Below are 109,691 nucleotides of genomic sequence, written 5' to 3' on the forward strand. Positions count from 1 at the left end.
AGACTTCGATCACGGCGGTATCGATCTCGCCGTAGAAGCCGAACCACACGTGCTGGGCAACGTGGCTGAGGTGGATGTCGATGTAGTCCAGCTTGCCCTCGTTGATGCGGTTGCGCGCATCCGGGTCGCTCTGGAACGGCATGCGCATGGCGATGCCATCGGCCTTGGCCAGCGCGCCATCGAGTTCCGGCGCGGTGGAGGCGCCGGTCATCAGCTTGATCTGGAAAGGGTTGCCCTGGGCATGCACCGCTTCGATGCGGCGGGCCAGTTCGACGGGAACGGCCTTGGGATACCCGGAGCCGGTAAAGCCGCTCATGGCCACGGTTTCACCGGGCTGGATCAGCGCGGCTGCGGCCTCTGCGGAGACCACGCGGTCACGGAGACGCGCGTTGGCGATGCGATCAACAGACATGACGACACGTGTTGCTGGGGGGAATTCCGATTATCGGCCATCCTCATCCGTACGGGGGGTTCTACCTTCGTGGAATGGCTTTTCCCCGGGGGCTCACCCAAACCCGTCGGTTTTGTTTTGCAGTGCAGCGTGCAAAGTGCTTTCGCAGCCCGCACGATGGCCCTGCATCCCGACGTGGGGGAGGGAGCAGAGCCCGCTGGCAGTTCGCTGCAAGCGGGCTTTTTTATTGCCTGTCGCCCAGTATGAATACGCGGCCTGCATTGTTGGTAATGCCGGCCGCTGGCCGGCAGATCCGTTGACTTGGTAGTGCCGGCCGCTGGCCGGCAGATCCGATGATGCTGCCGAAGGTTACCGGGGTTGCCGGCCAGCGGCCGGCACTACCGGGTCCGTTGCGCCCCGACCGGGTCGATACAATCAGCCCATGACCCTCGCCCCCGCTGATCTGCCCGTCTCCCTGCAGCCTCTTGTCGACCGCGCCCTGGCGCGCCTGGCCCAGGTCCTGCCCGAGCCCGTGCCTGCCGAGCTGCTGCCGCTGCTGACCCGGCTGGCGGTGGCCAGCGACTTCGCGCTGGACACCCTGGTGCGGCAACCGGCGCTGCTGGCGCAGCTGGCCGCGCCCGGCTGCCCGCCGATCCCGGCCCCGGTGCTCGATCCGCTGCAGCCCAGCGACTGGCCGGCGCAGATCCGGCGCTGGCGTGCGGCGATGTCCACACGGCTGATCTGGCGCGACCTTGCCGGGCTGGACGACGTGGCGCAGACCCTGGCCGGTGCCACCACCCTGGCCGAAGACTGCCTGAGGCTGGCACTGGAGGCCCTGCAGCAGGAATTCGCCCAGCGCCATGGCGTCATCGCCGATGACCAAGGCACGCCGCAGCAGCTGGTCGTGTTCGGCCTCGGCAAGCTGGGCGGCGGCGAGCTCAACTTCAGTTCCGATATCGATCTGGTCTACGCCTATCCGCACGGCGGCGAATCCGATGGCCCGCGCGCGCTGGCCGCCGAAGAGTATTTCGCCCGCCTCGGCCAGCGCCTGGCCAAGCTGCTGGACGAAACCACGGTCGATGGCTTCAGCCACCGCGTCGACCTGCGCCTGCGCCCGTTCGGCAGCGCCGGCCGCGTCGCGCTGTCGTTCGCAGCGATGGACCAGTATTTCCAGCGCGAAGGCCGCGACTGGGAACGCTACGCGTGGCTGAAGGCGCGCGCGGTGGCCGGCGACATCGCCGCCGGTGAAGCGTGGCTGCAGACCCTGCGCCCGTTCGTGTACCGCCGCTACCTCGATTTCACCGCGCTCGATGGCCTGCGCGAAATGAAGGCGGCGATCACCGCCGAGGTCGCGCGCCGCGAGTTGCACGAGGACATCAAGCGTGGCGCCGGCGGCATCCGCGAAATCGAATTCCTGTGCCAGGCGTTGCAGCTGATCCGCGGTGGCCGTGAACCGGCACTGCGCGAGCGCCGCCTGCTGGTGGCGCTGGATGCACTGGTCGCCGCCGGACAGATCGCGGCCGAGGATGGCGCCGCGCTGCGCGAGGCTTACCTGTTCCTGCGCCGGCTGGAGAACCGACTGCAGATGCTGCGCGACGCGCAGACCCACGTACTGCCCAGCGACGCGCTGGACCGCGAACGCATCGCCGTCGGCCTCGGCTATGCGGACTGGAACGTGCTGCGCGCGGCGTTGGCCGAACAGCAGCAGCGGGTCAGTACTGAATTCGCCGCGCTGCTGGCGCCGCGCAAGGGCCAGGCCGCGCCCGACGCGCTGGCCAACTACTGGCGCAGCCTGCCCGAAGGCAGCAACGCACCACTGCTGGCCGAAGCCGGTTTCCTCGATGCCAACGGCGCCGACCAGTCGCTGCGCGATTTCGCCCAGGGCACCGGCGTGAAGTCCTTGTCCGATGCGGCGCGTGCGCGGCTGGATCGCGTGCTGCCGGCACTGCTGCATGCGGCCACGCGCTCGCCACAACCCGACGCCGCGCTCAAGCGTGTGCTTGGCCTGCTGCAGGCGGTGCTGCGCCGGACCAGCTATCTCGCGCTGCTGGACGAGCAGCCCAGTGCGCTGGCGCGGCTGGTGGATGTGCTGGCGCGCAGCGCGCTGCTGGCCGAGCGCCTGGCGGCGTATCCGCTGCTGTTGGACGAACTGCTGGACGTACGCGTGTCCGGTCCGATGCCGGATGCCGCCGGCATGCTGGCCGAGTGCCAGCAGGTGCTGGCGGTGGAGGATCCCGAATCCGCGCTGCGCTGGCTCAACGAGACGCGGCTGGCGCTCAGCTTCCGCATGGCGATGGCCACGCTGGATGGCCGCCAGGGCGCGGTGGACAGCACCCGGCAACTGGCTGAACTGGCGCAGGCGGTGGTGGTCACCGTGCTGGCGATGGCCGAAGCGGACATGCACGCCGCACACGGCGGAATTCCCGGCGGACGTTTCGCGATCATCGGCTACGGCAGCCTGGGTGGGCTTGAACTGGGCTTCGGTTCCGATCTGGACCTGGTATTCCTGCATGACAACCCGGCCGGCGTGGATGCCAGTGATGGCGCCCGCCCGCTGGAGCCGGGCCGCTGGTATGCACGCCTGGCGCAGAAGGTGATGGCGTTGCTTGGCGCAGTCACGGCTGCCGGGCGCCTGTACGACATCGACGTGCGCCTGCGCCCGGATGGTGGCAAGGGTTCGCTGGTGTCTTCGCTGGCCAGTTACACCGAATACCAGCGCGAACGCGCATGGACTTGGGAACACCAGGCGCTGGTGCGCGCACGCGGCGTGGCCGGCGATGCCAGCCTGCTGGCCGACTTTGAGCAGGTGCGTGCACAGACGCTTGGGCGTGAGCGCGACATGGGTGTGCTGTATGCCGACGTGCTGAAGATGCGCGGCCGCATGCGCACCGAGCTGGACCGCAGCGATGCCGCACGGCTGGACCTGAAGCAGGGTGCTGGCGGCGTGGTGGACCTGGAGTTCCTGCTGCAGACCGGCGTGCTGGCACGCAGTGCGCAGCATGCGGCGCTGCTGCAGCCTCGCGATACGCCGTCGTTGATCGATGCGCTGGCGGTTGTCGGTTTCCTGCCGGATGCCACCGCGCAGGCACTGCACGGGGCACATGCCACGCTGCTGGACGTGGGCCTGGCCTGCACGCTGGATCGGCGCCCGCGGTTGGCGCCGACCACGCCTGCGATTGAAGAGGCGTGTGCCGCGATTACGGCAGCGTGCAGAGCCGCGGAGTTGCCGTTCGCCTGAGCGGCAGCGATGGTTGGGCAATGGCCTGCTTCTGGTGGGTGCCAACCTTGGTTGGCACAACCCATCAGCGTTCATGACCCCGGCAACAGCGTGCCAACCAAGGTTGGCGCCTACCAGAGCTATGGCCTAGCGATGACCTGCTGTTGGTGGGTGCCAACCTTGGTTGGCACAACCCATCAGCGTTCATGACCCCGGCAACAGCGTGCCAACCAAGGTTGGCACCTACCAGAGCTATGGCCTGGCTATGACCTGCTGTTGGTGGGTGCCAACCTTGGTTGGCACAACCCGTCAGCGTTCATGCCCCCCCGGCAACAGCGTGCCAACCAAGGTCGGCAACTACCAGAGCATGTGCGGTCAGCTGGTGGCCCGCAGCGGCGCCATCTTCCACAACAACGCGCGGAACGGGGCCAGCAGGCAGACGCCGATCGCCAGCTTCACCGCCAGGTCGCCCGCTGCCCAGCTCACCCACGGCAGGGCGGAACCGGCAAACGCGATCGACCAGAAAATGGTGGTATCCACCGTCGCGCTGCAGGTGGTGGCCACCATCGGTGCGCGCCACCAGCTGCCACGACGCAGGCGGTCGAACACGGTGATGTCCAGCAGCTGCGCCACGATGAAGGCCGAGCACGAGGCAATGGCGATGCGCGGCGTGGCCACCCACACCGACAACACCACCGCCACCAGGAAGCCGATCCATGCCACGCGGCGCGCCGGGCCCGGGCCGAAGCGGCGGTTGATCAGGTTGCTGACCAGGAACGCGACCGGATAGCTGAAGGCACCCCAGGTCAGCCAATCGTTGATCGGGTACTGCACCAGTACGTTGGACAGCAGCACCACTGCGCCCATCGCCAGTACCGCCAGCACCAGGGCGCGGGCGGTCAGCGGGGCAAACACAGGGGCAGGACGCACGGACATGGCGAGCCAGGGGGACAAAGGGGATCGCCCATTATCCGCCCGGCCCGCGGCAAAGCCAAAACCGGTCGTTCAGCTTTACAGCGCTTCGCTCATCACGTCGCCAGCGGCGTAGGCGGTGGGCACGTAAGCCAGTGCCTGGCCCTGCGCGCTTTTCACGGTCCAGCCGGCACCGGCTTCGGTGGGGTCGAAGTGCACCTGCTGGCCGACCACGAAGCCTGCCGCCTGGTCTTCGTGCACGTGCGCCGGCCAGCGCAGGGTGGCGGTCTGGTCGGCCTTGTCCGGCACCTGCAGCTGTACCTGGCGCTCGCCCTCCGGCGTGGTCTCCACCTTCTTCACCTCCATCGGTGGCAGCGGCACTGCCTTGGTGCGCGTGGCCCGGCCGTTGCGTTCGCTGGCCTTGAACGGCGCCTTGGACAGTTCTGACAAGCCCATCGAGGCCGCCAGTGGCAACGACAGCACCACGAACGACATCACGATCACGCTGGCCTCGCTGCTGTTCAACTGCGGCGCGGCGCCAGCATGGACAGTGGGCGCCAGCAGCGCCGAGAGCAGCAGGGCGGACGCGGGAATGCGCAGGCAACGGAACATGGAGACCTCCTGGTCAACGTGGGGGCGGCGGCTCAGCGCCGGGTATCGAAAATGTCGCGCGGGCCGGTGGCCTCGGGCAGGTATTCCAGCGGGCGGCCCTGGTTGTCCTTCACCTGCCAGCCCTGGTCGGTGCCGGTCGGCTCGAAGTTCACGGTCTGCCCCACGGTGAACTGCACGGCGGGATCGCCGGGGCGCTTCGGCCACTGCATCGACGCGGTGTTCTGCGGGTTGTTGGCATCGCGCAGCAGCACTTCGCGGCGGCCGTCGACGGTGGTGGCGATGGCGCTCACCTGCATCTGCGGCAGCTTCACCGATGCGCCGTGGCCGGGCGGCAGCCCGGCATCCCGGGCTTCCTTGGCAGCGGCGGCGCGCGCGGAAGCCACCAGGGGCGCGGACATTTCCAGGCTCGGCCCCTGCGGGCCCGGGTCCTGCAGGATGATGATGCGGCGTTCGGCATGGGCGGTGTTCGCGCCGAGCAGGCCGGCAATGATCACCATCGACATCAGGGAAACAGGCAGCGGACGCATGTCGTTCTCCTCGCGGGATTCAGGGCGTGGCGGCAGCAGCACCGGCCACCGGCACATGGGGGATCACCAGTTCCTGCTGCAGCTGGCTGCGCTGGTGCAGGAAGTCGAATACCGATTCCACTGTCACCACCGAATAGTTGCCGGAAATGCGTTCGCCGGCGGGGTGGTCGGTGGTGGTGGCGTTTGCAATGAACAGGCGTGCACCCACGCGCTTGCCCAGGCCGATATGCAGCACGCTGGGCTGGTACTTCTGCTGGCGCAGCCACTGCTGTGCCTGTTCGCGCTTGACGATGGCCGGTGCACCGTCGGCCTGTGCCATCGCTGCCGCCAGCACCTCCAGTACCCACTGGTTGGAGTTCTGGTAGTCGGTGGCGAACGGGTAGGCGACCACGTTGTACCTGGTCTCGTGCAGCGCCTTGGGCTGGATCGACGGCGACACCAGCATCGCCTTCAATGCAGCACGCAGCGGCGCCGACGGCACGCCGATGCGCAGGTCGGTATGGCCTCCGCTCTCGCCGACGAAGTTGCCCAGGCCCTCGTGGTACAGCTGCGAGCTGTCGGTCTTGCAGCGGTTGAGCAGGTGCATCGCGCGCCAGCGGCCATCGTCCTCGCGCAGCAGGAAGGCCAGGTGGCTGTGTCGCAGGCCATAGCGGCTCAGATCCTGGCCACCGCGTGCGGCGACCACCACGTCCACATCGGGCAGCGCATCCAGGCGCTCGGCGGTGGTCCAGGCCACGTCCAGCATCGCCGCCTGCGACGCCACGCTCGGGTAGCGCTCGCGGCACTCGGTGCTGTTGGCCCAGGCCGGTGCAGTCGCCAACAGGCTGGCGATCAGCAGCGCGGCGCGGGGCAGGCGGGAGAAACGATCCATGTCGATACCTTCAACGGCGGGCAGGCCCGCGCGCCGATCATACGCCGCTCAGCGCAGCGGGCGGTCCACGCCCTTGCGCTTGAGTTCCCTGTCGCAGGCATCGCTGATCGGCGCGATCGGCAGCGGCGGGCGCTCGCCAGTCTTCGGATCGCGCAAGGCCGGTTGTTCGCGATACGCGTCCAGCTGCTGCTGGCACTGGTAGGAAATCGGGTCCAGTTCGGTGGGCGCGGTGGAGCAGGCAGCGAGCAGGGTCAGGGGCAGCAGGAGCAGGGTGCGCATGAAGACGTTCAGCGTGATGGGGGACGCTGGACTCTAACCGCACAGTCGGATCGAAATGTTCAGAAAACGCTGCGCACCCGGTAGTGCCGGCCGCTGGCCGGCAACGTCAGGATCTTCGGTAGCGCGTAGAGCATTGCCGGCCAGCGGCCGGCACTACCCCAATGCCAAACGCTGTTTCACTTCCGCCGCCACCCGCGCGGTCTCGCGCAGTGGTTCGATGCGGTCGTAGTGCCAGTCCAGCCAATGCGCCTGCAGCCGCCCGCGCTCGCGCAGCTGCTGCTGGAAGCGTGCCAGCCGGCCCTGCGCGGTCTCGGCCAGCGCCACCATCACCGGCATGCGCGTGGCGCAGGCTTCAGACAGCAGGTTCACCGAATCGGGCGAGACCACCACGCGGTTGGCCCAGCCGAGCAGGCCGCCATAAGGATTCGTACCATCGCCGCCGTCGCCCCAGATCACATGCGGCAGGTCGGCGAACGTCGCGCGCAGGATCTCGGCCAGGGCGGGCGGAGTGCGTCGCGAGGTGGTCGCCAGCAGGCTGCCGCCTTCGCTGCGGATCTGCCTGGCCAGCGCCTGGAACACGCCCACCATCGCCGTTTCATCCCACGGCGCCAGCGGCGTCGGTCCACCGACAAGCAACGCGGTGCGCGGGCCGGGCAAGGTACTGAAGCCGGCGAACGCGGCGCGGCCCCAGGCCAGCCAGTCGTCGTCCACCGGGTTGAGGCTGCCGAGCAGGGTCAGCACGTTGCTGCCACGCAGGGCATCGTGTTCGGGCACCACCACCACATCCCAGTGGCGTGCGCCGATGCGCGGGTCGAGGATCTGCACCACCTGGCTGCCACGTGCGCGCAGCACGCGCAGTGCGCCGGCGGCCTGGCGGCCACAGCCGATCGCCAGCGCCGGGGCCTCGGCGGCCAGTGTCGCGAAGGCCTCGCCGTAGCCATTCACATCACCCGGCAGCCGCCGCGGCGACAGCCAGCGCCAGGGTGCGCGGGGCTGCAGGACCAGCGGTCGGTGGGTGCCCTGGCGCAGCGCCGAGGCCAGCGCGACCGCCTGGCGGACATTGCCCGCACGGCCGTCAGTGACCGTCCATGGCGCGCTCGATCGTTTCACCATTGGCATTAATTCGTTTCAGCCCTGCTGGGTGTTGCAACAGTCGCGACACTCTACACTGCGGCTCGTCGTTTCGCCCCGCGCCGCCCGCGGGCACTGACTTCCCTTAGCCGCCCTGGAGATCCACCGATGTCCCACGCGCTCGACGCTGCTGCCCTCGACCAGCTGTTCCGTACTGCCCGCACCCAGAACGCCTTCCTCGACAAGCCGGTCCCGGCCAGCCTGCTGCAGGAACTGTACGACCTGGTGAAGTGGGGCCCGACCGCCGCCAACACCACGCCGGCCCGCTTCGTCTTCGTCACCTCGAAGGAAGCCAAGGCCAAGCTGGCCCCGGCCCTGTCCGAAGGCAACCACGACAAGACCATGGCCGCTCCGGTCACCGCCATCATCGGCTTCGACCTGGACTTCCACGAGAAGCTGCCGTACCTGTTCCCGCACACCGATGCCAAGGCCTGGTTCGACGGCCCGCAGGAAGGCCGCCACGAAGCCGCCCTCCGCAACGGCAGCCTGCAGGGCGCCTACCTGATCCTGGCCGCGCGCGCGCTGGGCCTGGATGCCGGCCCGATGTCCGGCTTCGACCCGGCCAAGGTCGACGAAGCCTTCTTCGCCGGCACTTCGATCAAGTCGAATTTCCTGGTCAACCTGGGTTACGGTGACCCGGCGGGCCTGTTCCCGCGTCTGCCGCGCCTGTCGTTCGACGAAGCGGCGCGCATCGCGTAAGTCGTTGTATCGGTTTCGGGCCTGCTGTCCCGTGGCAGGCTCTTGCTGCACCGTGTACCCACCCTACGATCCGGAGAGTTCCTCAGATGAGCGCCACCCGTAAACTGCTGCTGCCGCTGGCCCTGACCCTGGCCATCGCCGCCTGCTCCAAGCCGGCCGACACCGCTGCCCCGGCCGCCGATGCCGCCGCCCCGGCCACCACCGAGCAGGCCGCCACCCCGGCCGCCGATGCCGCCGCTGCAGCGCCGGCCGCCGAAGCGATCAAGATCGCCTCGGGCACCTACAAGCTGGACCCGACCCACACCGACGTGCTGGCCCAGTGGAGCCACTTCGGCTTCTCCAACCCGAGCGCGCACTTCGGCAACGTCGAAGGCACCCTGGTGTACAACGCCGAAGACGTGACCAAGTCCACCGTGGAAGTGAAGCTGCCGCTGAGCGGCCTGAACAGCTTCACCGCCAAGTTCGACGAGCACCTGAAGAGCGCCGACTTCTTCGACGCCGCCAAGTTCGCCGATGCCACCTTCAAGAGCACCAAGGTGGAAGCCGCTGGCACCAACAAGCTGACCGTCACCGGTGACCTGACCATCAAGGGCATCACCAAGCCGGTCACCCTGGACGTCACCGTCAACGGCGGCGGCGAGCACCCGATGGCCAAGGTTCCGGCCGCCGGCTTCGATGCCACCACCACCCTGAAGCGCAGCGATTTCGGCGTCGGCGCGTATGCCCCGAACGTCAGCGATGAAGTGAAGATCCGCATCACCACCGAAGCCACCGGCGAAAAGCCGGCGGCTTGATGCACCCCGCTCACTCGTCGTGAGAAGGCAGAAGGCCCGCTGAAAAGCGGGCCTTCTTTCTGGGTGCCGGTAGAGCCGGCCGCTGGCCGGCTGCATGCGGGGTGCCCGATGCTGATGGGGTTGCCGGCCAGCGGCCGGCACTACCCGGTAGACGCCAACCTGCATCTGGTGGGTGCGGACCGTTGGTCCGCACGATCCCTCAGCGCAATGCGCCCAACCATGCCACGCACGCTTCGCTCGGGCTCTGCTTGGCCTTCACTGCCAGCCCGCTCACGCGCACGAAGGTCTGTGCGGCCTGCGCCACCACCTGGCGTGCGATCAGCGCCGCCTGCTTGGTCGCGGCCTGCTGCTTGCGCAGCTGCACGATGTGCACCGACGGCCGGCCCACCGGCGCGTACTTCTGGTCGCGGCGCAGTACATCGGCCACCTGCGCCACTTCGAATTCGGCCTGCAGGTAGCGGTGCTGTGCCTCCACCAGCTCACGCAGCGGCGTGCGCAGTGCGGCGGTGTCGGCGAAGGCGGCCAGTGCCGCATCGCAGGCGGCGTCATCGGCAAAGCGGGTACGCAGCGCATCCACGCTGGCCAGGGTCGGTTTGGCCATGTGGGCCTCGTTGCTGCAGGAAAGGAGCGCGATTGTCGCATTGCCAGCTCGGTAGTGCCGGCCGCTGGCCGGCAATTGCATGGGAGTGTGCGGACCAACGGTCCGCACCCACCAGTCGATGGCGGTCCGCACCCACCGACGGCGGCGCAGCCGAGCGTGGGCTCGGTTCTACAATGGCTGCGGTATCACCCACGGAAGGAAGACCCATGCAGGACGCGCAGTACTGGTTGAACGAATTCTGGTCGGGCCTGAGCGTGCTCGATCTGGTGGGCGGCAGCGTGCTCGGTACGCTGCTCGGCCTGGTGCTGGGCATCGCCGGCTGGCGCTGGCTGCATCACCGTGGTTGGTTGCAGCGGCGCAAGCGCTGGCATCACTGGCTGCTGGCCAGCTACGTGGTGCTGCTGCCGCTGGCCACTGCCTTCTTCGGCCTGCAGCTGGGTTTCACTGCCGGTGCGCACCGCGCGCTGTTCAAGCAGCTCGATCATTTCCAGCCGCACCTGCAGACCCTGGTGGAAGGCTGGAGCGAAGGTTTTACCGATTCGCTGGACGACCCGCGCATGCGCGAGGCACTGCGCAGCCAGGGCACGGTGGGCGACGTCGCCGACACCATCGCCTCGGCCTACCTCAGCGAGCATCCGCTGCCCGGCCTGGACCGTCTTGGCAACGGCCCGTTGGCACGTGGTACCGGCTGGGTGATCGGCAGGGTGCGCGAGGGCCTGCTGCGCAGCATGGTGGAAGACACGCTGGTGGACAGGGCCGGTACCCTCGGCCTGGAACCCAAGGTGGTGCGTGAAGCGCTGACCATGCACGTCGATGAGCTGCTGCACACCCGTGGTGTGCTGCGGCTGGTGAAGGCGCAGATCAACGGCATGATGCCCGGCGTGTACTTCGGGCTGCTGTTGCCGTTGTTGATCATCGCGCTGCTGGTGGCGCTGGAGATCTGGGCCGCGCAGCGGTTCGGGTGGGCGCAGCAGGTGGTGCCCCGCGTGGTAGTGCCGGCCGCTGGCCGGCAGTTGCAGGTTCCTGCCGGGGGTTCATGAGGTTGCCGGCCAGCGGCCGGCACTACCTGTCGGAGGGCGTGCGGATGCTGGCGCTGGAGATCTAGGCCGCGCAGCTGTTTGGGTGGATGCGGCAGGCGGTACCCCGCGTGGTAGTGCCGGCCGCTGGCCGGCAATTGCGGGTTCCTGCCGAAGGTTCATGAGGTTGCCGGCCAGCGGCCGGCACTACCTGTTGCAGGGCGTGCGGACCAACGGGCCGCACCTACCAGGCAGGGGCCGCACCCACCGTCTTTGGATCAACCGCCGTCGGTTTCGTCCGGGTGCGCCTTCCAGTAGCCGGTCGAGCGGATCCAGTCGCGCGGTACGCCCAGGTGGCCTTCGATGAATTTGCGCATCATCCGTGCGCGGCGCGATTCGGTGGCGATCCAGTAGAAGACATCGCCGTCCGGGGCCTCGAAGTCGGTCAGCATGTCTTCCAGCAGCGTGCTGCTGGCCGCCGGGAAGCCATTGCGCTCCAGCCAGTGGATGCGCACGTTCTCGTACTGCGGCAGGTCCTGGCGTTCGGCCTCATCGCTCACTTCAATGAAGGCCTGCACCTCGGCAGCGTCCGGCAGCACGTCCAGCCAGCGGGCGATGGCCGGCAGCGCGGTTTCATCGCCAATCAGCACATAGGCATCAAAGCTGTCGGCCACCACGAACGAACCGCGCGGGCCACCGATTACCAGCACGTCGCCCGGCTGCGCGCGCTCGGCCCACGGCCCGGCAATACCCTGGTCGTGCAGCACGAAGTCGATGGCCAGCTCGCCGGTTTCGTGGTCCCACCAGCGCGGGGTGTAGTCGCGGGCGGGCGAGGGCTCCTTGCCATCCGGGTAGCTGCGGCCTTCGGCGGTCAGCACCGGCAGCACCATCTCGCCCGCAGCGTTGGGGAAGAACAGCTTGATGTGGTCGTCGGCGCCGGGCGAATCGAAGCCGGCCAGGTCCTCGCCACCCAGCACGATGCGGCGCATGTGCGGGGTGACCTCTTCAGTGCGCAGCACGGTCAGTTCACGGAAGCGCACATCCAGGCGCAGGCGCGTGTTGTTGTGTTCGGTCATGGGGGTTACCTGTAAAGGTGTCGCGCGGGGCGCGCGGCGTAGGGGAGACCTGGCTGGCGTCAGTCTGGCTGGGTCGTTGAAATCGGTGGTTGCTCGCTACCGACCGTACCGTTGAGCAGGGCCGAGGCCCGCGTCAGCAGCGCCGCCACTTCGTCCGCCTCGCCCTCGGCCCAGCGGCCGTGGTGATGCACCAGCGCCCGCTTGAACTCGCGCAGGGCAGTGGCCAGCGGCGGCGGCAGCGAGGCCTTGGTGATCTCGCGGGCACGGTCGAAGGCACGCCGCTGCGCCAGGCGTACCTGGGTGCGCTGCACCTTCAGCTCGAACTCGCCGGCGGCGGTGATGCGGAAGATCCGCTTGCCATCCACTTCCTCGGCCTCGATCCAGCCGGCCTGCTCGAAGCTGGCCAGCAGCGGGTACATGGTGCCGGCGCTGGGCGTGTAGGCCTGCATGAACTGGTTGCTGATCAGCTGCATCAGCTCGTAACCATGGCGCGGCTGCTCGCCGATCAGGGCCAGCACCAGCAGGCGCAGGTCGCCGCGGCTGAGCACCCGCGGCTGGCCGTTGCGGCGCGGCACTTCCGGATTGGTGGAACGGGCTCTGGGAGAAGCGGTGCGGCTCATTTCGATATATCGGTAAACGAGTGTGCAAACGATATATCGATATATCGAAGACGACAATCACCGATCCGGCCACAAGCGGATCAGTTTTGGGCCACGGCCAGCCCCGCGCACGGCAAAAGGGGCGCCCCTTGCGAGGCGCCCCGGGCAACACTGTGGAAGGGAGCGAGGCAGGGCCAGACGGCGGACCGAAGCGGGCGAGGCCAACACTCGAGGCCTACCCTGAGGGCAGGGTGGGGGCCAATCCAGAGGCAGGTGCGACACGTTGTCGCCGGTTCAGCGCCAGCACGCGCAGCCGATACAGGTGGGCATGGCGCTGCCCTACAACCGTCATCGGCAGCGGTAACACTGCGTCCTGCACATGGGCGCAGCGGCCCGCAAGCGACAGCCCGCGCAGCCACCAAGGCCCGCCGCAGGGCCTTCAGCGGGCCCGGCAAGCCCCTTGCGGACACTGGCCGGTTGCATCCATACGCCTGCGTAGCCAAGTGACGAAAGCCCTTGGTGCGCTACACTTTGCGGTCTAGAAATCTATACAACAGTCGCGCGCGTGCGTGCGGTTATGGGAGCGCTAATGAACTGGTTGAACGAGGTGCTGAACAACGACCCGAATCCTGTGGAAACCCAGGAGTGGATCGAGTCGTTGAAGGCCGTTATTGATGTCGAGGGCTCCGAGCGCGCGCATCAGCTGCTGGAAGGCATGGTGGAACTGACCCGTCGTTCGGGCGCCTACCTGCCGTTCTCTCCCACCACCGAATACGTCAATACCATCGAACCGCAGTTCGAGGCCAAGAGCCCGGGCAACGCCGAGCTGGAATGGCGCATCCGTTCGATCATCCGCTGGAACGCGATGGCCACCGTGGTGCGCGCAAACCGCAAGCCGGGTGACCTGGGCGGCCACATCGCCTCGTTCGCCTCCGGCGCCACCCTGTACGACGTGGGCTTCAACCACTTCTGGCGCGCCCCGAGCGAAAACCACCCGGGCGACCTGCTGTTCATCCAGGGCCACAGCGCCCCGGGCATCTACGCGCGTTCCTTCCTGGAAGGCCGCATCAGCGAAGAGCAGCTGGACAAGTTCCGCATGGAAGTGGACGGCGGTGGCCTGTCCTCGTACCCGCACCCGTGGCTGATGCCGGACTACTGGCAGACCCCGACCGTGTCGATGGGCCTGGGCCCGCTGGCCGCCATCTACCAGGCGCAGTTCATGCGCTACCTGGAAAACCGTGGCCTGATCGAGAAGTCCGACCGCAAGGTGTGGTGCTTCATCGGCGACGGCGAGAGCGACGAGCCGGAAACCCTGGGTGCCATCGCCCTGGCCGGCCGTGAAGGCCTGGACAACCTGATCTTCGTGGTGAACTGCAACCTGCAGCGCCTGGATGGCCCGGTGCGCGGCAACGGCAAGATCATCCAGGAACTGGAAGGCGTGTTCCGTGGCGGCGGCTGGAACGTGATCAAGCTGCTGTGGGGCGGTTACTGGGATGCCCTGCTGGCCAAGGACACCAATGGCGTCCTGAAGAAGCTGATGATGGAAACCGTCGACGGCGAATACCAGAACTGCAAGGCCTTCGGCGGCGCGTATACCCGCGAGCATTTCTTCGGCAAGTACCCGGAAACCGCTGCGATGGTCGCCGGCCTGAGCGACGACGACATCTGGCGCCTGAACCGTGGTGGCCACGACCCGCACAAGGTGTACGCCGCCTACCACCAGGCCGTGAACACCAAGGGCATGCCGACCGTCATCCTGGCCAAGACCGTGAAGGGTTACGGCATGGGCAGCGCCGGTGAGGCACTGAACCCGACCCACCAGACCAAGAAGCTGGACGACGAAGCGGTGCGCCACTTCCGCGACCGCTTCAACATTCCGGTGACCGACGCGCAGCTGGCCGACGGCCAGGTGCCGTTCTACCACCCGGGCCCGGATTCGCCGGAAGTGCAGTACCTGCAGGAACGCCGTGCCGCGCTGGGCGGTTACCTGCCGCAGCGCCGCCGCAAGGCCGACAAGACCTTCGTGGCGCCGAAGCTGGAGGCCTACGAGCGCCTGCTGAAGAGCAGCGGCGAGCGCAGCTACTCCACCACCATGGCCTTCGTGCAGAGCCTGAACATCACCCTGCGTGACAAGGAACTGGGCCCGCACATCGTGCCGATCGTGGCCGACGAAGCCCGTACCTTCGGTATGGAAGGCCTGTTCCGCCAGATCGGCATCTACGCGCCGTTCGGCCAGAAGTACAAGCCGGTCGATGCCGACCAGCTGATGTTCTACCGCGAAGACCAGAGCGGCCAGGTGCTGCAGCAGGGCATCAGCGAGCCGGGTGCGATCAGCTCGTGGATGGCCGCTGGTACCAGCTACTCGGTCAGCAACGTGCCGATGCTGCCGTTCTACATCTACTACTCGATGTTCGGCTTCCAGCGCGTGGGCGACATCGCCTGGCAGGCCGCCGACATGCGTACCCGCGGCTTCCTGCTGGGTGGCACCGCCGGCCGCACCACGCTGAACGGTGAAGGCCTGCAGCATGAAGATGGCTTCAGCCATCTGGTGGCCGGTGGCATCCCGAACGTGCGCAGCTACGACCCGACCTTCGGCTTCGAAGTGACCGTGGTGCTGCAGCACGGCACCAAGCGCATGATGGAAGACCAGGTGGACGAGTACTACTACGTCACCCTGATGAACGAGAACTACACCCACCCGGAAATGCCGGAAGGCGCGGCCGAAGGCATCGTCAAGGGCATGTACCTGCTGACCGATGCCGGCAAGCCGAAGAAGGGCGAGCTGCGCGTGCAGCTGCTGGGTTCGGGCACCATCCTGCGCGAAGCCATTGCCGCGGCCGAGCTGCTGGACAAGGACTTCGGCGTGACCGCCGACATCTGGAGCTGCCCGAGCTTCAACGAACTGCGTCGCGATGGTTTCGACGTGGAACGTGCCAACCGCCTGCATCCGGAAGGTGAGCAGCGCAAGGCCTACGTGACCGAGCTGCTGGAAGGCCGCCAGGGCCCGGCGATTGCCGCCACCGACTACGTGCGTGCGTATGCGGATCAGATCCGCGCATTCGTGCCGATGTCTTATACGGTGCTGGGTACCGATGGTTTCGGCCGTTCGGATACGCGTGCGAACCTGCGTCGGTTCTTTGAGGTGGATCGCTACTACATCGCGCATGCCGCGATTGCGGCGCTGGCAAAGGAAGGGAAGATGACCGCGAAGGATGTGGCCCGGGCGATCAAGCAGTACAAGATTGACCCGGAGAAGGCTAATCCTGTTGGGGTTTGATTTTTTAATTAGATGAAATATAAAAGGGCGACCAGAGATGGTCGCCCTTTTTCTATACGCCGGACTGCCTGAGGTTGCTGCATGGATGATCGAACATATGCGTGGAATTATTTCTCAATACATGCAGCACAGCGAATGGCGGTTTTTCAGTTCTATATCACACTCGTTACCGCCATTTTTGGCGGGGGGGTTCTTATTGCCGGGAGTGCTGAAAATAGAAAGTGGTCTGTATTTCTATTTATTCTAGTCCCGTTACTCTCTTTTGTATTTGAACGGCTGGACAGGCGGACTTCCCAGATGATTAAGAAGGCCGAGGCCGCGCTGATGGAGCTGGAAGGTAATGGTGGGGGCTCGGCATGTGCAATATTCACGAAAGATCATGCATTTCAAAGTTCCGAGAAGGGTGGGATTTCGTATAGTCAGAGCTTCAGAATTGTATTCTATGCAGCCGCTATTCTCGGTCTGGCCGCTGCTCTGGTTGCGGTCTTGCACGGTGGAACTTCGAAAGAGAAGGAGCTGTCGAAAGTCTCGCCGCACCTGAATTCGATAAGCGCGTGTGAGTATACGCCGACTCCCGCTTTGCCCCGATGTACGAGCGGTGTTTCTGAGTATGGGCTGTGCCTATACTACTATTCTGACCTTCCAATCATCCAGAGGGACATGAGGTGATGTGTGGATAAGACGGAGTTGCAAGAAACCTACGCGGTTTTTAATGCTAGTGGGGATGGTATTGAATCTTTGCTGTGGGGGAATGAGCACGAATTCGTTTGTGAGAGAGTGCTTAATATTCCGAGTGATCCGCTATCCAAGGTGCAGCTGAACCAGTTGCTTGGATACAAACGAGAGATGGCGGTCTCAGATGAGTTCTTCAAGTTCTACTGGTGCAATGGGGGGCGTTCTCCATACGTAGTATCTAACGTTCCCAATTATAGCGAGTCGTATGCCGCTCATGATGATATTAGGAGCGTGGAGCAGCTTTTTCATGGGCTATATAGAATATTCATGGATGGCCTGCTTCTTTGCGGTAACGTGCGGGCGTACTTTCGAAGCAGCTGTTCACTTGGATTGGAGGCGATTGAGGCGAGATTGAAGCCTTTGTTCTTCGATACGAATGCCATTAAAGCGCGCGGGCCCGCGCTCGAAATGCGCGGAATCTCCAAGGACGATAGATACTTGATATCGGAGATGGCATGTAAATCATATGGTGACATGCCGGAGAATGGGGAGCTTCTGAATTACATGCGTGAGGCGTGGGGAGCCCATGCGAAACGGAGCGGTGGTTCGATTTCCATCACCCAACTTCTTGGTGACGAGAAGGAGCCAAGGCAGCAGATGTTTATTTTTTCGGCTGACGATATATTAAGTCATGACGTCAGCTCGGAAGACGAGCTTGTTGAGAACTATAATAAAGTTGCCGCGAAATTCAAGAAAGCTAGAGAGGCGGCTCTTCAGAATACAAAGCACTATCTTTCGCTTGTTAATGATCTGGATGTCTATGTTGCCACGAGTATGCGGACTAGGCAGGACTTTAGGCAGATGGCGGAAAAGTGTGAATCGATATTCGGTGATCAAGCAGTCGCGGATCTGCATCTTCGATATTTCGATCCCACCATGAGTGCGGCTGAGGGCCATCAAGACAAGGGCTTGATTGAATGTCTTATGGTTAGATGTTCTAAGGTGTTAATATACTGTGCGGGTGAAAAGGAAAGTTACGGTAAGGATGCTGAGGCTGCAATGGCCCTTAGTCTTGGAAAGAATGTTATCTTTCTCTGTGATAACGAGACGAGGAATAACTTTTACAAGGAGGTTCATCCTCTTTCAAGGCTAATAAATTTCTCAACCGGTGTTGCAGTTGGTGCGATCGTTACTACATCAGTTACTGACGTTGCTTTGCTTTTGGATAGAATATTCGAGAATGAGATGAAATACGAGCTGCGCCAGCACGAGTCCCGTAAGGGATATCTCCAGCTCGTAGAGTCTCAAACTGAGTCTATTATAAGAATTCAGACGGACGATAAAATGCTGTCGGAAGCATTTTGGAATCACTATAAGAGGCTTTAGTCTAAATATTTACCCCAGGAGAGCTCTATTTCCTAACAGGAGCTCTTCTTGCTTTGGCATGGATGCTCCTGCCGATCACTGTATAGTTGGTTTTTTCCCTGGCTATGGGCGTACGCAAGTAGCAATGAAGCGTACGCCAGGCTGGTGGCCCCTTGGATTGCTACCCGACCATCTTGAGACTTATATAGGTAAGGACGGCGAACGAGCGACCTTGCTCTGTAATAGCTGCGTTAGATCGAGCTTAGTGGTCCACCTGGGTGATTAAATCTTCGCCGCAGGCCCTGAAAAGCCCGGGGATCGATAATATGTAGATAGTAATAGCGGAACAGCAGAGCTCCGCCCCCCCCCAAAGTGACACTAAGCGAGCGCGCAACGAGATCGCCGATGCGCAGTCGATGAGAATCGCGCTGGTACCTCGCCAGCAAGTATATGAGAGTGACTCGCCAGTGCTCGGAACTCCTGCGCCACTGTCAGATCAGCCGGTGCTCGGCTAGCGAGCATACGGGTCGACACGTGCATATGCTGGGCTGCCTTGAGAGTGTGCTGATTACGACATCGAAAGGTACTATCCCGTCTCGGAGGCCAATAGGCCGCATCAATTAGATGAGACAGGGGAAGCGAGGATGGCGTACTGGTGGGTGAACCAGAAGCAGACGTTTGATCGGGCTGTTAAGGCAGGCTACTTGTGGTCGCCGAAGACCAATGTAGAAGGGAAGACGAATCCCTTCTATGAGCACATGACTCAGGTGCGTCCGGGTGATGTGGTCTTTGCATTTGCCAACACTCGAATCAAGGCTGTCGCAATCGTCAATGGCGCGCACTATGCGAAAGATCGCCCTGATGACTTCAAGAAGACGGACAACGAGTGGCGCAGGGACGGCTGGGCCGTTCCGGTTGACTATCACCTGGTGGAATCGCCGCTAAAGGTGAGCGAGCATATGGCGAAGATTCGGCCGCGTCTTCCGATGAAGTACTCGCCGCTGAAGCCGGATGGCAAGGCTAACCAGGCCTACCTGTTCCCAGTGCCGCCGGAAATGGCTACTGAGCTTTTGTCGCTGCTCAACGTTGACGTTGATGACCTGAGCGCTTGGCAAGACGAGGTGCGAGTCAAGGAGATCAAGGAAGACAAAAATATTGGCGAGACAGTGAAGGCCCAGCTGATCAATGCCAGAGTGGGACAGGGAATCTACCGTAAGAACGTGAGCGACATCGAAAAGGTCTGCCGCGTTACCGGCACGAGTGAGCCCAAGTTTCTCGTCGCTAGCCACATTAAGCCCTGGGCGAAGAGCACCAACTCTGAGCGCCTTGATGGAAGCAATGGGCTGATGTTGGCGCCCCATATCGATCGGCTATTCGACCGTGGATACATCTCTTTTGAAGATGACGGCCGGCTAATTCTGAGCAAGCAGTTGCCGGAGGCAGTGCGCTTGAGGTGGGATGTGGTGCAGAAGATTCCGAGCGTTCCGTTCTCGGCGGCGCAGGTCTCGTACCTGAATTACCATCGGGCCGTACTGCTGCGTAAGTAGGAAATAATCACCGGAGGTAGGCATCTCCGAATCGGGGATGCCTTGTGGAATCCGCAAGGGCGCTTCCAACCGACGTCAGCCGATAGCACGTGGACGACCAGCAGCTACGTGACACACGGCCAGATCCAACTGGGCTATTCCCGCACGTGCAACCGCTCAGCCACCTGCGCAGTCAACGCCACACACGCCATCTTCAACCCTTCCATCACCCGATCCCCCAGGTACTCCTCGGGCGCGCCGTTCTGCCGAGTCCGCTCAGCAGCGAGCATCAACTCCGCCACCACGCGCAAGCCGGCCAACGCGCAATCCGCATCCGCCAGTTGAAGGCAACGCCCAGGCAGTTGATGCCGCTCCGGCCAAGGCTGGCCGTCCGCAGCCGCACCAGTGCCGATGCGATGCAACGTGGCGACGAAGGCGTTGGGATCGATGGACCGTTCGCGGTCGGGTTCGGCGTTGTCCGGATCGTACTGCGCGTGCAGGGAACGGAAGTCCGATGTGTTCATGGCAATGCTCCGTACAGGACAGACAGCAGCGCCACCGATAAAAGTGGCGGACGATGCGAGGCTCGAAAACCGGTCAACAACCAATCCGGCGGGTCCGAAGACCCCCACGCACCGCCCGCCATGGACCGCGAACGGATTGCCAGCCGGCGTCACACGAACGTGACGCCGGCTGACAAGCGCAAACACATGGTTGTTGACCGGGTTTTCGACGCCCGTGCCACCCTGTGTGAGGTGGCATGCCAAGGTGTACTCGCATGGCTGCGAGATGCCAAGAAACCGTAGGCCGCAGAGGCCGCAAATGCTGACGCTTACGGCATTGTTGCATGGCGCACGCGCGACATAACCCTTGCGGTGCAGTGGTTTCGGCCGTTGTTAAGCTACCGCCCGAATGCGCTTCAAAAAGTACGGTTTGCAGCCGTGTAGGATCCCAAAAGCGACACCTAGCCCGCCGAGCTGACACGCGCGGCGTGCCGATTGCGACACAGCTTAACTTTGCACCCCTAAGCCCGACCGAGGCCACAGCGCATCGTCGCGCTCCAGGTCGTAGTCGCTTCCGAACGCCAGCGCCGCCTCGCGTGGCGGCAGGTCTGCGTAGCAGCCCAGCAGGTACTCATCCATGCCGGCATCGCTATGGTCGATGGCGAACAGGTGTAGGAGCTCCTTGTCGAAGGTTTCCAGCCATGTAGGTTCGATCCTGGTCACAGTCGTCCTCCAGAGGGGGAGCTGAGTTTGGCCGCGGTAGATCTCACAGGATGGGAGAGGAGCTCGGCAATCATTTGATTTCGTTCTGGTCCGATTGCCGGCCCGTGCAAGTCAGGGTAGAAATGGGCTGCGGCTTGTTCGGGTGAACATTCACCGATCGCCTTCACATGATCGGGAATGGATGGAGACCTTCGCTCCGCCGTCGGAGCGACAATGACATGGAGGCAACGCATGGATTCGGTTTCAACCCGCCATCCTCGAAAAGGGGAGTTCTTTCTCCTTGAGCCAGGGGCGATAAGCGGCCCTGCCTGCGGGGTCGTCTTCGAGAATCTGGATCGCCTGCTGTCTCTCCCTCGCATGATCTTGCTGCCGGAGGATGGCGGCGTCCCCTCGCTTCGCGAGGCGCCGCGCCTGGTACTTAAACTGAGCGAAGGACCGCCGCCTCGGGGTCTGGAGTCGGGGTTCAGCGGCTACTGGCTGGTCTCTGAGCGGCTGCATGACGTGATGATCTCCGTGGATCCTCACGCCTTCACCTTTGCGGAAGCCGACTATCGCCTGGAAGACGGTAGCCGGGGTGATCGCCACTTCCTGTGCACCGTGGTTCAGGTCGTTGACGCGTTGGACGAAGGTGCGTCCAAGCTCTTCATCGACACCACCGAGGAATTCATCAACGGGAAGTTCTACGACTTGGGCGGCGGTGCGAGTGTGACGTTCGACCGGGAGAGGCTGGGGCAGGCTCACGTCTTCAGGACTCCATTCTCCGGCTCTGTGTTCTGTGACCGCGTGTTTAGGGACGCAGTGGCTGCAGCCGGTATAGAGACTGACAGCGATGCCGACGGCGTGTGGTTGACGGATGCCGCGGATATATAGGGTGTAGCCCATGCCGGCAGAGAATTCATGAGTGGCTGGCCTTCACATAACTGACAGTCGATGCCTTCCCGAAACCCGGCTATGTCTCTACGTTGGAGTGCAAACATCTGGAAGATAGGAAAAAGCATGGAACCGTCGAAGCCACCCCATGCTGTTCCTGGCGAGTACTTCCTCCTGGTGCCTGATACCACGCGTCGGAGAAAAGCAGCAGTGCGCTATGCCGGCCCAGTGCGCGGTTGGCTTTCCGGAGGGGGCTTCGGGCTGTGAGCGCGCGGGCATGACTCGAAGAGGGCATGGAAGGTTGGCGCCCTCTGATAAGCTCTTGGCACGCTTATTTAGATTGATTCTGAGGTGAGACAAGCAATGACTTCGAATCTCCCAAAGAAGGGCGAGTTCTTCGAGTTGCGCCCAGATGCCCGACGGCGCGGCAAAGGGCATGGCGTCGTTTTTGAGAACGAGTCTTCCTTGAAGACCCCTCCAAATTTCCTCTTGCGTCCCGATCAGGGGGGCTTCCCGCCTCTGCGCGAGACCCCGCGCCTGGTGTATTACCCAAGCGAAGGGTGGCCACCGGAGGATCTTGAAGCTGGGATGAGCGGCTATTGGCTCGTTTCCGGGCGTCTCCGGGAGGTGATGGCGGCCGTGGACCCAGGAGCTTTTGCGTTCAGGGAGACTGACTATCGACTCGCTGATGGAGCAATGGGTGGCCCTTATTTCCTTTGCGATGTCATCAGAACCATTGATGCCTTGGATGAGGCAGCATCCCAGCTGAAGATCATCGTGAGTGACGACTATGAAGAGGGGAAATACTACGATCTGACTGGCGACGTCCGCTTGGCGTTCAAGCGGGAGGTCATCGGCGATGCTCACGTATTCCGGCTCCCTTACTACGAAGGTGTCTTCTGCGACCGCACTTTCAAGGAGGCGGTCGAAGCCGCGGGACTGATCGCCAGCGGTACGTCCAACGGTCTGTGGTTCTATGACGCGGTGAACTGCTGAGACCAGGCGATGCTTGAGTCAAGGAGGATTTGTGGCTGGACATTCCACTCATTTGCAGGACCATCACGCGATTGAGCAGCAGACGCTGAGGCACAGCCCATTGCTCGCAAAGCTGCAGGAGGCCGGGCGATTCAATATTCACGCCCAAGAGAACCGGCTATTCCTCCCCGCAAACCCTGCCTATGCAGATGCGATGGGCATTACGCCTCACAGTGGCGGACCGTTGGGTGAATACCAGAACGGAATGATTCGGCGCTTGAACGAGATTCAGAGAACGCGAGACGGTAAGGCCGCGCTGCTGAATGACTCTGACGCCCTCGATAGAGTCATGGCACGTGTAGAAGCATTGCGAGACACCGTCAAGGTCGGGTTGATCAACGGCGATCTCAACACGAATACTCCGCTGGGAAGCACGCCTGCGATCACGAACAAACGAATCCGGGATTTTTTTGACGGAGTTCCTGAGTACCACCAAAGGCATATCGCTCAGATCCAAGCCTTGAAAGGTTTCACCGGGGTCGACCTTGGCTGGGTGGCTGTCACTCATTCCGAAAGTGGTATTGTGACTACGCTCAATAGAATCGAGTATGACGCCAAGCCACTGACTCGCGGTGGAAACATTGAGTTGCAGCGAAGCGGCCTGTCGCTTGCCATTTCCAATGCCCACCACGGTGGCCGAGTTGTTCTGACAGAGCCGGGTATCCAGACGGTCGAGCGCGTGCTCGGCGAGGAGGCCGGGCATCGCATTCGCAGCCCGCGCTCGCAGCAAGGCGGTGCGACATTGGACCTCCTCCTCGGCGAAGCCTCCACCAGCCAACTGATCCGCTCCGGTGGCCTGCTTGCCTCCGGCGCCGATGCCGTCATCACCGCCCGCCGCACCTCACAGCTGCTGGAAGAAGGCAACGGCACCGCCGCCCAGTCCGAGCTCACCCACGCTCTGGCGCGCAACGGCGGTGGCTGGGTCGGTGGTATGGCTACCGCGTCGGTGATCGGCACGTCCAGCTTCGTCCCTGCGGCTATCGTCGCGGGCGATGCGCTGCTGATGAGCAAGGCATTCGACAAGGGCGCCGATCTGCTCGACAACCGCGCCGTCTACCGGCAGACCGACAAGGCCGATGTCACATGGCAGTTCGATGGCCGCAACTGGCAGCGCCAAGCGGTCATGGACAGCGCGGGCGACGGCCTGGGCAATCCGGCTGAGCGCAGTGTGGGCGCCAGTTACGAGAAGGCCCGCGAGCTGGGCGCATACGCCCACGTAAAGGCGGTAGAGCTGGCGCTGGGCAAGGCAATGCCGCCGCAGGATCCTTTCAGCATCCCGGCGAAGGACGGCGAGGGCCGTCTGGACAATCCCAACTGGTACCGCGATGCACAGACTGAACAGTGGACGCGGCAGGTCAAGATTGGCGTGTCCGGTGCCAACGACCGGGGTGTGTATGAGACGCAGACCGCCAGCCCTGAGCGCGCCAACGAGTTGAATCGCGAGGCGGTGCAACGCATCGAGAACAACATCGCCAACGGCAAGGCCGCCATTGCCGCCAGCTATCTGGAGACCCGAGCTGCTACACGGGCAAGTGACTTCGTGCCGCTGGTGCCGGAAGCGGTAGAGCAGGCCCGTGCCAAGCCCGACGCCATCCAGGGCTCCGACAGCCATCTTTATCAGCGCGATGAAGCAGGACAATGGAGCCATGCTGGCCAGAACGCACAGGGGAACATGGCGCTGGAGCTGGAGCTGACCCGCACCATCCAGCAGCCGTCGCTCGATCAGTTCAACCAGACCATTGCCGCATTGGAATCGCGGCCGCTGCCGTCGGCGGCGGAAGTGAACCAGAACGAGCTGCGCCACAGCTACTACGCTGCGGGTGTTGCGCTGACCCCGGCGTGGGAGCAGGCCATTGCCTTGGCCACGGCGCGCACGCGCGAGCAGCACGGCATTACGGGTCCCACGCTGCAGGAACTGGGGCCTGTAGCCGAGGGCAACGCGGGCGCGTCCCGGCCCATCACCCATTACCAAGTGGGTCAGGATGGCGTGGCGCGTGCCGTCGCGACCACCAGCACGCAGGAGTTGCAGGCCGCATGGAATGAGGTGCGCGCGCGTGCCAATGAGCAGGCGCCGTTGCCGGACTCGCCCGAGCTGCGCATTGCTGCACTGTCGGCGGGTGAGCAGGAGGCGTACCGGCAGGCACTGCAGGAAGCCAATCGGCTGGGTGCTGCGCAGGTAGATGCAGGACAGGCTGCACGAGCAGCCGCGCAGGTGGCACATGGCGACAAGCCATCTGAGCAGGATGGAAACGTGGAAGCGCGGGCTGAAGAGCCGGCGACTGCGCAGCCCGTCGCGCCTGTAACGGTTGCGGCAGCGCCGCCCGCGGTAGCGGTCACGCCACCGCCTACGCCCGCCCCCCAGGACAAGCCCGCGCCTCAGCGACACGCCGAGCAGCGCGATCCGCCGGGACGCGAGGCGGAGCCTCAACCTCAGCCCCATCCAAACAACGAGGCGCCTACCGAAAACCGTACCGCCTCACAGACGCCGGAGCCCGCTGGGCCGATGCAGGCGCACCCGGCCGCACCTGAGCGCGCGACGCCACACGCTGACACGCCTCTGGCAGCGGCAACGCAGACCATGCCCACGCAGCGCACAGAGCAGGCATCGGAGCCGGAGAAGATGGCCCCGGTGCCTGCGGTTGCTCCCACTCCAAAGCAGGACATGGCAGTTCAGGAGGTGGAACCGGTGCCCTTCAAGGAGCCGCTGCCTGCTGAGCCTGCGCGCGATCCATGGCCTTTGGAGCAGGAAGCGGCACATCACGTGCCAGAGCCCAAACCGGCTCCGTTGGATGACCTCCAGCCCGTCACTGCGGCTTTCACTGTTCCTACCGAGCCCACGACAGCGCCAGGCCCTGAACCGGCCGCGCCCGCACCGGATGAGCCATCGGGCCCGCACCGGGCGCTGCAGGACCCCACGCAGCCCGGCCACCCCGATCACGCGCTGTATCAGCAGATCCGCGAGGGTGTGGAAGCGCTGGACGCCAAGCACGGTCGCAGCTTCGATGAAGTCAGCGAGCGGATGACGGCCAGCCTTCTGGTACTGGCCAAGGACAACGACCTGGAACGGGTGGACCATGTGCTGGTGAGCAACGCTACGCGCGAACACCCGGCCGGGCACACGCTGTTCGTGGTGCAGGGTGAGCCCAGCAATCCGGCCCATCAGCGCGCTGCGATGCCGACCGAGCTGGCGGCGCAGACATCGGTGGAGGAATCACTGCAGCAGTTCGACTCCGTCAGCCGCGAAGCGCATCAGCGTGCGCTTGCCAATCAGATGGACCAGCAGCTGGAAGACCAGCGGGTGCAGCACGAGATACAGATTCGTGCGGCGAACATGTGAGGAGCTCCCAAACCAGGATACTTCAGTCGTGGGCACGAAGCTCACACGCACCCCTGGCCTGGGAAGGTCTCAGGGACTGCAATCTCTGGCCCGGAGGGAGGAGGCCGCCTCCCTCCGGGCGATCAGCCCATGCGCATGGCGTGGCTCTGCTGTTCCTGCGTACGTGCATCCAGCGCCTGCTGCGCATTCTGGCGGGCGAGCTCGCGCTGATCGCCCACCACGGCCAGTTGCTGCAGCGACTCAGACACCGGCGTTTGTGCCGCCACGGCAGTGGGCATGCCTGCACGCAGGTGGGCAGGGTCGGATAGGTCGCCTTGTACAACAAAGATGGTGTGACCCGCCGGCTGATTGGCCGTGGCGTTGCTCAGCACCACATGGTCCACCTGTTCCAGACCCTGCTCGCGTGCCTTCACTGTCAGGCTGGCGGCGAGGTTCTCACTGGTCGCGTCGAAGGGGCGGCCGTGCATCTCGTCCAGTGCAGCGACGCCCTGGCGAATCTGCTGGTGAAGCGCGTGGTCCGGGCTGCCTGGTTCCATCGCCGCGACGCGGCGTCCTTCCGTAAAGAGAGGCTCGGGCTCCTGCGTCGACACCACGCGCGGGCTCTTGGCGATCTCTCTGTAGGGATCTTCAGGATGAAACTGCTTCGCCTTGGCCTCGCGTTCCAAGCGAACCTCGCGGGTCTCATTCAACGCGGAAATCTCGGCGGGATCGGTCTCTTTGGTTGTTCTATCGAGTGGGGGAACGCCCACTGTGCGGTTCCAGCTGCCGTCTTTGGGGTCGTAGCTGTGATAGTCGAACTTGGTGCCAATCACGTTCGGATCTACGGCGTCGCGCTGCAGGAGTGCTGCGCCCTCGAACTTGCTCAGCTCAACGAAGTAGAAATGCCCAGCGGGCTGCGGCATATCCAGGTGCACGCTGACGGCCGTCTTGCCGGCACGGAATGCGCCGGCAGCGCTGTTGTCCAGCATGTTCTGCCAGACCTTTTCGGCTGCCTGCTCACCGCGTTTGTGCTCCGTGGACACCAGCAGCAAGCGCGGCGTCCAGCAGTTCACATTGAGGTCGTTCTTTTCGAACGAAACATCGTGGGATTTGAGCGTGCTCGTATAGGGCAGGTTGAGTGCCAGATCAGGCCTGCCGGCCTCCATCCAACTTTTGCGCTCCGCCAGGTCGTTCCTGATCAGATCCTGGCCGAAGGTTTCTTGCCTGCGTTCGGTGAACGCTACGTTCTTCTCGTTGCCGAACAGTGTGGCCTGTTGCTCGGCAACGGCGCTTGCAAAGCTGTTGGCCACCCGGCCGGGGAGGCTGTCGTTGCGCACAACACCCAACGCAAGCAGGCCGTAGCCATCATTGTCGGGAAGCTGCGCGAGATAGTTCCAGTACAGCTCGCGATTTCCCTCCTTCGCGTAGGAGGACAGGACACGAATGTCCTTATCGGTAAGTCCGCTCATGATTCATCCTTGAGATGCGGTTTACGGCTGAACGCGATATCGTTCCAGAAGATCATGAACGCTGGTTTCCAGGCGCTGCCAGTCGCTCAGCATGACGCGTGCATAGTTCATCTCGATGGCGATGCTGTCGCCCACGTCCACGATGGAATGGCGGCACATTGCGATCTGGCCTTCGCCAGCGCGTTCAAGTGTCTTTCCCTGAACTACAAGTCCGTCAGGAATGCGGTCTGCCGGGTCGCAGCTGATGAACGTTGTCAGTTGGCCCTCCGCCGAGCGGGCCACATACCAGTCTGGTTCCATTCCTGGGTTGTGCACGTAAGGCCTGCCCAGAGCAGCCTCCGAGTCCTTTGCATAGGCTGCCATCAACGATGGGTCGATCGCATACGGCGTCAGACCCCAGCGTTCGGGTTGTGCAACGCGCAGCGCGAGGTTCTCTACCGGGTCCCTTCGCTCCAGTGATCCCGGCGCGCTGCTGGCTTCACTGCTGGACCGACGTGCCAGATAGTTCTGGATGGGAACGCGATCGATGTACCTAAGCTCGACCAGCACCTGCCGCCGGCTGTCCTGCGAGCTGCGAACCGGGCGATCACCGGGAGGCGCTGCATCGAAATCCGGCCAGAACACCGTGAGCATGACGCCCCCATCGGCCAGGGGGCCCGTCTGGTTGTAGTAGAGGTTGGCCGGGAACATGAAGCGGCGCGGGCCCACTCGTGCCTCTACGGGCTCCGTTGTATAGGTATGTCCACCCACCGTACGGGGGCTGGTTGCGGCTTCGGACATGGGGGGGTCGTTCGGGCCCGTTTCCGTAGATGGGGCTTTCGCGCAGGCGGTGGTGCTCAGCACCGCCACCAGGGCGAAGGAGGCAAGCCGGCAAGCCGGCGCTCTGCTCATGGGCGATTCCCTTGCATGACCGGAACGACTATAGAACGGTGGAATGGCAAGCTCCAGTCGTTGCCGGGACCTTGCTCACGCCCGGGTCCAGTACTGCACGCTGGCTCACATATTCAGCAAGTCGCGATCGGCGTCCTCTCTTCTTGCACCTGCCCCCCATCCCACCTATGCCATCATCCGCCCAGGACCGCAGTACCCATCAAGGCTGAACAGGCATGGAGCAGGCAACACGCTACACCGCAACCCTTTATCTGGCCGCGCCCGGCACCCCGCTGAAAAGTGGGGGCATCTCGCCGCGCGGCCACATGTACCTGCAGGTCGCTGCGGGCGACGAGGCCCACAGCTACGGCTTCGCGCCACCGCGCCACGCGCCGGGTGAAACCCGCACCGGCGTGCAGTACGCACAGGTGCGCCACGACGATGCTGACGAGCATCTGGACCCTTACTACAGCCGCACCCTGGAAATCACCGAGGAGCACTACGGCTGCCTGCGTGATTTCGCCGAGGAACCGGCCGAGTTCGAATTCGATGTGGACCGCCCGGCCACCATCAACCGCTGCAGCGATTTCGTCTGGGCGGCGCTGCACTACGCTGGCCTGCATCCACTGCCGGCGACGCTGGATGGCGGCAGCAACCTGGGCGAGTTCGCGGTGCTGTTCAACCTGCCGGAAATCCAGTGCATTGCCGCGCCGTTCCCGGGCAGCGATCTGAATGCCGAAACCCACCACGCGATGCCCGAGCGCGAGGCCGAACATCATCGCCAGGGCGACCGCGCGATCGATGAACCGCCACCGACGCCGATCGAAGTGGCCGGCACGCTGCTGGACCCTTCGCATCCGGACCATCGCCTGTTCTCGCAGCTGATCCAGAAAGTGGCCGAACTGGATGCCGCGCACGGGCGCCCCTTCGATGCCGCCAGCCAGCGCATCAGCGCCAGCCTGCTGGTGCTGGCCAAGCAGAACAATCTCTCGCGCGTGGACCACGTGCTGCTCAGCCAGCCGACCAAGAGCAGCCATGCGGCGGAGAGCATCTTCATCGTGCAGGGCGACCGCAACGACCCGGGGCACCGCCGCGCCAGCATCGCCACTGAAGTGGCGGCCAAGACCGATGTGGCCGATTCGCTGCGGTTGAAGGAGCAGTAACCCGCGCGTCTGCCATACGCGCGCCGGCGCACGCCACGCCCCCCACCTGCTACCATTCCCCCGCAACCCCAGCCAGCCCACCCCGCGCAGACAGATGCGGGGCGGGCCGTCGCAGTACGGCCCAGCGAGCCAGGACACCTTCCCGTGCCCATTCAAGGACGCTCGCATGTTCCGTAATCCTCTCTTCCGCTCGGCCGCGCTGGCCGTTGCCGTTTCGCTCAGCCTCGGCGCGCCCTCCGCGTTTGCCGACAACGCACCCGCCGCCAGTGTCACCGCCGCCGTACAGCGCCAGGCCGTGGCCAAGGGCCTGTACGAGCTGGCCTACAGCCCGAAGCAGAACGCCGTGTTCGTGGCCTCGTCCGGTGGCTTCGGCGATGACGCCGGCCCGGCCCAGGTGCTGCGTTTGAACCCGGCCACGCTGGCCGTGGAAACCCGCATTCCGCTGGAGCGCAAAGCCTTCGGTGTGGTCCTCGATGACGCCCACAACCGCCTGTACGTGGGCAACACCGTGGACCTGTCGGTGACCGTGGTCGACACCGCGCAGAACAAGGCGGTCGGCACCATCCAGCTGATGGAAAAGAAGACCGGCAAGGACGGCAAGGCCGCCTACACCCACGACCTGCGCGAGCTGGTGGTCGACAGTGCCGCCAACCGCCTGTACGTGACCGGCCACAGCAGCCAGCCGGACGTGAGCAGCGTGCTGTTCGTGATCGATACCACCACGCTGAAGGTGATCAACACCATCGACGGCCTGGGCAATGCGAAGGCACCGGGCCTCGCACTGGATGCGGCCAACAAGCGCGTCTACACCAGCAACCTGCTGGCCGATCTGGTGGTGGTGGGCACCGATTCGAACAAGGTGGTGGCGCAGCACAAGATCGCCGCCGAGCAGCCGATGAACATCGCGCTGGACCCGGCCGGCAAGCGCCTGTTCGTGACCGACCAGGGCTCGGAATTCCTGCGTGGCTACCAGGCCAAGAGCAGCGGCCTGGTCAGCAAGCATCCGGGCCAGCGCGTGCTGGTGCTCGACCGCAGCACCGGCAAGGAACTGGCCAGCATCCCGACCGACGCCGGCCCGCTGGGCATCCTGCTGGACGCACCGCGCAAGCGCCTGTACGTGACCAACCGCGAAGCCGGTACGGTGACCGCCTACAACAGTGACAGCTACCAGAAGGTGGCCACCTACACGGTGCCGACCCACCCGAACAGCCTGGCGCTGGATGCTAAGAACAACGTGTTGTTCGTCAGCATCAAGAACGGCGAGAAGGACGACAAGGGCGCTGACGAGAGTGTGGCGCGGATTCAGCTGTAACAGCGGTGCACAGGCTGTAAACGCAGGGGCAGGGCGCAACGCGCTGCCCCTTTTTCATGTCGCAGCGTTTACCCCAGCCGCGGCGCGGGATTCTGCATTTCCTGCGCTTGGGTTTCGACCTGCTGCTGCACACCCAGCCCCAGCTTCTGCATCGATTGCTCCACCGGCGTCTGTGCCGCCACAGCCGTCGGCATCATCGCGCGCAGGTGCGCCGGATTGGCCGGGTCGCCCTGCACGACGAAGACGTTGTGCCCGGCAGGGTGCTGGGCCGTGGCGTTGCTGACCAGCACGTGGTCGACCTGCTGCAGGCCCTGCTCGCGGGCCAGCACGGTCAGGCTGGCGGTCAGGCGTTCGCTGGTCTGGTCGAACGCACGGCCGTGCTGGGCATCCAGTGCGGCCACGCCCTGGCGGATCTGCTGGTTGAGGCCGTAGTCAGGGTGGTTAGGGGTGATCTCTGCCATGGCGATCGAACGGTAGCGGTGGGTCGGGGGTGACCCACCAAGTATAGATCCGACCCGTGAAGTGCGCCCGAGGGGTCAGTCTGCCGGCCGATGGTCGTAGCTGATCACCCGCTCGGCCAACCAGCGCCCGTCCACGCGGCGCCAGACCTGGATGAAGCGGGCCTGGCCCACCCAGCGCTCCACGCCGTCCTTGCCGCGTTCATGGAAACGGTGGTCGCCGATTTCCAGCGCCCGCTCGTCGTGTAGCGGGAACACCTGCAACGAAGGCTCCACCCGCTCGCGGCGCAGGCTCCAGCCGCCCTTGCGCCCATTGCTGCACATGTTGGCCACGCTGCGACGGAAGTCCTCGCGATTGCTGGCCGACTTGCCATCCTTGTCATGGAAGAACTCCATGTCCTGGGTGGTCATCGCGGCGGCCTTGTCAGCATCGCAGGCCTCGAAGGCGGCGGCGAACAGCTGGGTGTCGGCCTGGCGGATCTGCTCGCGCAGGTCATCGGAGGGCGCGGGTGCGGCGGCGAGGCCGGCGGCCAGCAGGGGCAGGGTGAGCAGCAGCATGGCGAAGCTCCAAGGAGGGTTCACGCAGGCTCGCATGGCGTTCGGGGCGCTGCAGCCGGCGTCCGACGAAACGGCCGTTCCATGGAGTGAATGCCCGCATTGGCGGCTCGGCTCCAGCGTCGGGGCCGTGGTCTGTGCAGGGGATGTCATGGCGACCGGCGATTCCATCACGGCCGCGATAGGGGCCGGCCCATAGGCTGAAATCCTCCCCTTCCACAGGAGGTTCCATGCCTGCTTCCCGCGTCCGCCTGCACGTTGAAGACACCGGTGGCGACGGCCGCCCGGTCATTCTGATTCACGGTTGGCCGCTGTCCGCCGACGCATGGAAGACGCAGGTGTCGATCCTGCGCGACGCGCAGCACCGGGTGATCAGCTACGACCGGCGTGGCTTCGGCCGTTCTGACAAGCCGGCAGAAGGCTACGACTACGACACGCTGGCGGCGGATCTGGCCGGGGTGATCGAGGAACGTGACCTGCGCGACGTCACCCTGGTCGGCTTCTCGATGGGCGGCGGTGAGGTGGCGCGGTATGTGGCCAATCACGGGCAGGAGCGCCTGCACAGCGTGGTGTTTGCAGCAGCGGTGCCGCCGTATCTGCTGCGCGGTGAGGACAATCCGGAAGGTCCGCTCACGCAGGACAAGGCCGACGAAATGCGTAGCGGCCTGGAGAAGGATCGCGAGGCGTTCTTCGATGGCTTCACCCGCGATTTCTTCAGTGCCAATGGCAAGCTGATGGTGACCGAGGATGAGCGCCAGGCCGCAATCGCGCTTTGCCATCAATCCGACCAGACGGCGGCGCTGGGTTGCATGAAGGCGTTCGCCAACACCGACTTCCGCGAAGACCTGAAGAAGATCACGGTGCCAACCTTGATCCTGCACGGTGACAGCGATGCCATCGTGCCGTTTGAAGGCTCGGGCCAGCGCACGCACCGGGCCATTCCGGGCAGCGAAGTGGTGATCCTGGAAGGCGCACCACATGGGTGCAATACCAGCCATGCGGACCGCTTCAATCTGGCGCTGCTGAACTTCCTGAAGCGGTAAGCTGCGGCCATGCGCCAGACCAAGACACCCCCGTGGAAGAAGCCCAATCCCAAGGGCCAGACCTCGCAGCCGCTGTCGCCTGCACAGAAAGAGGCGGCGCGGCAGCGGGCGGAAGAGAATGGCCGGCGTTATCCGAATCTGGTGGACAACATGTGGGCCGCGAAGCTGCCGCGCGGGTCCTGATCTGTAGAGTCGAGCCGTGCTCGACCCCGCACGGTGCCCATCCACGCATGGCGTGGATCTACTGCAACAGCGGCCTGGCCTGGCCCGGCATCTACATGCCGTCCAGCGGCGTCCAGCCGGGTTCCAGCCATGGTGAGATCTCGCTCTGGCGGACGGTGATTGCCTCCGTCGGCAGCCCCGCCAAGCGCGCAAGCTCTGCACGCAGCAGCTCGGAATCCACCGGCGCGGCCGTAGCCACCTGCAGCCGATCACTCTGATGCCTCACTTGTACCGGTAGCGTGGCGCGCGCGTCATGCTGGCCGCCGGTGCGCCCGATCGGGTAGCGCATTGTTACCGGCCGTGACAGCTGCGCCAGTGCGGGCTGCCACGCCTGCAGCACGAGAGGCTGCCCGGCAGCGGGAACATGTACTTCTGCAATCGTGGCCGGGTAGCCAGTGAGGCTCTCGACCATCACCTGGAAGCGCGCGCCATCCGGCATGACCAGCACGGTGGCGATCAATGCGGAGAACGAGACGAACACCGCCGCGAGGTTCCAGCTGCGCGGCGCGGTGGCCGGGCGCGTTGCGGTGCGCAGGCCCGGTCTGCGCCGCAGCTTGCGCGCATGGATGCGCCGGTCCTTCCTGCGCGGGCTGCTGCTGTGCTCGGGCAGGTTCAAGGGCACCCGTGGAAGGCGCGCCACGCGGACCTTGTTCAGGCGCGACAGCAGCATCCACGCGATCACGAACGCCAGCAGCGGAAGCAGCATTCGCACCCACAGATACAGCGTGACCATCCACAACACCTCTACATGCGACCATCCATGCTCATCCACATCCTACCGGGACCACGCTGCGGTTGTCGTATCCGCCAGCCGACAAGCACAGGGCGCTTGGTTAGGATGGTCCTTTGTTGTCACGGATGAACCGATGGTCTCTACCGCTACCCGCTTCTGTCGTATCTGTGGTCCTGGCCCGATCCTGCTGGCACTGCAGGTGGTGGCGCTGCTGGCGGTAGCCCTTGCAGCCGGCTTCTTCCACTACCGCGTGGGACTGCTGCTGGAGCCGGTGGATGACGCATGCGGTGGGACTGACCCTGTCGCGCGCATGCAGGTGGCCGAACAGCTGCTGGCGCGGTCCACTGCGCTTGCACCATGGCAACCGTTGCAGTGGATTCCGATGGCAGGCGTGGCACTGGCGCTGCTGGGCGCGATGTCGATCAGCGTCTACCGCCTGGGGCGTCTGTCCGAACGCCTGCGACGCGCCAACTGGGGGGTGATGGCCCTGCACGCCGCGATCCTGGCGCTGGCCCTCAGGGCATTGCACCTGTACGACATGGCGTGGACCAGCGTAGCCAAGCTGTCCCCGGCGGCCTGCCTGATTGAACTGGGCGAGCAGGGCCGGCTGCCGCTGGCACAGGCGCAGCAGGTGGTGTTCGAGATCCTCACCCATGAGCATGCGCCGCTGCTGCGCAATCCCGATGACCTTGCCCTGGTGCTGGTCGCGTTGATGCTGGTGGCAATGGCTGCAGGATTCATGCTGTGGCGGGCAATCGTGCGCGAACGTCAGGTGCAGTCGCACAGCGCATAACGGATGTGTGACCAACCACGCGCCCGCAATCGCGCTACAGTCTGCGCTTCGCTCCTGCAAGGATGTGCTGATGCGTTGGTTGCTGCGTGCTGTGCCGTTGCTGCTGTGTTCGTTGGCGGTACACGCCGCTGAAGTGGATCGCCGGATCGCGGTGACCATCGACGACCTGCCCTGGGCGCGGGTGGACCAGATCGTTCCGCCGGACCTGCAGTCGCGGCATGAAGCGCTGATGGCGCAGCTGCATCAGGCAGACGTGCCGGTGGTCGGCTTCGTCAACGGGAACAAGCTTGAGATCGACGGGCAGGTGCAGCCGGCGCGGGCGCAGATGCTGCGCGACTGGCTGGACGCCGGTTATGTGCTGGGCAACCACACCTACTCGCACATGGACCTGAATGCCAAGGGCGTGCCTGCGTTCCAGCAGGATTTCCTGCGTGGCGAGACGGTGCTGCGGCCGTTGCTGGCCGAGCGCGGGCTGAAGCCGCAGTGGATGCGTCACCCCTATCTGCGCGCCGGGCGCACGCCGGAAGAACGCGCGCAGATGGACGTGTTCTTCAAGCAGCATGGCTACCGCGTGGCACCGGTGACGGTCGACAACGGCGAGTGGGTGTGGGCGTTCGCCTATGCCAACGTAATGAACGAGCAGCCGGATTCCCAGGCGCGCGAGGCGACGCTGGCGCAGCTGCGCAAGGGCTATGTGCCGTACATGCTGAACAAGCTGGACTACTACGCGAAGCAGTCGCAGGCGCTGCTGGGCTACGCGCTGCCACAGGTCTGGCTGATGCACGCCAACGAACTCAATGCAGCCACGTTTGCCGAACTGGTGGCGGCGACGAAGCGCCGCGGCTATCGCTTCATCTCACTGGATGAAGCGATGCGTGACCCGGCCTATGCACGTGGTGCCGAAGGCTACAGTGGCCGTTACGGCCCGAGCTGGTTGCACCGCTGGGCGATGGCGGAGAAGAAACCGAAGGAGTTCTACGCCGGTGAACCCGAGGTGCCGGCGTGGGTGATGAAGCTGGCCAAGGTGGATTCGGAGTGAGGCTCAGCGCTTGACGGCCAGCACACCGTCAAGCGCCAGCTCGGCCTTGAAGCCGGCCTTTTCCAGACGTTTGGCCACTTCACGTGGCACGTCGCGGCCGCTGGTCAGCTTGTTCGGCGCGCCGGTGTAGTGAAACAGGCGCCCGCCCTTTCGGATGACGCGGGCGAGGTGGTCGTAGAACACCTGCGAGTACAGTTCGCCGGCGATGCCGAAGCGCGGCGGGTCGTGCAGGATCGCGTCGACGCTGCTGCTGGCCACCTGTTCGATCTGCTGCGAGACATCGCCGTGGCTGAACTGCAGGCGGCCACCGGCCGCAGCCGATTCCGGGTCCGGCGACCACGGGTTGAGCGTGCGCAGCCACATCACGTCGGCGTTCTTCTCGAACGAGCGGATCTGGCCGACGCCGGCCTCCAGCGCGCAGGCGGCGAAGTAGCCCAGGCCACCGCAGGTATCGAGGATGACCTTGCCGGCCGGGGCGACCAGCTCGACCTTGCGGCGCGCGTCCTCGAACGGTGACAGCTTGGAGGTCGGCAGCATCTTGATGCCGTCGATCTCGAAGGTCGGTGCGCCCCATTCGGTCGGCACCAGCTTGATCAGCGAACCGCTGTAGCGCGAAATCGGTGCGAAGTCCTCGCCGTCCCAGTAGTACAGCGTGCGGTCCTTCAGCTTGCCCGGCCACGGGTAGGGCTGGCCACGGAAGTGGAAGCCGTCGGCATCCAGCGCCACGCTGCCCTCGCTGCGGCCGAGGTCGAGCGAGCCCTGCCAGTCGGCAGCGCCCTTGTCATGGGCACGGCGCAGGCTGTCGGCGCTGTCGCGGGTCAGCAGGGGGCCGGTGTAATGGGACACGGCGGGTACCGGGGCGGTTCGGGGGAGGGCATGGTACCGCAGGGCGTTGGCCACCATCATGGAGTTCGGTAGTGCAGGCCCAACCGGATGAGGGCGTTGGTAGCAATGCTGTCCCCAATGAAGGCGTCATGCCCATGGCAGCGCAGAGTTCTTCATGGAGGTCTCGTGCCGCTGAGGGTTGAAGGGCGTAGTGATAGGTCAGTACCCCTTCTTCATTCCTGATAAGAAGTTGTTGGATGCACGTCATGTTTCCAGAGCTGTCAGGGGCCGATGTGTTGCGGATGACAATAGGCGTCCCTGACAGGCTGTAGTCCGCGCTCAGTTGGCCCGGAAGGCAGGATACCGATAAGAGAGCAAGGAATTGAATAGTAGAGGCGATCATCAGGATAGGATCATGAGCCTGAGCAGTGAGGGCGGCTTCATCACCCTCACTGCCACGTCAAAGGGTTTTGACCTCAGTAGGCTCTGATGGAGCCACGATCGCTTGCGCAGGCCCGCGGCACGCATCCTTCCATCAACGTATTCATCGTCTGTGGCGCATGAGCGAAGCAGAGTATTCTGGCAGTGTGACTTCCCACAGTGTTGGGTGGGTAATACTCGCTATACAAGGTCTGGCACCTTCCGTTGTCGATTTGCGCACTACCTTGGATGTTTCCGCTGACTGAACTGTTGAATCTTACGGTTCCGTAGGAAACGAAGTTCTGGCCGGCGGATACCTGTCCATTTGGCGCATAGGCGATTACATAGTCAGTACTCTTTTAGTCGATAACACTGTTCGACTCGATGCTTGAGCAATGCCACGCGGCGCTTCCTGGACCCACTGTGATTGACTCACCCTTGGCCGGATTCATCCCGATATCCGCGCAGGATGCCTCGTGATATTGTTTCGTAGCTGCCGATTGATCGTCGTAGCGATATACATATTGCCCCTTCGAGTTGCGGATGAGGGACTGCTCTACAATTACCGCTCCTCCCATGAAGTCGGGCCATTCTGCGGTGCGGACGATTCTTGATGGGGTCTTCGCTTCGTCAGCGGTTTGTCCATCAGCTGGAGTTCCGCCTCCTGCCTGCACAGATGTAGAGACGATGAGCATGAGAATAGCTACCTGCATTTTCATTTGAGCCTCTCAGAATTGGGTGAGGCTCCATCTTCATTACTTGCTCCATAGAATTTTGGGGCACACCAGGCAATTCTTCAGATTTCAAATAATTCTCAGTCTTTCCTGTCGCTAATGGCACTTCACCGCATACACCGGCCCAGCCCCGATCAGCATCAGCGCCATGTAGTCACTATCACTGGCCTTGCCCTTCAACGTCGCGCCCTTGTTGAAGTGGAAGATGCCGAAGCCACCGGCCATGCGGATCAACGCGCTGTCGATCTGCTCGGCGTCATCGCGGAAGTAGCGGCTGATCTCGCTGCGGGTGGCCTTGTGCAGGGCATTCGGCTCGCGCTGCCACTGGTCGCCGCGGCTGAAGGAGACGAAGTATTGGCCGCCTTCCTTGTCGATGCGGAAATCGGCCGGTTTGCGCGCGCCGGTGGCGAAGCAGCCCTGCAACGGGTCGGCGCTGAAAGGAAGCCCGGCGTCACCACCGCAGGCGGTGAGCAGGAGGAGGGCACCGGGCAGCAGCAGGCGGAGCGTGCGCATGGGATGTCCCGACGGGGCAGGTGCGGCTAGTGTAGGCAGCACACGGGCACGGCCCGTACAGAAATTCGGCAAGGACACAGGGGTTTTCGGATGGCGCAGGGCAAGGCACCGTGGTGCGGCGTGGCCACTTGGCTGGGGATCGCTGTGGGTTGGGGCGCGGGCACGTTGGCTGCGCAGGCGGCGGTGGCCGCAGGTGGCAATGGCATGGCCGCCGGGCTGGGCGTGGGCGTGCTGGGTGCGGCACTGGTGGGCGGCGGCCTGGCGGTGGCCTCGCGCGTGCGCGGCGAGCGCTGGCCGTGGATCGGCATCGGTGGTGCGGTGCTGAGTGCGCTGCCGCTGCTGATGTACCTGCTGCGGATGATGTTGAATCTCTAGCGGTAGTGCCGGCCGCTGGCCGGCACCGCTGGATTGTTTCCGGAGCCCATGAGGTTGCCGGCCAGCGGCCGGCACTACCGGATGCGGGTCAGGTGCTGCGGTGGATTTCCACGGTGACATGCACCAGCTCTTCATGGATCGCCAGCGCCTTGCGCACGGTATCGGCATCCAGACCTGCGTCGCTGGTGACCACGCTGGCGCTGACCGCGTACTTGCCGCGACCGACCTGCCAGACGTGCAGGTCGGCCAGGCGTGCCGGCCACGGGCCCTGTTCGATCACCTCGCGTACTTCGGCCACCACCGGCGCGTCCATCTGCGCGTCGAGCAGGATGCGGCCGCTGTCGCGCAGCAGGCCGATCGCCCACACCGTGACCAGTACGGCGCCGACCAGGCCCATCACCGGGTCCAGCCAGGTCAGGCCCAGCAGCTTGCCGCCGAGCAGGGCGACGATGGCCAGCACCGAGGTGGCGGCGTCGGCCAGCACGTGCACGTAGGCAGAGCGCAGGTTGAGGTCGTGACCGTGCGCATGGTCGTGATCGTGGTGTTCGTGGTCATGCCCGTGGCCATGGCCATGCCCGTGGTGGTGATGCGCGTGGCCCGGGCTGTCGTGCAGCCACCATGCGCAGAGCAGGTTCACGCCCAGGCCCACCGCAGCGATGGCGATGGCTTCGTTGTAGTGAATCGGCGCCGGCACCCACAGCCGCTCCAGTGACTGCACGGCCATCAGCGCGGCGACGCCGAGCAGGGCGATGGCGCTCGTATAGCCGGCCAGGATCTCGATCTTCCAGGTGCCGAAGGCGAAGCGCGGATCGTGCGCGTAGCGGCGCGCGCAGCGGTAGGCGAATACCGAGAGGCCCAGCGCCAGCGCGTGCGAACTCATGTGCCAGCCGTCGGCGAGCACGGCCATGGAGTTGAACCACCAGCCGCCGACGATCTCCACCAGCATCATGCCGACGGTGAGCCACAGGGCGCGGCGGGTATTGCGTTCGGCCAGCGGGTTGCCGTCGTCGAAGCGGTGTTCGTGGCGGCGGGCGGCGGCGAGGGCGTCCAGGTGCATGGGGGAACCAAGGGGGGTGGAGTGGATACCCCTATAGGGTATATGATCCGGTCATGGCCCATGTACACAAGAATCGAAAGCAGCTGCTGACCCGGGTGCGCCGTATCGCGGGTCAGGTGGCGGCGTTGGAGCAGGCGCTGGACAAGCCCGAGGGGGAAGCGGGTGACTGCGCGGACGTGCTGGTGCAGGTCGCCGCAGTGCGCGGTGCCGCCCACAGCCTGCTGATGGAGCTGCTGCACGAGCACCTGCAGGAACACGTGGTGGGTGCCGATGATCCGCAGCAGCGGGCGGCCGAGGCCGAGGTGCTGGTGGAGCTGTTGCGCCGCTACGGCAAATAGCAGGGGTAGTGCCGCCCGCTGGCCGGCAACTACAGATGGCGTCCGAAGCTCACGCAGTTGCCGGCCAGCGGCCGGCACTACCCGTGCCGGTGCCGCGCGTTCCAGATATGCGTGGCGGCCAGCAGCAGGCTGCCGGTGACGGTCATCGGCGTTTCCCAGTCATGTGAGGGCAAGGCCAGCGCGCCGGCCAGCAGCAGGCCGAGCCCGCCGCCGGCGGCGGCCCAGGCCAGCACGGGCAGCGGGTGACGGCGCTCGGCCCGCCACAGCGCGTAGCCGGTCAGCGGCAGGGCGATGGCCACGAACAGCAGGTGCACCCATTCCGCTTCGGCCCAGGTGCCGAACAGGGGGAGCGCGGCGGCCAGCAGGGGCAGCGCCAAGCAGTGCAGCAGGCACAGGCTGGACAGGGCGACCGCGCCGGCATCAAGCAGGGCGGCAGAAGGCGACTTCATCGGGGGAGGTTCCTTGCGCAACAATTGTTATAAGGTAACATTTTCGTTCCGCAGCCAACCCGCTCCGACATGAACACTGTTTCCCGCGCCGACCGTCGCCTTCCGGTCACCGTGCTGTCCGGCTTCCTGGGGGCCGGCAAGACCACCCTGCTCAACCAGATCCTGCGCAACCGCGAGGGCCTGCGCGTGGCGGTCATCGTCAATGACATGAGCGAGGTCAACATCGATGCGCAGCTGGTGCGCGAAGGTGGCGCCGAGCTGCGCCGCACCGAAGAAACGCTGGTGGAATTCAGCAACGGCTGCATCTGCTGCACGCTGCGCGACGACCTGTTGCAGGAAGTGCGGCGTCTGGCCGATGCCGGTCGCTATGACTATCTGCTGATCGAATCGACGGGCATCGGTGAACCGATGCCGGTGGCGGCCACCTTCGCGGTGCGCGACGAGCATGGCTTCAGCCTGAGTGACATCGCGCGGCTGGACACGATGGTGACGGTGGTCGACGGCAGCGCGTTCCTTGCCGACTTCGGTTCGACCCTGCGCCTGGCCGAGCGCGGCCAGCAGGCCGGCCCGGATGACGACCGGGGTGTGGTTGACCTGCTGTGCGAGCAGGTCGAATTCGCCGACGTGATCGTGGTCAGCAAGGTGGACCAGGTGGATGACGAAGTGCTGCAGGACACGCTGGCCGTGCTGCGCGGGCTGAACCGCGACGCCAAGCTGCTGCTGTCCAGCTTCGGCGATGTGCCGCTGGCCGAGCTGCTGGATACCGGTCGCTTCGACATGGAGCGTGCGCAACGTGCGCCGGGCTGGGTGAAGGAACTGCGGGGCGAGCACACACCGGAAACCGAGGAGTACGGCATCGGCAGCTTCGTCTACCGCTCGCGACGTCCGTTCCACCCGGCGCGCTTCGCCCGCGCGCTGCAGTCCGGCATGCCCGGCGTGATCCGCAGCAAAGGCTGGTTCTGGCTGGCCAACCGCATGGACTGGGTGGGTGAGCTGAACACCGTGGGCGCTGCGACGCGCACGCAGGCGGCGGGCTTCTGGTACGCCGCACGTGACCGCGTGCGGGCCGGGCTGGAAGATACCGCGCCGTTGTTGCCGCCCACGCCGCTGCCTTACAGCGACTTGGGATGGGCGCGGCAGCAGGCCGACTGCTGGAGCGCGCCGCTGCCGGGGCCGGAAGAATTCCCGGATTCGGCCGCGCACGCGGCGATGCAACGGCTGTGGCATCCCTTGTGGGGCGACCGTCGCCAGGAACTGGTGGTGATTGGCGTGCACATGGATGAGCGCGCGGTGCGTGCGGAGCTGGATGCGTGCCTGCTCGACGACCAGGAGCTGCGTGCGGGGCCATTGCTGTGGCAGCAGTTGCCGCAGGCGTTCCCGGTGTGGAAGCGCTGAGCGGGCGCTGAGGGTTCGGGGTGTGCCGGCCAGTGGCCGGCACTGCCCGCCCCGCATCGATCCACGCAGGGCGTGGATCTACAAGGCGTCACGCCACTGCCAACCCCCGGTGCTCACCTGCAGCACGTGGCTTGGTCGCAATGCCTGCAGCAGGTGCCGGTCGTGGCTGACCATCAGCAGCGCGCCCGGCCACGCCGCAAGCAGTTCCTCCAACGCCTGCAATGCGCTCAGATCCAGCGCATTGCCGGGTTCGTCCAACAGCAACAGCTGGGGCGCGGGATCGGCGTACAGCACGCTGGCCAGCGCACCTTTCACGCGTTCGCCATCGCTGAGGCTGTGGGCTGCCCGCTGGATGCGCTGTGCATCCAGCCCGAGCAGGGCCAGCCGCGTGCGCAGCTCGCCTGGGTCCGCGCCCGGGTTGGCGGCCTGCACGGTGTCGAGGATGCTGCGCTCGCCGGACAGCCCCAGCAGCTGCTGGTCGAGCAGGGCCAGTGGCGCATGCCGTTGCACGGCGCCACTGCGTGCAGGCAGCTGGCCGGCCAGCACACGCAGCAGGGTCGATTTGCCGCTGCCGTTGTCACCGACCACGGCGATGCGCTGGCCGCGGCGGATCTCCAGCTGCAACGGTGCACTGCAGCCATGTGGCAGCACCAGCGCCTCGGCCTGCAGCAGGCGCGTGCTGCCACGGTCACCCGCACCGGCGAACAGTGCCAGTTCCGGCGCCGCGTTCACCGCCGATGCCGCTGCGCGCAGCTGCTCTGCGCTGGCCTGCAGGCGCTCGGCCTGCACCTGCTGTGCGCGGCCGTGGCTGGCCTCGGCGCGCTGCTTCTGCCGGCCGAGCAGGATCGGGGCCTGGTTGGCCTGCTTCGCATCACGGTTGCCACGTGCCTGGCGCTGCTGCTGGCGTTCGTGTTGTTCGCGCGCGCTGCGTTGCTGCTGCCGGTGCTGTGCACGTGCATGGTCAAGCTGGGCGGCGGCGGCTTCACGTTCGGCGGCGCGCGCGTCGGCGTAGTGCTGCCACGGTCCGCCATAGCGATGCAGCCCGCGCGCATCGAGCTCGACGATCTGCTGCATGTGCGCCAGCAGTTCGCGATCATGGCTGATCGCCAGCAGGCCGCCGCGCCACTGCTGCAACTGTTCATACAACTGTTGGCGATGGCGTGCGTCGAGGTGGTTGCTGGGTTCGTCCAGGATCAGCCAGTCGGCACCGCTGGCCCAGGCACCGGACAGCGCCACCTGCATGGCCTGGCCACCACTGAGGCGCGCGGCCGGCTGGGCGGGATCGAGATCGTCGGGCAGCCGAAGCGCCCGCCATTGCTGCTGCAGACGTTCGCGCAGATCCCAGCGGTCGCCGACGCAGGCGAAGTCGGCCTCGTCCACGCTGCCGGCTTCGATGCGTTGCAGTGCAGCCAGTTCCGCGCCGACGCCGGCCAGTTCACCGACCGTGCCGGCGGGCGGATAGCCGGGCGTCGGCAACAGGAACACGCGGCCACTGCCGCGCACCTGGCCAGTGTCGGGCAGCAACCGTCCGGCCAGCAGGCGTGCGAGCACGCTCTTGCCGGCGCCATTGGCACCGACCAGGCCGGTGGCGACCGGTTCGAAGGAAAACGCCAGATCGGAAAACAGCGGGCGGCCGTCGGCCAATCGATACGACACGCGATCGAGCGTGAGGGAATGCGGGGTCATGCGACCTCCATGGATGCCGGGTTCTCCCCTGCGCGCAGGGGCGGGAAGAGTCAGGCCGTCTGGTGGGAAGACGGCGGCATCAATGGCGCATTGGTCGCGAGCCTCTGGGAGGAATGAGCGGCCAGTATAGCGGGGCTGGCTGAATGGTTTGATGGCGCGACTCTACAAAGGCATCCACGCATGGCGTGGATCTAATGTGGGCCGGGCATGGGGTGGATCGATCTCCTACGGCACGGTTTCCAGGCGCGCGCTGACGAAGTCGATGAACACCCGCAGCTTCGGAAGCACGTGGCGGCCGGAGGGCCACAGCAGGTGGAAGATGCCGCAGGAATGCACATGCTCGTCCAGAACGGTGACCAGCCGGCCGTCGGCCAGTGCATCGCGCACCGAGTGCACGGGCACGAACGCCAGGCCGATATCGCGCAGTGCCAGCGCTACCCGCGCTTCGATGGTGTTGGCCACCATGTGCACCGGCAGCTCCTGCGGTGTTTCATGGTCGGGCCAGTGGATCGGCCACAGTTCCAGCTTGCCGGTACTGGGGAAGCGATAGTGCAGTAGCGTGTGCTGCATCAGATCGGCCGGTGTGCGCGGCGTGCCGCGCCGCTGCAGGTAGGCGGGTGAGGCGACGATGCGGCGTGGAAACACACCCAGGCGTCGTGCGTTCATGCGTGAGTCGCTGGGCTCGCCGACGCGCAGTACGGCATCGAAACCTTCCTCGATGACGTCGACCAGCCGATCGCTGAAATCGAGGTCGAGGCGGATATCGGGATAGGCCGCCATGAACTCGGCCATCAGCGGCAGGGTCAGGTCGCCCACCAACGGCAGGCCGATGCGCAGCGTGCCGCGAGGCGTGGCGTGCGGTTGTGCCAGCTCGGTGCGTGCGGCATCGCGCTCGTCGAGGATGCGCCGGCAACGCGCCAGGAACAGCTGGCCTTCGGCGGTGAGGGTGATGCTGCGCGTGCTGCGGTGGAACAGGCGCACGCCCAGCGCATGCTCCAGGCGGGCAACGCATTTGCCAGCGGCCGAGGCCGAGATGCCCTGCAGGCGCCCGGTCTCGACGAAGCTGCGGGTATCGGCCGCGTGCACGAAGGTCTGCAGATTGGCGAGGTTGTCCAGGACTGACATGGGCGTGTGGGCGATGAAAGCGGCAGGGTAGGTCGGCGCGGCCGTAGTGGACGGCTCCGCCATCGCAACACTGTGGTGCGGGGTGGCGTGGGGACCGTTGCGGCCTTGCAGTTCCGGCCATCATGCCGATTGCGGACTGCATGGTCCATGATGCCCGGAGCGGCAACCGGCTTTTTGCGCTGCGCCGTGCTGCCTAACGTGGCGGGCCTCTCCCCACGGATTCCCGCGATGAATGCCGCTCCTTCCCTTGAACCCGCGCCGACGCTGCCATCGGTGCAGCGGCTGCTGCAGCAGGTGCACCCGCAGCGCCTGGTCGGTGCGGTGGTGCTGGTGCGCGAGCACGGTGTGCTGCGCCACGCCACCGCGACCGGGCTGGCCGATCGCGAGTCGGCAACGCCGATGCAGCGCGACCAGTTGTTCCGGCTGGCATCGGTGAGCAAGCCGCTGCTGACCACGGTGATCCTGCGCCTGGTAGCAGAGGGCGTGCTCGACCTCGATATGCCGGTGCAGCGCTGGCTGCCGGACTTCCGCCCGGCACTGGCCGATGGCAGCACGCCGCCGATCAGCCTGCGCCAACTGCTCAGCCACAGTAGCGGGTTGGGCTATCGCTTCCTCGAAGCCGATGCCGACGGCCCGTATGCGCGCGCTGGGGTCAGCGATGGCCTGGACGCGAACCCGCTCTCCCTGGCCGACAATGTGCGCCGCATCGCGCAGGCGCCACTGCTGTTCGCGCCGGGCAGCCAATGGCTCTACTCGCTGGGCGTGGACGTTGCCGGTGCCGTTGCCGAAGCAGCGACGGGTGAAACGCTGCAGGCACTGTGCGAGCGCTTGCTGGCCGCACCGCTGGGCCTGCGCGACACCGCCTTTGCTGCGCGCACCGCGGCACGCTTGGCCACGCCCTATGTAAGCGACGCGCCGCAGCCGCATCGCCTGCAGGAAGGCGAGGTGGTCGCTCCGTTCGAGGGTACGGTCGGCATCGAATACAGCCTCGCGCGCGCCACCGATGCGAGCCGTTTCCCCTCGGCCGGGGCCGGCCTGGTCGGTACCGCCGATGACGTGATGGCGGTGCTGGAAGCCTTGCGTGACGTGCAGCGTTCAGGCCTGCTGCCGCCCGTACTGGCAGCGGAGATGGCCAGCCCGCAGGTCGGCGAGCAGGGGCCGCCGGAACCGGCCGGCTGGGGCTTCGGCCTGGGCTTTGCGGTGCTGCGCGATGCGGCCGCAAGCGGCACGCCGCAGAACGCAGGTACATGGCGTTGGGGCGGTGCCTACGGGCACAGCTGGTTTGTCGATCCTGTGCGCGGGCTGAGCGTGGTGGCGCTGACCAACACCCTGTACGAAGGCATGGACGGTGCCTTCGTCGATCAACTGCGCGATGCGGTGTATGCCGATGTGGGGACCGTGCGATGAGCGGCCATGCCATCGATGCAGCCAGCCCCGCCGGCGAAGCCACGCGCCTGCCATGGGCCGGCCTGCTGGCGTTGGCCGGTGGCGGCTTCATCACTCTGCTGACCGAGACCCTGCCGGCCGGTGTCCTGCGGCCGATGGGCGACAGCCTTGGTGTGAGTGATGCGGCGGTCGGCCAGCTGGTCAGCGTGTACGCACTGGGCTCGGTGATGGCCGCATTGCCGATGACCGCACTGACCCAGCGCCTGCCGCGACGCCCCTTGCTGCTCGCTGCGATTGCCGGCTTCGTGCTGGTCAACACGCTGACCGCACTGAGCAGCAGCTATCCGCTGATCCTGGCCGCGCGTTTCCTGGCCGGCGTGAGTGGTGGCCTGCTGTGGTCGCTGGTGGCCGGTTACGCCGCGCGCATGGTGGTGCCGTCGTTGCAGGGCCGGGCAATCGCGGTGGCGATGGTCGGATCGCCGTTGGCGCTGTCACTGGGTGTACCGGCCGGTACGTTGCTGGGCCAGCAGATCGGCTGGCGTTGGGCATTCGCGCTGATGAGCGTGCTGGGCGTGGGGCTGCTGGCGTATGCGCGTTGGGCACTGCCGGCCTTGCCCGCCGCCGGTGCCGGCCGGCGCATACCGCTGGGCACGGTGTGGCGCATGCCGGGCGTGCGCAGTGCACTGCTGGTGATGGTGCTGTACGTGCTGGCGCACAACGTGCTCTACACCTACATCGAACCGCTGGCGGTGGAGGCCGGTACCGGCCCGTGGCTGGACCGCCTGCTGCTGGCCTTCGGCCTGGCCGCCATCGCCGGCATCGGCATTGCCGGCTGGGGCGTGGACCGTCATCTGCGCACGCTGGTGTGGGCGGCGGTGATCGGCTTCATCGTGCCGGTGCTGGCGCTGCTGCTGTGGCCGGGCGACGCGACCGCGCTGCTGCTGGCGACGATCCTGTGGGGCGTGGCCTTCGGTGCGGTGCCTACGTTGTTCCAGACCGCATTGGCACGGCGTGCGGGTGCCGCCGCGGATCTGGCGCAGTCGATGCTGGTGACCGGCTGGAACCTCGCCATCGCCGCCGGAGGCGTTGCAGGGGGTGTGCTGCTGCAGGCGGGCGGCCCGAACCCGTTGGGATGGCTGCCGTTGCTGCTGCTGGCGGTGAGCGTGGCGTGGCTGCTGGCACGGCCGAAGGCCTGGGCGTAGGCCCAGAGCAAACGTTACGGAGGTGCCGGCCAGCGGCCGGCACTACCGTGGTCCCCGCCATCCACGCATGGCGTGGATCCACCGAGCGCAGCGACCCGCGTTTGCTTTTGCCTTTTCCCGTTGATTCCGTGGTGGGACGCTGCAGGAACCTGTCAGAGGCCGGGGCGGTCGGATTCGCGGGGGTGTCCGCGGCATGGATGCCGCGGCCAAGCCCCCATGGACGGGTTTACGGCGTCCCCCGCGAACCCGACCGTCCCGGCCAGCCCTGGGATAGCAGTACGCGACCCACCACGAGGGGCTCCGCCGTTCGCCGTCCTACTCCACTCCCTCACGCTCGATCGGCACGCTGCGCGGATTCTGCATGTGCTCCCGCGCCGCGCCATAGCGCTGCTGCCGCTTGTGGTGGAACGCCACGAACTCATCCCGTGGCAGCGGCCGCGAGAACAGCCAGCCCTGCGCGAACTCGACCTTCCGGGTATGCAGGTACGCCAGCTGTGCCTCGGTCTCCACGCCCTCGGCCACCACCCACAGGCCCAGCTCCTTGGCCATGTCGATGATGTGCGGCGTCACCGGGCTGGTCGCGCTCTCGGTGCCGATCGCATCGATGAACGACTTGTCGATCTTCAGCGCATCCAGTGGCAGCTGCTCCAGGTACTGCAGGCTGGAGAAGCCGACGCCGAAATCATCGATGGCCACGCTGTGCCCGGCCCGACGTGCCTGTGCCAGCATCGTGCGGGCGCGGTCCAGATCGAGGAAACCGCGTTCGGTGGCTTCCATCCAGATCTGCTGCGGCAGGATGCCGCTGCCGGCCATGTGCTTGGAGATCATCTTCAGCGCACGGCCGCTGCTGATGTCTTCGGCGGCCAGGTTGATCGCAATGTGCGCGCTGCGGTCGGCCACCAGCAGTTCGCGCATGTCGCGCACCACGTTCTCGATCACCAGATCGGTGACTGCGGCGATCATGCCGGCCTCTTCGGCCAACGGAATGAACAGGTCCGGCCGCACCTGGGTGCCATCCGGGCGCTGCCAGCGCACCAGCGCCTCGGCGCCGACGCAGATGCCGGTATCCAGTTCGATGATGGGTTGATAGTGCAGGTACAGCTCGCGGCGGCGGATCGCCGTGGCCAGCTCGCCGCGCAGGGACAGGCGGCGACGCGACAGCCAGATCACCAGGCCGGCACCGATGGCGGCCAGCAGAACGCCGATCGGCACGAACAGCCAGGCCTGCTGGCGGAAGGTCGCGGCAAGCGCGGTACGCGGCGTGGTTGCGATCGCCAGCCACTCTTCGTTGCGCGCGGTGGCGTACAGGGTGTTGTGGTCCAGGCCCTCACCGGGCGCGCGCAGCAGGGTCTCCAGCAATGCCGGATCCATGCCGTCCTGCCTGGCCAGGAGGCGGCCGTCCGGGCTGGCCAGGGCAAGGCGCACGTTCGGGTCGGCGATGACATCGACGAAGCGGCGCGGATCGACCAGCACGTCGTAGTTGCCATACAGGATCGACAGGACCTGGCGCCGTCCGCTTGCCTCGGGGCGCACATCCACGGCGATGCCGGCGCCATCACTGGTGACGTGGTCGGACCTGGGCTGGTTGACGTCGGACAGGAACGGGCCCCACGACGTGCAGCGCAGCTTGCCACCCTCGAAGTAGCCCATCTGGTCGACCGACGGCGAGGTCATCACCAGCGTCTGCATGCGCCGGATGTGGTCCGGCCCGCACGGATCGTAGGCGCCGGCTTCGGCGGACTTCAACGCGGCCAGCGCTTCCAGGTAGGACTGGTCGGCGCGGCGCAGGGTGCGGCCGGCGATGTCGCGCAGGCGCTGCTGCTCGACACTGACCGCACGGTCCCAGGTGGCATAGGCCATCACCGCGATCGGCACGGCTGCGGCCAGCAGCGCCAGTGCGGTGCCGCCGATGATCACGCGCAGCCGGCTCATGGCCGGGGCTCCAGCGGGGCGGGCAGGGCAGGGCGCATGGTCGGGCCGATCCTTGGGCAGGTGCGGCTATCTGAGCATGGCGCCGGGCCGGGCGGAATGGGATGAATCCGGTATTCGGTCACATTGTGATGAAAGCGGCGAAGTTTGACGGGATTGGCCCATCCGGCGCTGGCGCTCCGGCCTGTGGAGGACTACCGTCGAACGCTTCGCCCGCCCTTTTGCCCGCGCCCATGACCGAGCCCGCAACGCCCCCCGAGCACCTGCGCCGCAGCCTGTCCAACCGCCACCTGCAACTGATCGCCATCGGTGGTGCCATCGGCACCGGCCTGTTCATGGGCTCAGGCAAGACCATCAGCCTGGCCGGCCCGTCCATCGTCTTCGTTTACCTGATCATCGGCGCGATGCTGTTCTTCGTGATGCGCGCGATGGGCGAGCTGCTGCTGTCCAACCTGCAGTACAAATCCTTCATCGATTTCTCCACCGATCTGCTCGGCCCCTGGGCCGGCTTCTTCTGTGGATGGACGTACTGGTTCTGCTGGATCGTCACCGCCATTGCCGATGTGATCGCCATTGCCGCCTACGCGCAGTTCTGGTTCCCCGGGCTTGACGCCTGGAAGCCGGCGCTGGCGTGCGTGATGCTGCTGCTGTCGCTGAACCTGGTGACGGTGAAGCTGTTCGGCGAAATGGAATTCTGGTTCGCGCTGATCAAGATCGTGGCGATCTGCGCGCTGATCATCACCGGCGCCGGCCTGGTGGCGTGGGGCTTCACCTCGCCCAGCGGCCACACCGCGTCGCTGTCGAACCTGTGGAACGACGGCGGCATGTTCCCGATGGGCCTGGTCGGTTTCTTCGCCGGCTTCCAGATTGCGGTGTTCGCCTTTGTCGGCATCGAGCTGGTCGGCACCACCGCCGCCGAAACCGCCGACCCCGAGCGCAACCTGCCCAAGGCGATCAACTCGATCCCGGTACGCATCATCATCTTCTACGTGCTGGCGCTGATCGCGATCATGGCCGTCACCCCGTGGCGCCAGGTGGTGCCGGACAAGAGCCCGTTCGTGCAGCTGTTCGTGCTCGCCGGCATCCCTGCCGCCGCCAGCCTGATCAATTTCGTGGTGCTGACCTCGGCCACGTCCTCGGCCAACAGCGGCATCTTCTCCACCAGCCGCATGCTGTACGGCCTGGCCGAAGAGGGCCACGCCCCGCGCGGGTTGTCGAAGTTGTCACGCGCTGCCGTGCCCGCCCGCGGCCTGCTGTTCTCGTGCCTGTGCCTGCTCGGTGGCACGCTGCTGATCTACCTGATTCCGAACCTGGTGACCGCCTTCACCCTGGTGACGACGCTGGCCACGGTGCTGTTCATCTTCGTCTGGTCGCTGATTCTGGTGGCCTACATGGCCTATCGCCGTCGCTACCCGGAGCGCCACGCTGCCTCGATCTTCAAGATGCCCGGCGGTGTTGCCATGTGCTGGGCCTGCCTGGTGTTCTTCGCCGCCGTGCTGGTGCTGCTGAGCCTGCAGGCCGACACCCGCCAGGCGTTGATCGCCAGCCCGGTGTGGTTCGTGCTGCTGGGCGTGGGGTATTGGGTGCGTCGGAGGACCGCGAGATGACCGGGGATGCGGGGGCGGCAAGGCCGAAATCGGGAACGTCGGAAGCGTCGACTGTTAGTCGACTGCTCTCCCGTGGGCTTCCGGAAAACCCCGCGCTGCGCGCGATAGTCGACTGACAGTCGACTCTACCGCCGCCGGCGCCGGTGCCCGCGCGGGTGCAGGGCGCAGCCCTGCCGGCCCCCATTCACCCAACATTAGCGGGCGCGGCCGGATGATCCGGCCGCCATGTCCCGTCACCCGCTCCTGCTTGCGCTGTTGCTGCTGCCCAGCCTGTGGCCCGGGCTGGCCGCCGCGCGCACCGTCTACCGCTGCGTGCAGGGCAACACCGTCAGCCTGGCCACCGCGCCGGAACCCGGTTCACGCTGCACCCCGAAGGAAATCGACGACAACGCCATCCAGACCCCGAACCTGTGGGGCAACATGGGCGTGTTCAGCGGCGTGCTGTACGAGCGCGAGCAGGATGGCGCGCTGGTCTACTCCACCCGCAACCTGCCCGGCTCGCGGGTGTTCCTGAAGTTCACAGTGGCCACGCCGCCGGGCGAACCTGCCCACGAAGGCCTGGGCAAGGTCGGCAAGCCGCAGTTGGCGCAGCACGCCAAGCAGTTCAAGGCCGCGGCCAAGGCCACCGGTGTCGATGACGCATGGCTGCGCGCGATTGCCCATGCCGAAAGCAACTTCGATGCGCTGGCGGTCTCGACCAAGGGCGCACAGGGCGTGATGCAGTTGATGCCGGAGACCGCACAGGAATATGGCGTGCGCGATCCGTTCTCGCCGCAGCAGTCGATCGAGGGCGGCGCGCGCTACATGCGCGCGCTGCTGCGCCGCTACAACGGCGATCGCCCGTTGGCGGCGGCCGCCTACAACGCGGGCATCGGTGCAGTCACCCGCTACAAGGGCGTGCCGCCCTACGCCGAAACCCTGGCCTATGTGGACAAGGTGATGGCCCTGTACGCACGCTACCGCGAAGCGATGGGCATCCGTACCGAGGTGCCAGCCCGCTAGGCGGAAGGTGTAGTGCCGAGCCCACGCTCAGCGCCACAGAAAATCGGCTCAGCGCGAAGTGGAAGCGCTGACCAGGTCGTAGCGCTCAATGCGGCCGACGCGTGCCACCTCGGCCTGCACGTCGGCGCGCTGCTTCAGCGCACGCCAGGCCGCATCGATCTTCACGTCACCGGGCAGCGAGGGGTAGGTGCGCATGTCCTGCAGGGAGGCCAGCGTCTCGCCACGGTCGGTGGGGGAGCGCAGCTGTTCGATCAGCACTGCGGCTGCGCCGTCCAGGTTGCCTTCGTCCAGCAGCATCTCGCGATGGAACAGGCGTGCGTCGTCGCGCTGGGCAAGGATCACCGAGCGGGCGGCTTCCACTGCCTGGGCATCGCCGCGTTCGCGGGCGGCAGCGAACTGCAGCAGTGCCTGGGCCGCCTTGCCGTAACCGGCCAGGCCTGGCATGTCATTCACTGCGGCAGCAGCGTCCTGCATGCGGCCCAGCGAACTGAGCACGAAGCCGACGTTGAACTGGTGCTCGGCACCATCCGGGCCCAGCGCACCGATGCGTGCGGCCAGCCTGGCTGTGGCCAGCGCATCGTCGGTACGGCCCAACCGGCGCAGCGCCGTAAGCCGGCTGTTGAGCAGCCATGCCACCCATTCGGCTTCCGCCGCCGAGGGCGACTCACCTTCGGCCGCCGCACCGGCCATGCCATCGGTCAGTGCCAGCACTTCCTCGTTGCGGTCCAGCATCAGCAGCGTACTGCTGAACTCGGCCATGCGTGCGTCCAGCGCCCGGTCGAGCAGGCCGGAGACCCGCAGTTCGTCGAGGTGTTTCTGTGCAGCCTGCACCGGATCGAAGCGGGCATCGGCGCGGTCGACATAGCGATCAAACCGCTTGTCACTGCGCAGGCGGATGATCTCGGCGGGGCCGGTGATGCGCGCCAGCGTGGCGGGAATCCTGTCGCCACGGCCGTTGTCGGCCTGCAGCGTGGCCAGTGCCAGCCACAGCCCGGTGGGTTCCAGGCCGCCGCTTTTCCAGCCGTTGTCGAACAGCGCCTGCAGCAGTTCCATGCGCTGCTGGGGCTGGTCCCGCAGGCGGAACTGCAGGTAGTTGATCGCGTGGTGGTCCATCGGCAACGGCGCGTCGGCATGCTTCAGCGCCTGCACCAGGTGCTTCGTGGCAGGTGCCGGTTGGTTCTCGGACAGTTCCACCGAGACCAGGGTCAGCAGTATCTGCGCGTCGTCCGGCAGTGCTTCCTGTGCGCGCTGCAGGTAGCGGCGCGCCTGGTCCGGCTTCTTCTGCACCATTGCGGTCCAGCCGGCCACCTGCGCGGCGCGGCCGCGGTGTTCGGCATCGAAGTCATCCAGCATCGGATCTTCCATCAGCCGTTCCATCGCGATCAGCGCGCCCAGCGTGTTGCCACTGCGCGACTGCTGGATGGCTTCATCCCATCGCGTGGCATAGGCCTGGTGCATCGCATCGGCGGTGACGGACGGCTTCTGCGGTACCACCGTGATCGAAGCAGTGGCGGATGTGCTGGCCAATGCGGCAATCAGCAGGGCGGCGACGGGGAGGATGCGGGGCATGGAGGATTTCCATCCGTGGGAACCGCATTGAACCCGCTGCAGCCAGCGAGAACAAGCGCGGTGGATGGAACTCTGGCGTTTGACCGCACGATTGACCATGGCGGATCGTGCGTTCAGCGACTATTGTCGGTGCCTCTTCGGACAGCAGGCAGGCAGCGCAGCACGATGGCACGGTGGCAATGGATGGCGGCAGGCGTAGCATTGGCGACGGTAGTGGCATTGGCCGCAACCTGGTGGGAGACACCGCTGCATACGCTGGCTGAACCGGCGGGTCCGGTTCCAACGCCGCTGGCGTGGACCGCGCAGATCGAACCGCTGGCCGGCGATGGCCACCCGGGTGACCGCGATGGCGCGTCCGCGCAGGCACGCTTCGCCGATCCCTATGCGTTGCTGCGCAGTGCCGATGGCAGTGTCTATTTCACTGATGCCGGTGATAACAACCGGATCCGTCGCCGCCTGCCCGATGGCCGCGTCGAAACGGTGGCCGGGCAGGGCGAGGGGCGCGTTGATGGCCCGGCACTGCAGGCCAGTTTCAACACGCCTTCGGGCATTGCCGCCGACGCGCAGGGCAACCTGTATGTGGCCGACACCGGCAACCATGCCATCCGCCGCATCGGCACCGACGGCCAGGTGACCACGCTGGCCGGTGGTGAACAGGGCCACGTTGATGGACCTGCCGCGCAGGCGCGCTTCGATGCGCCGATGGGCATCGCAGTGGATGCGCAGGGCCAGATCTACGTGGCCGACACCTTCAATGACCGCATCCGGGTGATCGGCACCGATGGCAACGTGCGCACCCTGGCCGGCGGCGATCGGCCGGGCCTGGCCGATGGCACCGGCGCCGCTGCGCGCTTCGATACGCCGGTGGCGCTGGCCTTCGACGCGCAGGGCGCGCTGCTGGTGGCCGACCTGTTCAACAACGCGGTGCGCCGCGTAGGCGCCGACGGCACGGTGAGCACCGTGGTCGCCGCCGGTGGCGTGATCAATGGGCCGATGTCGCTGGCCACCACCCACGATGGCGTGCTGTACGTGGGCGATCTTGATGGCCGCATCGTGCAGGTGACGCCGCAGGGCCACCAGATCGCGCTGGTCGGCAATGGCCGACTGCCGCGCCTGGCCCGCCCAAGCGGGCTGGCGATGGATGCCGATGGCAGCGTGCTGGTGGCCGACGCCGCCAGCTACCGCCTGCATCGCCTGCGCCCGCTGCCGGTGGGCGAACTGCCGGCACCGGCACTGGTCGGCCCGGCTGCCGATGCGGCGTTGCCGGAGACGGGCGGCCGCTGGCCGCTGGCACCGCAGGACGGCTGGCATGAAGTGGTCGGTACGTTGGGTGAGGTGCGCGGCAACTTCACCGGCGAGAGCCGCCACCACCTGCATGGCGGTTTCGACGTGCGCGGTGATGTGGGCCAGACCGTACTGGCGATTGCCGAGGGCAAGATCAGCAGCCCGGTGGCCGCCTGGAACCTGGGTGAGCAGGCCGAGGGCCTGGCGGTGGACCGCCTCAAGTACATCCACATGCGGGTCGGCCGCACCCCGCGCGATGAGCCCTACGATGCGCGCTGGCAGGCGTTGTATGACGAGCAGGGCAAGCTGGAGCGGATGCGCGTGCGGCGCGGCATGCGCATTCACGTCGGCGATCGCCTGGGTAGCATCAACAACCAGGCGCATGTGCACCTGGCCGTCGGCACCGGTGGTTTCGAGACCAACGCCGTGGCACTGGGCTTCCAGAACTACGCCGACCACTTCGCACCGCGCATCACCGATGTGGCGTTGCTGGACGACAACGACCAGCCGATGGCCGCAGGCAGCGATGGCGTGGTGATGGTGGCGCGCCAGGGACGCGGTGTGCAGATCGTGGTCGAAGCCTGGGACCAGGTCGACAACAACCTGCCGCGGCGGCGCCTGGGCATGTACCAGGTGGGTTACCAGATTCTCGATGCGGGCGGCCAACCGCTGCAGGGCTACGAGCAGCCACGCTGGAACATCGTGTTCAACCGCATGCCGCCGCAGCGGGAAGCGGTGCGCGTGGCCTACGCACCGGACAGCGGCATCACCGTGCATGGCAGCGCGGTGACCCGCTTCCGCTACCTGGCCACCAACACCGTGCGCGATGGCCTGATGGAAACCGGGCGCTGGCAGCCGGCGGCGCTGCCGCCGGGCGAGTACATCGTGCGCGCCAGCGTGCGCGACTACAGCGGCAATGAAGGCATCGGCCCGCGCGAGATCAGGGTACGGCTGCTGCCGTAGCCGCAGCCGCAGCCGGCGCGCCGCAGCGTTCGCGCTCGGCGTCCATGTCTTCCAGCGGCCGCACTTCGATGCTGCCGAAGCGTGCCCAAGGGAAGTCGCGGGCGATGCGCATGGCTTCGTCGCGGTCGCGGGCGACGATCAGGTTGAAGCCGGCCAGCAGTTCGCGGGTTTCGGCGAAGGGGCCATCCAGTACGCGGCTGTGGCCATCACGCACGCGCAGGGTCTGCGCGGTGTCGACCGGCTGCAGCTTCTGCGCGGCCAGCAGCGTGCCTTCGGCCTGCAGCTTGTCGGCATGGGCCAGGCAGTCGCGCATCAGCGCGTTGAATTCTTCGATGGGCAGGGCCTGCAGCAGGGCAGGCTCGATGTAGATCAGAAGAAGATACTGCTGCATGGCACGGTCCTGGCGGGGGCGGAGTGTCCATGATCGCGCAGGTTTGCGCACGGGCATGTTGCAGCGCGGGAGGCGGCGCCTTCGGCGGGGATCGGCGAACGGCGGAGCCCCTCCGTGGTGGGGTTGGGTTGGTCGCTGAAAGCTGGGTTTCTGGCGGTTGGCCGGGTGGGTAGGCGGGTCGGGGGACGCAGTAAACCCGTCCATGGGGGCTTGGCCGCGGCATCCATGCCGCGGACACCCCCGCCCCGCCTACCCACCCGGCCTTGGACAGATCTCTGCAGCTGATCCACCACGGAAAATCACAAACAAGAGCAAAAGCGGGTCGCTTCGCTCGCAAAGCCGAGGCCGCCAGCCAATCGCCGTTGTTTTTGCTTTTGCTTTTGCCTTTTTTCTTGATCTTCCCGTGGTGCGTGCCGGAGGCAGGAAACTGTCCAAGGTCGGGTGGGGAGGCAGGGCAGGTGCGTGAGCCGCATGGATGCGGCGACCGAGCTTACATGGACGTACTTGCAGCGTCCCCTGCCCTGCCTCCCCACCCGGCCAAACCCATGAACCCGAGCTTTCAGCGACCAACCCAACCCCACCACGGAGGGGCTCCGCCGTTCGCCGACCTCCGCCGAAGGCGCGCTTTCCGCGCAAGAAAAAAATTTCCAACAGACGTGTCGATTCCCAGCCCCCTGGTTCGTTGTACCCAATGAAGGGCACGCGCCACGCGTCCCCACGGGAGACCGCAATGAAAGTGATGGTGATCGTGAAGGCCAACGCCGACTCCGAAGCCGGCCGCATGCCCAGTGAACAGGAATTGTCCGAAATGGGCGCCTTCAACGAGCAACTCGTGGCCGCCGGCATCATGCTGGCCGGTGAAGGTCTGCACGCCACCCAGCGCGGCCGTCGCATTCATTTCGGCGGCGGGGCACCCAAGGTCGAGGCCGGTCCGTTCGGTCCTGCCAGCGAACAGATCGCCGGCTTCTGGCTGTGGGAGGTGCGGTCGCTGGACGAGGCCGTCGAGTGGGCCAGCCGTGCGCCGTTCGGCAGTGGCGGCACGCTCGAACTGCGTCCCTTGATCTCCGCCGAAGACTTCGGTGAAGCCTTCACCCCCGACTTACAGCAGCAGGAACAGCGTCTGCGTGCACAGCTGGAAGGTTGACCCGATTCATCTCCCTGCCGGGCACGACCCGGCACTACTGCCCTGAACCGCACAACGGAGTATTGCCATGAAACTGATTCCCTTCCTCGGCTTCAGCGGCCAGGCCCATGAGGCGATGGCGTTCTACGCCAAGGCACTGGGTGGCCAGGTCACCTCGGAAATGAAGTACCGCGACATGCCGCCCTCCGATGGGTCGCCCGGCTGCAACGAGATGCCGCCGGAAACCCTGGACCACGTCGCGCACAGCCAGCTGGAAATCGGCAGCGCCATCGTGATGGCGGCCGACGGTCCCGGCGGTGGCGAGGGTGGCTCGACCACCATCAATGTCGACGTCGACAGCATCGAAGAAGCCGAACGCGTGTTCGCTGCACTGGCCGAGGGTGGCCAGGTGCAGATGCCGATTGCCGAAACGTTCTGGGCGCACCGCTGGGGCATGCTGATCGACCGCTACGGCAAACCGTGGATGGTCAACTGCATGAAGCAACCCTGATTCCTCTCTTTCTTTCATCCACAAGGAGCTTCACCGATGAGTGCACCGCAACCGCAGATGATCTTCGTCAACCTGCCTGTGCAGGACCTGGAAAAGTCGAAGGCGTTCTTCACCGCGTTGGGCTACAGCTTCAATCCCACCTACACCAATGACGATGCGGCTGGCATGGTCATCAGCGAGAGCATCTACGTGATGCTGCTGACCCAACCTTTTTTCCAGCAGTTCACCAACAAGCCGATTGCCGATGCGCACACTCACACGGAAGTGATCAATGCGCTCTCGGCCCCCAGTCGCAAGGCAGTTGACGAGTTGGTGGACAAGGCACTGGCCGCAGGCGCCAGCGAACCGCAGCCGGCGCGCGACTACGGCTTCATGTACCAGCGCGGCTTCCAGGACCTGGATGGCCATCTCTGGGAAATCGCACACATGGACGGCGAGCCGGGCTGACGGCCGCCGCAAGGGAGAACCCTCATGGCTTACGTGGATGCTTACGTGCTGCCGTGCCCACAGGACAAGGTGGCGGCCTACCGCCGCCTTGCCCGCAAGGCCGGTGCGGTGTGGAAGGACCATGGCGCGCTGCAGTACATGGAATGCGTGGCTGACGATGTGGAACCGGGCAAGAGCACCTCGTTCCCGCGTGCGGTCAAGGCAAAGCCCGGCGAAACGGTGATCGTCGCCTTCGTGGTGTTCCGTTCGCGCGCGGCGCGCGACCGCATCAACGCCAGGGTAATGGCCGACCCGCGGCTGGCGTCGCTGGGCCCGAAGGACATGCCGTTCGATACCAGGCGCATGTTCTGGGGTGGCTTCAAGCCGATTGTTGAAGCGTGAGCTGTGGCGCTTGTGCGGGCCGGGCCTGCGTGCTGTGATCGGCGCATGCCCGATCCCGCACTGACGCAGCGTCTGGAAACCCTCTGGCGGATGGAGTCGCCGGTGTTGATCGCGCGCCTGGCGCGGCTGCTCGGGGGCGATGTCGGCCGTGCCGAGGAGCTGGCCCAGGACACCTGGCTGGCCGCGCTGGAGCGCTGGCCGGAACAGGGCATCCCGGACAACCCCGGAGCCTGGCTGATGACCACTGCGCGCAACCGTGCCATCGATGTGCTGCGCCAACACCAGCGGGTGGCGCAGCAGCATGCGCAGTGGGGCGAGGAACTGCACCCAGCGGCGCTGCCGGCACCGGATGACAGCCAGGCGCTGGAGGATGACCTGGGTGACGATCTGCTGCGGTTGATGTTCGTGGCCTGCCATCCGGTGCTGCCGGCCGATGCGCGGGTGGCACTGACCCTGCGCCTGCTCGGTGGCCTGACCACCGTCGAGATCGCACGTGCGTTCCTGCAGCCCGAGCCGACCATCGCCCAGCGCATCGTGCGCGCCAAGCGCACCTTGGCGCAGAAGCAGGTGCCCTATGAGGTGCCGCGCGCGGACGCGATGCCCGAGCGGCTGGCTTCGGTGCTGGAGGCGATCTACCTGGTCTTCAATGAAGGTTACGCGGCCAGCGCCGGCGATGACTGGATGCGTCCGGCGCTGTGCGAGGAAGCACTGCGGCTCGCACGCATCCTGGCGCACCGGCTGCCGGTGCCGCCGGTGCTGGGCCTGCTGGCACTGATGGAACTGCAGGCATCGCGTGCTGCGGCACGGACCGACGCGCAGGGCGCGCCGGTGCTGCTGGACCAGCAGAACCGCGCGCGCTGGGACTGGCTGCAGATCGAACGCGGGCAGCAGGTGCTGGCCCGCGCGCTGGCCGCCGGTGGTGCTGATGATCCCTATGTGCTGCAGGCGCGCATCGCCGCCTGCCATGTGGCTGCGCGTCGGGCTGAAGCCACCGACTGGCCACGTATCGCTTCGCTCTATACCCAGTTGCTGCAGGTGATGCCTTCGCCGGTTGTCGCTTTGAATCGGGTCGTGGCGGTGCTGCGCAGCGAGGGCGCGTTCGCTGCGTGGGCGCAGCTGCAGCCGTTGCTGGTGGATGCGCGACTACGCGAGTACGCGCCCCTGCAGGTGGTGCGCGCGGAGATACTACAGGCGCTGGGGCGCGACCTCGACGCACGTGACGCTTTTGCCGAAGCCGCCAGACTCAGCCAGAACCAGGCGGAGCGGGGCCTGCTGCGCCAACGGGCCGGACTGCCGCCCCAGGAGTGACTGCGACGAACGCAGCACTTGTCGGCAGGCGCCTGAGCGGCTATGTTTCGCGCCCAGCGGACGCATCAGCGTCCGCATTCCGTGCGTATTGACCGAGGAGCGGTTGGATGTATTCAAGGACGAAGAGCGCATCGCGCGCTTTTGCGCGCCTGCTTGCCTGTGCCCTGTGCCTGGCCGTGTGGCCGATGGCCGCGCAGGCGGCTGACAAATCGCAGCAGGCCTACTGGGCCGGTTTTGCCTATACCGCGGATGCCGCTGCCGTGCAGGCGACCACGCCGCATGCGCATGCCGTGCTGGAAAAGCGCGGCCTGATCCCGCTGAACCAGACCCTGGCGCAGGCGCTCAAGCGCCGGCCGCCGGCGAACCTGGAGCTGATCGACCAGCCGGTGGCGATGCTCGACGGCACCACCAGCGCGACTGTGCTGGCCGCCGCACTGGACCGCGAACTGGTCTCGGTCGAGCCGATCGGCAACCAGTACAAAGTGCTGGTGGAAGTGGCCCTGCAGGCACTGTTCTTCGATTTCCGCGAGCGTCAGGTGATCGCGTCCTATCCGCTGACCCTGCAGCGCATCGACGTGCAGGATTACCGGCCGGACAACGACGATATCGACGCGATCGTCGCCGATCTGCTGTACGGCAGCGCCGATACCAGCCTGTCGCAGGTGCTGGCCGCCAGTCTCGCCCAGGCCAAGCTGCCCGATGCCGCCGTGCGTCGCCTGCAGGTCGGTGGCGTAACCCTGTCCGACGCGGTCCGTGCCAAGCTGCCTGACCCCAAGTGGGAAACCCCGCTGCGCGCCACGCTGGCCCATGAACTGTCCAAGACGCTGTCGTCCAATACCGGCGTCGGCCTGCTGCCGCCGGCCTCGGGTCAGGCGATCGGTGGTGCGATGGCCGCCCGCTTTGCCGACGGCAAGGTCTACCAGCTGAAGATTCCCGAGCCGGACTACGTCATCACTGTGCAGGTCGATGCGCTGAAGAACGGCGTCATCAATGAAACCCCGGCGATGAAGACGATGCTGTTCGGCGCATTCTTCACCGCCAAGGTGACCGAGCCCTTCTCCGGCAAGGTCTATTTCGAACAGCCGCTGCGCAAGGGCGCCACCAAGGTGGTGCCGGTCACGCAGTGGCAGGTCGACCAGTGGTCGGCCAGCTACGAAACCCTGCTGGCCGGCTTCGATGCCTTCGCCGGCGCCGCCGCCAAGCGTGCCGATTCGCGCGCTTGGCTGGACGAACAGAAGCCGGGCGGCCGCCCGTTGCAGCAGCAGACCCAAGCCCTCCAGGAGTTGATCAAGTCATGTCGTTGATGCGTACCATCCTGCTCATCCTCATCGCGCTGGTGGTGGCCTCCCCGGTCGCCGCGCAGACCGCGAGTTCGCGCGGTACCGGTTCGGCCAGCTACGGTCTGCGCCTGAGCGCCGACACCCGTGCCCAGGCCCTGAACAAGGCCAAGGTCAATGCACTGGAGGCGTACATCGCTGAAACCGGTGCGGCCAAGCTGCGCCTGTTCGAAGCCCGCCGCGCCGAGTTCATCGGCGAGATCGACCGTTATGTGCTCAGTGCCGTACCGCTATCGGACACCGAAGACAAGAAGGCCAAGACCTACACCGTCACTGTCCGCGCCGAGATCAACACCACGCTGCTGCAGACCAAGCTGGACGCAGGTTCGGCCGTGGCCGGTGCCACCGCCGCGCAGCGTTCGCTGCTGACCTTCCTGTTCATGGCACGCTCGCAGGACACCGTGCAGTCGTTCCAGGACAAGGAATACCGTCGCGTCGACGCCAGCAGCAGCTACAGCGAGAACACCCGTGAAGGCGACAGCTTCCGTGGCAACTCGGTCAGCACCAACGGCAGCATCAACCAGAACGGTTCGGTGTCGGTCACCAGCGGTGGCAGCACCACCCAGCGCAGCGACAACATCAGCTGGAAGGTGGCCAACGCCGCTGAAGTGAACACCGCGATGACCGGTGCCTTCAGCGCCGCCGGCTACGAAGTGGTTGAAGCCGAGTACGTGGAAGGCGAATCGCGCGGCCTGCTGAGCATCGAGCGCATCCGCAAGGACTTCAGCACCGGCAACGACCTGTCTGCCGCCACCCTGCGCGATACCGCCAACGGCATCCGAGCGGCCAACATCCCCTACATCGCAGTCGGTACCCTCGACGTCGGCATGCGCGACCGCGATCCGGCCAGCGGCAACACCCGCGTGTTCGTCACGGTCACCGGCAAGGTGCTGGACGTGACCGGTCGTTTCCCGCGCACCGTGTCGTCGGTGGGCCCGGTGCAGTTCTCCGGCACCGGCCCGAATGAAACCGTGGCCCGTACCAATGCCCTGCAGCTGGCTGCCGAGAAGGCCGCCCAGCAGATGATCAACGAACTGAACGTCAAGGCAGTCCGCTGATACGCCACCCGGTGGGTGCCGAGCTCGCTCGGCATCGCGCTGGGGTTACCGATTCCCACGTGCCGCTTCGCGGCCGTCTCTCCCAAAGGACACTCATATGATCCGCAATACCGCTCTTGTCGTGGCCATCGCTGCCGCCACCCTGTCGATGCCGGCCCACGCGGGCCTGGGCAAGCTGAAGGACCTGGCCGGTGCCGCCACCGGCACCTCCAGCAGCAGCGCCTCCAACGCCGCCGCTCCGGACGAAGCCGCGCAGGAAGCGCTGGTGCGTCGTTTCGTCAGCTCGCAGTCGCACTCGCTGCAGGCCCAGACTTCGTTCGCCCGCGCCTTCGGCCTGGCCGAGCAGGTGCAGCTGCTGGAAGCCGAGCGCCAGGCGCTGTCGTCGGGTTCGGTCAGCGTCGATGCGATGAAGAAGTCGGTGTCGGTCAGCGAAGCTGCGCAGGCCGCGATCAACGAGCGCCAGGCCGCTCAGCCGGAACTGAACGCTGAATCCAAGCAGCACTACGCCGAAGGCCTGGTCTCGCTGCTGGCGTCGGCAGCCGAAGCACAGAAGCTGGGCGGCGAAGCCAGCAGCTTCACCGCCGGCATGAAGAACCTGGGCGCGACCCAGCTGGCCACCGTTGGCCGCAAGCTGGCAGCGGGCGCATGGGTGGCCAAGGAATCGCCGGGCTTCATCCAGGGCTTGTACGGTTCGACCAAGTCGGCCGTGACCTTCGCCAGGAAGAGCAAGGTGAAGGTGCCGTCCAACGCCGACTCGATGCTCGACTCGATCTGATCCGAGGCGAATCTCCATGCGTATGACAACCCGTTTGATCGGCCTGGGCCTGGCCGCCGCGCTGCTTGCAGCCTGCGGCAAGCAGGACACCCCGGCCGCCGCGCCCGCCAAGGACAAGGCAACCAGTGCACTGGCCAGCAATGCGCCAGTGGAAGCAGCGCCCCTGCGTGGCACGCCGGATTTCGGCGGCACCACCCAGGTCGCGCGCGAAGCCGACGGCATCGGCAGCACCCCGGAACTGGCGGTGCTGGCGGCGCTGCAGTCGGCCGTGGCGCAGGTCAACGGCGTACGCGTGGCCAGCCAGATGCAGGGCCTGCGCGCAGGCCTGCATGTGGATGTGGATGGCGAACACGTCGGCGATATCCGCGCCGACGCGTTCACCCAGCAGATGATCGCCGGCTCGCAGGGCGCGGTGCTGGGCTATGAAATCCTGTCGCAGGATGAAGTGCGGCAGCTGGACGAGGAAACCATCGCCCGCGTGCGCGCCAGCGATGAAGGCTGGAGCTTCAAGGGCTCGGCGTCGGCCACTGCGTCCGGCGAAGCCTCGGCCAAGAGCGGTTCGGCCTCGGCCAGCGTCAGGGAAAGCTACGACGAGAAGGTCAGCGTCGATGCCAAGCGTGGTGCAAGCTCGTTCGATTCCGACGTGACCCACCGCAGCATGCGCAGCTACTGGAAGGTGCGCGTGCGTGCACAGATCGCCCAGTACCGCGCACCGGACGAACAGGGCAAGCCGAAGATCGTGGTTGCACTGCCGCGCACCAAGGCCGGCAGCTACGCCGTAGGCGATGGCCGCGTGGATGCCGATGAAGTGGCCGACGCGATCCGTGCGCGCCTGTCCGACACGCTGACCCAGACCCAGCGCTTCATCGTGCTGGACCGCGAGTTCGGCGACGAACTGCAGGCCGAGATCGACCACATCAACAGCGGCAACGTGCGCCTGCAGGACACCGCGCGCGTGGGCCAGCAGCTGGCGACCGATCTGATCCTGATACCGACCATCGAACGCTTCGAGTACCCGCGCAGCGTGCGCAACCTGCGCATGTCCGACCGCCAGGTGACCTCGTACTCCGGTGGCGGCCGCATCACCCTGCGCCTGATCAACGCCACCACCGGCCAGGTGGTGATGTCCGACAGCTTCGACCACCAGCTGGCCTCGACCGGCCCCAGCACCCTGCCGCGCGTGGTCAACGGCCGCAACATGGCCGCGGCGATGATGGAATCGCTGTCGGGCCAGATCGGCACCAGCATCGTCACCACGCTGTTTCCGGTGTCGGTGGTCTCGGTGGACGGTGACCAGGTGGTGCTGAGCCAGGGCGGTGACACCGTGCAGGCCGGCCAGCGCTGGCAGGCCGTGCGCCTGGGCGAAGAACTGAAGGACCCGCAGACCGGCCGCTCGCTGGGCCGCAGCGAACACCCGTGCTGCACCATCCGCATCGACCGCGTCGCTGCACAGACCTCGTACGGCACCATCGAAGACGGCGTCGACGCGATGCGCGGCGGTTTCCGTCCGGGCCAGATCGAACTGCGCCAGAAGCTGGGCAGCAAGCCGGCCGCCGCCGCCGCAGGTGCGACTGCCTCGGCCGCTCCCGCAGCTGCCGCACGCCCGGCCGCCAAGCCGAAGCCCAAGCCCGCTGCCACGCCGGCCGAAGACCCGAACTGGTAACAGGCTCAAGCAACACACCGATGGGGTCAGATCCCTTTCCCGCCGGGAAAGGGATCTGACCCCTTCTTGTTTCAGTCCGTGTCGACCAAGGTCGACACCCACCAACAGCAGCGGGAAGCTGTCGAAGGCGGGATGGGTCCGATTGCGGGGGTGTCCGCGGCATGGATGCCGCGGCCAAGCCCCCAAGGACGGGTTTGCGGCGTCCCCCGCAACCGGACCCACCCCGCCATCCCACCGAATGCCTGCTTCTGCTGTTGCTGTTGCCCTGGCATCGGCAGGTGCAGGGCGCAGCCCTGCCGAATCCCATTACACTCCAGAAGGATTTCCTGCTGGAGAGAGCAATGAAACGAGTAGTACTGGGCGTGCTGGCTCTGTCGGTGTCGAGCGCACTGATGGCGGCGACCCCGAAATTCGATGGCGCGCGGATCTCCGCCGACGTCAAGGAACTGGCCTCCGACGCCTACGAAGGCCGCTCCCCGGCCACCGCCGGCGAAGAAAAGACCATCGCCTTCCTCAGCAAGCAGTTCGCCGACGCCGGCCTGCAGCCGGGCGGTGACCTCAAGGACGGCAAGCGCCTGTGGACCCAGGCCGTGCCGCTGCGCAAGGGGGACATCGTCGGCGCGCCGCAGTTGGCATTGCACCAGGGCGGCAAGACCCTGCCGCTGGAACAGGGCAAGCAGATTGCCGTGCGCGCCGCCATGAACGGGGCCAGCAACGTCGACATCAGCAAGGCCCCGCTGGTGTTCCTCGGCTACGGCGTGAAGGCCCCGGAGCGCAACTGGGACGACTTCAAGGGCGTGGACCTGAAGGGCAAGATCGCCGTCGTGCTGATCAACGACCCGGACTTCGAGACCGGCCAGGGTGACTTCGACGGCAAGGGCATGACCTACTACGGCCGTTGGACCTACAAGTACGAAGAAGGCGCCCGCCAGGGCGCGCTGGGCGTGCTGATCGTGCACGAGACCGCACCGGCGTCGTATGGCTGGGCGACCGTGGCCGGCTCCAACACCAACACCATGTTCGATGTGGTGCGCGACAACCCGGCCGACAGCCACCCGCTGCTGGAAGGCTGGATCCAGCGCGACCTGGCCGTTGAGCTGTTCCGCTCGGCCGGGCAGGATTTCGAGGCGCTGAAGAAGAAGGCGCAGCAGCGCGACTTCACCCCGGTGCCGCTGACCGGCGCCAGCTTGGACGCGAAGTACGCGGTGAAGACCGAAGTGATCACCTCGCACAACGTGGCCGCGCGCCTGGAAGGCAGCCGCCACCCGGACGAGACCATCGTCTACAGCGCGCATTGGGACCACATCGGCGTGGGCGAGCCCGACGCACGTGGCGACCGCATCTTCAATGGCGCACTGGACAACGCCAGTGGCACCGCCTCGCTGATCGAACTGGCCCGTGGCTTCGCCAAGGCCAAGCGTCCGGAGAGGTCAGTGCTGTTCCTGGCGGTCACCGCCGAGGAAAAGGGCCTGCTGGGTTCGGAGTACTACGCCACCCATCCGCTGTATCCGCTGGAGAAGACCGTGGCGGTGATCAACATGGACGGCATGGCGCCGTTCGGGCCGTCACGGGACTTCGGCATCTACGGTGCCGCGCGTTTCGAGCTGCTGGACCAGCTGAAGGACGTGGCCAAGGGCTGGGATATCCGCTACACCCCGGACCCGAAGCCGGAAGCCGGCCTGTTCTTCCGCTCCGATCACTTCCCGTTCGCCAAGCGTGGCGTGCCGGCGCTGTCGTGGTCGGCCGGCCAGGACTGGGTGGACGGTGGGGTGGCCGCAGGCAAGAAGGCCTCCGAGGACTACACCGCCAAGCGCTACCACCAGCAGGGCGACGAATGGCAGCCGGACTGGGTGTTCGCCGGTGCCGCCCGCGACCTGGAAGTGCTGTACACGCTCGGCAACCAGCTGGCCAACACGCGCAGCTGGCCGAACTGGAGCAAGGACGAATCGTTCCGCGCCGTGCGCGATGCCAGCGCCGACCAGCGCAAGTAAGGGCATGCGCCGGGTTCGCCCGGCGCCTCCCGGGTAGTGCCGGCCGCTGGCCGGCATCCCTGTGATGCATGCGGAGATAGTGGGGAGCCGGCCAGCGGCCGGCACTACCAGATGGCTTTCCATCCCCGCTTTTCCGGCCTTCGTCGCAGCCCGCTTGTTTGCCCGGCGGGCCGCTCTATGCTCGGCTCACCCCCTTCCTCCAAGGCGCCGCCGTGTTCGCCAGCCTCTCTCTCCTGATCCGCCACCTGCTGGCCTGGGCCGCCGCGCTGGTTGTCGCCGGCATGGTCTGGAGCGGCATCTTCAGCGGCATGAACGATGGCCCGGGCTGGGTGTTCGGCCTGCTGGCGATGTTCCTGATGATCTCCGCGCTGGGCAGCGCGATCACCCATGTGCGCCGGGTGTGGCTGGTGGCCGGCCGATTGGATTCGACCACGTTGTCCGGGCGCCAGCGCCGCCAGGTGGAACTGCCGATGGATGCCGGCCAGGCCTATGCCGTGGTGGAAGCGGCAATTGCCGAACTTCCGCGCGTGGAAGATGTGGAAAGCTCGGCCGGCAGCCTGCAGGTGCGCGCCTACGTGCGCCGGGTCGACCTCTGGAATGGCCGCCAGCCGTCGCGCTGGAACCTGCCGGCGCGGTTGGCGATCAAGCGCAACAGCGTGCTGGCGACGGTCACGCCGGGGCAGGGCACCAGTACCGTCACTCTGCTGTTCGAACCGGATGCTGGCTGGTGGGCCGATCTGCTGGCGCTGGATGAGGGCAGCAACTTCGAGAACGCCGAAGCGGTCACCCGCGCGATCAGCCGCCGCGTGGCCGACCAGCGCCGCGATGAGCAGGCCGCCGCCGAACAGACCCAGGTGGAAAAGGAACTGTCGGTCGCGCGCTTGAACCTGCTGCATGCGCAGGTGGAGCCGCACTTCCTGTACAACACGCTGGCCAACGCGCAGGTGCTGACCCGCACCGACCCGGCACGTGCCGAGCAGATGCTGGGCCACCTGATCCAGTACCTGCGCAGCTCGTTGCCGCAGGTGGACGAGTCGGTGTCGACGCTGGGCGTGGAGCTGGAACGCACGCGCGCCTACCTGGAGATCCTGCGTATCCGCATGGGCGCACGGTTGGCGGTGGAAGTGCAGGTACCGAATGAGCTGCATGGCGTGCACCTGCCGGCGATGGCACTGCAGACGTTGGTGGAGAACGCGATCAAGCACGGCCTGGAACCCAAGCCCGGCGGTGGCACGATCTGGATCCTGGCGCGTGGGTTTGATGACCATGTGACCGTGACCGTCGCCGACGACGGGCTCGGCTTCGGCCAAGGCACCAGCGGCACCGGCATCGGCCTGAAGAACCTGCGCGAACGCCTGCGCCTGACCTGTGGCGAGCAGGCCGGCGTGGCGATCGTTGCCAACTTCCCCAGCGGTGTGGCCGCGACCATGACCTTGCCGCAGACACACAAGGAGCGCAGCCATGCCGCTTGAAGCCCTCATTGCCGAAGACGAGGAACTGCTGCGGCAGTCACTGGTGGAACAGCTGCGCCGGTTGTGGCCGGAGCTGAAGCTGGTGGCCGAGTGCGAGGACGGCGCCAGTGCGCTGGAGCAGCTGGCCGAGACGCAGCCGGACATTGCGTTCCTCGACATCCGCATGCCCGGCATCAGTGGCATCGAAGTTGCGCGCTCGCTGTCCGAGCTGAGCCCGCGTACCCAGGTGGTGTTCGTCACCGCCTATGACCAGTACGCCATCGACGCGTTCGAGCAGGGCGCGATGGATTACCTTCTGAAGCCGGTCAGTGACGAACGCCTGCTGGCGACGCGTGAGCGCATCCTGTCGCGGCTGCCATCGACGCGCCAGGATGACGCCGTGCTTGAACGCCTGCTGCAGCGGCTGGGGCCATCGCAGGGTGCTGCCGAGCGCCCGCCGCTGGCCTGGATCACCGCCAGCAACGGCCGCGAGACGCAGCTGATCATGCTGGAAGATGTCGCCTACTTCCGTGCCGACAACAAGTACACCACCGTGGTCACCTCTGCCGGCGAGAGCCTGTTGCGCACACCATTGCGCGAACTGCTGGAAGTACTCGACCCGCAGCACTTCCGCCAGATCCACCGCTCCACCATTGTCAACATGAAGGCGGTGGCGGCGGTCAGCCGCGACGATACCGGGCGCGGTGTGCTGCGGCTGCGGGGCCGGACGGAAACACTGGTGGTCAGCCAACCATTCATGAGCCTGTTCCGCGGCATGTAGCCGCACCGCTCCTTTCCGCTACCAGGAGCATTGCATGCGTCTTTTCCTGCTTGCAGCCCTCGCTGCACTGGCGCTTGCCGGTTGCCAGAAGTCCACCGAAACCGCGATTACCCGCACCACTGCCAATGGCGTGGACACGCTGTACAGCAAGCGCACGGTAGTGGACGGCGTGGCGCGTTTTGAGTGCATGGCCAGCCGCAGCGGTCAGTGCCATTACCTGTTGCTGGACCCGGCCTGTCGTCCTGACGCCGCGTGTGCGAGAGCGCCGATACGGTCGTTCGCGTTGGCGGTCGGCACCACCCAGGAGTTCAGGGACCTGCCGAAAGGCTTCGCCCAGTGCGTCAGCGAGGATCGGAAAGAACAATGCCACCGTGAGTGATCACGGTGGCATTGTGGGTCCCCCCGCTTCCCTGAAGGGTCAGTAGGCAGGCTGCAGTGTCAGGTCGTGGTGGTGCTCGTTCTCGCCCACGTGGTTGAGGCGGCCGACCAGTTCGGAGTGCTGCTTCATGCGCCCGATCTCGGTCATGATGCGGATGTCCTCGTGGCGCAGCTCGCGCTTGGCGGTGACCGCCTGCTTGTAATCGAGCACTTCCGGGTAATGCTCGGCCAGTTCCAGGGCCTCGGCCACGTGCTCGACGCTGTCGGCCTTGGAGCTGATGCGTGCGCGACTGTTGAACGCCTTCATCCAGCGCTCGAAACCGGCCTGCTGATCGAACATGTTGGCCATGAACCAGATCACGAACAGGATCGAGACCCACGAGCCGAACACGACTACCACGCGGGTGAACGTGATATGGAAGTCGTCACGCCACAGGTAGTTGGCGATCAGGCCAAGAATCAGCAGCGAGGCTGCCTGCCAGCCGACGATCGAGGCGATCAGCCATTGGCACTTGGCCTGCGCCAGCACGGCTACTTCATCGCGGATCTGCTGCTCGCTGAGATTGCGCCAATGCGCGACCTGTTTATCGAACGGGCTGCTGTAGAGCTCGTTGTCGCGAAGCAGAATTCCCAAACCCTTGAACAAAGCAATCATGGCTGGCTCCTTGTGGAACGTGCGTCGATCAGCATTGGACGGTGTGGCGGGTCCAGTTCTAGCACTTCCAGCGAGCCGTGCAATGGTCGCCATGCCAAGCCGCGTAAGCGCCTTCTCTGAATCGGTGAATGTTGCTGCATCGCAGCATCGAGGCCGGAGCCTGCGACAGGATGTCGCAGGGTGAAATGTGCTGCGGCCGCACATGAAACCGTGGCTGAGTGCGAAGACTCGCCGCCGGCGTCGTGATCGCCCAGAATCGGGGCCGACCGCGCAACTCGCGGCCACCCTTTCGCTTTTCCTGGACCTGTGATGCCGGCTCTGCTGCAGCGACTCTCCCGCCCCGTCACCGCGCCGATCCGGCGCTGGGTACTGGAGGCCTTCCCCCGTGGTCAGAGCGGCATCGATTACGACCAGCCGCTGGGTGACCCGGGCTGGTTTGGACCTGACAGCGTGACCTGGCGCCTGCACGCGGAGTTCCCCTCGATGCTGGCCGGGGGCCTGTGTGCGCTGATGCTGCAGACCCTGCATCCGCGCGCGCTGGCCGGGGTCTACGACCACTCCAATTTCCGTCAGGACCTGGTGGGTCGCCTGCGTCGCACCACCGCGTTTGTCGCCGGTACCAGCTATGCACCCAGCGGGGAGGTAGAGGCGCTGGTGGCCAAGGTGCGCCGCATCCATGCACAGATCCGCGGCCAGACCGCGCAGGGCGAGCCCTACGCGGCGGACGATCCACAACTGCTGACATGGGTGCACGTGACTGAGGCGTTTGGTTTCCTGCAGGGCTTTCGTCGCTACGGGCGCGAGGTGCCGGCGCACATCGCCGACCGCTACTACGACGAGTACCGCCGCGTGGCCGAAGCACTGGGTGCGGTGGATGTGCCGCGCAGTGAAGCCGAGGTGGCAGCGTACTTCTGCGCGCGGCAACCGGAGCTGCGTGTGGACGAGCGCTCGCGTGAAGTGCTGGAGGTGTTGTCCGGCGTGCGCCTGCCGGTACCGGTGCCGGGGCTGTCGCGCGAGGTGTTCCTTGGCGCCGGTGCGGCACTGCTGCCGGACTGGGCCGAAGGCATGCTTGAACGCAGCGGCCGCCAGCGTGCGCAGGCGGCCGCTTCAGCGAAGCTGATGCAGGGCATGGCGCCGCTGTTCCGCCGTGCGCTGCCCGATGGCCTCGCCAGCCGCGCCTGTGCGCGCATGGGCGTGCCAGTGGAAGCCCTGCGCGAGTGGCCCACCGTTCCCCGGTAGGTGCCAACCTTGGTTGGCACGCGCTGCGCGATAAAGCTTCATCCACGCATGGCGTGGATCTACTGATGCCATGGTTTTGGTTGGCACACGCGTTGCGCGCGGTGCCGCAGAAGGGCCAACCAAGGTTGGCCTCTACCAGAGCGGATGCGGCAGTATATCCACGCCATGCGTGGATGGGCCTCACCCGGCCGACTTCAACCCACGCAACAGCATCTCCAGCGCCACCGTCGCTTGCCGCAGGCGCGTGTCGCCATCCTCGCCCTCGGCGATCCAGAACGCGGCCTCGGCCAGGCTGCCGTAGATCAGCGATGCCAGCGCCTGCGCATCCACCGGCATCGCTACGCCCTGCGCGATCAACTGTTCGATCAGGCGCTGCATCGAGTGCACGCAGTGGCGCTGCGATTCCGGTGAGGCGCCACCCAGCACCGCGCGCGCGTCACGCAGCACGATGCGCTGGATCTCCGGCTCCAGCGCCATCTCCAGATAGGCACGGCAGCGCTGCACGAAACCGTCCCAGGCATCATCCGCGCCATCGCTGATCGCCTGCAGGCGCAGGTCGGTCTCGGCATCGAGCTGGGCGACCACTGCGGCCAGCAGTCCCTTCTTGTCGCCGAAGTGGTGGTAGAGCGCACCCCGCGTCAGGCCGGCCTGGGCGGTCAGGTCATCCATCGAGGTGGCGGCATAGCCATGCTCGCTGAACACGCGGCGGGCGGTGGCCAGCAGGCTGGCACGGGTTTCTTCCATCTCGGCGCGGGTGCGACGGACCATCCGGAACTCCTTACATACGCAGTGCATGATTATTTACATACGTCGCGTATGAATGTAGGCTCTTATTCATACGCTCTGTATGTATTGTCGTGGCGCCGGGAGCGCCAGGCAAGCCGCTGCCCTGGAGATCCCGATGGCCACCCCCTACCGCGACCTGTTCGCCGCCCCCGGCACCGCCCGCCTTGCCTTGGCCGGCCTGCTGGCCCGCCTGCCGCTGCCGATGACCGGCATCGGCATCATCACCCTGCTGTCGCAGCTGCGCGGCAGCTATGCCTTGGCCGGTGCGGTGTCTGCCACCTTCGTGCTGACCTATGCGCTGCTGTCACCGCAGGTATCGCGCTGGGTCGACCGGCGCGGGCAGGGCAGGGTGCTGCCATGGGCTACTGCGGCCAGTGCGGCAGGGTTGTTGCTGCTGCTCGCGTGCACGCTGCTGGCTGCGCCAGACTGGGCGCTTTTCGTCGCCGCCATGCTGGCTGGGTGCATGCCCAGCGTGTCCGCAATGGTGCGCGCACGCTGGACTGCGATCCATCGCGGTCGCCCGCAGCTGCAGACCGCGTATTCGCTGGAGACCGTGTTCGATGAGGTGACCTTCATCGTCGGTCCACCGTTGTCAGTGGGGCTGTCGGTGGCGGTATGGCCACAGGCCGGCGTACTGGCGGCCGCCCTGCTGCTGGTGGTCGGCGTCGCCGCATTGGTGCTGCAGCGGGGCACCGAGCCGCCGCTGCAGCAGCACGAAGGTGCAACTCCCTCGGGCTCGCTGCTGCGGCACACGGAGATCCGCCTGCTGGCGTTGCTGATGCTGGCGATGGGCGTGATTGTCGGTACGGTCGACATCACCAGCGTGGCCTTCGCCGAACAGCGGGGGCAGCCGCTTGCCGCCAGCGTGGTGCTGTCGGCCTATGCGCTGGGCAGCTGCGCGGCGGGCCTGCTGTTCGGGGCACTGAAGCTGCAGGCGCCGTTGCGGCGCCTGTTGCTGCTCGGTGCAGCAGCTACCTCGATGACCACCCTGCCGCTGCCGTGGGTCGGCAGCCTGCCCGGGCTGGCCGTGGCGGTGCTGCTGGCCGGGGTGTTCTTCGCACCGACGATGATCGTGGCGATGTCGCTGGTCGAACAACGCGTGCCCGAATCGCGCCTGACCGAGGGCATGACCTGGCTGCTGGCCGGATTGAACATCGGCGTGGCGCTGGGCGCGGCGCTGTCCGGGCAGAGCGTCGATGCGGGGGGCGTGCGTAGCGGCTTTGTCGTTGCACTGGTGGCAGGCGGGGGCGTGCTGCTGTTGGCCGTTCTCGCGCGACGTGCCTTGCGCCCGGCTGCCGCATCCACCCCTGAAGGAATTATCCCGTGAGCGCTTCGTCGCCTGCGCATGCCGCGCCTGTGCATCGCCATCCGTGGTGGGCGGTTTCTGCGGTTGGCCTCGCCACCTTCTCGGTGGTCACCACCGAAATGCTGCCGGTGGGCCTGCTGACCCCTGTCGCCGAAGATCTCGGCGCGTCCACCGGCACCGTCGGCCTGATGATCTCGCTGCCGGCCCTGCTGGCGGCAGTGTTCGCACCGCTGGTGGTGATCGCAGCCGGCGGCATCGATCGTCGTCGCATCCTGTGTGTGCTGCTGGGGCTGCTGCTGGTCGCCAACGTTGCTTCGGCGCTGGCACCCGGCATCGGCTGGCTGCTGGCCGCGCGCGTACTGGTGGGGTTCTGCATGGGCGGGATCTGGGCCATCGCTGGTGGGCTGGCAGCCCGCCTGGTACCGGCGCATCGCATCGGCCTGGCCACCTCGATCATCTTCGGGGGCGTGGCCGCAGCATCGGTTCTGGGGGTGCCGCTGGGTGCACTGATCGGCGACGCCCTGGGCTGGCGCTTCGCGTTCGCAGCGATGGCGCTGTTCAGTGCGGCGGTGATGCTGCTGCATCTGTGGGTGGTTCCCGCGTTGCCGGTGGTGGCGTCGGTGCGCCCGGCGCAGTTCGTGCAGCTGCTCGGCCACCGTGGCCTGCAGCGCGGCCTATGCCTGACGCTGCTGCTGGTAGCGGGTCACTTCATTGCGTTCACTTATGTACGCCCGTTGCTGACCCTGCGATCGGGCGCGGATGCCGCTTGGATCGGCGCGCTGCTGTTCGCCTATGGCATGGCGGGCATCGCGGGCAACTTCATCGCCGGGCCACTGGCCGCTCGTCACCCGCGCGGCATGCTGCTGGCGATCTCTTGCGGCCTGCTGCTGACGCCGTTGTTGTTCCTGTGGCTGGGCGGCACACCCACCGGCGGCATTGTGGTGCTGCTGCTGTGGGGCCTGGCCTATGGCGGCGTGTCGGTCGGCCTGATGAGCTGGATGATGAAGGCAGTGCCGCATGCGGTGGAGATCGCCACCGCGCTGTATGTCGGTGTGTTCAACATCGGCATCGCAATGGGCGCGTGGGGCGGTGGATGGCTGCTGGATGGCGTGGGCCTGCATGCGAATCTGTGGGCCGCGGCCGGGCTTGCCATGGTCGCCACGCTGGTGATTGCCACAACGCGCCGGTAGATCCACGCCATGCATGGATGGCTTGTAGTCCTGTAGACCTGTAGATATGCCGACTAACGTCGGCATCCACCCGAGCGGGGCATTTGCCAACCAAGGTTGGCAGCTACCAGAGCGAGGCATGTGCCGACCAAGGTTGGCATCCACCCGAGCGGGGCATTCGCCAACCAAGGTTGGCAGCTACCGGGAAATGAAACGGGCGCCTCGCGGCGCCCGTTCCGGTTACATCACCACACCTTGACCCGCTTGTCCGGGGCCAGGTAGAGCTTCTGGCCTTCCTTTACTTCGAACGCCGGATACCAGGCGTCGATGTTGCGCACGGTGAGTGCGCGGAACTGCCCTGGCGCATGCACATCGGTCAGCAGCGAGTTGCGCAGCGCCTGCTCGCGGCTCTTGCTGCGCCACGCCTGGGCGAAGCCCAGGAAGAAGCGCTGGTCCGGCGTGAAGCCTTCCAGGGTCTGGCCCGGCTTGCCCTGCAGCGACAGCTGGTAGGCATCGTAGGCAGTGCCCAGGCCGGCCACGTCGGCGATGTTCTCGCCCAGGGTCAGCTTGCCGTTCACATGCACGCCCGGGAACGGCTCGTAGCTGCTGAACTGCGCGGCCAGCGCATCACCGGCGGCGTTGAACTGCTTCAGGTCCTCGGCGGTCCACCAGTTGTGCAGCTTGCCGGTCTCGTCGAACAGCGCGCCGGCGTTATCGAAGCCATGGCTGATCTCATGGCCGATCACCGCGCCGATCGCACCATAGTTCACTGCGTCGTCGGCGGCACCGTCGAAGAACGGCGGCTGCAGGATCGCGGCCGGGAACACCAGGCGGTTTTCCAGTGGCACGTTCATCGCATTGATGGTCTGCGGCAGCATCGCCCACTCGCTGTGGTCGACTGCCTTGCCCAGCTTGGCGATGTTGCGCTGGTACTCGAACAGTTCGGCGCGCTGCGCATTGCCCAGCGCGTCATCACGGCGGATCTCCAGGCCGGTGTAATCACGCCACTTTTCCGGGTAGCCCATGCCCACGGTCAGGCCGGCCACCTTGGCCTTGGCGCTGGCCTTGGTCTGCGGCGACATCCACGCGAGCGCATCGATGCGCTTGGCGAAGGCGGCGATGATGTTCTTCGCCATCTCGTCCGCGCGTTCCTTGGTCCTGGCGTCGAAGTGCTTCTCGACGTAACGCTTGCCGATCGCTTCGCCGACGGCATGGTTGGCGTCGTCCACCGCACGCTTCCAGCGGTCGCTCTGCTGCGGCGTGCCGCTCAGCGCGGTGCCGTGGAAGGCGAAGCGGGCATCGGCGAACTTCTTCGGCAGGTAGGCAGCGGCGCGGTCCAGCGCGTGGAAGGCCAGGTAGTCCTTCCAGGCATCCAGCGGCTCGGTGGCGACCAGCCTGGACAGGCCGGCCACGGCCTTGGGCTGCCAGACGATGAAGTCCTGCTGCTTGCCCAGTGCGGCCGCGTCGAGGAAGGCGCTCCAGTCCATGCCCGGCGCCTTCGCATTGAAGTCGGCCTGGGTCCACGGATTGGCACCCTTGGTCACGTCATTGGTTTCTTCCTGGGTGGCGTGCGCCTGCGCGATCTTCGTTTCCAGCGCGAGAATGCGCTGTGCCTTGCCCGCCGGATCGGCGACGCCGGCCAGCTGCAGCATCTGTGCGATGTAGGCCTGGTACTGCTTGCGCAGCTCGGCCATGCGGCCACCGCCCAGGTAGAAGTCGCGGTCGGGCATGCCCAGGCCGCCCTGCACCAAGTACGGCGCGGTGCGGTCCGGCTGCAGCAGGTCCACCGACACCCACAGGCCGAACAGGCGGTCGGTGTAGAAGTTGGTGGCATTGAGCAGGTCGACGTCGGCACGCACGTCGCCGCCCAGGGCACGGGCCAGGCCGGCCTTGTCGGCGATCGCGTCGATCGCCTTCAGCTGCGGCTGTACCGGCGCAATGCCGTGCTGCTCGATGCCGGCCTCGTCCATGTAAGCAGCGTAGTAGTCGCCGATCAGCTTGTCGTCACCGCTGGCCTGGGTGTTGCCGGCGGCGCCCTCAAGAATGGCGCGGGTGTCGGCCAGGGTCTTCTCGGCAATGACGTTGAAGCTGCCGAAGCGCGAGCGGTCGGCCGGGATCTCGGTGTTCTTCACCCAGGTGCCGTTGGCGAAGCCGAAGAAGTCATCACCGGGGGCAATGCTGCGGTCCATGCCGCTGGCATCGAAGCCGAAGCTGCCCAGCATCGGCTTGGCCGCAGCGGGTGCAGCCTCGGCGGGCTTGGCGGTGCCAGCGGCCGGATCGGCCGGACGGTCGCAGGCAGCCAGGGACAGGCTGGCAACGATGGCCAGTGCCAGGGTGGGACGGCGCAGCTTGGACATGGACTTCTCTTGCAGCGGAAAACCCCAAGTCTAATCCGCCGCAGCCCGGCTGGCCGTCCCTGTGGCTGGCCGGTCCTGTGCAGGATCTGGCTGAACGCGCCGAAGCGATCTTCACGCCGTCACCGGGGTGGTGCATGCTGGGCCCTGGAGCCCTGCGCGGACACGGGGAGGTGGCCATGCAGGACGGGGTCAGGCGTCAAGAATGGCGTCCGCCGGCCGTTGAGGTCGGGGATGTGGAGGATTCGTTCGCGCATGAAGCCAGCCGACTGCACAAGGAAGATCGACCGATGCCCGCGTTGAAGCGGGCGTTGGCCCGTCCGTTGCGCGCCATCACCTGGGGCGGCGTGCTGCTGGGCCTGTTGCTGGTGGCCGGATTGGCCACCATGCTGGCCAACGACCATCACCGCCGCCTGGAGGCGGCGCAGCGGCAGAGCCGGGCGCTGGCGGTGGGGAGCGAGCGCCTGCTGGCGCTGGAACTGCGCAATCTGGAGCGGGCGATGACCGGCATCGCCGGCGATGCCGGTGAGTTGTTCCGCAGCGTGCCGTCACAGGCTCCGGCACTGCTGGAGGCGGCCATCGGTGGCGTGCTGCGCCGCCACGCTGAACTGCACAGCATCGTGGTGCTGGACCGCCACGGGCGCGCGCTGACCGCCGGGCGCGGCGACCTGCAGCTGCCGCTGTGGACCGACCCGCTGCGCCGGGGGCAGGGCAGTGCCCTGTACATCGGCCCGCCGCAGCGGGCCAGCGATGGCGACTGGGTGGTGCCGCTGGCACTGCCGATGGCCGGTGAACGCTGGCTGTTGGCACGGCTGCGCTGTGGTGAACTGCAGCGCATCGCCGGCGGCCTGGATGTTGGTCCCAACGGGCTGGTCTCGATCACCGACGCCGAGGGTTACATGCTGGCGCGCGTGCCCGATCCGCATGGCACGGTCGGTCGCCGCTACGACCTGCCGCGGCGTGACCTGCTCGGCAAGCAGGCGGTGGTCGAGCTCGGCAGCCTGCCCGGCGTGGTCGATGGTGTGCCGCGCATCACGACCATCAGTACGCTCGACCGCAGCCCGCTGGCGGTGCAGATCGGCCTGGCCGATGAAGACGTGCTGGCACCCTGGTGGCCGTACCTGCAGGCATCGGTGGCGATCGTGCTGGCCTACGTCGTGGTGCTGCTGGTGCTGCTGTATGCGGTGCGCCGCAGTACCCGCAGCCAGCAGGCGATGGCCGAGGAACTGAAGGCGGGCCATGCCGAGCTGCGTCTGGCCCATCAGGTCGGGCGTGTCTGCACCTGGTACGTGGATGAGGACGCCGCGCTGCTGCGCTGGTCGCCGCTGGCCCGCGAGATCTTTGGGGTACAGACCGACGCCTTGCCGGTCGCGGATTTCTTCGCGCGCGTGCATCGCGATGATGCCGCGCGCCTGCAGCAGGCTTTCGACCAGGCCTTTGCCGGCGGCGCAGTGCTCGACCAGGTGTTCCGCCTGGTGCTGCCCGGTGGTGAAGTGCGCTGGGTCGGCGCGCGCGGACAGCGGGTGGAGGTGGCCGACAGCGAACGACGCATGATCGGCGCGTTGACCGACCTGAGCGAACGCTATCAGGCGCGCGAGCAGATGAACGAAGTGGAACGCCGCTTCCGCCTGCTGTTCGACCGCAACCCGGCGCCGTTCTGGGTGTTCGACCCGGACACGCTGCGCTTCATCGAGGTCAACGACGCTGCAGTGCGCCAGTACGGCTACAGCCGCGACGAGTTCCTGGCGATGAGCATCCTCGACATCCGCCCGCGCGAAGGCTGGGACGAAGTGCGTGGTGCCATCCAGCGGGCGCAGGTGGGCGATCCCCCCGACGCAACCGTGCGCCTGCACCGGCGCAAGGACGGCAGTGTGTTCGAGGTGCGCGCACACCTGTCCAAGCTCGATTTCGACGGACAGCCCGCGTGCCTGGTGCTGGCCGAGGATGTGAGCGAACGGCTGGCCTACGAGCGCGACCTGGCCTACCAGGCACGGCACAACCCGGCCACCGGCCTGCTCAACGTGCGTGCATTGACCGACCAGCTGGATGAGCAGGGCGAGGGCTATACCATCGCCTTCGTGCAACTGCGCGGACTGCAGCTGGTGGCCGATACGCTGGGCCGTGAGATCGGTGATGCGGTGCTGCAGTCGATGGCGACCCGCCTGGGCGGGTTGGGCGCACGCTGCGGCACGCTGGCGTTCCAGCCGGCGGAGGACTTCGTGTTCGCCATCGGTTCGGAGCACGATACCCAGCGCGTGCTGGACGACCTGCTGCAGATCGTGTCGGCGCCGATGCGTGGCAAGGATTCACTGCACCAGTTCGAGCCGCGCATCGGCGTGGCGGTGCATGTGGCCGGTGACGGCCACAGCGCCGAACAGGTGATCGGCATGGCCGCGCAGGCGGCGCACGCGGCGCGTGCCGAGGGCAACGTGGTGGTCTGGTTCGACGCAGCGGTGACCACGCGGCTGGCCGACCGGTTGCGCCTGGCCGGGCGCATCCATGCGGCCATCGACAACGAGTTCCAGCTGTACTTCCAGCCGATCCGGCATGCCAGCGATGGCAGCCCGGCGGCATTGGAGGCATTGCTGCGCTGGCCGCAGGCTGATGGCAGCTTCATCCCGCCCAATGAGTTCATCCAGCTGTGCGAGGACACCGGGCTGATCCTGGCACTTGGCCGCTGGGTGATCCGAGCGGCAGCGAAGGCACAGCGGCGGTTGGTCGAGGCCGGGTGGGGCGAACTGCCGATTGCGGTCAACGTCTCGGCCGTGCAGTTCTTCAACAGCGACCTGGTGGCCGAGTTCACCCGCGCCCAGCAGGAGTTCGGGTTGGCGCGGGGTGCGCTGCATGTGGAACTGACCGAGAGCAGCCTGATGCGCAAGCCGGGGCAGGCGATGCAGACCATGCAGCGCCTGCACGAGCAGGGCATCAGCGTGTCGCTGGATGACTTCGGCACCGGCTATTCCAGCATGTCCTACCTGCAGCACCTGCCGCTGGACATCCTGAAGATCGACCGCAGCTTCGTGGCGGACGTGGAAACCAATCCACGCAACGCCTCGATCTGCCGCGCACTGCTGTCGCTGGGCCACAGCATGGGCCTGACCATCATCGCCGAAGGCGTGGAGACGCCGGGACAGCTGGACTGGCTGGCTGCGCACGGCTGTGACCAGGTGCAGGGCTACCTGCTGGGGCGGCCGGCACCGCTGGAACGGATCATCGATGCGCTGGACGAAGTCGCTGCCTGAGCGGATCTCGGATTTGCCGGTCGCTGGCCGGCAAACACCAGACTCGTCTACACCCCGCTTTCCACCAGATGATCGATGAAACTGCGCACCTTCGGTGCCAGGTGGCTGCGGCTGGTGTAGACCGCGAAGATGCCGATCGGCGAGGCCTCCCACTCGGGCAGGACGCGCATCAGACGGCCATCGGCCAGTGCGTCTTCCAGCAGGAAGTCCGGTTGCAGGATCACGCCCATGCCGGCGATCGCCGCTTCGCGCAGCACGTCGCCGTTGTTGGCGTGCAGCAGGCTGCTTACCGCCACCTTCACTTCACCGCCGGGCCCCTGCAGCGGCCAGTGATCACCGGCGGCCCAGTAGCTGTAGCTCAGGCATGCGTGTGCCTGCAGCTCCTGCGGGGTCTGCGGGGTGCCGTGTGCGGCCAGGTAGGCCGGCGCGGCGCACAGGCTCACCCGCGATTCGCCCAGGCGGCGCGCGATCAGCGTGGGACCGGGCTCGCGGGTGATGCGGATGGCCACGTCGTAGCCTTCCTCGACCATGTCCACCAGCCGGTCGGACAGCGCCAGGTCCAGCTCCACCTGCGGGAAGCGCTGGCGATAACTGGCCAGCAGCGGGCCGAGGCGGGCAATGCCCCAGCTCACCGGTGCGTTGATGCGCAGCGTGCCCGAAGGCTCCAGCGCCTGCGCGCCGATACTGGCTTCCAGCGCGTCGAATTCGGCCAGCAGGCGCACGCACTGGGCGTAGTAGGCGGCGCCGGCACTGGTCGGGCTGACCCGGCGCGTGGTGCGGTGGAGCAGGCGGGTGGACAGGCGCTTTTCCAGCGCCGCGACCTGGCGCGTGACGCCGGCGGTGGACATGTCCAGGGCCTGGGCGGCGGCACTGAAGCCGTTGCGCTCGACCACCGCCACGAACACGCGCATCGCCTCGAGGGTGTCCATTGTTGCGCCTTGTGAAATAAATACGGTCAAACGATCGTATTTATCGGCCAGTGAAGGCGCAATAACCTGTGCCCACTCCCTTCAAGGTGCTTTGCCATGCACACCACGACCGCTCCTGTTTCGCCGCTGGCGCCGTATGGCGCCACCCTGCTGCGCCTGGCTCTGGGCGTGCTGTTCCTGGTCCACGCACTGACCAAGCTGCTGGTGTTCACCCCGGCCGGTACGGCGGCGTTCTTCGAGTCTCTGGGCCTGCCCGGTGTGCTCGGCTACCTCACCATCGGCGTCGAACTGGTGATCACCGTCGCGCTGCTGCTGGGCATCTACGCACGCTGGGTGGGCCTGGTCGGCGTGCCGCTGCTGCTGGGCACCATCGTCACCGTGCACGGCGCCAACGGCTTCGGTTTCGCCAATGCCGGCGGCGGCTGGGAATACCCGGCGTTCTGGGCATTGGCGCTGGTGGTGCTGTTCCTGCTCGGCGATGGCAAGTGGACCCTGCGTTCGCGCTGATCGCCGCCTGATCCTGCAACTGGAGAATTCCATGTCCCGCCTGCCTTCGCTGTACATCTCCCATGGTTCGCCGATGACTGCCCTGCAGCCGGGCCAGGTTGGCGTGCGCCTGGCCGAGCTGGCGCGCGATCTGCCGACGCCCCGCGCCATCGTGATGGCTTCGGCGCACTGGCTGGGCCGGCAGCCGCTGGTTGGCGCGCATCCACAGCCGCCGACCATCCACGACTTCGGTGGCTTCCCGCGCGCGCTGTTCGAACTGCAGTACCCGGCACCGGGTGATCCGGCACTGGCCGAAGAAGTGGCCGGCCGCATCGCCGCCGCAGGCCTGCCAGTGGCCATCGACCCGCAGCGTGGCCTCGACCACGGCGCGTGGGTACCGCTGCGGCTGTTGCGCCCTCAGGCGGACATCCCGGTGGTGCCGGTGTCGATCCAGCCGCTGCTCGGCCCCGAGCATCAGTTCGCGCTGGGCCGTGCGCTGGCGCCGCTGCGCGAACAGGGCGTGCTGCTGGTCGGCTCCGGCAGCATCACCCACAACCTGCACGACTGGGGCGACTACCAGGACGGCAAGGAAGCGCCGTACGTGCGGCCCTTCATCGAATGGGTGGAGCAGCGCCTGGCCGCTGATGACCGCCAGGCCCTGCTGGATTACCGCCGGCAGGCGCCGTTCGCCGAACGCGCGCACCCGACCGACGAGCACCTGCTGCCGCTGTTCTTTGCAATGGGCGCGGCCGGCGAGGGTGGTTTCGGCGCACGCCGCATCGATGCCGGCATCGATGCCGGCTTTCTTGCCATGGATCTGTACCGCTTCGACGGGGCATGAGCCGGGGCTGACGCGCGGCGGCCCCGGCCGTCGCGGCCATGGCCGCATGTGGTAGTTTTTTCCGGGTTTCCGGCGCTGGCCTCCAAGCCTCCCCACGCGCCGCTTCCTGGAAGAAGCATGCATACCATTGAAGTCGTCCTGGCGATGCTGGTGGCCGTTGTCGCCAGCGGCTACCTGGTTCGCGTCCTGCCGTTCTCGTTGCCGCTGCCGCTGGTGCAGATCGGCCTGGGTGCGGTCATCGCCGGGGTGTTCAACCGTGGCCACGCGCTGGAGCCGGAAGTGTTCTTCCTGCTGTTCCTGCCACCGCTGCTGTTCCTCGATGGCTGGCGCATTCCCAAGCAGGGCCTGTTCCGCGACAAGGGCGCGATCCTCGAACTGGCGTTCGGCCTGGTGGTGTTCACCGTCATCGGCGCCGGCTTCCTGATCCACTGGTTGATTCCGGTGATGCCGCTGGCGGTGTGCTTCGCGCTGGCGGCCATCGTCTCGCCGACCGACCCGGTGGCGGTGGGCGCGATCGCTTCGAAGGCGCCGATTCCCAAGCGCCTGATGCACATCCTGGAAGGCGAGTCGCTGCTGAACGATGCCTCGGGCCTGGTCTGCTTCCGCTTCGCGGTGGCGGCGGTGATGACCGGCACCTTCTCGCTGGCCACGGCCTCGCTGACCTTCGTGTGGGTGGCGGTGGCGGGATTGGCGGTGGGCGTGGCGGTGACGCTGGGTGTGTCCACCTTCCAGCGCTGGCTGTGGCGCCGCTTCGGCGAAGAGCCCGGCGCGGCGATGCTGGTCAACCTGCTCATTCCGTTCGCGGCCTACCTGCTGGCCGAAGAGATCCATGCCTCGGGCATCCTCGCCGCGGTCGCCGCCGGTATCGCGATGAGCTATGTCGAGCTGACCGGTCGCGTCTCCGGCAGCATGCGCGTGCAGCGCGCCGGGGTCTGGAACATGCTGCAGTTCAGCTTCAACGGCATCATGTTCGTGCTGCTGGGCGAGCAGCTGCCGGGCATCGTCGAACGCGCCACCACCACCATGAACGAGACCGGCCACCAGAGTGCGTGGTGGCTGCTGGTGTATGTGGTGGTGATCAATCTGGCACTGGTCGTGCTGCGCCTGTTGTGGGTGTGGTTGTCGCTGCGCTGGAACCTGCTGCGCGCGCGCCGTCGCGGCCTGGAGCGGGGCGAGGCACCGAACTGGCGCATCGTGGTGGCGACCTCGGTGGCCGGCGTGCGCGGTGCGATCACCCTGGCCGGTGTGTTGACCCTGCCGCTGTTCCTGCCCGACGGCAGTGCGTTCCCGGCGCGTGACCTGGTGATCTTCCTGGCCGCATCGGTGATCCTGTTCTCGCTGCTGGGCGCCAGCATCGCGCTGCCACAGCTGCTGAAGGGCCTGCAGCTTCCGGCTGACTCGGGCGAGCGCAAGGAAGAGGACCTGGCACGCCGGCTGTCGTCGAAGGCCGCGCTGGCCGGGGTCGAGCGCATGCGTCAGCAGCTGGTGATGAACCAGAACACCGAGAACGTGCAGCTGTACAACGACGCCGCCTCGCGGGTGAGCCTGCTCTACCAGCGCCACCTGGAGCGCGATAGTGATGGGCCCGACGTGGACCCGGAGAAGGTACGGCGCATGGAAATGGGCTACCGCCAGCTGCGCAGCGCCGGTCTCAATGCCGAGCGCGAGGAGCTGTTCCGGTTGACCCGGCGCGGGGTGATCTCCGATGAGATCTCGCGGCGCCTGATCCGCAACCTGGACCTGCTGGAATCGCGCAAGCGCGAATGACCCTGTACCCCGGGTGGGTGCGGACCTTGGTCCGCGTTGATCGGGGTCAGATCCCTTTCCGCAGGAAAGGGATCTGACCCCAGGATCCGGGAGCCGTGCTTATTCCGGCTTCTGGTCCAGGAAATACACCTCGACCTTGCCCTTGACCTTGATGGTCATCGGGTTGCCGCGGCGGTCGCGGGCCTTGCCGGCCTGCACGCGGATCCAGCCTTCGCTGACCGAGTATTCCTCGACGTTGTCACGCTCGACGTCGTTGAAACGCACGCCGACGCCGCGCTCCAGCGCCTGCGCATCATGGAAGGGGCTGGCCGGGTTGATCGCCAGGTGGTCGGGAGGGGTATCGCTCATCGCTTCATTCACAGTGACGGCCACCAAGGCCGGCTTCAGCGGCACAGGATAAACCGTAGAATGCCGGCCTGCCCCAGAGGAAGTTCCGCCATGCCCGACAACAGCGACTATTTCGACTTCGAGGAAGACATCCACGACTTCGACGAAGATGGCTTCGAGGCACGGGTCTGGAACCTGCTGGTGCTGATCAACCCGGGCGACGAGGAACTGGCCCTGCAGCAGTTCAACCGCTGGCGCGAGCACCTGGCCGAGGACGGGCAGCCGCTGGAAGCGGACAGCGACTGGCTGCCGGCCCTGTTCACGGCCATCGCCTGGCAGTCGGGTTTCGAGGTGGAACGCGACGATCTGGAATCGCTGCAGTCGGCGGTGAACGAGCTGTCGGCGCGCTTCAACCTGCAGCTGGACTGGGGCGGCGACCTGGATGACGAGGACTTCGCCGAAGACCTGGACGGCGTGCAGCTGATGTCCACCGCCTTCGACCGCCTGCGCGAGCACAACTACACGCTGTGGAGCGTGGATGCCGGCAGCGACGGCTTCACCGGCGTGATGGCGCTGACCCGCGACGACGACGCAATGCTGGCGCTGTGCTCGCTGCTGAACGTGGAAATCCGCCTGGGCAGCGACCCGTTCTGAGCGATGGGCCGATCCGCCCGGCACCACCCGGCGGGGACGTTCTGCTGGGCCCGCCCTGATGGGTTGATCCGCTGGAGACGACCCGACGGGGTAGAGTCGACTGTTGGTCGACTATCGCGCGCAGCGCGGGGTTCTCGCGGCCGGATGGGAGAGCAGTCGACTGACAGTCGACTCTACCCGGTCGGTGCCGGTTGGTGGCCGGCGAACCCGCGACGTGGCCTACGGCCGGTACTGCGCCCTGGCGTTGGCAATCACCGCTTTGACCAGGTCACGGTCGGTGTGCCGTGAGATCGCCCGCGCACCGAGCGCGATCGCCTGTGCGCGCAGCTCGGAAGTGACATCGTAGTGGGCACCGCTGGCCTTGTTCTGGAAGGCCCGCGGGGGAATGCCGAGCTGCGCCGCCATCGCGTGCAGCTCGGCCAGGGTGTCGGCCATCAGGTGCGCCCAGCGCTGTCCGCGCCAGGGATGCACCGCGTCATCGACGTAGACCGTCACCGCCGCGGCCGGTTCAGGCCTGCGGCTTGCTGTCGCTGTCAGCGGCCGGAGCGGCCTCGGCAGCGGCTTCTTCGGCCACGTCGCCCTCGGCGGCTTCGCCTTCCTCGCCTTCAGCAGCGTCGACGCCTTCGAACTCGGCAACCAGCTTGTCCAGGTACTCGTCGGCGGTCTGCTCGGATTCGGCCGCCAGGGTGTCCAGCAGCTTCTGCAGCAGTTCGGAGTACTCCAGGTTGACCTTGCGGCCTTCCTTTTCCTGCACGTTGGCCAGGTGCTTGAGCATGGCCAGCATCGGCACCGGGTTCTCGGCATTGCCCATGGTCTGGCCGCCGATGGCCAGCAGCCACTCACGGCCCTGCAGGCCGATGGCCGCCACCACCTGGCCGTCTTCGTTGGTCAGCACGGCATGGTTCTGCACCTGCTGCTGGGCGTTCAGGCGCAGGAACGGGCGCTTGGCCTGCTGCTTCTTGCGCTTGTCGCGCTTGGCCTTGGAGTTCTGGGACATGGGGTGGGATCACCTGGAAACGGAAAGACCGCCATTGTAGCGGGTGCGCCGGGTGATGCCCCTGGTGCGTGCGGGCCCTGGTCCGCACGCTTTTCCCGGATGTGCGGACCAGGGCCCGCAGCTGCCGTCTACTTTGCCGGCCCCGGCGCGGCCTGCACGTCCGGGTCGGCGGTGGGCGCCGACAGCCCCACCTGCGGGCCGGCACCGGCCAGGGCGGCCTCCTCGGCGGCCTTGGTCATCACCACGATGCTGATGCGGCGGTTGATCGGGTTCTGCGGGTCGGTCTTGTCGAACAGCACCGACGAGGACAGGCCGACCACGCGGGTGATCTTGCTGTCCTCCAGGCCGCCGTCCACCAGTGCGCGCCGTGCGGCGTTGGCACGATCGGCGCTCAGTTCCCAGTTGCCATAGCCGCGTGCGGCCGAATAGGCGGTGATGTCGGTGTGGCCGGTCAGGCTGATCCGGTTCGGCACATGGTTCAGGTACTCGGCCAGTTCGTGCAGGATCTGCTGCGTGTACGGCTTCAGCGTGGCGCTGCCAAGGTCGAACATCGGCCGGTTCTGCTTGTCCACGATCTGGATGCGCAGGCCTTCCGGGGTCAGGTCCAGCAGCAGCTGGTCCTTGAACGGCTCCAGCGCCTGGCTCCTGCTGATCGCCTCCTGCAGTTCCTTCATCAGCGCTTCCAGCTGCTGCTTGTCGCGCTGCTGCTGGTCCACCGGCTGCGGCACGGCCTCCTTCTGGTTCTGGAAGGGATCGTTGCTGTTGCCGCGCGAGATGTCGGTGGCACCGCCCAACTTGATCATCGAGGTGCTGGCGCCGCCCGGGCCGGCCATGCCGGGCGCCGGCGTGGCGTTCTGCCCACTCAGCGGGCTGGGGTTGCGGAAGTACTCGGAAATGGCCGCACGGTCGTTCTTGTTGGTGGTGGCCATCAGCCACAGCACCAGGAAGAACGCCATCATCGCGGTCACGAAGTCGGCGTAGGCCACCTTCCACGAGCCGCCGTGGTGGGCGGCGTGGCCGGCCTTCTTGACCCGGCGGACGATGACGGTGGGCTTGTTCTCGGCCATGGCTTACTTGACCGTCTTCAGGTGCTGCTCGAAATCGGAGAAGGCCGGGCGCACGTTCGACGGCAGCGTCTTGCGGGCAAATTCCAGCGCGATCTTCGGGTTGTAGCCGCGCAGGCAGGCCAGCAGGGCGGTCTTGACCGATTCGTAGATGCGGCTGTCCTGTTCGGCGCGGGCTTCCATCGCCGCCGCCATCGGACCGACGAAGCCGTAGCCCAGCAGGATGCCGAGGAAGGTACCCACCAGCGCACCGGCCACATGGCCGCCCACTTCGACGATGTCGCCGCCGATCGAGCCCATGGTGATGACGATGCCCAGCACCGCCGCCACGATGCCGAAACCGGGCAATCCGTCGGCGACCTTGGTCAGCACCTGCGACGGCGCCATGGCTTCGGCGTGATGCTTTTCCAGCTCCAGTTCCAGCAGCGGTTCCAGCTCGTGCGGCTCGATGTTGCTGCCGATCATCAGGCGCAGGCAGTCGGTGATGAAGTCGATCAGGTGATGGTCGGCCTGCACCTTGGGGTAGTTGCCGAACAGCGCGCTCTCGGCCGGCCGCTCGACATGGTCTTCCAGCGCCATGAAGCCTTCGCGGCGCGCCTTGTTGAGCAGTTCATAGAGCAGGCTGAGCACATCGATGTAGTCCTGCTGCTTGTAGCGCGGGCCCTTGAACACGCCCACCATGGCCTGCAGGGTCTGCTTGACGGTCTTGGCCGGGGTACCGACCAGGAAGGCGCCGAGCGCCGCGCCGCCGATGATGACCAGCTCGTAGGGCTGCCAGAGGGCACCCAGGCGGCCGTGGGCACCGAGATAGCCCCCGATCACGCTGATGATGACGACCAGGAATCCAACGATGATGAGCATGGGGCGACGCAAGGAGAGGGGATATCTCCTTGTCGGCCCGTCGCCCGGTTTTCTGAAGAGGGAATTCTGTGAAATCGGTCAAGGGGGGGTGTTTCAGCCCGCCACACCGCTTTCTGCGCCGCCACGCTGCAACGGGTCGGGCCAGGGCTCGCCATTGCCGGTGAACGAAAGTGAGACGGAGTTCAGGCAGTGGCGCTCGTAGGTGGGCGGCGGACCATCCGGGAATACGTGGCCCAGATGGCTGCCGCAGCGCGCGCAGGTGATCTCGGTGCGCACCATGCCATGGCTGGTATCGCGGATCTCGCGTACGTGCGCTGGGTCGAACGGAGCAAAGAAGCTGGGCCAGCCGGTGCCGGAATCGAACTTGGTGCTGGAGCGGAACAGTGGCAGCGCGCACAGGCGGCAGCAGTAGACACCCTCGCGTTTGTTGTCGAGGAATACCCCGCAGAACGGCGCTTCGGTGCCGTGCTGCAGCAGCACGCGGCGCTCCTCGCTGCTGAGGCCGGCAACCAGCGCCTCGGTCTGGGTGGCAGTGGGGGGCGTCAGATCGAAGGCGGTCATGGCGGCGCTCCGTGGGGTCGATGGCCTGGGGATGCCGGAAAACGTGGGGGTGCTGGCGCCCGCTTGCAAGTGTGATGGCCGTTCATGGGCGGCACACAGGCGTTGGCGCATGGTGAAGACGATCCACGTCGGAGCGTGCCATGAAACCGATCCTTCCCCTGTTGTTGATGGCCCTGCTGCCGCTGGTCGCGCAGGCCCAGGTACCGACGTCGTCGAGCCCGACCGCCACCCGCAGTGCCACCACCGTGGCACCGCAGCCGGTGGTGCCGCCACCACAGGCCGCGCGCCCGCAGCCGCAGGTACTGCCCTCGCCACAGCCGACGCAGCCGATCAAGTCCACCGGTCCGGCCCAGGTCGCGCCGGCGCCGGTCCCGAAGTCTGCCGACAAGGTCTATGACCGCAATGGCCGCATCGTTCCCGGGGTGCGCCCGGCCGGCCCGAACCGCGTGTTCGACTCGCGCACCGGCCGCTATTACGACAGCGTGCCGGCCGGCGATGGCCAGCAGATCAAGCGCTGACCTCCAACGCCAATCCAGGTGGGCAGCGGCTGCAGGCTGTGCGGGCTGAACGCACGAAAACAACGGTCTGCCAATCACTGCTTTTTCGCCTGCGATTAACCGTTCCGGGACCAACGTGACCGTGCGCCGGCATTTCGCCGCCGCATGTCCTTTGTCCACTGGATCGCGATCATGAAAAACCAGCAGAACCGTCATCCCGGCAAGGAACCGCAGGGCCGCAACCCGCAGCAGCAACAGCAACAGCAGATGGACCCGCAGCAGCCGCACAAGGGCGGCAAGCAGCAGGAACAGCGCTCGCAGAAACATCCACAGCAGCGTTGACTGTTGCCATGACCGGGGTCAGAGCCCGCAACGCGGGCTCTGACCCCGATCGCAACCGCTTCAATCCGGAATCGGCAAGCTCAGCGTTTCCTTCACTTCTTCCATCACGATGTAGCTTTTCGACTCGCGCACGTGCGGCAGTGTCAGCAACGTGCTGCCGAGCAGCTTGCGGTAGGAGGCCATTTCGCTGATCCGCGCTTTCAGCAGGTAATCGAAGTCGCCCGACACCAGATGGCACTCCAGCACGTTGGGCAGCTTCAGCGCCGCGCGCCGGAACTCCTCGAAAATGTCGCCGGACTTGTAGGCCAGGCTGATTTCCACGAACACCAGCAGGCTGGCCTTCACTGCGGCCGGGTCGAGGTGGGCGTGGTAGCCGGTGATCACCGCTTCGCGCTCCAACCGGCGCACGCGCTCCGTGCACGGCGTGGTCGACAGGCCGACCCGCTCGCCCAGTTCGGTGAAGGAAATACGGCCCTCGGCCTGCAGGATGCGCAGGATCTTGCGGTCGATCTTGTCCAGTTCGCGGGTACGGGTGGCCATGGTCGTCAACCTTGGGGAATGAATTGCAGGAGAACATCCTGCCGGTTGATTTCAAAACAGGCAAATCAACTGGGAATGGCTGTCTATACTTCCCCAATTATGGTCCCTGTGCGCTCCAGTGCAGGGAATGATCGGGTTGGAGAAGTCCCATGCGAGTCCTAGTTCTCGGCAGCGGCGTGATTGGTACCACCAGTGCCTGGTACCTGCGACAGGCCGGGTTTGAAGTCACGGTCATCGACCGCCAACCCGGCCCGGCGCTGGAAACCAGCTTCGCCAATGCCGGCCAGCTGTCGTTCGGCTACACCTCGCCGTGGGCGGCCCCGGGCGTGCCGAAGAAGGCCATCGGCTGGCTGTTCGAGAAGCACGCGCCGCTGGCGATCAAACCGGGCATGGACCTGGCCCAGTACCGCTGGCTGTGGCAGATGCTGCGCAACTGCACCCACGAGCGTTATGCGATCAACAAGGCGCGCATGGTGCGCATGTCCGAGTACAGCCGCGACTGCCTGAACGAGCTGCGCGCGCAGATCGGCATCGAATTCGAAGGCCGCGACCTGGGCACCACCCAGCTGTTCCGCACCCAGCAGCAGCTGGATGCCTCGGCGCAGGACATCGAGATCCTGGCCCAGTACGGCGTGCCGTACGAGGTGTTGGACCGCGCCGGCATCATCCAGGCCGAACCGGCCCTGGCGCATGTCGATGGCCTGGTCGGTGCGCTGCGCCTGCCGCGTGACCAGACCGGCGACTGCCAGCTGTTCACCCGTCGCCTGGCGCAGATGTGCGTGGAGGCCGGTGTCGAGTTCCGCTTCGACCAGGACATCACCGGCCTGGAGTTCGATGGCGACCGCATCACCGGCGTGCGCATCGACGGCAAGCTGGAAACCGCCGACCGCTTCGTGGTCGCGCTCGGCAGCTATTCGCCGGCGCTGGTCGCACCGCTGGGCATGCGCCTGCCGGTGTACCCGCTGAAGGGCTATTCGCTGACCCTGCCGATCACCGACCCGGCGATGGCGCCGACCTCGACCATCCTCGACGAGAGCTACAAGGTGGCGGTCACCCGCTTCGACGACCGCATCCGCGTCGGTGGCATGGCCGAAGTGGCCGGCTTCGACCTGTCGCTGTCGCAGCGACGCCGCGAGACCCTGGAGCTGGTGGTCAGCGACCTCTATCCGAAGGGCGGCGACCTGTCGCGCGCGCAGTTCTGGACCGGCCTGCGCCCGGCCACGCCGGACGGTACGCCGGTGATCGGCGCCACGCCGTTCCGCAACCTGTACCTCAACACCGGCCACGGCACCCTGGGCTGGACCATGGCCTGCGGCTCGGGCCGCTACCTGGCTGACCTGATGAGCGCGCGCCAGCCGCAGATCAGCACCGAAGGCCTGGATATTTTCCGCTACGGCCAGTACGGTCACGCGCCGCAACAAGAGAACCGCACATGCGTCCTGCCCGCGCGCTGATCGATCTGGGCGCCCTGCGCAGCAATTACCGGCTCGCCCGTGAACTGGGCGGTGGCAAGGCCCTGGCGATCATCAAGGCTGATGCCTATGGGCATGGCGCGGTGCGCTGTGCGCAGGCGCTTGAAGGCGAGGCCGATGGCTTCGGCGTGGCCACCATCGAAGAGGCGCTGGAACTGCGCCAGGCCGGCATCCGTGCGCCGATCCTGCTGCTGGAAGGCATCTTCGAACCCAGCGACATGGCGTTGGTGGCCGAGCATGATTTCTGGTTCGCCGTGGGTTCGCCGTGGCAGCTGGAGGCCGTCGCCGCCTTCGACAGCCCGCGCCCGTTGACGGTGTGGCTGAAGCTGGACAGCGGCATGCATCGCCTCGGCCTGGACGTGGACAGCTTCCGCGCGGCGCACGCGCGCCTGTCAGCGCTGCCGCAGGTCGAGCGCATCGTGCTGATGACCCACCTGGCGCGCGCCGACGAGCTGGACAGCGAACGCACCCACGAACAGGCGGCGACCTTCGCGCGCGCCATCGACGGCCTGCACGGCGAGACCAGCGTCTGCAACTCGCCGGCGCTGCTGGGCTGGCCGGACGTGCGCAGTGACTGGGTGCGCCCGGGCCTGATGCTGTATGGCGCGAACCCGCTGCCGGACGACACCACGCTGACCGAGCGCCTGCGCCCGGTGATGACGATGCAGTCGAAGGTGATTGCCGAACGCTGGATCGAAGCGGGTGAGCCGGTGGGTTATGGCGCGCGCTTCGTGGCCAAGGCGCGCACCCGCGTGGGTGTGGTTGCACTCGGCTATGCCGACGGTTATCCCCAGTTCGCCCCGAATGGCACGCCGGTATTGATCGATGGCCAGCCCGGCGCACTGATCGGGCGCGTGTCGATGGACATGCTGACGGTGGACCTGACGGCGCATCCGCAGGCCGCGGTGGGCAGCGTGGTGGAACTGTGGGGCAGTGCGCCGACGTTGGCGGAACTGGCGCCGCGCTGCGGCGTGAGCGCGTACCAGCTGCCGTGCGCGGTCAAGCGCGTGGCGAAGGTGTACGTGTAGCGCCGAGCCCACGCTCGGCTTCGGTGTGGCGGCCGACCTTGGTCGGCGCCCTGTAATGCGTGTCGACCAAGGTCGACACCTACCGGGGGGGCCTGGCGCGCAGCGGTCGCCATGCGCAGTTCTGGTAGCGGCCGATCTTGGTCGGGGCCGTGAATGCGTGTCGACCAGGGTCGACACCTGCCGAGGGGCCTAGCGCACAGCGGTGGCCTGGCTGGCGAGCTGGCGCTTCACCCAGTCATCAATCAGGCGCTTCTCGTAGCGCAGCGGATCGCTGTTGGTCAGCAACCCACTGCCCTGCAGGTAGCCGGAGTCGCTCAGGCGGGCGTCGCCTTCGCTCACAATACGGCCGTCGGCGTCCTTCAACGTGTACTGCAGGGTGATGCGGGGCGGGTAGATATCACGCATCACGCGGATGTCGCGCGCACGCGGGCCGTGCCACGGCTCGTAGTCACCGGCACGCTTGATGTCCACCAGGGTGACATCGAGGGTCTGCCCAGGCTGCAGCGGCTTGGCAGCGGTGGTCTGCAGGTAGCGGGCCAGCTGCTGTACCCAGTCACCGCGTTCGGCCTCGAAGCGGTTGGTGCTCTGGCGGATCTCGGTGAACGTGGCCGGATCCGCCCATTTCACGCTGACCGGGCCATTGGCCTGCAACGCACGCGGCGCGTCCGTACCGGTTACGTTGCGCGCTGCAGCGTTGGCGCCGCCCGCCACCAGGGAGCCTGCCAGCAGGGCAATCACGAGTGCGCGTTTCATGACGGTCTCCTGCGTCCCCGCGCTGGGGACGATGTTGATCACGGATTGAGTGTGATCCGGTGGCCGGGTCACTGCAATGGCCGGCTGCGTCGTATGCAAGGGGGGTTACCGCCAATTCATCGTCGTCAACCCTGACTGACGGCGCTTGACGCTGTGAATACGCTCTCTGGAACATGCTGTATCTCCAATCCGGCCCGTCCAGACGCCCTTGTCCACACTGCCGCCCCTAGTGGAGCGCCCACCGATGTTGGTGCCGGCGCCCGAACCCGACCTGCATCATGGCGTGCTTGAGCGCATCAACGCCGGTTTCTGCGTGATCCAGGTGCTGTTCGAAGGCGACCGCGCGGTGGACTATCGTTTCATCGAGGTCAACGACGCCTTCGAGCGCCATACCGGCCTGAAGGACGCACGCGGTCAGCGCATGAGTGCGTTGGAACCGAACCACGAGGAAGACTGGTTCCGCATCTACGGTGAAGTGGCCCGCAGTGGTCGCCCCGCCCAGTTCGAGATGGAAGCGCGCGCCCTGGGCCGCTCGTTCGCGGTTGATGCGGTGCGCGTTGGTCGTCCGGGCGAAGACAAGGTCGGCATCCTGTTCTTCGACATCACCGCGCGCAAGCAGATGGAAGTGGAGCTGGGCGAAAGCGAAGCCCGCTTCAGCGCACTGGCCGATGGCCTGCCGATGCCGGTATGGGTGCTCGACGAGCGCGGCCACGCCCGCTTCGTCAACAGCGCCTTCAGCGAGTTTTTCGGTGGCGACGAAACGCGCGTTCCTGAAGATGTCTGGCGCGGCCTGGTGCATCCAGACGATGCGTCCGTATTCGAGTACGAGCTGCAGGAAGCACTGAAGGCGCAGCGTTCGATGCATGCGCTGGTACGTGCGCGGCGCGCCGACGGCCAGTGGCGCTGGCTGGAGATGAACGCGCGCCCGCGCTTCTCGCGCATGGGCCGCTTCATCGGCCTGGCTGGCAGCAGCCCGGACGTGACCGAGCGCCGCGAGATCGAACTGGCACGCGAGGAACTGCTGCAGTCCGAACGCGCCGCGCGCAGCGCCGCCGAGAACATGGCGCGGCTGAAGGACGAGTTCCTGGCCACGCTGTCGCACGAGCTGCGCACGCCGCTGACCACCATCCTCGGTTGGAGCGAGCTGCTGCTGCAGCGCGTGGACAACACCAGCCCGCTGTACAAGGGCCTGAACGTGATCGCCAACAGCGCCGGTGCGCAGAAGCGGCTGATCTCGGACATGCTCGACCTCAGCAGCATGCTGCTGGGCAAGGTACAGCTGGAGGTGGAAGTGCTGGACCTGCGCACGCTGCTTGGCGAAGCCATCGGCGCGCAGGAACTGGTGGCCGAAGGCAAGGCGCTGGACGTGCACCTGCAGCTGCCCGAGCAGCCCAGCCTGGTATTGGGCGATGCCACGCGCCTGCAGCAGGTGTTCTGGAACCTGCTCTCGAATGCGATCAAGTTCACCCCGGCCGAGGGCCGCATCGACGTTCAGCTGCAGGCCGACGGCATCCACTGGGTGATTACGGTGCGCGACACCGGCGATGGCATCGCACCGGAGTTCCTCAACCACCTGTTCAGCCGCTTCCGCCAGGCCGATGGCACCACCACGCGCCGCCATGGCGGCCTCGGCCTGGGCCTGGCGATCGTGCAGCAGCTGGTCGAACTGCACGGCGGCACCGTCGCCGCCGCCAGCGAAGGCCATGGCCACGGCGCCACGTTTACCGTGCGCCTGCCCCAGCACCTGCCGGATGCCGAGCGCCGGCCGCTGCGCGAAGTCATCAGCGGGCCGATCCTGGAGCCGGTGATCGTCGAACCGTATCCGCTGCGGGGCATGCATGTGCTGGCGGTGGAAGACCAGCCGGAGGTGCTGGAGTATCTGCGGCGCATGCTGGAAGAGCAGGGCGCCAGCGTGTCGGCGGCCAGCTCGGCCGGCGAGGCACTGGCACTGCTGGCCGACAACGGCCATCTGCAGTACCACGTGATGCTGACCGACATCGGCATGCCGGGCATGGATGGCTATGGGCTGGTGCGCACGCTGCGCGAGGACATGGGCGTGGACGCGGCAACCTTGCCTGCGGTGGCGGTGACTGCACTGGCGCGTGCCGATGACCGCCGCCGCGCGCTGGCGTCGGGCTTCCAGGAGCATGTCGCCAAGCCGTACTCGGTGGCGCAGCTGGTGGCTGCCGTACGCAAGGTGCAGGTGCCGCGCGCGGACGCGCTGCACTGAACATTCACGGCCGATCGGCGACCCTGCAATCAGGAGGTCGCCGATGTCCCGTATAGCTCCACGTATCCACACCGATCCGGCGCAGATCGCGCGCCTGGAAGCCCTGCTGCCGCAGCTGGATGGCGAAACGCAGGTGGAACTGATTCTGCACGATGGCCGCCGCCTGCTCGGCACGGTGGCCGTGAGGCCAACCGTGCAGCAATACCGCAACGTCGCTGGTGATGAAGGCAGCAACGGCCAGCTGCGCCTGGATGACTACGACACGCCGGTGCAGCAGCACCATGTGTGGTTGGACGAGATCGCCAGCATCCGCAGGTTGCCGCCGAGGGTTTGACGGCAACCTGCCGGGTCCATCCCCGCTTGGCGTGGATCTACCAGAGGTTGCAGTAGAGCCACGCCATGCGTGGCTGCTGCGCTCAGTGCTCGAAAAGGGTCGGCGTCGCCTCGAACCGGCGTGCATACGCCCGCTCCTCCGCAACCCTCGCCACCTCGTCATCGGCCAGGTCCGGCGCGCCATACACCGCATAGGCCACGCTGCCGTCGGCACCATGACCGACCTGGTGCAGCCGGTAGCGCGAGTGGCCGCCGCCGGTGTCCTCGGGGTAATGCACGGGCGGATGGCTGCCTTCCAGGTCCATTTCACTGTTGTCGACCACGCCACCGACGAACAAGGCTCGCATGCAGGTTCTCCTGGGTTTCCGGGGGAGCCTCTACCCTGAACGTTACGATGTTGCTGGCAGATCAAGGCCCCGTTCGGGTTTCGCAAAGCGGCTGCCGGGGCCGGCCCGGTCAAGCCGGTACAATGGACGGCCCTCACGCTTGAAGTACCCGCGCCGATGGCCTCCAGCGACGACGCCCCCCTGCAGACCCTGTTCCTGCCGTACTCCCAAGGCGCCCTGCGCTGGCCGGAAGGCTCCGTGGCTTTCCTGCGGGCCCGCGACGGCTGGCCGCTGCGCGAAGTGGCCGGCAACCGCGAGGTGCATTGCGAGCAGAGCTTCGCCCCGTTCGCGCAGCCGCTGCAGCAGGCCGCCGGCTGGACCGTCAGCGGCCAGCTGGATGATGTGGCCGGCAAGGGCCGCTACCCGCTGGTGCTGGTGCTGCCGCCGCGCCAGCGTGAAGAAGCCCGCGCGCTGTTCGCTCGCGCGCTGGCGCTGGTCGCCGACGGCGGCCGCATCGTTGCCTGCCAGTCCAACAACGAAGGCGCACGCTCGGGCGAGGGTGACCTCAAGCAGCTGACCGGCCTCGGCGGCAGCCTGACCAAGAATCACTGCCGCGTGTACTGGACCGCGCCGATGCAGGGCCAGCACGACGCCGACCTGGCCAAGCGCTGGTCGGCGCTGGATGCAGTGCGCCCGATTGTCGGGGGCCGTTTCCTCAGCCGCCCGGGCGTGTTCGCCTGGGATCGCATCGACCCGGCGTCGGCGCTGTTGGCCGAACACCTGCCGGCCGACCTGGCCGGGCGTGCCGCCGACCTCGGCGCGGGCTACGGCTACCTGTCGCGCGAGCTGCTGGAACGCTGCCCGAAGATCACCGCGCTGGACCTGTACGAAGCCGAGCAGCGCGCGCTGGCACTGGCCGAACTCAATCTGGCGCCGCCGCCGCGCCCGCTGCCGCTGCGCTTCCTGTGGCAGGACGTCACCGCCGGCATCGAACCGGGCTACGACGTCATCATCAGCAACCCGCCGTTCCACACGCCGTCGCGCGCCGATCGCCCGGACATCGGCCAGCGCTTCATCGCCGTGGCCGCGCAGGCGCTGCGCCCGGGCGGACGCCTGTACGTGGTGGCCAACCGCCACCTGCCGTACGAGTACACGCTCAACGAGAGCTTTGGCGCGGTGCGCGTGATCGCCGAGCGTGATGGCTTCAAGCTGGTGGAAGCGGTGAAGGGGAAGGGCAAGTGAAGCTGGTCAAGCTCATCGCCAACCTGGGCTATGGCAGCCGCAAGCAGGTGCAGTGGATGTTCCGCGAAGGCCGCGTCACCGACGCCGATGGCGAGGTGCTGTATGCCGACGACCAGGTGCCGCACGAGGCGATCCGTGTCGACGGCGAGCCGCTGGACCCGCCGGTGGGCCTGTCGATCGCGCTGCACAAGCCGGCCGGCTACACCTGCTCGACCAAGGACACCGGCCGCCTGATCTACGATCTGCTGCCGCCGCGCTTCCGCGATCGCGATCCGGTGCTGTCCACGGTGGGCCGCCTCGACCGCGAGACCAGTGGCCTGCTGCTGCTGACCGACGATGGCGGCCTGCTGCACCGGATCATCTCGCCGAAGTCGAAGCTGCCGAAAGTCTATGAGGTCGGGTTGAGCGACGACCTGCGCGGCGACGAGGTCGCGTTGTTCGCCAGCGGTACGCTGATGCTGGAGTCCGAGAAGACGCCCCTGCTGCCGGCCGAACTGGAAGTGCTGGATGCGCGCCACGCGCGCCTGGTGCTGCACGAAGGCCGCTACCATCAGGTACGCCGCATGTTCGCCGCCACCGGCAACCACGTGCAGGCCCTGCACCGCAGCCGCGTCGGCGGGCTGGACCTGCAGGGGCTGGACGAAGGGCAATGGCGGCAGCTCACCTCCACCGACCTGGATACGCTGTTCGCTCCATGACCACCATCGCTGCGCTGCCGTTCCTCCCCGACGCCGTCATCTTCGACATGGACGGCCTGATGATCGACAGCGAGCGGGTCTCGCTGGCCTGTTGGAGCGAGGCCGCCGACGAATTCGGACTGGGCCTGGACGAGGCCGTGTTCCTGCGCATGGTCGGCCTCGGTGACCGCGACACGCACGCGCTGCTGCGTGTGCAGGGGATCGAGGACAGCGTGATCGAGGCGGTGGCTGCACGCTGCCATGAGCTGTACGAAGCACGCACCCAGACCGGCCTGCCGCTGCGGCCGGGCATCCTGGAGCTGCTGCAACTGCTGAAGGCGCATGCGGTACCGCGTGCGGTGGCAACCACCACGCGGCAGCCACGTGCCAACCGCAAGCTGGCCGCTGCCGGCCTGCTGCCGTACTTCGATGCGGTGATCACCAGTGGCGACGTGGCGCGGCCGAAGCCGGCGCCGGATATCTACCTGCTGGCCGCGCAGCGGCTGGGCCAGGCGCCGGAACGCTGCCTGGCGCTGGAAGACTCACCGGCCGGTACGCGCGCAGCATTGGCGGCCGGCATGACCGTGATCCAGGTGCCGGACCTGGTGCATCCTGATGAAGAGCTGCGTGCCCTGGGACACCGCATCGTTGGATCGCTGGTGGACGCGCACGCGCTGCTGCTGCCGCTGCTGCCGAAGTAAGGTGGGCGCCGACCGTTGGTCGGCACTCTTTACTGCGTTGGTGGGTGCCAACCTTGGTCGGCACTCTTTACTGCCCTGGTGGGTGCCGACCGTTGGTCGGCACACCTGTCCACATCACACCCGCCCGAACACCAGCGCGGCGTTGGTGCCACCGAAGCCGAAGCTGTTGGACATCACCGTATCCAGCTTCTGCTCGCGGCTTTCGCGCAGGATCGGGAAGCTCTCCACCTTCGGGTCCAGCTCGCCGATGTTGGCCGAACCGGCAACGAAGCCATCGCGCATCATCAGCAGGCAATAGATCGCCTCGTGCACGCTCGCCGCACCGAGCGAATGGCCGGACAGCGCCTTGGTCGAGGACAGCGGCGGCACCGCATCGCCGAACACTTCGCGGATCGCATTGAGCTCGGTGACGTCGCCCAGCGGCGTGGAGGTGCCGTGGGTGTTGAGGTAGTCCAGCGGGCGATCGACGCCCTGCAGCGCCATCTTCATGCAGCGCACCGCGCCTTCGCCGGACGGAGCGACCATGTCGGCGCCGTCGGAGGTCACGCCATAGCCGATCAGTTCGGCGTGGATGTGCGCGCCGCGCGCAACGGCGTGGTCGTAGTCCTCCAGCACCAGCATGCCGCCACCACCGGCGATGACGAAGCCGTCGCGGTCCTTGTCGTACGGACGCGAGGCGCTGGCCGGGGTTTCGTTGAAGCTGGTCGACAGCGCACCCATCGCATCGAACATCACGCTCATCGACCAGTGCAGGTCTTCACCGCCACCGGCGAACATGATGTCCTGCGCGCCATGGCGGATCATGTCCGCGGCCGCGCCGATGCAGTGCGCCGAGGTCGCGCAGGCGGCCGACAGCGAATAGCTGACGCCCTTGATCTGGTAGGCCGTGGCCAGGCAGGCCGAGACCGTCGAGCACATCGTGCGCGGCACCATGTACGGGCCGACCTTGCGCACACCACGTTCGCGCAGCAGGTCGACCGCGCCGATCTGCCATTCGCTGGAGCCGCCACCGGAACCGGCGATCAGGCCGGTGCGCAGGCTGCTGACCTGCTCGGCGCTGAGCCCGGCATCGGCGATGGCATCGCGCATGGCCAGATAGGCGAAGGCCGCCGCATCGCTCATGAAGCGCTTCTGCTTGCGGTCGATCAGCGCCTCCAGATCGAGGTCGACACGACCACCGACCTGGCTGCGCAGGCCCGCTTCGGCGTGGTCGGCCAGGGCGGTGATGCCCGAGCGCCCTTCGCGCAGCGCGGCCGAAACGGTATCCAGATCATTGCCGAGGCAGGACGTGATGCCCATGCCGGTGATGACGACGCGACGCATCAGAAGCTCCCGGTTTCGGTGAACAGGCCGACGCGCAGGTCGCGCGCGCTGTAGATTTCGCGGTCATCCACATACATGCGGGCGTCCGACTGGGCCATCACCAGCTTGCGGTTGATGACGCGGCTGATGTCGATCTCGTAACGCACGAGCCTGGCTTCCGGCAGCACCTGGCCGGTGAACTTCACTTCGCCACAGCCCAGCGCGCGGCCCTTGCCGGGGGCGCCCAGCCAGGTCAGGAAGAAGCCGGTCAGCTGCCACATGGCGTCCAGGCCCAGGCAGCCGGGCATCACCGGGTCGCCAATGAAATGGCAGCCGAAGAACCACAGGTCCGGGCGGATATCCAGTTCGGCGCGTACCATGCCTTTGCCATGCGGTCCGCCGTCCTCGCGGATGTCGGTGATGCGGTCGAACATCAGCATCGGGTCGTTGGGCAGACGGCCGGCAGCGGTGCCGAACAGTTCACCGCGTGCGCTGGCCAGCAGCTGTTCGCGGTTGAACGCGTGGAGACGGGTCATGAAGCACAATCCTGGAAGCGAAGAACAGGGAAACAAGCGCCCGAGAATGCCCGTGGAAACTGCGCCGATCAAACATTTCAACCGTACGCAACCGTAGTGTTTTCAAGGGAATACGCGCATCCTGTTGATGTGCAACGACCATACTTCGGCGTGTGGCCCGCCCGGCCCGGCCCCGCCTTTCCCAGCTGACATGACCCGACTGCGCAAGATCATCCACGTTGACATGGACGCGTTCTACGCGTCGGTGGAGCAGCGCGACGATCCGTCACTGCGTGGCAAGCCAGTGGTCGTGGCATGGCGTGGCGCCCGCTCGGTGGTGTGTGCGGCGTCCTACGAGGCGCGCGTGTTCGGCGTGCGTTCGGCGATGCCCGCCGTGCGTGCCGAGCGCCTGTGCCCGGACGCGATCTTCGTGCCGCCGGACTTCGCGCGTTACAAGGCGGTGTCACAGCAGGTACGCGCGATCTTCCTGCGCCATACCGACCTGGTCGAGCCGCTGTCGCTGGACGAGGCCTATCTGGACGTGACCGAGCCGAAGAGTGGCATCGAACTGGCCACCGACATCGCCCGCACCATCCGCGCGCAGATCCGCGAGGAAACGAACCTGACTGCTTCAGCCGGGATCGCGCCGAACAAGTTCCTGGCCAAGATCGCCTCGGACTGGCGCAAGCCCGACGGCCAGTTCGTGATTCCGCCGCAGCGCGTGGATGCGTTCCTGGCGCCGCTGCCGGTGAACCGCGTGCCCGGCGTCGGCAAGGTCATGGAAGGCAAGCTGGCCGCGCGCGGCATCGTCACCTGCGGCGACCTGCGGCAGTGGGCCTTGATCGATCTGGAAGAGGCATTCGGCAGTTTCGGCCGCAGCCTGTACAACCGCGCACGTGGCATCGACGAGCGGCCGGTGGAACCGGACCAGCAGGTGCAGTCGATCTCCTCGGAGGACACCTTCGCCGAAGACCTGCTGCTGGAAGACCTGACCGAGGCGATCGTGCAGCTGGCAGGGAAGACCTGGAACGCCACGCGCAAGACCGAGCGCATCGGCCACACCGTGGTGCTGAAACTGAAGACCGCGCAGTTCCGCATCCTCACCCGCAGCTTCACCCCGGAGCGCCCGCCGGAATCGATGGAAGAGCTGCGTGACATCGCCCTGTCGCTGCGCGCCCGCGTCGACCTGCCGGCGGAGACCCGTTACCGCCTGGTCGGCGTCGGCCTTGGTGGCTTCCGCGAAAAGGAGGCGGTGGTGCAGGGGGAACTGTTCGAGCACGACATGATCAATCCCACAGATACCTAATCATCAAACAGTGGGGTCAGAGCCCGTTGCGCAGCAACGGGATCCGACCCCGTGCGCAGACATGCCACCCAGGCAGATCGCAGAGAACTGTCGAAGGCGGGGTGGGTCCGGTTGCGGGGGCGTGAGCCGCATGGGCCCGAGGCATGCCTCGGGCGGGTTGGGCAGGACGCTCAACCCCGGTCTTGCCGTGTGCGCAGGACAGCGCACACGAGCAAGCCGCGATCGAGCTTACATGGGTGAGGGCGCTTTGCTTGCGAAGCACTGCTTCGCAAGCGCCCGAACGCACAGCCGCCAGCGGCTGGGCCGGGCCCCGGAGGGGGACTTGCAGCGTCCCCCGCAACCGGACCCACCTCGCCATCCCACGGATAGCCAGCTGTTGCTGTTGCTGTTGCTGTTGCCTCTGCAGGTGCAGGGCGCAGCCCTGCAAAAGAAAACTCCCTACCTCACGGCCACTGCATCTCGCCCTTGGCCACCTTCGCACTCAGTTCCAGCGACGCCACGCCCGCCAGCTTCGGATAGCGCGCCTGCATTGCCTTCACCAGCGCCGCACTGTCCCTGGCCTTTGCCGTCTCGGCATCGAACGCGCGGATGTAGTCCGCCGTGAACACCAGCGCACTGACATCCAGTGCGGCACCCGGCGCGTAATGCCCCGGCACCACCACCTTCGGCTTCAACGCCTGCAACCGCTGCAGGGTCTGCAGCCAGTCGGCGTGTGACTTCGGCGTCTGCGTGTCGGCCATCCACACGTGTTCACCGGCCACTACCGGAATGCCGCCGACGATCGCGCGCAGCGACGGCACCCACAACACCGTGCGGTCCGGGGTCGGGCCATCCAGGCCGATCAGCGGCAGGCGCTGGCCTTCCAGCTGCAGGGCATCGCCATCCAGCACCTGCGGCACCACGATGCGCGACGGCACGTCGGCACCCATCTTCGGCCCCCAGTAGGCCAGCTTGCCGGCCTGGGTCTGCTGGATGTGGGCAACGGTCTGCGCAGTGGCGACGATGCGCGCCTGCGGGAACGCGTCCTGCAGGGTAGCCAGGCCGAAGTAGTAGTCCGGATCACCGTGGCTGATGTAGATCGTTGTCAGCTGCTTGCCGCTGGCGCGGATCAGCTCGACCAGCTTGCGCGCATCGCTGGCGCCGAACTGCGCGTTGACCAGGATCGCATCGCGGCGGCCTTCGATCAGCACCGAGGACACCGAGAACATCGCCTGCGGACCGGGATGGAAGGTCTGCAGGTGCAGCTGGGATTTTGTCGCTGCCGCGGGCGCCGCGGTGGCCGGTGCGGCCAGCAGCGGCGCACTGGTGAAGCTGGCGGCCAGGGCGAGGGGAAGCAGCAGGGCAGCGGTGCGCATGGGAAATTCCTTGTGTCGAATGGGGAGCCGAACGTGGGCTATGCCGGGCGTCCTTGCCCGGGCCCCTGCGGGCCGTCGCAAGTGACGTTGGCAACGGCTCCTGCCGTTGCCTTCGGCTCTACAGGGCACGCGCGTCGATCAGTACGCCGCGGTGATGATCTGCTTCGGGTACTGGTGCGCTTCCAGCTCGGCGACGAACGCGGCGCCGTAGTCGGCATAGCTGATGCGGCTGTGGCCGCTGGCGTCGGCCAGGAAGGCCTTGGGCTGCACGCGGTACTGGCCGCGCTCTTCACCCGGGCCGATTTCGGCCGCTGGCGAGAAGAAGGTCCAGTCCAGGTCGTCCACCGCCTGCAGTCGATTGAAGGCTTCACGATGGGCCAGCGCGTACGGCTTGTAGGCCTCCGGGAAGGTGGGGGTATCGACCAGCTGCACGCCGGGCGCGACTTCCAGGCTGCCGGCGCCACCGACCACCACCAGGCGCGGTACACCGGCCTTGCGCACGGCGGCGGCCAGCTGTGCAGCCACGTCGCCGACGCGGCCGATGTCATCGCCCGGGCGCGGGCCGTAGGCGCTGGCCAGCACGTCGTGGCCGGCGATGGCGGCGACCAGCGCGTCCTGGTCATCCAGCGGGGCGACCACCGGATGGGCGCCGTCCAGTTCGGCCGGAAGATCCTGCGCGTTGCGCACGATGACAGTGAGTTCGTGGCCGTGGGCCAGCGCGTGGCGGGCGATCTGGCGGCCGATGTTGCCGGTGGAACCAACGAGGGCGATCTTCATGGCAGGACTCCGTGGGGCGGTGTGGGGTGGGAATGGGGCCACTCTAGGCCGCTGCAGTCGATCGAAAAACAGCGTATAACGCGCTTGTTTGTTGCATGGATCGAGCATATGGACCGACTGACCGCCATGACCGTATTCGTCGAGGTGGCCGAGCGCGGCAGCCTCACCGCCGCCGCCGAGGTGCTGGACATGTCGCGGGCGATGGTTACCCGCTACCTGGCCGAGGTCGAGGCTTGGCTGGGCGCGCGCCTGCTGCACCGGACCACGCGCCGGGTCAGCCTGACCGGCCCCGGCGAGGCGGCGCTGGCGCGCTTCCGGCAGATACTGGCCATCGGCGAGGAACTGCAGGGCGAGCTGGCCAGCGACGATCCCGAACCGCATGGCACGCTGCGGGTGACCGCCAGCGTGTCGTTCGGGCAAAGCCACCTGGCGCGTGCGGTGGCCGGTTTCGTCGCACGCCATCCGGCGGCGCGCATTGAACTGCTGCTGGTCGACCGCATGGTGAACCTGGTGGAAGAGCGGGTGGACCTTGCCGTGCGCATCGCCCGCCAGATCGATCCCAGCCTGATCGCACGACGGCTGGCCACCTGCCGCTCGGTGCTGTGCGCGACGCCGTCGTACCTGCAGGCGCGCGGTACGCCTACCGCCCCGGAACACCTGGCCGGGCACAACTGCCTGACCCATCACTACGTGGGCAAGAGCCTGTGGCAGCTGCACCGCGATGGGCGTTCGCTGTCGGTGGCGGTGGGCGGCAACATCAGCGCCAATGAAGCGTCGCTGTTGCTGGAGGCGGTACGTGCAGGCGCCGGCATCGCGATGCTGCCGACCTACCAGGTGGCGCCACTGCTGCGCAGTGGCGAGCTGATCGAGTTGTTGCCCGAGTTCAGTCTGGACGAACTCGGCATTCATGCCGTGTACGCATCACGGCGCCAGCAGCCCGCTATCATGCGGCGATTCCTGGACTTCCTGGCCGAGTGTTTCGCCAGCCCGGCCTTCCAGGATCTGGATTGGCGCCCACCGGGCAAGGAGAACACATGAACCACGGACAGGCCTTGATCGACCACAACCGTGCTGCCTGGGACCGCCAGGCCAGCGAAGTGCGCGAATGGTCGCGCCCGGTGGAAAGTTCAACCATTGCCGCCGCGCGCGAAGGACGTTGGCAGGTGCACCTGACGCCCCGTGCCCTGCCGCTGGACTGGCTGGGTGATGTGCGCGGCCGCCGGGTCCTGTGCCTGGCCTCGGGCGGTGGCCAGCAGGCACCGGTGCTGGCGGCGGCCGGGGCCGACGTCACTGTGTTCGATCTGTCCGATGGGCAGCTGGAACAGGACCGCAGCGTGGCGGCGCGCGACGGCCTGCGGCTGCGCACGGTGCAGGGCGACATGCGCGACCTGCACGTATTCGCCAACGACAGCTTCGATGTGGTGTTCCACCCGATCTCCAACCTGTATGTGCCCGATGTGCGCCCGGTGTGGACCGAATGCCGCCGCGTGCTGGCGCGCGATGGCATGCTGATGGCCAGCTTCTACAACCCGGTGCTGTTCGTCGGCGCGCGCGATCCGCAGCTTGATGCACAGGGCCTGATCCGGCCGCAGTACGCCATTCCCTATTCGGATCTGGAAGACCTGCCACCGGCCGAGCGCGAGGCGAAGCTGGCGCGGGGTGATGCGCTGACCTTCGGCCACAGCCTGACAGAACTGATCGGTGGACAGCTGGATGCCGGCTTCGTGATCGATCGCTTCATGGAAGACTGGCAGCCGCAGCCGCGCTTCCTGATCGACCGCTATCTGCCCACCTTCCTGGCTACCCGCGCGCGCCGGATCGGCTGAGGCGGATCGGTGCAAAAACCAGCGGCGTACAATGGACGGCCCCACGTCGCACAGGTGCCGTTCCCTTGTCGTATCCCTATCCGCTGGTCGTGTTCGACCTCGATGGCACGCTGGTCGACAGCGCTGCCGATATTGCCGAAGCACTGAACCGCACGCTGGAAGACATCGGCCTGGCGCGCGTGCCGGAAGCCACGGTTCTGGGCTGGATCGGCGACGGTGTGCGTCGTCTGGTCGAACAGGCGGTGCAGGCCGCCGGCAGCGAGGTGGACCTGGCGGAGGTGATGCCGGTGTTCATGGTGCACTACCGTGAGTGCCTGCTGCGCAGCCCGCGACTGTTCGACGGCGTGGGCGAAGCGCTGGCGCAACTGCGTGCGCGCAACGTGCCGCTGGCGATCTGCACCAACAAGCCCGAAGCACTGGTGCCGCCGCTGCTGCAGCACCTGGGTATCGATGATGCATTCGCGCTGGTACTGGGGGGGGATTCGCTGCCGCAGCGCAAGCCCAGTGGCGAGCCACTGCGGCACATCGCCGCGCACTTCGGGCTGCCGGTGGAGTCCTGCCTGATGGTGGGTGATTCGTTGACCGACTACCGCGCCGCCGAAGAGGCCGGCATGCCGATCGCGCTGGTGCGCTACGGCTATCCGCGCGGCCTGGACCTGGCCACCGCGCATGCGGTGGCGGTGATCGACGACCTGCGTGAACTGCCGGGGTTGGCCGCCGGCCGATAAGCCGGCCAACGCAATGGGTAGTGCCGGCCGCTGGCCGGCAACCCGGGATGCGTTGCCGAAGGTCATGATGTTGCCGGCCAGTGGCCGGCACTACCATGAACGTTGCGCTCACTTCGGCTGGTAACGCACGCTCAACTGGTACTCGCGGCCGGGCTGGTTGAACCATGCCACCGTTTCGTAGCGACGGTCGAAGACGTTGGCGGCACGTGCCAGCAGCGACCACGATGGCGTCAGTGCGTATTCGGCGCGAACATCCAGCGTACCGTAGCCGCCCACCTTCACCGCATTCGAGGCATCGTCGTAGCGCTTGCCGGCACCCTGCACGGTCAGGCCTGCGCGGAAATCGCCGAAGCGACGGTCGATGTCCAGGCGCGCGGTCTGCTGCGCGCGGCGTGGCAGCCAGTTGTCGAACTGGGTGCTGCCGCCGGTGCGGTTGCGCGGGTCGGTGTAGCTCAGCTGCGCGTTGATGTCGAAGCCGGCCAGCAGCACGCCACCGGTCAGTTCGGCACCGCGGATGCGGGCCTTCTCCACCTGCTGCATCTTGAAGGTTGCCGCATCGTAGGTGATCAGGTCATCGATGCGGGTTTCATACACGTCCAGGCCCCAGTGCCAGCCCTGGCCCTGCTGCGAAACGCCGAGGTTGGCGCTCTTGGACTTCTCCGGCTTCAACGTCGGCACGCCGCTCCACGGGTCGTACAGATCGCTGAAGGTCGGTGCCTTGAACGCCGTGCCATAGCTGGCGTTGAGGCGCAGGCCGTGGCCCAGCTCCATCGCCCAGCCAACGCTGCCGGTGGCGTGGTTGCCGAACTGCTGGTTGTCGTCGTTGCGTGCGCTGGCCTGCAGCTGGTGGCGGCCGAAGCGGCCCTGGTACTGCACGAATACGCCGGTGTTGCGGCGGCTGTCGACCAGGTAACCCGCGCTGCTGCCATCCAGGTTGTCTTCGCTCCAGTCCACGCCTGCGCTCAGCAGCTGGCCCTCGGCCACGCCGAAATCGCCCTGCAGGGAGGCGCTGTCGCGGTGGGTCTGTGCGCTGCCACGTGCACCGAAGTCGCCGAAGTTGTCCGACTCGTTGTCACTGCGCCCGACGTTTGCGGTGAATGCCAGGCGCTCGGAAGGGGTGTAGCGCACCTTGCCGGCCAGCACCTGCTGGCGGGTTTCCGAATAGTTGTAGTAACCGTCGTAATGGTTCTTGCCGTCGGCGCGCAGGGCGCTGCCTTCCACGTTCCACTGGTCGTTGAAGGTGTAGCCACCGCGCAGGCTCTTGGACAGGTTGCGGTAACCGTCGCGGTCGGGCTCGTCGGCGAAGCAGCCGGTGAACAGCGTGGCCGAGCCGCGGCAGGCATCGATGCCGTCGGAATGCTGGTAGGCGATGTCGGCACCGAACCAGCCGCGTTCGGTACCGCCGCCAATGCCACCGCTGGCTTCACGCAGGCCGTTGCTGCCACCGCCAAGCTGGAAGTGCGGGGCGAAATCGCCCTGGTTGCGGCGGGTGAAGATCTGGATCACGCCACCGATGGCGTCGGCGCCGTACAAGCTCGACTGCGGGCCGCGCACGATTTCCACGCGCTCGATCTGCGCCAGCGGCAGGTCCTGGTACATGGCCAGGCCGAGGTCGGCGCTGTTGATGCGCACGCCGTCCACCAGCACCACGGTGTGGCCCGAGTTGGTGCCGCGCAGGAACAGCGAGCTCTGCTTGCCGAGGCCGCCGGCATTGGTCAGGTTGATGCCGGCGCGGCCGCGCAGCAGCTCTTGCAGCGAGGTGGCCTGGCTGGATTCGATCTGCGCGCGGTCGATCACCTGCGCCGGCGCGATACTGTCCTGCAGGGCGATCGGGGTGCGGGTGGCGGTGACCAGGATCTGGTCGAGCGCAGTGGTGTCATCGGCGGCCTGGGCCAGCGCGGGCAGGGTGGCCAGCACGGCCAGGGACAGCATTCGGGACTGCAGCTTCATGGGGGACTCCAGGTGCCACGCACGCCCGCGTGGCGAAGGGGAGGAGCCGCGAAGGCAGGCGTGCGCCGATGCCGCAGCGCACGCCACGGTCATCCAGCGCCATGCCCACCGCATCGCGACCTGAGGCTTCCGGGCCGGTCTCCGGGCTTGCCGCCGGGTGGCGCGAGGCCACCGTCCAGGCGCCTTCCCATGCCTGCGGCACAGTGGCGGTGTTGCCTGGAACTGACGTGCTTACCGTTGCGGGGGCAGCGCCGGCCTGGCGTGGAATCACGCGTCACCGGCTTCCCGTTTCAACCTGCCGGCCATGGCCGCAGGTCACCTGGAAGTGGGCGCAGTCTACGGCATCGCAGGCCGTCCCGTTGCGTCGCGCCTGCGCGACTGCCTTTGCTGTGCCTTTAGAATGGTTGCTCGATCCCGTGGTGCCGTTGCCGATGTCCGCCCGTTTTCCGCTGTACCTGCGTCGCCCGTCCGGGACGCCCGCATGATCCTCGACCTGGTCCGCCATGCCGGCAATGGCCGTGACGAGTTCCTTGATGGCCGCAGCGACCCACCGCAGCTGGCCGGGCTGCCGCAGGAGCTGGTCGAGGCCTATGCCGGGCAACGCTGGGAGCGGGTGATCAGTTCACCGCGGTTGCGCGCGCTGCATACGGCGATGGCCTTGGCCACGCCGCGTGGGCTGGACGTGGAAGCGGACGAGGAATGGGAAGAGCTGGACTTCGGCGATTGGGACGGGCGGTCGCTGTTCGACTTGCCGGAGGATGCACTGGCGGCCTTCCATGCCGACCCGCACGCGTTCCCGCCGCCCAATGGCGAGAGCTGGGGCCACTTCGAGCGGCGCATCGCGCGCGCGCTGGATTGCCTGCTCGATGATGACGATCCGGTGCCGACGCTGGTGGTCAGCCATGGCGGCCCGTTGCGCATGGTGCTGTCGCAGGTCTGCGGCCTGCCCATGTCGCTGTGCTGGGCGCTGCGTATCGACCACGGCACGCGCCTGCGGGTGTGGCTGGAGCGCGGCGAGATCGGGCTGGTGGGTGAGCTGCTGGAGCTGCAGCAGCCCTGAGCGCACTCGCCGGGCATGGCCCGGCGCTACCGATCCCGCATCACACTGGTAGTGCCGGCCGCTGGCCGGCATCCCCAGGAACGCGGAGGCCTCAATCCTCGTCCGCGCCCTCGGCCACGCTGTCCTCAGCGTCATCGTCGGCATCGAAGCGCTGCTCATGCACTGGGCCCGACGCCGGGCCGGCTGCCTTCAGCGGATGCGCAGCGATGCGTGCTTCGTAATCCTGCACCAGTGCTTCACGCTGTGGCTCGCTCAGCTCCTGCCAATGGCAGTCCAGCAACGCGCCTTCCAGCGAGTACAGCAGGTTCAGGCTGGGCTTGAAGCCGGCGCGCTTGACCTTGACGAAGGCGCCGACGGCTCCGATCGC

The 109,691-nt window shown here is 66.5% G+C and carries 106 protein-coding genes and 1 riboswitch (2 of these 107 running past the window's edge); of the genes, 60 read left to right on the plus strand and 46 right to left on the minus strand.

Features of this window, described 5'->3' with window-relative positions:
- A protein-coding gene (gene scpC / locus AC5P8Y_RS06440) for a succinyl-CoA:acetate CoA-transferase ScpC (RefSeq protein ID WP_495201865.1) crosses the window boundary here: on the minus strand, positions 1–412 show its 5' portion. 1,103 nt of this gene lie to the left of the window's left edge; the window shows 412 of its 1,515 coding nt (coding positions 1–412); the start codon lies at positions 410–412; its stop codon lies off the left edge, out of view.
- A gap of 421 nt (positions 413–833) precedes the next feature.
- Between scpC and glnE the strand changes: the two genes are divergently transcribed.
- Positions 834–3,629, plus strand: coding sequence for a bifunctional [glutamate--ammonia ligase]-adenylyl-L-tyrosine phosphorylase/[glutamate--ammonia-ligase] adenylyltransferase (gene glnE / locus AC5P8Y_RS06445; protein WP_111108535.1), 2,796 nt, complete (start codon positions 834–836; stop codon positions 3,627–3,629).
- A 354-nt stretch (positions 3,630–3,983) separates the two neighbouring features.
- Here the strand turns inward: glnE and AC5P8Y_RS06450 are convergent, their stop codons facing one another.
- The 6 genes from AC5P8Y_RS06450 to AC5P8Y_RS06475 form a co-directional block, all read right to left on the minus strand.
- Positions 3,984–4,544, minus strand: coding sequence for a queuosine precursor transporter (locus AC5P8Y_RS06450; RefSeq protein WP_049403715.1), 561 nt, complete (start codon positions 4,542–4,544; stop codon positions 3,984–3,986).
- Between the two features lie 75 nt (positions 4,545–4,619).
- Positions 4,620–5,132 carry a hypothetical protein gene (locus tag AC5P8Y_RS06455; protein ID WP_111108534.1) on the minus strand — a complete coding sequence of 171 codons (513 nt, stop codon included), beginning with the start codon at positions 5,130–5,132 and terminating at the stop codon, positions 4,620–4,622.
- 32 nt (positions 5,133–5,164) lie between these two features.
- On the minus strand, positions 5,165–5,659 hold the full coding sequence (locus AC5P8Y_RS06460) for a hypothetical protein (RefSeq protein ID WP_005407832.1): 495 nt from the start codon (positions 5,657–5,659) through the stop codon (positions 5,165–5,167).
- 19 nt (positions 5,660–5,678) lie between these two features.
- Positions 5,679–6,530, minus strand: coding sequence for a DUF2145 domain-containing protein (locus AC5P8Y_RS06465; protein WP_033833661.1), 852 nt, complete (start codon positions 6,528–6,530; stop codon positions 5,679–5,681).
- A 48-nt stretch (positions 6,531–6,578) separates the two neighbouring features.
- Entirely contained in the window at positions 6,579–6,809 is a 231-nt protein-coding gene (locus tag AC5P8Y_RS06470) for a hypothetical protein (protein ID WP_010484194.1), read from the minus strand.
- Between the two features lie 153 nt (positions 6,810–6,962).
- Positions 6,963–7,922, minus strand: coding sequence for a mitochondrial fission ELM1 family protein (locus AC5P8Y_RS06475; RefSeq protein WP_033833662.1), 960 nt, complete (start codon positions 7,920–7,922; stop codon positions 6,963–6,965).
- Between the two features lie 126 nt (positions 7,923–8,048).
- Here AC5P8Y_RS06475 and AC5P8Y_RS06480 point away from each other — a divergent pair, with 126 nt between their 5' ends.
- Together AC5P8Y_RS06480 and AC5P8Y_RS06485 are read left to right on the plus strand one after the other, a co-directional pair.
- The gene (locus tag AC5P8Y_RS06480; RefSeq protein ID WP_005407836.1) at positions 8,049–8,639 is read left to right on the plus strand and encodes a malonic semialdehyde reductase; all 591 of its coding nucleotides are present in this window, start codon (positions 8,049–8,051) and stop codon (positions 8,637–8,639) included.
- An 86-nt stretch (positions 8,640–8,725) separates the two neighbouring features.
- Positions 8,726–9,433: a YceI family protein gene (locus AC5P8Y_RS06485; protein WP_005407837.1), complete on the plus strand. Its 708-nt coding sequence runs from the start codon at positions 8,726–8,728 to the stop codon at positions 9,431–9,433.
- A 199-nt stretch (positions 9,434–9,632) separates the two neighbouring features.
- On the opposite strand, the gene AC5P8Y_RS06490 is transcribed toward AC5P8Y_RS06485, so the two are convergent.
- Complete coding sequence (locus AC5P8Y_RS06490) at positions 9,633–10,034, minus strand: hypothetical protein (RefSeq protein WP_049433443.1); 402 nt, start codon at positions 10,032–10,034, stop codon at positions 9,633–9,635.
- A 206-nt stretch (positions 10,035–10,240) separates the two neighbouring features.
- Here AC5P8Y_RS06490 and AC5P8Y_RS06495 point away from each other — a divergent pair, with 206 nt between their 5' ends.
- Positions 10,241–11,074: a hypothetical protein gene (locus tag AC5P8Y_RS06495; protein WP_111108533.1), complete on the plus strand. Its 834-nt coding sequence runs from the start codon at positions 10,241–10,243 to the stop codon at positions 11,072–11,074.
- Between the two features lie 254 nt (positions 11,075–11,328).
- Here the strand turns inward: AC5P8Y_RS06495 and AC5P8Y_RS06500 are convergent, their stop codons facing one another.
- Both AC5P8Y_RS06500 and AC5P8Y_RS06505 read right to left on the minus strand, forming a co-directional pair.
- Positions 11,329–12,126: a siderophore-interacting protein gene (locus tag AC5P8Y_RS06500; protein ID WP_111108532.1), complete on the minus strand. Its 798-nt coding sequence runs from the start codon at positions 12,124–12,126 to the stop codon at positions 11,329–11,331.
- 59 nt (positions 12,127–12,185) lie between these two features.
- Positions 12,186–12,746 (minus strand): PadR family transcriptional regulator, encoded by a 561-nt coding sequence (locus AC5P8Y_RS06505; protein ID WP_111108531.1) that lies wholly within the window; start codon positions 12,744–12,746, stop codon positions 12,186–12,188.
- A gap of 568 nt (positions 12,747–13,314) precedes the next feature.
- Between AC5P8Y_RS06505 and aceE the strand changes: the two genes are divergently transcribed.
- The 4 genes from aceE (at position 13,315) to AC5P8Y_RS06525 (ending at position 19,589) form a co-directional block, all read left to right on the plus strand.
- Positions 13,315–16,002, plus strand: coding sequence for a pyruvate dehydrogenase (acetyl-transferring), homodimeric type (gene aceE, locus AC5P8Y_RS06510; protein ID WP_076739825.1), 2,688 nt, complete (start codon positions 13,315–13,317; stop codon positions 16,000–16,002).
- An 81-nt stretch (positions 16,003–16,083) separates the two neighbouring features.
- On the plus strand, positions 16,084–16,671 hold the full coding sequence (locus AC5P8Y_RS06515; protein WP_146257002.1) for a hypothetical protein: 588 nt from the start codon (positions 16,084–16,086) through the stop codon (positions 16,669–16,671).
- Between the two features lie 3 nt (positions 16,672–16,674).
- Positions 16,675–18,063, plus strand: coding sequence for a hypothetical protein (locus AC5P8Y_RS06520; protein WP_146257001.1), 1,389 nt, complete (start codon positions 16,675–16,677; stop codon positions 18,061–18,063).
- 638 nt (positions 18,064–18,701) lie between these two features.
- Positions 18,702–19,589, plus strand: a complete 888-nt coding sequence (locus AC5P8Y_RS06525; protein ID WP_164227247.1) for an HNH endonuclease — start codon at positions 18,702–18,704, stop codon at positions 19,587–19,589.
- 134 nt (positions 19,590–19,723) lie between these two features.
- On the opposite strand, the gene AC5P8Y_RS06530 is transcribed toward AC5P8Y_RS06525, so the two are convergent.
- Both AC5P8Y_RS06530 and AC5P8Y_RS06535 read right to left on the minus strand, forming a co-directional pair.
- Positions 19,724–20,092 (minus strand): hypothetical protein, encoded by a 369-nt coding sequence (locus tag AC5P8Y_RS06530; protein WP_071306540.1) that lies wholly within the window; start codon positions 20,090–20,092, stop codon positions 19,724–19,726.
- Between the two features lie 486 nt (positions 20,093–20,578).
- Positions 20,579–20,794, minus strand: coding sequence for a hypothetical protein (locus AC5P8Y_RS06535; protein WP_111108528.1), 216 nt, complete (start codon positions 20,792–20,794; stop codon positions 20,579–20,581).
- 231 nt (positions 20,795–21,025) lie between these two features.
- On the opposite strand from AC5P8Y_RS06535, the gene AC5P8Y_RS06540 reads away from it, so the two are divergent.
- The 3 genes from AC5P8Y_RS06540 to AC5P8Y_RS06550 all read left to right on the plus strand — a co-directional run bounded on the left by AC5P8Y_RS06540 (position 21,026) and on the right by AC5P8Y_RS06550 (position 26,036).
- Positions 21,026–21,664, plus strand: coding sequence for an imm11 family protein (locus tag AC5P8Y_RS06540; protein WP_111108527.1), 639 nt, complete (start codon positions 21,026–21,028; stop codon positions 21,662–21,664).
- 363 nt (positions 21,665–22,027) lie between these two features.
- A complete protein-coding gene (locus AC5P8Y_RS06545) occupies positions 22,028–22,660 on the plus strand; it encodes a DUF1629 domain-containing protein (RefSeq protein ID WP_111098388.1) in 633 nt (210 codons plus the stop codon).
- A 31-nt stretch (positions 22,661–22,691) separates the two neighbouring features.
- The gene (locus AC5P8Y_RS06550; RefSeq protein WP_146257000.1) at positions 22,692–26,036 is read left to right on the plus strand and encodes an XVIPCD domain-containing protein; all 3,345 of its coding nucleotides are present in this window, start codon (positions 22,692–22,694) and stop codon (positions 26,034–26,036) included.
- A 122-nt stretch (positions 26,037–26,158) separates the two neighbouring features.
- Here AC5P8Y_RS06550 and AC5P8Y_RS06555 read toward each other — a convergent pair whose 3' ends face one another.
- Complete coding sequence (locus AC5P8Y_RS06555) at positions 26,159–27,484, minus strand: XVIPCD domain-containing protein (protein ID WP_111108525.1); 1,326 nt, start codon at positions 27,482–27,484, stop codon at positions 26,159–26,161.
- 21 nt (positions 27,485–27,505) lie between these two features.
- Positions 27,506–28,264: a hypothetical protein gene (locus AC5P8Y_RS06560; protein WP_260290061.1), complete on the minus strand. Its 759-nt coding sequence runs from the start codon at positions 28,262–28,264 to the stop codon at positions 27,506–27,508.
- 326 nt (positions 28,265–28,590) lie between these two features.
- On the opposite strand from AC5P8Y_RS06560, the gene AC5P8Y_RS06565 reads away from it, so the two are divergent.
- Both AC5P8Y_RS06565 and AC5P8Y_RS06570 read left to right on the plus strand, forming a co-directional pair.
- Positions 28,591–29,517 (plus strand): XVIPCD domain-containing protein, encoded by a 927-nt coding sequence (locus AC5P8Y_RS06565; RefSeq protein ID WP_495201866.1) that lies wholly within the window; start codon positions 28,591–28,593, stop codon positions 29,515–29,517.
- Positions 29,518–29,683: 166 nt separating this feature from the next.
- Entirely contained in the window at positions 29,684–30,829 is a 1,146-nt protein-coding gene (locus AC5P8Y_RS06570) for a YncE family protein (protein WP_495201867.1), read from the plus strand.
- A gap of 68 nt (positions 30,830–30,897) precedes the next feature.
- On the opposite strand, the gene AC5P8Y_RS06575 is transcribed toward AC5P8Y_RS06570, so the two are convergent.
- Positions 30,898–31,290: an XVIPCD domain-containing protein gene (locus AC5P8Y_RS06575; RefSeq protein ID WP_111108521.1), complete on the minus strand. Its 393-nt coding sequence runs from the start codon at positions 31,288–31,290 to the stop codon at positions 30,898–30,900.
- A gap of 75 nt (positions 31,291–31,365) precedes the next feature.
- Positions 31,366–31,845, minus strand: a complete 480-nt coding sequence (locus AC5P8Y_RS06580; protein ID WP_495201868.1) for a YybH family protein — start codon at positions 31,843–31,845, stop codon at positions 31,366–31,368.
- Between the two features lie 227 nt (positions 31,846–32,072).
- Between AC5P8Y_RS06580 and AC5P8Y_RS06585 the strand changes: the two genes are divergently transcribed.
- Together AC5P8Y_RS06585 and AC5P8Y_RS06590 are read left to right on the plus strand one after the other, a co-directional pair.
- Positions 32,073–32,885 carry an alpha/beta fold hydrolase gene (locus tag AC5P8Y_RS06585; RefSeq protein ID WP_111108519.1) on the plus strand — a complete coding sequence of 271 codons (813 nt, stop codon included), beginning with the start codon at positions 32,073–32,075 and terminating at the stop codon, positions 32,883–32,885.
- 9 nt (positions 32,886–32,894) lie between these two features.
- On the plus strand, positions 32,895–33,068 hold the full coding sequence (locus tag AC5P8Y_RS06590; protein ID WP_005412082.1) for a hypothetical protein: 174 nt from the start codon (positions 32,895–32,897) through the stop codon (positions 33,066–33,068).
- Positions 33,069–33,159: 91 nt separating this feature from the next.
- Here AC5P8Y_RS06590 and AC5P8Y_RS06595 read toward each other — a convergent pair whose 3' ends face one another.
- Positions 33,160–33,840, minus strand: coding sequence for a hypothetical protein (locus AC5P8Y_RS06595; protein WP_111108518.1), 681 nt, complete (start codon positions 33,838–33,840; stop codon positions 33,160–33,162).
- Between the two features lie 133 nt (positions 33,841–33,973).
- On the opposite strand from AC5P8Y_RS06595, the gene AC5P8Y_RS06600 reads away from it, so the two are divergent.
- Both AC5P8Y_RS06600 and AC5P8Y_RS06605 read left to right on the plus strand, forming a co-directional pair.
- Positions 33,974–34,633, plus strand: a complete 660-nt coding sequence (locus AC5P8Y_RS06600; RefSeq protein ID WP_111108517.1) for a hypothetical protein — start codon at positions 33,974–33,976, stop codon at positions 34,631–34,633.
- A 70-nt stretch (positions 34,634–34,703) separates the two neighbouring features.
- Positions 34,704–35,672 carry a polysaccharide deacetylase family protein gene (locus tag AC5P8Y_RS06605; RefSeq protein ID WP_111108516.1) on the plus strand — a complete coding sequence of 323 codons (969 nt, stop codon included), beginning with the start codon at positions 34,704–34,706 and terminating at the stop codon, positions 35,670–35,672.
- 3 nt (positions 35,673–35,675) lie between these two features.
- On the opposite strand, the gene AC5P8Y_RS06610 is transcribed toward AC5P8Y_RS06605, so the two are convergent.
- From AC5P8Y_RS06610 to AC5P8Y_RS06620, 3 genes are all read right to left on the minus strand, one after another.
- Positions 35,676–36,575, minus strand: a complete 900-nt coding sequence (locus AC5P8Y_RS06610) for a class I SAM-dependent methyltransferase (protein ID WP_049403726.1) — start codon at positions 36,573–36,575, stop codon at positions 35,676–35,678.
- A 701-nt stretch (positions 36,576–37,276) separates the two neighbouring features.
- Entirely contained in the window at positions 37,277–37,636 is a 360-nt protein-coding gene (locus AC5P8Y_RS06615) for a hypothetical protein (RefSeq protein WP_146256999.1), read from the minus strand.
- A 111-nt stretch (positions 37,637–37,747) separates the two neighbouring features.
- Complete coding sequence (locus tag AC5P8Y_RS06620; protein ID WP_033833681.1) at positions 37,748–38,164, minus strand: hypothetical protein; 417 nt, start codon at positions 38,162–38,164, stop codon at positions 37,748–37,750.
- A gap of 90 nt (positions 38,165–38,254) precedes the next feature.
- Here AC5P8Y_RS06620 and AC5P8Y_RS06625 point away from each other — a divergent pair, with 90 nt between their 5' ends.
- Positions 38,255–38,539, plus strand: a complete 285-nt coding sequence (locus AC5P8Y_RS06625; protein WP_049403694.1) for a hypothetical protein — start codon at positions 38,255–38,257, stop codon at positions 38,537–38,539.
- Positions 38,540–38,627: 88 nt separating this feature from the next.
- Here AC5P8Y_RS06625 and dmeF read toward each other — a convergent pair whose 3' ends face one another.
- The gene (gene dmeF, locus AC5P8Y_RS06630; protein WP_033833683.1) at positions 38,628–39,596 is read right to left on the minus strand and encodes a CDF family Co(II)/Ni(II) efflux transporter DmeF; all 969 of its coding nucleotides are present in this window, start codon (positions 39,594–39,596) and stop codon (positions 38,628–38,630) included.
- Between the two features lie 53 nt (positions 39,597–39,649).
- Here dmeF and AC5P8Y_RS06635 point away from each other — a divergent pair, with 53 nt between their 5' ends.
- Positions 39,650–39,934, plus strand: a complete 285-nt coding sequence (locus AC5P8Y_RS06635; RefSeq protein ID WP_049433467.1) for a metal/formaldehyde-sensitive transcriptional repressor — start codon at positions 39,650–39,652, stop codon at positions 39,932–39,934.
- Between the two features lie 77 nt (positions 39,935–40,011).
- Here AC5P8Y_RS06635 and AC5P8Y_RS06640 read toward each other — a convergent pair whose 3' ends face one another.
- Positions 40,012–40,383, minus strand: coding sequence for a MerC domain-containing protein (locus tag AC5P8Y_RS06640; RefSeq protein WP_049433468.1), 372 nt, complete (start codon positions 40,381–40,383; stop codon positions 40,012–40,014).
- Between the two features lie 69 nt (positions 40,384–40,452).
- Here AC5P8Y_RS06640 and AC5P8Y_RS06645 point away from each other — a divergent pair, with 69 nt between their 5' ends.
- Entirely contained in the window at positions 40,453–41,778 is a 1,326-nt protein-coding gene (locus AC5P8Y_RS06645) for a GTP-binding protein (RefSeq protein ID WP_111108515.1), read from the plus strand.
- A 78-nt stretch (positions 41,779–41,856) separates the two neighbouring features.
- Here the strand turns inward: AC5P8Y_RS06645 and AC5P8Y_RS06650 are convergent, their stop codons facing one another.
- Together AC5P8Y_RS06650 and AC5P8Y_RS06655 are read right to left on the minus strand one after the other, a co-directional pair.
- Positions 41,857–43,464 (minus strand): ATP-binding cassette domain-containing protein, encoded by a 1,608-nt coding sequence (locus AC5P8Y_RS06650; protein ID WP_111108514.1) that lies wholly within the window; start codon positions 43,462–43,464, stop codon positions 41,857–41,859.
- A 225-nt stretch (positions 43,465–43,689) separates the two neighbouring features.
- Positions 43,690–44,589 carry a LysR family transcriptional regulator gene (locus AC5P8Y_RS06655; RefSeq protein WP_005407877.1) on the minus strand — a complete coding sequence of 300 codons (900 nt, stop codon included), beginning with the start codon at positions 44,587–44,589 and terminating at the stop codon, positions 43,690–43,692.
- Between the two features lie 228 nt (positions 44,590–44,817).
- On the opposite strand from AC5P8Y_RS06655, the gene AC5P8Y_RS06660 reads away from it, so the two are divergent.
- Together AC5P8Y_RS06660 and AC5P8Y_RS06665 are read left to right on the plus strand one after the other, a co-directional pair.
- Positions 44,818–45,996 carry a serine hydrolase domain-containing protein gene (locus AC5P8Y_RS06660; protein WP_049403436.1) on the plus strand — a complete coding sequence of 393 codons (1,179 nt, stop codon included), beginning with the start codon at positions 44,818–44,820 and terminating at the stop codon, positions 45,994–45,996.
- Complete coding sequence (locus tag AC5P8Y_RS06665) at positions 45,993–47,177, plus strand: MFS transporter (protein WP_111108513.1); 1,185 nt, start codon at positions 45,993–45,995, stop codon at positions 47,175–47,177. The genes AC5P8Y_RS06660 and AC5P8Y_RS06665 overlap by 4 nt, the downstream gene beginning before the upstream one ends.
- Before the next feature lie 315 nt (positions 47,178–47,492).
- Here AC5P8Y_RS06665 and AC5P8Y_RS06670 read toward each other — a convergent pair whose 3' ends face one another.
- Entirely contained in the window at positions 47,493–49,109 is a 1,617-nt protein-coding gene (locus AC5P8Y_RS06670; RefSeq protein ID WP_005412097.1) for an EAL domain-containing protein, read from the minus strand.
- A 230-nt stretch (positions 49,110–49,339) separates the two neighbouring features.
- Here AC5P8Y_RS06670 and cycA point away from each other — a divergent pair, with 230 nt between their 5' ends.
- Together cycA and AC5P8Y_RS06680 are read left to right on the plus strand one after the other, a co-directional pair.
- On the plus strand, positions 49,340–50,713 hold the full coding sequence (gene cycA, locus AC5P8Y_RS06675; RefSeq protein ID WP_049433473.1) for a D-serine/D-alanine/glycine transporter: 1,374 nt from the start codon (positions 49,340–49,342) through the stop codon (positions 50,711–50,713).
- 225 nt (positions 50,714–50,938) lie between these two features.
- On the plus strand, positions 50,939–51,715 hold the full coding sequence (locus AC5P8Y_RS06680) for a lytic transglycosylase domain-containing protein (protein WP_049433474.1): 777 nt from the start codon (positions 50,939–50,941) through the stop codon (positions 51,713–51,715).
- A gap of 48 nt (positions 51,716–51,763) precedes the next feature.
- Here AC5P8Y_RS06680 and AC5P8Y_RS06685 read toward each other — a convergent pair whose 3' ends face one another.
- Positions 51,764–53,284 carry a tetratricopeptide repeat protein gene (locus AC5P8Y_RS06685; RefSeq protein ID WP_049433475.1) on the minus strand — a complete coding sequence of 507 codons (1,521 nt, stop codon included), beginning with the start codon at positions 53,282–53,284 and terminating at the stop codon, positions 51,764–51,766.
- A gap of 165 nt (positions 53,285–53,449) precedes the next feature.
- Here AC5P8Y_RS06685 and AC5P8Y_RS06690 point away from each other — a divergent pair, with 165 nt between their 5' ends.
- Complete coding sequence (locus tag AC5P8Y_RS06690) at positions 53,450–55,531, plus strand: NHL repeat-containing protein (RefSeq protein ID WP_111108512.1); 2,082 nt, start codon at positions 53,450–53,452, stop codon at positions 55,529–55,531.
- Here AC5P8Y_RS06690 and AC5P8Y_RS06695 read toward each other — a convergent pair.
- Complete coding sequence (locus tag AC5P8Y_RS06695) at positions 55,509–55,922, minus strand: YciI family protein (protein WP_049403440.1); 414 nt, start codon at positions 55,920–55,922, stop codon at positions 55,509–55,511. The two genes, AC5P8Y_RS06690 and AC5P8Y_RS06695, sit on opposite strands and share 23 nt — an antisense overlap.
- Positions 55,923–56,652: 730 nt before the next feature.
- Between AC5P8Y_RS06695 and AC5P8Y_RS06700 the strand changes: the two genes are divergently transcribed.
- The 13 genes from AC5P8Y_RS06700 to AC5P8Y_RS06760 all read left to right on the plus strand — a co-directional run bounded on the left by AC5P8Y_RS06700 (position 56,653) and on the right by AC5P8Y_RS06760 (position 69,127).
- Entirely contained in the window at positions 56,653–57,066 is a 414-nt protein-coding gene (locus tag AC5P8Y_RS06700) for a YciI family protein (protein ID WP_033833692.1), read from the plus strand.
- Positions 57,067–57,133: 67 nt separating this feature from the next.
- Positions 57,134–57,556: a VOC family protein gene (locus AC5P8Y_RS06705; RefSeq protein ID WP_005407887.1), complete on the plus strand. Its 423-nt coding sequence runs from the start codon at positions 57,134–57,136 to the stop codon at positions 57,554–57,556.
- A 36-nt stretch (positions 57,557–57,592) separates the two neighbouring features.
- Positions 57,593–58,003 (plus strand): VOC family protein, encoded by a 411-nt coding sequence (locus AC5P8Y_RS06710; protein ID WP_005415091.1) that lies wholly within the window; start codon positions 57,593–57,595, stop codon positions 58,001–58,003.
- 24 nt (positions 58,004–58,027) lie between these two features.
- Entirely contained in the window at positions 58,028–58,384 is a 357-nt protein-coding gene (locus tag AC5P8Y_RS06715; protein WP_005407889.1) for a DUF1428 domain-containing protein, read from the plus strand.
- A gap of 45 nt (positions 58,385–58,429) precedes the next feature.
- Complete coding sequence (locus AC5P8Y_RS06720) at positions 58,430–59,692, plus strand: RNA polymerase sigma factor (RefSeq protein ID WP_049402666.1); 1,263 nt, start codon at positions 58,430–58,432, stop codon at positions 59,690–59,692.
- Positions 59,693–59,799: 107 nt separating this feature from the next.
- Complete coding sequence (locus tag AC5P8Y_RS06725) at positions 59,800–60,996, plus strand: hypothetical protein (protein WP_033833696.1); 1,197 nt, start codon at positions 59,800–59,802, stop codon at positions 60,994–60,996.
- Positions 60,987–62,087: a hypothetical protein gene (locus AC5P8Y_RS06730; RefSeq protein ID WP_005407892.1), complete on the plus strand. Its 1,101-nt coding sequence runs from the start codon at positions 60,987–60,989 to the stop codon at positions 62,085–62,087. Before AC5P8Y_RS06725 ends, AC5P8Y_RS06730 begins: the two co-directional genes overlap by 10 nt.
- A 97-nt stretch (positions 62,088–62,184) precedes the next feature.
- On the plus strand, positions 62,185–62,862 hold the full coding sequence (locus tag AC5P8Y_RS06735; protein ID WP_005407893.1) for a hypothetical protein: 678 nt from the start codon (positions 62,185–62,187) through the stop codon (positions 62,860–62,862).
- A 16-nt stretch (positions 62,863–62,878) separates the two neighbouring features.
- Complete coding sequence (locus tag AC5P8Y_RS06740) at positions 62,879–64,525, plus strand: CsgG/HfaB family protein (RefSeq protein WP_033833697.1); 1,647 nt, start codon at positions 62,879–62,881, stop codon at positions 64,523–64,525.
- Positions 64,526–64,866: 341 nt separating this feature from the next.
- Positions 64,867–66,516 (plus strand): M28 family metallopeptidase, encoded by a 1,650-nt coding sequence (locus AC5P8Y_RS06745; protein WP_033833698.1) that lies wholly within the window; start codon positions 64,867–64,869, stop codon positions 66,514–66,516.
- Positions 66,517–66,728: 212 nt separating this feature from the next.
- Positions 66,729–67,988 (plus strand): sensor histidine kinase, encoded by a 1,260-nt coding sequence (locus AC5P8Y_RS06750; protein ID WP_005407896.1) that lies wholly within the window; start codon positions 66,729–66,731, stop codon positions 67,986–67,988.
- On the plus strand, positions 67,978–68,748 hold the full coding sequence (locus AC5P8Y_RS06755) for a LytR/AlgR family response regulator transcription factor (protein WP_111108542.1): 771 nt from the start codon (positions 67,978–67,980) through the stop codon (positions 68,746–68,748). Before AC5P8Y_RS06750 ends, AC5P8Y_RS06755 begins: the two co-directional genes overlap by 11 nt.
- A gap of 34 nt (positions 68,749–68,782) precedes the next feature.
- Positions 68,783–69,127 (plus strand): hypothetical protein, encoded by a 345-nt coding sequence (locus tag AC5P8Y_RS06760; protein WP_005412111.1) that lies wholly within the window; start codon positions 68,783–68,785, stop codon positions 69,125–69,127.
- 39 nt (positions 69,128–69,166) lie between these two features.
- Here AC5P8Y_RS06760 and AC5P8Y_RS06765 read toward each other — a convergent pair whose 3' ends face one another.
- Positions 69,167–69,781: a hypothetical protein gene (locus AC5P8Y_RS06765; protein ID WP_005407899.1), complete on the minus strand. Its 615-nt coding sequence runs from the start codon at positions 69,779–69,781 to the stop codon at positions 69,167–69,169.
- A 309-nt stretch (positions 69,782–70,090) separates the two neighbouring features.
- On the opposite strand from AC5P8Y_RS06765, the gene AC5P8Y_RS06770 reads away from it, so the two are divergent.
- Complete coding sequence (locus AC5P8Y_RS06770) at positions 70,091–71,020, plus strand: oxygenase MpaB family protein (RefSeq protein ID WP_049402669.1); 930 nt, start codon at positions 70,091–70,093, stop codon at positions 71,018–71,020.
- Between the two features lie 180 nt (positions 71,021–71,200).
- Here AC5P8Y_RS06770 and AC5P8Y_RS06775 read toward each other — a convergent pair whose 3' ends face one another.
- Positions 71,201–71,788, minus strand: a complete 588-nt coding sequence (locus AC5P8Y_RS06775; RefSeq protein ID WP_033833700.1) for a TetR/AcrR family transcriptional regulator — start codon at positions 71,786–71,788, stop codon at positions 71,201–71,203.
- A gap of 133 nt (positions 71,789–71,921) precedes the next feature.
- On the opposite strand from AC5P8Y_RS06775, the gene AC5P8Y_RS06780 reads away from it, so the two are divergent.
- Positions 71,922–73,133: an MFS transporter gene (locus AC5P8Y_RS06780; protein WP_049402671.1), complete on the plus strand. Its 1,212-nt coding sequence runs from the start codon at positions 71,922–71,924 to the stop codon at positions 73,131–73,133.
- Positions 73,130–74,302, plus strand: coding sequence for an MFS transporter (locus tag AC5P8Y_RS06785; RefSeq protein WP_049402672.1), 1,173 nt, complete (start codon positions 73,130–73,132; stop codon positions 74,300–74,302). The genes AC5P8Y_RS06780 and AC5P8Y_RS06785 overlap by 4 nt, the downstream gene beginning before the upstream one ends.
- Before the next feature lie 224 nt (positions 74,303–74,526).
- Here the strand turns inward: AC5P8Y_RS06785 and AC5P8Y_RS06790 are convergent, their stop codons facing one another.
- Entirely contained in the window at positions 74,527–76,638 is a 2,112-nt protein-coding gene (locus tag AC5P8Y_RS06790) for a M13 family metallopeptidase (protein WP_111108543.1), read from the minus strand.
- Between the two features lie 176 nt (positions 76,639–76,814).
- On the opposite strand from AC5P8Y_RS06790, the gene AC5P8Y_RS06795 reads away from it, so the two are divergent.
- Positions 76,815–79,877, plus strand: a complete 3,063-nt coding sequence (locus AC5P8Y_RS06795) for a bifunctional diguanylate cyclase/phosphodiesterase (protein WP_495201869.1) — start codon at positions 76,815–76,817, stop codon at positions 79,875–79,877.
- Between the two features lie 47 nt (positions 79,878–79,924).
- Here AC5P8Y_RS06795 and AC5P8Y_RS06800 read toward each other — a convergent pair whose 3' ends face one another.
- A complete protein-coding gene (locus AC5P8Y_RS06800; protein WP_495201870.1) occupies positions 79,925–80,806 on the minus strand; it encodes a LysR family transcriptional regulator in 882 nt (293 codons plus the stop codon).
- A 96-nt stretch (positions 80,807–80,902) separates the two neighbouring features.
- Between AC5P8Y_RS06800 and AC5P8Y_RS06805 the strand changes: the two genes are divergently transcribed.
- The 3 genes from AC5P8Y_RS06805 to AC5P8Y_RS06815 all read left to right on the plus strand — a co-directional run bounded on the left by AC5P8Y_RS06805 (position 80,903) and on the right by AC5P8Y_RS06815 (position 83,900).
- A complete protein-coding gene (locus tag AC5P8Y_RS06805) occupies positions 80,903–81,313 on the plus strand; it encodes a DoxX family protein (RefSeq protein ID WP_005407907.1) in 411 nt (136 codons plus the stop codon).
- A gap of 31 nt (positions 81,314–81,344) precedes the next feature.
- Entirely contained in the window at positions 81,345–82,133 is a 789-nt protein-coding gene (locus AC5P8Y_RS06810; protein WP_005407908.1) for a dioxygenase family protein, read from the plus strand.
- 117 nt (positions 82,134–82,250) lie between these two features.
- A complete protein-coding gene (locus tag AC5P8Y_RS06815) occupies positions 82,251–83,900 on the plus strand; it encodes a Na+/H+ antiporter (RefSeq protein WP_005407909.1) in 1,650 nt (549 codons plus the stop codon).
- Positions 83,901–83,999: 99 nt separating this feature from the next.
- On the opposite strand, the gene AC5P8Y_RS06820 is transcribed toward AC5P8Y_RS06815, so the two are convergent.
- Positions 84,000–84,248 (minus strand): DUF3297 family protein, encoded by a 249-nt coding sequence (locus AC5P8Y_RS06820; RefSeq protein ID WP_005415112.1) that lies wholly within the window; start codon positions 84,246–84,248, stop codon positions 84,000–84,002.
- A gap of 90 nt (positions 84,249–84,338) precedes the next feature.
- On the opposite strand from AC5P8Y_RS06820, the gene AC5P8Y_RS06825 reads away from it, so the two are divergent.
- A complete protein-coding gene (locus AC5P8Y_RS06825; RefSeq protein ID WP_005407911.1) occupies positions 84,339–84,881 on the plus strand; it encodes a DUF6630 family protein in 543 nt (180 codons plus the stop codon).
- A 219-nt stretch (positions 84,882–85,100) separates the two neighbouring features.
- On the opposite strand, the gene AC5P8Y_RS06830 is transcribed toward AC5P8Y_RS06825, so the two are convergent.
- The 5 genes from AC5P8Y_RS06830 to msrB form a co-directional block, all read right to left on the minus strand.
- Complete coding sequence (locus AC5P8Y_RS06830; RefSeq protein ID WP_033833707.1) at positions 85,101–85,376, minus strand: DUF4031 domain-containing protein; 276 nt, start codon at positions 85,374–85,376, stop codon at positions 85,101–85,103.
- 13 nt (positions 85,377–85,389) lie between these two features.
- Positions 85,390–85,878: a hypothetical protein gene (locus AC5P8Y_RS06835; protein WP_005407913.1), complete on the minus strand. Its 489-nt coding sequence runs from the start codon at positions 85,876–85,878 to the stop codon at positions 85,390–85,392.
- A gap of 128 nt (positions 85,879–86,006) precedes the next feature.
- A complete protein-coding gene (gene motB, locus AC5P8Y_RS06840) occupies positions 86,007–86,945 on the minus strand; it encodes a flagellar motor protein MotB (RefSeq protein WP_005412123.1) in 939 nt (312 codons plus the stop codon).
- A 3-nt stretch (positions 86,946–86,948) separates the two neighbouring features.
- Positions 86,949–87,803 (minus strand): flagellar motor stator protein MotA, encoded by an 855-nt coding sequence (motA, locus tag AC5P8Y_RS06845; RefSeq protein WP_005407915.1) that lies wholly within the window; start codon positions 87,801–87,803, stop codon positions 86,949–86,951.
- A 93-nt stretch (positions 87,804–87,896) separates the two neighbouring features.
- Complete coding sequence (gene msrB, locus AC5P8Y_RS06850) at positions 87,897–88,364, minus strand: peptide-methionine (R)-S-oxide reductase MsrB (RefSeq protein ID WP_005412124.1); 468 nt, start codon at positions 88,362–88,364, stop codon at positions 87,897–87,899.
- Positions 88,365–88,504: 140 nt separating this feature from the next.
- Here msrB and AC5P8Y_RS06855 point away from each other — a divergent pair, with 140 nt between their 5' ends.
- On the plus strand, positions 88,505–88,882 hold the full coding sequence (locus AC5P8Y_RS06855) for a hypothetical protein (RefSeq protein WP_033833708.1): 378 nt from the start codon (positions 88,505–88,507) through the stop codon (positions 88,880–88,882).
- A 144-nt stretch (positions 88,883–89,026) separates the two neighbouring features.
- On the plus strand, positions 89,027–89,203 hold the full coding sequence (locus tag AC5P8Y_RS06860) for a hypothetical protein (RefSeq protein ID WP_033833709.1): 177 nt from the start codon (positions 89,027–89,029) through the stop codon (positions 89,201–89,203).
- Between the two features lie 60 nt (positions 89,204–89,263).
- Here the strand turns inward: AC5P8Y_RS06860 and AC5P8Y_RS06865 are convergent, their stop codons facing one another.
- Positions 89,264–89,743 (minus strand): Lrp/AsnC ligand binding domain-containing protein, encoded by a 480-nt coding sequence (locus tag AC5P8Y_RS06865; protein ID WP_004140558.1) that lies wholly within the window; start codon positions 89,741–89,743, stop codon positions 89,264–89,266.
- Positions 89,744–89,892: 149 nt separating this feature from the next.
- Here AC5P8Y_RS06865 and AC5P8Y_RS06870 point away from each other — a divergent pair, with 149 nt between their 5' ends.
- Together AC5P8Y_RS06870 and alr are read left to right on the plus strand one after the other, a co-directional pair.
- On the plus strand, positions 89,893–91,197 hold the full coding sequence (locus tag AC5P8Y_RS06870; protein WP_033833710.1) for a D-amino acid dehydrogenase: 1,305 nt from the start codon (positions 89,893–89,895) through the stop codon (positions 91,195–91,197).
- On the plus strand, positions 91,176–92,243 hold the full coding sequence (gene alr, locus AC5P8Y_RS06875; RefSeq protein WP_005412128.1) for an alanine racemase: 1,068 nt from the start codon (positions 91,176–91,178) through the stop codon (positions 92,241–92,243). The genes AC5P8Y_RS06870 and alr overlap by 22 nt, the downstream gene beginning before the upstream one ends.
- Before the next feature lie 189 nt (positions 92,244–92,432).
- Here alr and AC5P8Y_RS06880 read toward each other — a convergent pair whose 3' ends face one another.
- Positions 92,433–92,996: a DUF3016 domain-containing protein gene (locus AC5P8Y_RS06880; protein ID WP_049402676.1), complete on the minus strand. Its 564-nt coding sequence runs from the start codon at positions 92,994–92,996 to the stop codon at positions 92,433–92,435.
- A 244-nt stretch (positions 92,997–93,240) separates the two neighbouring features.
- Between AC5P8Y_RS06880 and AC5P8Y_RS06885 the strand changes: the two genes are divergently transcribed.
- Together AC5P8Y_RS06885 and AC5P8Y_RS06890 are read left to right on the plus strand one after the other, a co-directional pair.
- Entirely contained in the window at positions 93,241–95,226 is a 1,986-nt protein-coding gene (locus tag AC5P8Y_RS06885) for a hybrid sensor histidine kinase/response regulator (protein ID WP_049402677.1), read from the plus strand.
- Positions 95,227–95,269: 43 nt separating this feature from the next.
- The gene (locus AC5P8Y_RS06890; RefSeq protein ID WP_024957100.1) at positions 95,270–95,560 is read left to right on the plus strand and encodes a DUF3247 family protein; all 291 of its coding nucleotides are present in this window, start codon (positions 95,270–95,272) and stop codon (positions 95,558–95,560) included.
- A gap of 82 nt (positions 95,561–95,642) precedes the next feature.
- Here the strand turns inward: AC5P8Y_RS06890 and AC5P8Y_RS06895 are convergent, their stop codons facing one another.
- The gene (locus AC5P8Y_RS06895; RefSeq protein WP_005407925.1) at positions 95,643–95,906 is read right to left on the minus strand and encodes a hypothetical protein; all 264 of its coding nucleotides are present in this window, start codon (positions 95,904–95,906) and stop codon (positions 95,643–95,645) included.
- A 156-nt stretch (positions 95,907–96,062) separates the two neighbouring features.
- Between AC5P8Y_RS06895 and AC5P8Y_RS06900 the strand changes: the two genes are divergently transcribed.
- Genes AC5P8Y_RS06900 through AC5P8Y_RS06910 form a run of 3 tightly spaced genes read left to right on the plus strand, consistent with a single transcriptional unit; the run spans position 96,063 to position 98,505 of the window.
- Positions 96,063–97,127 carry a class I SAM-dependent methyltransferase gene (locus AC5P8Y_RS06900; RefSeq protein WP_111109134.1) on the plus strand — a complete coding sequence of 355 codons (1,065 nt, stop codon included), beginning with the start codon at positions 96,063–96,065 and terminating at the stop codon, positions 97,125–97,127.
- Positions 97,124–97,825 (plus strand): pseudouridine synthase, encoded by a 702-nt coding sequence (locus tag AC5P8Y_RS06905; RefSeq protein ID WP_495201871.1) that lies wholly within the window; start codon positions 97,124–97,126, stop codon positions 97,823–97,825. The genes AC5P8Y_RS06900 and AC5P8Y_RS06905 overlap by 4 nt, the downstream gene beginning before the upstream one ends.
- Positions 97,822–98,505 (plus strand): HAD family hydrolase, encoded by a 684-nt coding sequence (locus AC5P8Y_RS06910; RefSeq protein WP_111188502.1) that lies wholly within the window; start codon positions 97,822–97,824, stop codon positions 98,503–98,505. Before AC5P8Y_RS06905 ends, AC5P8Y_RS06910 begins: the two co-directional genes overlap by 4 nt.
- Before the next feature lie 114 nt (positions 98,506–98,619).
- Here AC5P8Y_RS06910 and fabB read toward each other — a convergent pair whose 3' ends face one another.
- Together fabB and fabA are read right to left on the minus strand one after the other, a co-directional pair.
- On the minus strand, positions 98,620–99,828 hold the full coding sequence (fabB, locus tag AC5P8Y_RS06915) for a beta-ketoacyl-ACP synthase I (protein WP_012479031.1): 1,209 nt from the start codon (positions 99,826–99,828) through the stop codon (positions 98,620–98,622).
- Positions 99,828–100,343, minus strand: coding sequence for a 3-hydroxyacyl-[acyl-carrier-protein] dehydratase FabA (fabA, locus tag AC5P8Y_RS06920; protein ID WP_005412134.1), 516 nt, complete (start codon positions 100,341–100,343; stop codon positions 99,828–99,830). Before fabA ends, fabB begins: the two co-directional genes overlap by 1 nt.
- 190 nt (positions 100,344–100,533) lie before the next feature.
- On the opposite strand from fabA, the gene dinB reads away from it, so the two are divergent.
- Positions 100,534–101,628 carry a DNA polymerase IV gene (dinB, locus tag AC5P8Y_RS06925; RefSeq protein WP_111188501.1) on the plus strand — a complete coding sequence of 365 codons (1,095 nt, stop codon included), beginning with the start codon at positions 100,534–100,536 and terminating at the stop codon, positions 101,626–101,628.
- A gap of 443 nt (positions 101,629–102,071) precedes the next feature.
- Here the strand turns inward: dinB and AC5P8Y_RS06930 are convergent, their stop codons facing one another.
- Together AC5P8Y_RS06930 and AC5P8Y_RS06935 are read right to left on the minus strand one after the other, a co-directional pair.
- Complete coding sequence (locus AC5P8Y_RS06930; RefSeq protein ID WP_111109131.1) at positions 102,072–102,983, minus strand: MBL fold metallo-hydrolase; 912 nt, start codon at positions 102,981–102,983, stop codon at positions 102,072–102,074.
- Between the two features lie 138 nt (positions 102,984–103,121).
- A complete protein-coding gene (locus tag AC5P8Y_RS06935; RefSeq protein ID WP_049402684.1) occupies positions 103,122–103,760 on the minus strand; it encodes an NAD(P)-dependent oxidoreductase in 639 nt (212 codons plus the stop codon).
- A gap of 108 nt (positions 103,761–103,868) precedes the next feature.
- On the opposite strand from AC5P8Y_RS06935, the gene AC5P8Y_RS06940 reads away from it, so the two are divergent.
- The 3 genes from AC5P8Y_RS06940 to gph all read left to right on the plus strand — a co-directional run bounded on the left by AC5P8Y_RS06940 (position 103,869) and on the right by gph (position 106,314).
- Positions 103,869–104,798 (plus strand): LysR family transcriptional regulator, encoded by a 930-nt coding sequence (locus AC5P8Y_RS06940; RefSeq protein WP_111109130.1) that lies wholly within the window; start codon positions 103,869–103,871, stop codon positions 104,796–104,798.
- Complete coding sequence (locus AC5P8Y_RS06945) at positions 104,795–105,586, plus strand: class I SAM-dependent methyltransferase (protein WP_049402685.1); 792 nt, start codon at positions 104,795–104,797, stop codon at positions 105,584–105,586. The genes AC5P8Y_RS06940 and AC5P8Y_RS06945 overlap by 4 nt, the downstream gene beginning before the upstream one ends.
- Before the next feature lie 65 nt (positions 105,587–105,651).
- Positions 105,652–106,314 carry a phosphoglycolate phosphatase gene (gene gph / locus AC5P8Y_RS06950; RefSeq protein WP_111109128.1) on the plus strand — a complete coding sequence of 221 codons (663 nt, stop codon included), beginning with the start codon at positions 105,652–105,654 and terminating at the stop codon, positions 106,312–106,314.
- A gap of 108 nt (positions 106,315–106,422) precedes the next feature.
- On the opposite strand, the gene btuB is transcribed toward gph, so the two are convergent.
- On the minus strand, positions 106,423–108,264 hold the full coding sequence (gene btuB, locus AC5P8Y_RS06955; protein WP_049402687.1) for a TonB-dependent vitamin B12 receptor: 1,842 nt from the start codon (positions 108,262–108,264) through the stop codon (positions 106,423–106,425).
- 115 nt (positions 108,265–108,379) lie between these two features.
- A riboswitch (cobalamin riboswitch) is annotated at positions 108,380–108,602 on the minus strand.
- A gap of 143 nt (positions 108,603–108,745) precedes the next feature.
- Here btuB and AC5P8Y_RS06960 point away from each other — a divergent pair.
- Positions 108,746–109,324 carry a histidine phosphatase family protein gene (locus AC5P8Y_RS06960; protein WP_049402688.1) on the plus strand — a complete coding sequence of 193 codons (579 nt, stop codon included), beginning with the start codon at positions 108,746–108,748 and terminating at the stop codon, positions 109,322–109,324.
- A 91-nt stretch (positions 109,325–109,415) separates the two neighbouring features.
- Here AC5P8Y_RS06960 and AC5P8Y_RS06965 read toward each other — a convergent pair whose 3' ends face one another.
- Positions 109,416–109,691, minus strand: the 3' portion of a protein-coding gene (locus AC5P8Y_RS06965; protein WP_005407939.1) for a TfoX/Sxy family protein. Its footprint extends 87 nt past the window's final position; only the last 276 of its 363 coding nucleotides appear in the window; its start codon lies off the right edge, out of view — the gene reads right to left on this strand; its stop codon occupies positions 109,416–109,418.

This window comes from Stenotrophomonas sp. YJH_SMC_12-1 (assembly GCF_059370935.1).

Excerpts from the sequence above, each read along its gene's own strand:
- alr (WP_005412128.1), top strand. The coding sequence starts at position 91,176 with ATGCGTCCTGCCCGCGCGCTGATCGATCTGGGCGCCCTGCGCAGCAAT.
- AC5P8Y_RS06815 (WP_005407909.1), top strand. The coding sequence starts at position 82,251 with ATGCATACCATTGAAGTCGTCCTGGCGATGCTGGTGGCCGTTGTCGCC.
- AC5P8Y_RS06680 (WP_049433474.1), top strand. The coding sequence starts at position 50,939 with ATGTCCCGTCACCCGCTCCTGCTTGCGCTGTTGCTGCTGCCCAGCCTG.
- AC5P8Y_RS06495 (WP_111108533.1), top strand. The coding sequence starts at position 10,241 with ATGCAGGACGCGCAGTACTGGTTGAACGAATTCTGGTCGGGCCTGAGC.
- cycA (WP_049433473.1), top strand. The coding sequence starts at position 49,340 with ATGACCGAGCCCGCAACGCCCCCCGAGCACCTGCGCCGCAGCCTGTCC.
- AC5P8Y_RS06690 (WP_111108512.1), top strand. The coding sequence starts at position 53,450 with ATGGCACGGTGGCAATGGATGGCGGCAGGCGTAGCATTGGCGACGGTA.
- AC5P8Y_RS06685 (WP_049433475.1), bottom strand. The coding sequence starts at position 53,284 with ATGCCCCGCATCCTCCCCGTCGCCGCCCTGCTGATTGCCGCATTGGCC.
- AC5P8Y_RS06935 (WP_049402684.1), bottom strand. The coding sequence starts at position 103,760 with ATGAAGATCGCCCTCGTTGGTTCCACCGGCAACATCGGCCGCCAGATC.
- AC5P8Y_RS06485 (WP_005407837.1), top strand. The coding sequence starts at position 8,726 with ATGAGCGCCACCCGTAAACTGCTGCTGCCGCTGGCCCTGACCCTGGCC.
- AC5P8Y_RS06600 (WP_111108517.1), top strand. The coding sequence starts at position 33,974 with ATGGTCTCTACCGCTACCCGCTTCTGTCGTATCTGTGGTCCTGGCCCG.
- AC5P8Y_RS06710 (WP_005415091.1), top strand. The coding sequence starts at position 57,593 with ATGAGTGCACCGCAACCGCAGATGATCTTCGTCAACCTGCCTGTGCAG.
- AC5P8Y_RS06470 (WP_010484194.1), bottom strand. The coding sequence starts at position 6,809 with ATGCGCACCCTGCTCCTGCTGCCCCTGACCCTGCTCGCTGCCTGCTCC.
- glnE (WP_111108535.1), top strand. The coding sequence starts at position 834 with ATGACCCTCGCCCCCGCTGATCTGCCCGTCTCCCTGCAGCCTCTTGTC.
- AC5P8Y_RS06960 (WP_049402688.1), top strand. The coding sequence starts at position 108,746 with ATGATCCTCGACCTGGTCCGCCATGCCGGCAATGGCCGTGACGAGTTC.
- AC5P8Y_RS06655 (WP_005407877.1), bottom strand. The coding sequence starts at position 44,589 with ATGTCAGTCCTGGACAACCTCGCCAATCTGCAGACCTTCGTGCACGCG.
- AC5P8Y_RS06715 (WP_005407889.1), top strand. The coding sequence starts at position 58,028 with ATGGCTTACGTGGATGCTTACGTGCTGCCGTGCCCACAGGACAAGGTG.
- AC5P8Y_RS06860 (WP_033833709.1), top strand. The coding sequence starts at position 89,027 with ATGTCCTTTGTCCACTGGATCGCGATCATGAAAAACCAGCAGAACCGT.
- motB (WP_005412123.1), bottom strand. The coding sequence starts at position 86,945 with ATGGCCGAGAACAAGCCCACCGTCATCGTCCGCCGGGTCAAGAAGGCC.
- AC5P8Y_RS06640 (WP_049433468.1), bottom strand. The coding sequence starts at position 40,383 with ATGAAGTCGCCTTCTGCCGCCCTGCTTGATGCCGGCGCGGTCGCCCTG.
- AC5P8Y_RS06835 (WP_005407913.1), bottom strand. The coding sequence starts at position 85,878 with ATGTCCCAGAACTCCAAGGCCAAGCGCGACAAGCGCAAGAAGCAGCAG.
- dinB (WP_111188501.1), top strand. The coding sequence starts at position 100,534 with ATGACCCGACTGCGCAAGATCATCCACGTTGACATGGACGCGTTCTAC.
- AC5P8Y_RS06465 (WP_033833661.1), bottom strand. The coding sequence starts at position 6,530 with ATGGATCGTTTCTCCCGCCTGCCCCGCGCCGCGCTGCTGATCGCCAGC.
- AC5P8Y_RS06610 (WP_049403726.1), bottom strand. The coding sequence starts at position 36,575 with ATGGTGGCCAACGCCCTGCGGTACCATGCCCTCCCCCGAACCGCCCCG.
- AC5P8Y_RS06760 (WP_005412111.1), top strand. The coding sequence starts at position 68,783 with ATGCGTCTTTTCCTGCTTGCAGCCCTCGCTGCACTGGCGCTTGCCGGT.
- AC5P8Y_RS06595 (WP_111108518.1), bottom strand. The coding sequence starts at position 33,840 with ATGGTCACGCTGTATCTGTGGGTGCGAATGCTGCTTCCGCTGCTGGCG.
- AC5P8Y_RS06800 (WP_495201870.1), bottom strand. The coding sequence starts at position 80,806 with ATGGACACCCTCGAGGCGATGCGCGTGTTCGTGGCGGTGGTCGAGCGC.
- AC5P8Y_RS06895 (WP_005407925.1), bottom strand. The coding sequence starts at position 95,906 with ATGCGAGCCTTGTTCGTCGGTGGCGTGGTCGACAACAGTGAAATGGAC.
- AC5P8Y_RS06865 (WP_004140558.1), bottom strand. The coding sequence starts at position 89,743 with ATGGCCACCCGTACCCGCGAACTGGACAAGATCGACCGCAAGATCCTG.
- AC5P8Y_RS06725 (WP_033833696.1), top strand. The coding sequence starts at position 59,800 with ATGTATTCAAGGACGAAGAGCGCATCGCGCGCTTTTGCGCGCCTGCTT.
- AC5P8Y_RS06855 (WP_033833708.1), top strand. The coding sequence starts at position 88,505 with ATGAAACCGATCCTTCCCCTGTTGTTGATGGCCCTGCTGCCGCTGGTC.
- AC5P8Y_RS06755 (WP_111108542.1), top strand. The coding sequence starts at position 67,978 with ATGCCGCTTGAAGCCCTCATTGCCGAAGACGAGGAACTGCTGCGGCAG.
- AC5P8Y_RS06805 (WP_005407907.1), top strand. The coding sequence starts at position 80,903 with ATGCACACCACGACCGCTCCTGTTTCGCCGCTGGCGCCGTATGGCGCC.
- aceE (WP_076739825.1), top strand. The coding sequence starts at position 13,315 with ATGAACTGGTTGAACGAGGTGCTGAACAACGACCCGAATCCTGTGGAA.
- AC5P8Y_RS06945 (WP_049402685.1), top strand. The coding sequence starts at position 104,795 with ATGAACCACGGACAGGCCTTGATCGACCACAACCGTGCTGCCTGGGAC.
- AC5P8Y_RS06450 (WP_049403715.1), bottom strand. The coding sequence starts at position 4,544 with ATGTCCGTGCGTCCTGCCCCTGTGTTTGCCCCGCTGACCGCCCGCGCC.
- AC5P8Y_RS06885 (WP_049402677.1), top strand. The coding sequence starts at position 93,241 with ATGTTGGTGCCGGCGCCCGAACCCGACCTGCATCATGGCGTGCTTGAG.
- dmeF (WP_033833683.1), bottom strand. The coding sequence starts at position 39,596 with ATGCACCTGGACGCCCTCGCCGCCGCCCGCCGCCACGAACACCGCTTC.
- AC5P8Y_RS06480 (WP_005407836.1), top strand. The coding sequence starts at position 8,049 with ATGTCCCACGCGCTCGACGCTGCTGCCCTCGACCAGCTGTTCCGTACT.
- AC5P8Y_RS06570 (WP_495201867.1), top strand. The coding sequence starts at position 29,684 with ATGTTCCGTAATCCTCTCTTCCGCTCGGCCGCGCTGGCCGTTGCCGTT.
- AC5P8Y_RS06790 (WP_111108543.1), bottom strand. The coding sequence starts at position 76,638 with ATGTCCAAGCTGCGCCGTCCCACCCTGGCACTGGCCATCGTTGCCAGC.
- AC5P8Y_RS06825 (WP_005407911.1), top strand. The coding sequence starts at position 84,339 with ATGCCCGACAACAGCGACTATTTCGACTTCGAGGAAGACATCCACGAC.
- AC5P8Y_RS06775 (WP_033833700.1), bottom strand. The coding sequence starts at position 71,788 with ATGGTCCGTCGCACCCGCGCCGAGATGGAAGAAACCCGTGCCAGCCTG.
- AC5P8Y_RS06795 (WP_495201869.1), top strand. The coding sequence starts at position 76,815 with ATGCAGGACGGGGTCAGGCGTCAAGAATGGCGTCCGCCGGCCGTTGAG.
- AC5P8Y_RS06565 (WP_495201866.1), top strand. The coding sequence starts at position 28,591 with ATGGAGCAGGCAACACGCTACACCGCAACCCTTTATCTGGCCGCGCCC.
- AC5P8Y_RS06900 (WP_111109134.1), top strand. The coding sequence starts at position 96,063 with ATGGCCTCCAGCGACGACGCCCCCCTGCAGACCCTGTTCCTGCCGTAC.
- AC5P8Y_RS06695 (WP_049403440.1), bottom strand. The coding sequence starts at position 55,922 with ATGCAGCAGTATCTTCTTCTGATCTACATCGAGCCTGCCCTGCTGCAG.
- AC5P8Y_RS06910 (WP_111188502.1), top strand. The coding sequence starts at position 97,822 with ATGACCACCATCGCTGCGCTGCCGTTCCTCCCCGACGCCGTCATCTTC.
- motA (WP_005407915.1), bottom strand. The coding sequence starts at position 87,803 with ATGCTCATCATCGTTGGATTCCTGGTCGTCATCATCAGCGTGATCGGG.
- AC5P8Y_RS06490 (WP_049433443.1), bottom strand. The coding sequence starts at position 10,034 with ATGGCCAAACCGACCCTGGCCAGCGTGGATGCGCTGCGTACCCGCTTT.
- AC5P8Y_RS06540 (WP_111108527.1), top strand. The coding sequence starts at position 21,026 with ATGGATTCGGTTTCAACCCGCCATCCTCGAAAAGGGGAGTTCTTTCTC.
- AC5P8Y_RS06660 (WP_049403436.1), top strand. The coding sequence starts at position 44,818 with ATGAATGCCGCTCCTTCCCTTGAACCCGCGCCGACGCTGCCATCGGTG.
- AC5P8Y_RS06670 (WP_005412097.1), bottom strand. The coding sequence starts at position 49,109 with ATGAGCCGGCTGCGCGTGATCATCGGCGGCACCGCACTGGCGCTGCTG.
- AC5P8Y_RS06615 (WP_146256999.1), bottom strand. The coding sequence starts at position 37,636 with ATGAAAATGCAGGTAGCTATTCTCATGCTCATCGTCTCTACATCTGTG.
- AC5P8Y_RS06585 (WP_111108519.1), top strand. The coding sequence starts at position 32,073 with ATGCCTGCTTCCCGCGTCCGCCTGCACGTTGAAGACACCGGTGGCGAC.
- AC5P8Y_RS06560 (WP_260290061.1), bottom strand. The coding sequence starts at position 28,264 with ATGTCCGAAGCCGCAACCAGCCCCCGTACGGTGGGTGGACATACCTAT.
- fabA (WP_005412134.1), bottom strand. The coding sequence starts at position 100,343 with ATGACCCGTCTCCACGCGTTCAACCGCGAACAGCTGCTGGCCAGCGCA.
- AC5P8Y_RS06780 (WP_049402671.1), top strand. The coding sequence starts at position 71,922 with ATGGCCACCCCCTACCGCGACCTGTTCGCCGCCCCCGGCACCGCCCGC.
- AC5P8Y_RS06575 (WP_111108521.1), bottom strand. The coding sequence starts at position 31,290 with ATGGCAGAGATCACCCCTAACCACCCTGACTACGGCCTCAACCAGCAG.
- AC5P8Y_RS06705 (WP_005407887.1), top strand. The coding sequence starts at position 57,134 with ATGAAACTGATTCCCTTCCTCGGCTTCAGCGGCCAGGCCCATGAGGCG.
- AC5P8Y_RS06505 (WP_111108531.1), bottom strand. The coding sequence starts at position 12,746 with ATGAGCCGCACCGCTTCTCCCAGAGCCCGTTCCACCAATCCGGAAGTG.
- AC5P8Y_RS06645 (WP_111108515.1), top strand. The coding sequence starts at position 40,453 with ATGAACACTGTTTCCCGCGCCGACCGTCGCCTTCCGGTCACCGTGCTG.
- AC5P8Y_RS06665 (WP_111108513.1), top strand. The coding sequence starts at position 45,993 with ATGAGCGGCCATGCCATCGATGCAGCCAGCCCCGCCGGCGAAGCCACG.
- AC5P8Y_RS06940 (WP_111109130.1), top strand. The coding sequence starts at position 103,869 with ATGGACCGACTGACCGCCATGACCGTATTCGTCGAGGTGGCCGAGCGC.
- btuB (WP_049402687.1), bottom strand. The coding sequence starts at position 108,264 with ATGAAGCTGCAGTCCCGAATGCTGTCCCTGGCCGTGCTGGCCACCCTG.
- AC5P8Y_RS06765 (WP_005407899.1), bottom strand. The coding sequence starts at position 69,781 with ATGATTGCTTTGTTCAAGGGTTTGGGAATTCTGCTTCGCGACAACGAG.
- AC5P8Y_RS06460 (WP_005407832.1), bottom strand. The coding sequence starts at position 5,659 with ATGCGTCCGCTGCCTGTTTCCCTGATGTCGATGGTGATCATTGCCGGC.
- AC5P8Y_RS06890 (WP_024957100.1), top strand. The coding sequence starts at position 95,270 with ATGTCCCGTATAGCTCCACGTATCCACACCGATCCGGCGCAGATCGCG.
- AC5P8Y_RS06650 (WP_111108514.1), bottom strand. The coding sequence starts at position 43,464 with ATGACCCCGCATTCCCTCACGCTCGATCGCGTGTCGTATCGATTGGCC.
- AC5P8Y_RS06880 (WP_049402676.1), bottom strand. The coding sequence starts at position 92,996 with ATGAAACGCGCACTCGTGATTGCCCTGCTGGCAGGCTCCCTGGTGGCG.
- AC5P8Y_RS06770 (WP_049402669.1), top strand. The coding sequence starts at position 70,091 with ATGCCGGCTCTGCTGCAGCGACTCTCCCGCCCCGTCACCGCGCCGATC.
- AC5P8Y_RS06735 (WP_005407893.1), top strand. The coding sequence starts at position 62,185 with ATGATCCGCAATACCGCTCTTGTCGTGGCCATCGCTGCCGCCACCCTG.
- msrB (WP_005412124.1), bottom strand. The coding sequence starts at position 88,364 with ATGACCGCCTTCGATCTGACGCCCCCCACTGCCACCCAGACCGAGGCG.
- AC5P8Y_RS06620 (WP_033833681.1), bottom strand. The coding sequence starts at position 38,164 with ATGCGCACGCTCCGCCTGCTGCTGCCCGGTGCCCTCCTCCTGCTCACC.
- AC5P8Y_RS06740 (WP_033833697.1), top strand. The coding sequence starts at position 62,879 with ATGCGTATGACAACCCGTTTGATCGGCCTGGGCCTGGCCGCCGCGCTG.
- AC5P8Y_RS06870 (WP_033833710.1), top strand. The coding sequence starts at position 89,893 with ATGCGAGTCCTAGTTCTCGGCAGCGGCGTGATTGGTACCACCAGTGCC.
- AC5P8Y_RS06625 (WP_049403694.1), top strand. The coding sequence starts at position 38,255 with ATGGCGCAGGGCAAGGCACCGTGGTGCGGCGTGGCCACTTGGCTGGGG.
- AC5P8Y_RS06730 (WP_005407892.1), top strand. The coding sequence starts at position 60,987 with ATGTCGTTGATGCGTACCATCCTGCTCATCCTCATCGCGCTGGTGGTG.
- AC5P8Y_RS06720 (WP_049402666.1), top strand. The coding sequence starts at position 58,430 with ATGCCCGATCCCGCACTGACGCAGCGTCTGGAAACCCTCTGGCGGATG.
- AC5P8Y_RS06745 (WP_033833698.1), top strand. The coding sequence starts at position 64,867 with ATGAAACGAGTAGTACTGGGCGTGCTGGCTCTGTCGGTGTCGAGCGCA.
- AC5P8Y_RS06635 (WP_049433467.1), top strand. The coding sequence starts at position 39,650 with ATGGCCCATGTACACAAGAATCGAAAGCAGCTGCTGACCCGGGTGCGC.
- AC5P8Y_RS06580 (WP_495201868.1), bottom strand. The coding sequence starts at position 31,845 with ATGCTGCTGCTCACCCTGCCCCTGCTGGCCGCCGGCCTCGCCGCCGCA.
- AC5P8Y_RS06500 (WP_111108532.1), bottom strand. The coding sequence starts at position 12,126 with ATGACCGAACACAACAACACGCGCCTGCGCCTGGATGTGCGCTTCCGT.
- AC5P8Y_RS06455 (WP_111108534.1), bottom strand. The coding sequence starts at position 5,132 with ATGTTCCGTTGCCTGCGCATTCCCGCGTCCGCCCTGCTGCTCTCGGCG.
- AC5P8Y_RS06475 (WP_033833662.1), bottom strand. The coding sequence starts at position 7,922 with ATGGTGAAACGATCGAGCGCGCCATGGACGGTCACTGACGGCCGTGCG.
- AC5P8Y_RS06555 (WP_111108525.1), bottom strand. The coding sequence starts at position 27,484 with ATGAGCGGACTTACCGATAAGGACATTCGTGTCCTGTCCTCCTACGCG.
- AC5P8Y_RS06810 (WP_005407908.1), top strand. The coding sequence starts at position 81,345 with ATGTCCCGCCTGCCTTCGCTGTACATCTCCCATGGTTCGCCGATGACT.
- AC5P8Y_RS06590 (WP_005412082.1), top strand. The coding sequence starts at position 32,895 with ATGCGCCAGACCAAGACACCCCCGTGGAAGAAGCCCAATCCCAAGGGC.
- AC5P8Y_RS06820 (WP_005415112.1), bottom strand. The coding sequence starts at position 84,248 with ATGAGCGATACCCCTCCCGACCACCTGGCGATCAACCCGGCCAGCCCC.
- AC5P8Y_RS06545 (WP_111098388.1), top strand. The coding sequence starts at position 22,028 with ATGACTTCGAATCTCCCAAAGAAGGGCGAGTTCTTCGAGTTGCGCCCA.
- AC5P8Y_RS06700 (WP_033833692.1), top strand. The coding sequence starts at position 56,653 with ATGAAAGTGATGGTGATCGTGAAGGCCAACGCCGACTCCGAAGCCGGC.
- AC5P8Y_RS06530 (WP_071306540.1), bottom strand. The coding sequence starts at position 20,092 with ATGAACACATCGGACTTCCGTTCCCTGCACGCGCAGTACGATCCGGAC.
- AC5P8Y_RS06515 (WP_146257002.1), top strand. The coding sequence starts at position 16,084 with ATGGATGATCGAACATATGCGTGGAATTATTTCTCAATACATGCAGCA.
- AC5P8Y_RS06930 (WP_111109131.1), bottom strand. The coding sequence starts at position 102,983 with ATGCGCACCGCTGCCCTGCTGCTTCCCCTCGCCCTGGCCGCCAGCTTC.
- fabB (WP_012479031.1), bottom strand. The coding sequence starts at position 99,828 with ATGCGTCGCGTCGTCATCACCGGCATGGGCATCACGTCCTGCCTCGGC.
- AC5P8Y_RS06605 (WP_111108516.1), top strand. The coding sequence starts at position 34,704 with ATGCGTTGGTTGCTGCGTGCTGTGCCGTTGCTGCTGTGTTCGTTGGCG.